Annotated in this window: 106 protein-coding genes (2 of these 106 running past the window's edge); 38 read left to right on the forward strand and 68 right to left on the reverse strand. The window is 66.3% G+C overall.

The features are described 5' to 3' along the window. From ACWMMN_RS35415 to ACWMMN_RS35430, 4 genes are all read right to left on the reverse strand, one after another. Positions 1–643, reverse strand: partial view of a hypothetical protein gene (locus ACWMMN_RS35415; RefSeq protein WP_486424166.1) — the beginning only. 767 nt of this gene lie to the left of the window's left edge; the window shows 643 of its 1410 coding nt (coding positions 1–643); its start codon is at positions 641–643; the stop codon falls past the left edge of the window. Positions 644–713: 70 nt separating this feature from the next. Continuing rightward, positions 714–1604 (reverse strand): cupin-like domain-containing protein, encoded by an 891-nt coding sequence (locus ACWMMN_RS35420; protein WP_059241812.1) that lies wholly within the window; start codon positions 1602–1604, stop codon positions 714–716. A 28-nt stretch (positions 1605–1632) separates the two neighbouring features. Further along, on the reverse strand, positions 1633–3060 hold the full coding sequence (locus tag ACWMMN_RS35425) for an MBL fold metallo-hydrolase (protein WP_059241814.1): 1428 nt from the start codon (positions 3058–3060) through the stop codon (positions 1633–1635). Between the two features lie 124 nt (positions 3061–3184). Further along, a complete protein-coding gene (locus tag ACWMMN_RS35430; RefSeq protein ID WP_059241816.1) occupies positions 3185–3394 on the reverse strand; it encodes an MbtH family protein in 210 nt (69 codons plus the stop codon). A gap of 332 nt (positions 3395–3726) precedes the next feature. Between ACWMMN_RS35430 and ACWMMN_RS35435 the strand changes: the two genes are divergently transcribed. Beyond that, on the forward strand, positions 3727–4530 hold the full coding sequence (locus tag ACWMMN_RS35435; protein ID WP_486424167.1) for a thioesterase II family protein: 804 nt from the start codon (positions 3727–3729) through the stop codon (positions 4528–4530). 383 nt (positions 4531–4913) lie between these two features. Here the strand turns inward: ACWMMN_RS35435 and ACWMMN_RS35440 are convergent, their stop codons facing one another. From ACWMMN_RS35440 to ACWMMN_RS35460, 5 genes are all read right to left on the reverse strand, one after another. Next, positions 4914–5738 carry an inositol monophosphatase family protein gene (locus ACWMMN_RS35440; protein WP_174994706.1) on the reverse strand — a complete coding sequence of 275 codons (825 nt, stop codon included), beginning with the start codon at positions 5736–5738 and terminating at the stop codon, positions 4914–4916. Beyond that, complete coding sequence (locus tag ACWMMN_RS35445; protein ID WP_486424168.1) at positions 5735–6805, reverse strand: ABC transporter ATP-binding protein; 1071 nt, start codon at positions 6803–6805, stop codon at positions 5735–5737. Before ACWMMN_RS35445 ends, ACWMMN_RS35440 begins: the two co-directional genes overlap by 4 nt. Then, positions 6802–8976 (reverse strand): ABC transporter permease, encoded by a 2175-nt coding sequence (locus tag ACWMMN_RS35450; protein ID WP_059241824.1) that lies wholly within the window; start codon positions 8974–8976, stop codon positions 6802–6804. Before ACWMMN_RS35450 ends, ACWMMN_RS35445 begins: the two co-directional genes overlap by 4 nt. 7 nt (positions 8977–8983) lie before the next feature. After that, complete coding sequence (locus ACWMMN_RS35455) at positions 8984–10012, reverse strand: ABC transporter substrate-binding protein (RefSeq protein WP_486424169.1); 1029 nt, start codon at positions 10010–10012, stop codon at positions 8984–8986. A gap of 163 nt (positions 10013–10175) precedes the next feature. Further along, positions 10176–11213 (reverse strand): LacI family DNA-binding transcriptional regulator, encoded by a 1038-nt coding sequence (locus tag ACWMMN_RS35460; protein ID WP_059241826.1) that lies wholly within the window; start codon positions 11211–11213, stop codon positions 10176–10178. A 175-nt stretch (positions 11214–11388) separates the two neighbouring features. Here ACWMMN_RS35460 and ACWMMN_RS35465 point away from each other — a divergent pair, with 175 nt between their 5' ends. The 5 genes from ACWMMN_RS35465 to ACWMMN_RS35485 all read left to right on the forward strand — a co-directional run bounded on the left by ACWMMN_RS35465 (position 11389) and on the right by ACWMMN_RS35485 (position 17589). After that, a complete protein-coding gene (locus ACWMMN_RS35465; RefSeq protein WP_486424170.1) occupies positions 11389–11592 on the forward strand; it encodes a hypothetical protein in 204 nt (67 codons plus the stop codon). Positions 11593–12072: 480 nt separating this feature from the next. Beyond that, the gene (locus ACWMMN_RS35470) at positions 12073–13251 is read left to right on the forward strand and encodes a hypothetical protein (RefSeq protein WP_486424171.1); all 1179 of its coding nucleotides are present in this window, start codon (positions 12073–12075) and stop codon (positions 13249–13251) included. Positions 13252–13314: 63 nt separating this feature from the next. Further along, the gene (locus ACWMMN_RS35475; protein ID WP_155627353.1) at positions 13315–13470 is read left to right on the forward strand and encodes a hypothetical protein; all 156 of its coding nucleotides are present in this window, start codon (positions 13315–13317) and stop codon (positions 13468–13470) included. Between the two features lie 177 nt (positions 13471–13647). Further along, a complete protein-coding gene (locus ACWMMN_RS35480; protein WP_486424172.1) occupies positions 13648–14862 on the forward strand; it encodes a porin in 1215 nt (404 codons plus the stop codon). A gap of 1029 nt (positions 14863–15891) precedes the next feature. Continuing rightward, positions 15892–17589, forward strand: a complete 1698-nt coding sequence (locus tag ACWMMN_RS35485; RefSeq protein WP_059241833.1) for a M4 family metallopeptidase — start codon at positions 15892–15894, stop codon at positions 17587–17589. Positions 17590–17838: 249 nt separating this feature from the next. Here the strand turns inward: ACWMMN_RS35485 and ACWMMN_RS35490 are convergent, their stop codons facing one another. Continuing rightward, a complete protein-coding gene (locus tag ACWMMN_RS35490; protein WP_486424173.1) occupies positions 17839–18528 on the reverse strand; it encodes a DJ-1/PfpI family protein in 690 nt (229 codons plus the stop codon). Positions 18529–18617: 89 nt separating this feature from the next. Here ACWMMN_RS35490 and ACWMMN_RS35495 point away from each other — a divergent pair, with 89 nt between their 5' ends. After that, positions 18618–19553, forward strand: coding sequence for a GlxA family transcriptional regulator (locus ACWMMN_RS35495; protein WP_174993971.1), 936 nt, complete (start codon positions 18618–18620; stop codon positions 19551–19553). Positions 19554–19698: 145 nt separating this feature from the next. Here the strand turns inward: ACWMMN_RS35495 and ACWMMN_RS35500 are convergent, their stop codons facing one another. The 4 genes from ACWMMN_RS35500 to ACWMMN_RS35515 all read right to left on the reverse strand — a co-directional run bounded on the left by ACWMMN_RS35500 (position 19699) and on the right by ACWMMN_RS35515 (position 23426). Further along, positions 19699–21060 carry an NAD(P)/FAD-dependent oxidoreductase gene (locus ACWMMN_RS35500; RefSeq protein ID WP_174993970.1) on the reverse strand — a complete coding sequence of 454 codons (1362 nt, stop codon included), beginning with the start codon at positions 21058–21060 and terminating at the stop codon, positions 19699–19701. Beyond that, positions 21050–21286 (reverse strand): hypothetical protein, encoded by a 237-nt coding sequence (locus tag ACWMMN_RS35505; RefSeq protein ID WP_486424174.1) that lies wholly within the window; start codon positions 21284–21286, stop codon positions 21050–21052. The genes ACWMMN_RS35500 and ACWMMN_RS35505 overlap by 11 nt, the downstream gene beginning before the upstream one ends. Next, positions 21283–21783, reverse strand: a complete 501-nt coding sequence (locus tag ACWMMN_RS35510; protein ID WP_196486669.1) for a hypothetical protein — start codon at positions 21781–21783, stop codon at positions 21283–21285. Before ACWMMN_RS35510 ends, ACWMMN_RS35505 begins: the two co-directional genes overlap by 4 nt. A gap of 194 nt (positions 21784–21977) precedes the next feature. Continuing rightward, positions 21978–23426: an aldehyde dehydrogenase family protein gene (locus ACWMMN_RS35515; protein ID WP_174993969.1), complete on the reverse strand. Its 1449-nt coding sequence runs from the start codon at positions 23424–23426 to the stop codon at positions 21978–21980. Between the two features lie 679 nt (positions 23427–24105). Here ACWMMN_RS35515 and ACWMMN_RS35520 point away from each other — a divergent pair. Next, entirely contained in the window at positions 24106–25473 is a 1368-nt protein-coding gene (locus tag ACWMMN_RS35520) for a flavin monoamine oxidase family protein (protein ID WP_059241845.1), read from the forward strand. A 116-nt stretch (positions 25474–25589) separates the two neighbouring features. On the opposite strand, the gene ACWMMN_RS35525 is transcribed toward ACWMMN_RS35520, so the two are convergent. Beyond that, positions 25590–26321, reverse strand: a complete 732-nt coding sequence (locus ACWMMN_RS35525) for a GntR family transcriptional regulator (RefSeq protein ID WP_059242477.1) — start codon at positions 26319–26321, stop codon at positions 25590–25592. A gap of 127 nt (positions 26322–26448) precedes the next feature. Here ACWMMN_RS35525 and pcaB point away from each other — a divergent pair, with 127 nt between their 5' ends. The 4 genes from pcaB (at position 26449) to ACWMMN_RS35545 (ending at position 31923) form a co-directional block, all read left to right on the forward strand. After that, entirely contained in the window at positions 26449–27822 is a 1374-nt protein-coding gene (gene pcaB, locus ACWMMN_RS35530; RefSeq protein WP_174993968.1) for a 3-carboxy-cis,cis-muconate cycloisomerase, read from the forward strand. A 27-nt stretch (positions 27823–27849) separates the two neighbouring features. Beyond that, a complete protein-coding gene (locus ACWMMN_RS35535; protein WP_422674386.1) occupies positions 27850–29271 on the forward strand; it encodes a cation:dicarboxylate symporter family transporter in 1422 nt (473 codons plus the stop codon). A gap of 26 nt (positions 29272–29297) precedes the next feature. Next, on the forward strand, positions 29298–30686 hold the full coding sequence (locus tag ACWMMN_RS35540; protein ID WP_486424175.1) for a class II fumarate hydratase: 1389 nt from the start codon (positions 29298–29300) through the stop codon (positions 30684–30686). 394 nt (positions 30687–31080) lie between these two features. After that, the gene (locus tag ACWMMN_RS35545; protein WP_059241854.1) at positions 31081–31923 is read left to right on the forward strand and encodes a hypothetical protein; all 843 of its coding nucleotides are present in this window, start codon (positions 31081–31083) and stop codon (positions 31921–31923) included. A gap of 199 nt (positions 31924–32122) precedes the next feature. Here ACWMMN_RS35545 and ACWMMN_RS35550 read toward each other — a convergent pair whose 3' ends face one another. After that, a complete protein-coding gene (locus ACWMMN_RS35550) occupies positions 32123–32848 on the reverse strand; it encodes a hypothetical protein (protein ID WP_486424176.1) in 726 nt (241 codons plus the stop codon). A 448-nt stretch (positions 32849–33296) separates the two neighbouring features. Between ACWMMN_RS35550 and ACWMMN_RS35555 the strand changes: the two genes are divergently transcribed. The 3 genes from ACWMMN_RS35555 (at position 33297) to ACWMMN_RS35565 (ending at position 35765) form a co-directional block, all read left to right on the forward strand. Next, positions 33297–33620: a hypothetical protein gene (locus ACWMMN_RS35555; RefSeq protein WP_226196804.1), complete on the forward strand. Its 324-nt coding sequence runs from the start codon at positions 33297–33299 to the stop codon at positions 33618–33620. Next, the gene (locus tag ACWMMN_RS35560) at positions 33617–35206 is read left to right on the forward strand and encodes a hypothetical protein (RefSeq protein ID WP_486424177.1); all 1590 of its coding nucleotides are present in this window, start codon (positions 33617–33619) and stop codon (positions 35204–35206) included. Before ACWMMN_RS35555 ends, ACWMMN_RS35560 begins: the two co-directional genes overlap by 4 nt. A gap of 238 nt (positions 35207–35444) precedes the next feature. Then, positions 35445–35765: a hypothetical protein gene (locus ACWMMN_RS35565; protein WP_340626078.1), complete on the forward strand. Its 321-nt coding sequence runs from the start codon at positions 35445–35447 to the stop codon at positions 35763–35765. Positions 35766–35817: 52 nt separating this feature from the next. On the opposite strand, the gene ACWMMN_RS35570 is transcribed toward ACWMMN_RS35565, so the two are convergent. Beyond that, positions 35818–36807 carry an ABC transporter substrate-binding protein gene (locus tag ACWMMN_RS35570; protein WP_486424178.1) on the reverse strand — a complete coding sequence of 330 codons (990 nt, stop codon included), beginning with the start codon at positions 36805–36807 and terminating at the stop codon, positions 35818–35820. Positions 36808–36854: 47 nt separating this feature from the next. Further along, positions 36855–37199 (reverse strand): DUF3088 domain-containing protein, encoded by a 345-nt coding sequence (locus tag ACWMMN_RS35575; protein ID WP_059241864.1) that lies wholly within the window; start codon positions 37197–37199, stop codon positions 36855–36857. A 487-nt stretch (positions 37200–37686) separates the two neighbouring features. Between ACWMMN_RS35575 and ACWMMN_RS35580 the strand changes: the two genes are divergently transcribed. After that, the gene (locus ACWMMN_RS35580) at positions 37687–38871 is read left to right on the forward strand and encodes a porin (RefSeq protein WP_059241867.1); all 1185 of its coding nucleotides are present in this window, start codon (positions 37687–37689) and stop codon (positions 38869–38871) included. 278 nt (positions 38872–39149) lie between these two features. Next, positions 39150–40337, forward strand: a complete 1188-nt coding sequence (locus tag ACWMMN_RS35585) for an LLM class flavin-dependent oxidoreductase (protein WP_059241868.1) — start codon at positions 39150–39152, stop codon at positions 40335–40337. Between the two features lie 61 nt (positions 40338–40398). Here ACWMMN_RS35585 and ACWMMN_RS35590 read toward each other — a convergent pair whose 3' ends face one another. From ACWMMN_RS35590 to ACWMMN_RS35620, 7 genes are all read right to left on the reverse strand, one after another. Then, entirely contained in the window at positions 40399–41616 is a 1218-nt protein-coding gene (locus tag ACWMMN_RS35590; protein ID WP_486424179.1) for an acyl-CoA dehydrogenase family protein, read from the reverse strand. Between the two features lie 148 nt (positions 41617–41764). Continuing rightward, positions 41765–42652 (reverse strand): ABC transporter permease, encoded by an 888-nt coding sequence (locus tag ACWMMN_RS35595; protein WP_342706417.1) that lies wholly within the window; start codon positions 42650–42652, stop codon positions 41765–41767. Further along, the gene (locus ACWMMN_RS35600; RefSeq protein ID WP_486424180.1) at positions 42649–43638 is read right to left on the reverse strand and encodes an ABC transporter ATP-binding protein; all 990 of its coding nucleotides are present in this window, start codon (positions 43636–43638) and stop codon (positions 42649–42651) included. The genes ACWMMN_RS35595 and ACWMMN_RS35600 overlap by 4 nt, the downstream gene beginning before the upstream one ends. 67 nt (positions 43639–43705) lie before the next feature. Then, complete coding sequence (locus tag ACWMMN_RS35605; protein WP_059241872.1) at positions 43706–44737, reverse strand: ABC transporter substrate-binding protein; 1032 nt, start codon at positions 44735–44737, stop codon at positions 43706–43708. A gap of 46 nt (positions 44738–44783) precedes the next feature. Continuing rightward, positions 44784–45713, reverse strand: a complete 930-nt coding sequence (locus ACWMMN_RS35610; RefSeq protein ID WP_486424181.1) for a TauD/TfdA dioxygenase family protein — start codon at positions 45711–45713, stop codon at positions 44784–44786. A 153-nt stretch (positions 45714–45866) separates the two neighbouring features. Continuing rightward, positions 45867–47108 carry a hypothetical protein gene (locus ACWMMN_RS35615; protein WP_059241876.1) on the reverse strand — a complete coding sequence of 414 codons (1242 nt, stop codon included), beginning with the start codon at positions 47106–47108 and terminating at the stop codon, positions 45867–45869. 328 nt (positions 47109–47436) lie between these two features. Further along, on the reverse strand, positions 47437–48402 hold the full coding sequence (locus ACWMMN_RS35620) for an SDR family NAD(P)-dependent oxidoreductase (protein ID WP_486424182.1): 966 nt from the start codon (positions 48400–48402) through the stop codon (positions 47437–47439). Positions 48403–48541: 139 nt separating this feature from the next. Here ACWMMN_RS35620 and ACWMMN_RS35625 point away from each other — a divergent pair, with 139 nt between their 5' ends. Next, a complete protein-coding gene (locus tag ACWMMN_RS35625) occupies positions 48542–49462 on the forward strand; it encodes an AraC family transcriptional regulator (protein ID WP_342706421.1) in 921 nt (306 codons plus the stop codon). A 160-nt stretch (positions 49463–49622) separates the two neighbouring features. Here ACWMMN_RS35625 and ACWMMN_RS35630 read toward each other — a convergent pair whose 3' ends face one another. Next, on the reverse strand, positions 49623–49835 hold the full coding sequence (locus ACWMMN_RS35630; protein ID WP_006489184.1) for a twin transmembrane helix small protein: 213 nt from the start codon (positions 49833–49835) through the stop codon (positions 49623–49625). Continuing rightward, positions 49832–50182 (reverse strand): hypothetical protein, encoded by a 351-nt coding sequence (locus ACWMMN_RS35635; protein ID WP_059242480.1) that lies wholly within the window; start codon positions 50180–50182, stop codon positions 49832–49834. The genes ACWMMN_RS35630 and ACWMMN_RS35635 overlap by 4 nt, the downstream gene beginning before the upstream one ends. Positions 50183–50423: 241 nt before the next feature. Between ACWMMN_RS35635 and ACWMMN_RS35640 the strand changes: the two genes are divergently transcribed. After that, a complete protein-coding gene (locus tag ACWMMN_RS35640) occupies positions 50424–51182 on the forward strand; it encodes a YoaK family protein (RefSeq protein WP_059241880.1) in 759 nt (252 codons plus the stop codon). Positions 51183–51269: 87 nt separating this feature from the next. Further along, positions 51270–51455, forward strand: a complete 186-nt coding sequence (locus tag ACWMMN_RS35645; RefSeq protein ID WP_021158209.1) for a ribbon-helix-helix protein, CopG family — start codon at positions 51270–51272, stop codon at positions 51453–51455. A gap of 40 nt (positions 51456–51495) precedes the next feature. Here ACWMMN_RS35645 and ACWMMN_RS35650 read toward each other — a convergent pair whose 3' ends face one another. Beyond that, complete coding sequence (locus tag ACWMMN_RS35650; protein WP_174993956.1) at positions 51496–52332, reverse strand: class I SAM-dependent methyltransferase; 837 nt, start codon at positions 52330–52332, stop codon at positions 51496–51498. Between the two features lie 41 nt (positions 52333–52373). Next, the gene (locus tag ACWMMN_RS35655; RefSeq protein WP_006498247.1) at positions 52374–52727 is read right to left on the reverse strand and encodes a zinc ribbon domain-containing protein YjdM; all 354 of its coding nucleotides are present in this window, start codon (positions 52725–52727) and stop codon (positions 52374–52376) included. A gap of 373 nt (positions 52728–53100) precedes the next feature. On the opposite strand from ACWMMN_RS35655, the gene ACWMMN_RS35660 reads away from it, so the two are divergent. Continuing rightward, a complete protein-coding gene (locus ACWMMN_RS35660) occupies positions 53101–53352 on the forward strand; it encodes an HPr family phosphocarrier protein (RefSeq protein WP_059241884.1) in 252 nt (83 codons plus the stop codon). A 65-nt stretch (positions 53353–53417) separates the two neighbouring features. Next, the gene (locus tag ACWMMN_RS35665; protein ID WP_059242482.1) at positions 53418–53639 is read left to right on the forward strand and encodes a hypothetical protein; all 222 of its coding nucleotides are present in this window, start codon (positions 53418–53420) and stop codon (positions 53637–53639) included. A 21-nt stretch (positions 53640–53660) separates the two neighbouring features. On the opposite strand, the gene ACWMMN_RS35670 is transcribed toward ACWMMN_RS35665, so the two are convergent. The 3 genes from ACWMMN_RS35670 to ACWMMN_RS35680 all read right to left on the reverse strand — a co-directional run bounded on the left by ACWMMN_RS35670 (position 53661) and on the right by ACWMMN_RS35680 (position 58096). Further along, on the reverse strand, positions 53661–54788 hold the full coding sequence (locus ACWMMN_RS35670; protein ID WP_059241886.1) for a porin: 1128 nt from the start codon (positions 54786–54788) through the stop codon (positions 53661–53663). Between the two features lie 174 nt (positions 54789–54962). Further along, positions 54963–55844 (reverse strand): endo alpha-1,4 polygalactosaminidase, encoded by an 882-nt coding sequence (locus ACWMMN_RS35675; protein WP_059241888.1) that lies wholly within the window; start codon positions 55842–55844, stop codon positions 54963–54965. A gap of 116 nt (positions 55845–55960) precedes the next feature. Then, positions 55961–58096 (reverse strand): glycoside hydrolase family 36 protein, encoded by a 2136-nt coding sequence (locus ACWMMN_RS35680; protein ID WP_174993951.1) that lies wholly within the window; start codon positions 58094–58096, stop codon positions 55961–55963. A gap of 363 nt (positions 58097–58459) precedes the next feature. Here ACWMMN_RS35680 and ACWMMN_RS35685 point away from each other — a divergent pair, with 363 nt between their 5' ends. Genes ACWMMN_RS35685 through ACWMMN_RS35710 form a run of 6 tightly spaced genes read left to right on the forward strand, consistent with a single transcriptional unit; the run spans position 58460 to position 64249 of the window. Then, positions 58460–59362, forward strand: coding sequence for a DMT family transporter (locus ACWMMN_RS35685; protein WP_059241892.1), 903 nt, complete (start codon positions 58460–58462; stop codon positions 59360–59362). Continuing rightward, positions 59359–60654 carry a D-tagatose-bisphosphate aldolase, class II, non-catalytic subunit gene (locus ACWMMN_RS35690; RefSeq protein WP_486424183.1) on the forward strand — a complete coding sequence of 432 codons (1296 nt, stop codon included), beginning with the start codon at positions 59359–59361 and terminating at the stop codon, positions 60652–60654. Before ACWMMN_RS35685 ends, ACWMMN_RS35690 begins: the two co-directional genes overlap by 4 nt. 22 nt (positions 60655–60676) lie before the next feature. Further along, positions 60677–61858, forward strand: a complete 1182-nt coding sequence (locus ACWMMN_RS35695; RefSeq protein WP_059241896.1) for an SIS domain-containing protein — start codon at positions 60677–60679, stop codon at positions 61856–61858. Beyond that, on the forward strand, positions 61855–62829 hold the full coding sequence (locus tag ACWMMN_RS35700) for an N-acetylglucosamine kinase (protein ID WP_059241898.1): 975 nt from the start codon (positions 61855–61857) through the stop codon (positions 62827–62829). The genes ACWMMN_RS35695 and ACWMMN_RS35700 overlap by 4 nt, the downstream gene beginning before the upstream one ends. Positions 62830–62863: 34 nt before the next feature. Then, positions 62864–63676: a DeoR/GlpR family DNA-binding transcription regulator gene (locus tag ACWMMN_RS35705; protein WP_063805315.1), complete on the forward strand. Its 813-nt coding sequence runs from the start codon at positions 62864–62866 to the stop codon at positions 63674–63676. Between the two features lie 33 nt (positions 63677–63709). Beyond that, entirely contained in the window at positions 63710–64249 is a 540-nt protein-coding gene (locus tag ACWMMN_RS35710; protein WP_059241902.1) for a GNAT family N-acetyltransferase, read from the forward strand. Positions 64250–64278: 29 nt separating this feature from the next. On the opposite strand, the gene ACWMMN_RS35715 is transcribed toward ACWMMN_RS35710, so the two are convergent. Both ACWMMN_RS35715 and ACWMMN_RS35720 read right to left on the reverse strand, forming a co-directional pair. Then, a complete protein-coding gene (locus ACWMMN_RS35715) occupies positions 64279–64500 on the reverse strand; it encodes a hypothetical protein (protein ID WP_174993948.1) in 222 nt (73 codons plus the stop codon). Next, the gene (locus ACWMMN_RS35720; RefSeq protein ID WP_226196810.1) at positions 64497–64904 is read right to left on the reverse strand and encodes a hypothetical protein; all 408 of its coding nucleotides are present in this window, start codon (positions 64902–64904) and stop codon (positions 64497–64499) included. The genes ACWMMN_RS35715 and ACWMMN_RS35720 overlap by 4 nt, the downstream gene beginning before the upstream one ends. Before the next feature lie 588 nt (positions 64905–65492). On the opposite strand from ACWMMN_RS35720, the gene ACWMMN_RS35725 reads away from it, so the two are divergent. Beyond that, a complete protein-coding gene (locus ACWMMN_RS35725; protein ID WP_174993947.1) occupies positions 65493–66203 on the forward strand; it encodes a response regulator in 711 nt (236 codons plus the stop codon). 51 nt (positions 66204–66254) lie between these two features. On the opposite strand, the gene ACWMMN_RS35730 is transcribed toward ACWMMN_RS35725, so the two are convergent. From ACWMMN_RS35730 to ACWMMN_RS35740, 3 genes are all read right to left on the reverse strand, one after another. Then, positions 66255–66737, reverse strand: coding sequence for a DUF1641 domain-containing protein (locus tag ACWMMN_RS35730; RefSeq protein WP_059241909.1), 483 nt, complete (start codon positions 66735–66737; stop codon positions 66255–66257). A gap of 426 nt (positions 66738–67163) precedes the next feature. After that, the gene (locus ACWMMN_RS35735) at positions 67164–69020 is read right to left on the reverse strand and encodes a tannase/feruloyl esterase family alpha/beta hydrolase (protein ID WP_256087456.1); all 1857 of its coding nucleotides are present in this window, start codon (positions 69018–69020) and stop codon (positions 67164–67166) included. A 91-nt stretch (positions 69021–69111) separates the two neighbouring features. Then, a complete protein-coding gene (locus tag ACWMMN_RS35740) occupies positions 69112–70248 on the reverse strand; it encodes a porin (RefSeq protein WP_059241913.1) in 1137 nt (378 codons plus the stop codon). 454 nt (positions 70249–70702) lie between these two features. Here ACWMMN_RS35740 and ACWMMN_RS35745 point away from each other — a divergent pair, with 454 nt between their 5' ends. Beyond that, positions 70703–71641 (forward strand): LysR family transcriptional regulator, encoded by a 939-nt coding sequence (locus tag ACWMMN_RS35745; protein ID WP_486424184.1) that lies wholly within the window; start codon positions 70703–70705, stop codon positions 71639–71641. Positions 71642–71671: 30 nt separating this feature from the next. Here ACWMMN_RS35745 and ACWMMN_RS35750 read toward each other — a convergent pair whose 3' ends face one another. The 8 genes from ACWMMN_RS35750 to ACWMMN_RS35785 form a co-directional block, all read right to left on the reverse strand. Then, a complete protein-coding gene (locus ACWMMN_RS35750) occupies positions 71672–72070 on the reverse strand; it encodes a RidA family protein (protein WP_059241917.1) in 399 nt (132 codons plus the stop codon). 85 nt (positions 72071–72155) lie between these two features. Then, positions 72156–72932: a benzoate diol dehydrogenase BenD gene (gene benD, locus ACWMMN_RS35755; RefSeq protein ID WP_486424185.1), complete on the reverse strand. Its 777-nt coding sequence runs from the start codon at positions 72930–72932 to the stop codon at positions 72156–72158. Beyond that, complete coding sequence (gene benC / locus ACWMMN_RS35760; protein ID WP_486424186.1) at positions 72929–73951, reverse strand: benzoate 1,2-dioxygenase electron transfer component BenC; 1023 nt, start codon at positions 73949–73951, stop codon at positions 72929–72931. The genes benD and benC overlap by 4 nt, the downstream gene beginning before the upstream one ends. A gap of 40 nt (positions 73952–73991) precedes the next feature. Then, complete coding sequence (gene benB / locus ACWMMN_RS35765; protein ID WP_174993943.1) at positions 73992–74480, reverse strand: benzoate 1,2-dioxygenase small subunit; 489 nt, start codon at positions 74478–74480, stop codon at positions 73992–73994. Beyond that, positions 74477–75835: a Rieske 2Fe-2S domain-containing protein gene (locus ACWMMN_RS35770; RefSeq protein WP_059241926.1), complete on the reverse strand. Its 1359-nt coding sequence runs from the start codon at positions 75833–75835 to the stop codon at positions 74477–74479. Before ACWMMN_RS35770 ends, benB begins: the two co-directional genes overlap by 4 nt. Positions 75836–75948: 113 nt before the next feature. Beyond that, complete coding sequence (gene catA / locus ACWMMN_RS35775) at positions 75949–76893, reverse strand: catechol 1,2-dioxygenase (RefSeq protein WP_059241928.1); 945 nt, start codon at positions 76891–76893, stop codon at positions 75949–75951. 51 nt (positions 76894–76944) lie between these two features. Then, on the reverse strand, positions 76945–78081 hold the full coding sequence (locus ACWMMN_RS35780) for a muconate/chloromuconate family cycloisomerase (protein ID WP_342706430.1): 1137 nt from the start codon (positions 78079–78081) through the stop codon (positions 76945–76947). A 659-nt stretch (positions 78082–78740) separates the two neighbouring features. Continuing rightward, the gene (locus tag ACWMMN_RS35785) at positions 78741–80606 is read right to left on the reverse strand and encodes an ATP-binding protein (RefSeq protein ID WP_486424187.1); all 1866 of its coding nucleotides are present in this window, start codon (positions 80604–80606) and stop codon (positions 78741–78743) included. 724 nt (positions 80607–81330) lie between these two features. On the opposite strand from ACWMMN_RS35785, the gene ACWMMN_RS35790 reads away from it, so the two are divergent. The 3 genes from ACWMMN_RS35790 to ACWMMN_RS35800 are packed head-to-tail and all read left to right on the forward strand — an operon-like array spanning position 81331 to position 85282. Beyond that, positions 81331–82803, forward strand: a complete 1473-nt coding sequence (locus ACWMMN_RS35790) for a benzaldehyde dehydrogenase (protein ID WP_486424188.1) — start codon at positions 81331–81333, stop codon at positions 82801–82803. Between the two features lie 14 nt (positions 82804–82817). Further along, complete coding sequence (locus ACWMMN_RS35795) at positions 82818–83945, forward strand: NAD(P)-dependent alcohol dehydrogenase (protein ID WP_256087465.1); 1128 nt, start codon at positions 82818–82820, stop codon at positions 83943–83945. Between the two features lie 56 nt (positions 83946–84001). Then, positions 84002–85282, forward strand: a complete 1281-nt coding sequence (locus tag ACWMMN_RS35800; protein ID WP_486424189.1) for a helix-turn-helix domain-containing protein — start codon at positions 84002–84004, stop codon at positions 85280–85282. Between the two features lie 128 nt (positions 85283–85410). Here ACWMMN_RS35800 and iaaH read toward each other — a convergent pair whose 3' ends face one another. From iaaH to ACWMMN_RS35825, 5 genes are all read right to left on the reverse strand, one after another. Next, positions 85411–86883, reverse strand: a complete 1473-nt coding sequence (gene iaaH / locus ACWMMN_RS35805; protein ID WP_486424190.1) for an indoleacetamide hydrolase — start codon at positions 86881–86883, stop codon at positions 85411–85413. Between the two features lie 102 nt (positions 86884–86985). Then, positions 86986–87699: a helix-turn-helix transcriptional regulator gene (locus tag ACWMMN_RS35810; protein ID WP_486424191.1), complete on the reverse strand. Its 714-nt coding sequence runs from the start codon at positions 87697–87699 to the stop codon at positions 86986–86988. Continuing rightward, positions 87696–88130: a hypothetical protein gene (locus tag ACWMMN_RS35815; protein ID WP_155627358.1), complete on the reverse strand. Its 435-nt coding sequence runs from the start codon at positions 88128–88130 to the stop codon at positions 87696–87698. The genes ACWMMN_RS35810 and ACWMMN_RS35815 overlap by 4 nt, the downstream gene beginning before the upstream one ends. A gap of 139 nt (positions 88131–88269) precedes the next feature. After that, entirely contained in the window at positions 88270–90432 is a 2163-nt protein-coding gene (locus ACWMMN_RS35820; protein WP_486424192.1) for an alpha-galactosidase D, read from the reverse strand. A 331-nt stretch (positions 90433–90763) separates the two neighbouring features. Beyond that, a complete protein-coding gene (locus ACWMMN_RS35825) occupies positions 90764–91666 on the reverse strand; it encodes a LysR family transcriptional regulator (protein WP_174993934.1) in 903 nt (300 codons plus the stop codon). Between the two features lie 230 nt (positions 91667–91896). Between ACWMMN_RS35825 and ACWMMN_RS35830 the strand changes: the two genes are divergently transcribed. Continuing rightward, complete coding sequence (locus ACWMMN_RS35830; protein ID WP_059241953.1) at positions 91897–92673, forward strand: SDR family NAD(P)-dependent oxidoreductase; 777 nt, start codon at positions 91897–91899, stop codon at positions 92671–92673. 51 nt (positions 92674–92724) lie between these two features. Here ACWMMN_RS35830 and ACWMMN_RS35835 read toward each other — a convergent pair whose 3' ends face one another. Then, the gene (locus ACWMMN_RS35835) at positions 92725–93921 is read right to left on the reverse strand and encodes a sugar transporter (RefSeq protein WP_486424193.1); all 1197 of its coding nucleotides are present in this window, start codon (positions 93919–93921) and stop codon (positions 92725–92727) included. A gap of 229 nt (positions 93922–94150) precedes the next feature. Between ACWMMN_RS35835 and ACWMMN_RS35840 the strand changes: the two genes are divergently transcribed. Next, the gene (locus ACWMMN_RS35840; protein ID WP_059241957.1) at positions 94151–94825 is read left to right on the forward strand and encodes an HAD family hydrolase; all 675 of its coding nucleotides are present in this window, start codon (positions 94151–94153) and stop codon (positions 94823–94825) included. Between the two features lie 111 nt (positions 94826–94936). Here ACWMMN_RS35840 and ACWMMN_RS35845 read toward each other — a convergent pair whose 3' ends face one another. The 12 genes from ACWMMN_RS35845 to ACWMMN_RS35900 form a co-directional block, all read right to left on the reverse strand. Then, on the reverse strand, positions 94937–95179 hold the full coding sequence (locus ACWMMN_RS35845; RefSeq protein ID WP_059241959.1) for a DUF6566 family protein: 243 nt from the start codon (positions 95177–95179) through the stop codon (positions 94937–94939). 58 nt (positions 95180–95237) lie between these two features. Continuing rightward, positions 95238–95465 (reverse strand): hypothetical protein, encoded by a 228-nt coding sequence (locus ACWMMN_RS35850; RefSeq protein ID WP_059242488.1) that lies wholly within the window; start codon positions 95463–95465, stop codon positions 95238–95240. 252 nt (positions 95466–95717) lie between these two features. Continuing rightward, positions 95718–96059 carry a DUF1488 family protein gene (locus ACWMMN_RS35855; protein ID WP_486424194.1) on the reverse strand — a complete coding sequence of 114 codons (342 nt, stop codon included), beginning with the start codon at positions 96057–96059 and terminating at the stop codon, positions 95718–95720. Positions 96060–96063: 4 nt separating this feature from the next. Continuing rightward, positions 96064–96612 carry a type 1 glutamine amidotransferase domain-containing protein gene (locus tag ACWMMN_RS35860; protein WP_059242490.1) on the reverse strand — a complete coding sequence of 183 codons (549 nt, stop codon included), beginning with the start codon at positions 96610–96612 and terminating at the stop codon, positions 96064–96066. 76 nt (positions 96613–96688) lie between these two features. Continuing rightward, entirely contained in the window at positions 96689–97063 is a 375-nt protein-coding gene (locus ACWMMN_RS35865) for a hypothetical protein (protein ID WP_342706438.1), read from the reverse strand. A gap of 62 nt (positions 97064–97125) precedes the next feature. Continuing rightward, positions 97126–97512 (reverse strand): DUF3022 domain-containing protein, encoded by a 387-nt coding sequence (locus ACWMMN_RS35870; protein WP_059241962.1) that lies wholly within the window; start codon positions 97510–97512, stop codon positions 97126–97128. Then, the gene (locus ACWMMN_RS35875; protein ID WP_081052124.1) at positions 97509–97670 is read right to left on the reverse strand and encodes a DUF1328 family protein; all 162 of its coding nucleotides are present in this window, start codon (positions 97668–97670) and stop codon (positions 97509–97511) included. Before ACWMMN_RS35875 ends, ACWMMN_RS35870 begins: the two co-directional genes overlap by 4 nt. 46 nt (positions 97671–97716) lie before the next feature. Beyond that, the gene (locus ACWMMN_RS35880; RefSeq protein ID WP_059241964.1) at positions 97717–97905 is read right to left on the reverse strand and encodes a DUF3008 family protein; all 189 of its coding nucleotides are present in this window, start codon (positions 97903–97905) and stop codon (positions 97717–97719) included. Positions 97906–97982: 77 nt separating this feature from the next. After that, positions 97983–99416: an RNA polymerase factor sigma-54 gene (gene rpoN, locus ACWMMN_RS35885; RefSeq protein ID WP_059241965.1), complete on the reverse strand. Its 1434-nt coding sequence runs from the start codon at positions 99414–99416 to the stop codon at positions 97983–97985. 204 nt (positions 99417–99620) lie between these two features. Beyond that, entirely contained in the window at positions 99621–100130 is a 510-nt protein-coding gene (locus ACWMMN_RS35890; protein WP_059242494.1) for a ferritin-like domain-containing protein, read from the reverse strand. A gap of 679 nt (positions 100131–100809) precedes the next feature. Next, on the reverse strand, positions 100810–103116 hold the full coding sequence (locus tag ACWMMN_RS35895) for an ATP-binding protein (protein WP_486424195.1): 2307 nt from the start codon (positions 103114–103116) through the stop codon (positions 100810–100812). Between the two features lie 36 nt (positions 103117–103152). Next, complete coding sequence (locus ACWMMN_RS35900; protein WP_059241969.1) at positions 103153–104520, reverse strand: sigma-54-dependent transcriptional regulator; 1368 nt, start codon at positions 104518–104520, stop codon at positions 103153–103155. A gap of 790 nt (positions 104521–105310) precedes the next feature. Here ACWMMN_RS35900 and ACWMMN_RS35905 point away from each other — a divergent pair. After that, complete coding sequence (locus tag ACWMMN_RS35905; RefSeq protein ID WP_486424196.1) at positions 105311–106792, forward strand: SulP family inorganic anion transporter; 1482 nt, start codon at positions 105311–105313, stop codon at positions 106790–106792. 27 nt (positions 106793–106819) lie between these two features. On the opposite strand, the gene ACWMMN_RS35910 is transcribed toward ACWMMN_RS35905, so the two are convergent. Both ACWMMN_RS35910 and ACWMMN_RS35915 read right to left on the reverse strand, forming a co-directional pair. Next, entirely contained in the window at positions 106820–107284 is a 465-nt protein-coding gene (locus ACWMMN_RS35910) for a DUF1269 domain-containing protein (protein ID WP_174993926.1), read from the reverse strand. 45 nt (positions 107285–107329) lie between these two features. Beyond that, a complete protein-coding gene (locus ACWMMN_RS35915) occupies positions 107330–107968 on the reverse strand; it encodes a MarC family protein (RefSeq protein ID WP_174993925.1) in 639 nt (212 codons plus the stop codon). 120 nt (positions 107969–108088) lie between these two features. Between ACWMMN_RS35915 and ACWMMN_RS35920 the strand changes: the two genes are divergently transcribed. Beyond that, the gene (locus ACWMMN_RS35920) at positions 108089–108307 is read left to right on the forward strand and encodes a DUF6566 family protein (protein WP_059241973.1); all 219 of its coding nucleotides are present in this window, start codon (positions 108089–108091) and stop codon (positions 108305–108307) included. Positions 108308–108356: 49 nt separating this feature from the next. Here ACWMMN_RS35920 and ACWMMN_RS35925 read toward each other — a convergent pair whose 3' ends face one another. Both ACWMMN_RS35925 and ACWMMN_RS35930 read right to left on the reverse strand, forming a co-directional pair. Next, positions 108357–108734, reverse strand: coding sequence for a DUF5594 family protein (locus tag ACWMMN_RS35925; RefSeq protein WP_174993924.1), 378 nt, complete (start codon positions 108732–108734; stop codon positions 108357–108359). A 42-nt stretch (positions 108735–108776) separates the two neighbouring features. After that, positions 108777–110309 (reverse strand): FAD-dependent oxidoreductase, encoded by a 1533-nt coding sequence (locus ACWMMN_RS35930; RefSeq protein WP_486424197.1) that lies wholly within the window; start codon positions 110307–110309, stop codon positions 108777–108779. Positions 110310–110543: 234 nt separating this feature from the next. Here ACWMMN_RS35930 and ACWMMN_RS35935 point away from each other — a divergent pair, with 234 nt between their 5' ends. Continuing rightward, positions 110544–111704, forward strand: a complete 1161-nt coding sequence (locus tag ACWMMN_RS35935) for an NAD-dependent formate dehydrogenase (protein ID WP_486424198.1) — start codon at positions 110544–110546, stop codon at positions 111702–111704. Between the two features lie 27 nt (positions 111705–111731). Here the strand turns inward: ACWMMN_RS35935 and ACWMMN_RS35940 are convergent, their stop codons facing one another. Next, positions 111732–112511, reverse strand: the 3' portion of a protein-coding gene (locus tag ACWMMN_RS35940; RefSeq protein ID WP_486424199.1) for an aminotransferase-like domain-containing protein. It continues 645 nt past the right edge of the window; 780 of the gene's 1425 nt are visible here — the last part of the coding sequence; the start codon falls outside the window, past its right edge; the stop codon is at positions 111732–111734.

Genomic DNA, 112511 nt, shown 5'->3' on the forward strand with positions numbered 1-112511 from the left:
TCGTCTGCGGCCCGGCGCACACCGAGTTGCGGCCGACGAGCAGGCCCGCCGCCTCGGCAACCAGGTAATACGCGTCGCTGGCGAGGCACGGCGCGGCCGGATCGCCGCCCGACGCCATCCGCTTGATCAGCGAGATATGCACGATCCGGTGCATGCCGAGCGAGATCCGGTAGATGATCGACGGCACGACGGGAATGCTGTCCGGGTCGGCCGGCTGCTCGCGCCGGCGGATCAGGTACGCGGGCAGCAGCTGGCACAGCTTGCTGATGAACCACAGGTCGAGCATCGACACCGCGCCGTCGTGGCCGCGCAGGCGGCAATACCCGTCGCGCAGCGTCGAGATGGTCGGCAGCACCAGGTGCCAGTGGTTCCCGAACTGCCGCAGCGACGAGATGTTCATCGGTAGCGCGTGATGAAACCGGCTGCCCTCGTACTCGCAGCGCGCGGCCTCGATCTCGATGCCCTCGCGCGATTCGGCCGGCGCGATCTCCTCGCCGAGCGGGCGAAAGAAGCTGTCGCGATAGGCGACCATCGAGCCCAGCATCGAGCGCCAGTAGAACTCCGGTTTGTCGAGCGCGCGCGGCCCGTGATAGCCGGTCGCGTACAGCGCATCGATGACGGTGTAATCAAACTCGTTCTGCATCATGGCTTCCTGAAGAGACACGGCCGCCGGCACGGCGGCCCGATAGAACGAACGGTGCGGGGACGGCGCGTCAGCGCGGCATCGACATCGGCTTGCCGGCCGTGTCGGCCGCGCGGCGCCACCGGCGCGCGAGCCCCTGCCACAGGCTCGCGAGCTCGACCCGGCAGAAGGTCCGCACGGCGCGCGGCGACCACCACCAGTAGTTCACGTTGATCGAATCGCTCAGCGACTCCACGTAGTGCCACCAGCCGGGCGGCAGGTACAGGACCTCGCCCGCCTCCAGCACGAAGTCGTGGCGCGGCGCCGACTGCACGCGCGGAAACAGCACCGGGTCCGGATCGCTCATGTCCACCGGGCTGAAGATCACCGGCAGATCGCGGCGCTGCCGGTAATACACGTTGGCGGACTGCCCGGGCGCGAACAGCACCCAGCGCTTGCGGCCGTACACCTGCACGTTCAGGTTCTCGTGCCGGTCGAAGTGCATCGGCGACGAAATCCCTTCGGGGCCGAGCCAGAAGCCCGGCCGCAACACCAGCTTGCGCCGCAGCCAGTTCGGCATCCAGCCGGGAAAGCCGTGCTGCTCGTGCAGCGGCGCGATGTCGTCCTTCAGCTCTGGCGCCGTCGAATAGATCGCCGCGTAGGTGATGTACGCGGTGCGGGCGCTGCCCTGCGCCTGCATCGCGCGGATCGTCGCGCCGAGGCGCGCGGTTTCGTAGCGGCGCGCACCCAGGTAGAGGTCCGGCCGGGTCGGCGTCGGCGACAGCTGCGACGTCTCCACCGTGATCTCGTGCTCGCCGTAACGCTCGACGAAGAAATCCGGCGTCCAGCGCGTGCGCGCGGGCCAGGCTTCGATGAATCCTTCCAGCACGGCCGGATGCTTCAGTCCGGCCAGAACGTCGCGCATGCTCCGGCTGCCGTCGTAGCGAATCCGCGGCATCGGCACAATCTTGCTGCCAGTCATCGTGGGGCTCCTGTCGACAGGAATAAAATCAGGACACCTGCCAATTTCCGTTGTGGCGAAGCACATCGCCGGGCAGCCAGCGGATCACGCGGGTGGCGGCGCCGAGCGTGCCGAGGCGTGCGTCGATCTGGTCGAGCGTGTCGGCTTCCGCGGGCTCGCCGTTGATCCAGCCGATGTCGCCGATCTCGGTCGCGATGCCGCAGAACCCGTTCGCATACGGCGCGAACGCGCGGGCGCCGGCGCGCGCGCAGAGCTCGCCGATACCGGACGGGCCGAGCGTGATGGACGGGCCGTCGCCCGCTTCCGCGATGCGCGGCAGGCGTTGCAGTTCGGTCATCGGCAACACCATCCAGAACGTGAACAGGCCCTGCCAGAACGGCGCCTTGCGCAACTCGCGGCAGCAGCTCAGAACCAGGTCGGGCCGGCCGCGCTGCGCGACGGACCGGTCGATCACGTCCATCACCGAGCCCTGCGCGTCCTCGCCGCTGTCGACGAGCAGGATCACCGAGAACTGCGGCGTCGTGACCCGGTAGCAATTGCCCCAGTTGCGCACGTCGTGCGGCGGCACGGCCGCACCGATGGTCGGCTGCTCGCCGTAGAACGGCAGGATGTCGATCTCGATGTCGCCGATCCGCACCGTCTCGCCCCAGCCGGGCGCGAGCACCGTCTGCCCGACGTCGCGCAGCGACTGCTGCATGTCGTCCTGCGCCAGCAGCGATGCAACCGGGATGTGCGGCACGATGACCGGCACCGATCCGTCGCCGCCATGCCGCAGGATGGTCGGAATGTGCCAGTGGTCGAGATGCCCGTGCGTGACGAGCATGCCGTCGATCCGCTGGCCCAGGTTGGACGGCGCGCGATCGAGATCGGGCAGGCCGACGTTGCCGCCGATCGCGAGGCTGATCGGGTCGGTCAGCAGGCGGGTGGTTTCGGATGCGATCAGCAGCGACGCATGTTCGAGCCGCTGGATGCCGGGGCCGTCGAATGCCGGCCACGCCAGCGCCGCGCCGCCCTTCGGCCGTTCGCAGCCGAGCAGGCGAGGGTCCGCATACAGCTCGGACAGCGGCTGCCAGTGGTTGCGCTGCAGCGCGTCGCGCAGCGCGTTCGCGAGCTGCGGCACGTCGCCGGCGGCAGTGTCGAGCACGATCGGCTCGCCGTCCTGCGGCGCGAGCGCGAGCGTCCAGCGGTCGCGGTGCTGATGCAGATCGTAGAGCAGCGCGCGGCTCGCGATGCAGCCGCCGGCCGCCACCGAATCCGGATCGAACAACTCGTCCAGAAACGGATAGCGCGCAATCGCGTCGCGCAACAGCGCGGCGCAGGCGGCCGGTTCGAATTTCGCTTCCATGAATTGCTGCATGAGCGCGTCCTGCCGCTCGATCAGCAAGCCCAGGTCATGCGCGCGCGAAGCCAGAATGCCTGTATTGAGGAAGACCCCCAGGCGATCATCGACAGACATGGTATGTTTTACCCTCGGATTCTCTCGGCGAAACGCAACGTGCTCCCGCGCGCGCCGTTACCGGGCCGCGAAATGCCGCATCGTTCCTTTATCTTTGATTGCGCGCTGCGTGGCGCGGCGACAGTCAGGCCGACAGCGCGGCCCGCACGCTCAATGGCCGCATGTCGGTCCAGTTGGCGCCGATCCATTCGAGACAGGCGTCCCGGGTTCCCGACGGGCCCGCTGCCCGCCAGCCTTCCGGTACCCGCTTGTCGTCCGGCCAGATCGCGTATTGTTCCTCGTGATTGACGACCACCTTGAAAACGGCGTCGTGATGCGGCGTTTCGGCTTCCATGTCTCTCTCGTTTCAATAATCGATCACGCGTGTCACACGCAGTACATAATTCGATATTTCTATAAAAACGGCACGCCCGGTCATGCCGGACAACGATGCAAGCACTTTGAAATCGAAGCGAGCAGACTTTACCATAAAGCATCTAAAAACAATTACATTTCTATTGCATGAAAACAGAATAAATCATAATCATTGAGAGCCAATAATCACGGCCATTGTTCATAAATATGTGAACCTATAGAAATCAGACTGTCTTTTCGATTAAATCGATAATCGTCTTAATTGTTTGAAAATCTTGTATGGCTCGTTTTTTAAAGCGGAGTCCCGAAAGCATGGCCTTGCTACCCAGTACCCTCACCATTCCGCTCCAGCGCCCGGCGGCGCGGCACCGGCTGCTGGTGTTCCATCACGCGTGCGGCGCGGCGGCCAATTACTACCGGTGGGGCGCGTCGTTCCCGGACGACATCGAGGTGTGGCTGATCGAACTGCCCGGCCGCGGCAGGAGCCTGGGCACGCGCGCGATCGATACGCTGCCCGAACTGATCGACTTCCTGCGGGCCCTCCGGCCGCTGCTGCCGCGCGACTATTCGGTGTTCGGCCACAGCATGGGGGCGCTGATCGCATACAGCTTCGCGTGCGACATGACGCAACTGGGGCATCCGCCCGTCTGGTTCGGCGCCTCCGGCACCGACGCGCCGTTCTACCCGCATCGCCGGACGCGGCTCGACGGCGCGCCGGTTCACCTGCGCAATGACGCGGAGATCATCGACTATGTCGTGTCGCTCGGCGGTACGCCGCGCGAAGTAGTCGAACACGACGCGCTCCGGGCGATGCTGCTGAAACTGGCCAGGGCGGATTTCCGCCTGGTCGAGGCGTTCTTTCCGCTGCCGTCCGCAACCGCGCTGCCCTGCCCCGTCACGGTCTTCTCGAGCCGCGACGACACGGTGCTGAGCCCCGCCGGGCAGCGCGACTGGTCGCGCGCGTCGCAGCACCCGGTCAGCTTCCGCGAGTTCGACGGCGGGCACTTCTATCTATTGGAACACCCGGCTGCCGTTCAGCACGCGATCGCCCAGGCGCTGGCCGATGCGGGGCGGTGCGGCACCGCCGTGGGCGAGATGCCGTCGCTGATGTCGTGACCGGTGGCGGGGTGGTGGCCGGCCTCCTGCCGAAGTATCGCGATTCAAGCCCCTGACCCGCTCGCGATACCCCGGCGTAATGCCGCTGCCACCGGCATCCTCGTCACGGAACACCGCCTGCCATTCAGCGAATCCGGCGAATCCGCAGCGTTGCGCGAAACGAACGACGGTCGGCGCCAGCAGGCCGCATGCGGTCGACATGCCGGCAATGCGCGGCACCATCGAACGGTTTGCCTCGATCCGCGGCGTGACGTGCGTCAACTCACGCGGCAGCGCATCGAAGGATTCGGCGTTCCGCCTCATCGATGCGCCGCCTCCGGGAAGGACCGGGCCCCATCGCTTCGTGCGGGGCGGCGGTCATGTGCGCGACTCAGGCGGCTTGCTCAACCCGCGATCAGCGTGGCGAGCGCCGGATAGAATCCGTCACCCGCCGCAATGATCGGATTGCCTCTCAGCAATCCGTTGCCCGCGAGAAAGTCGTTGACGACGCCGCCCGCTTCGCGCACCAGCACGATGCCGGCCACACAGTCCCACGAGTTGATGTGCGGTTCGTAATAGCCGATCAGCCGGCCTGCCGCGACGTAGGCGATCATCAGCGCGCCTGAGCCGTTGCGAATGAACATGCCGCCGTCGGCCAGCAGCCGCGCCAGAAACGGAATGAACGCCGACGGCGCGACCCGATGCGAGAAGCCGACGCCGACCACGCCGTCGCGCACCGAGCGTGTCGTGGCGGCCCGCATCGGCGTGTCGTTGACGAATGCGCCGCACCCGGCCGCGGCATGAAACAACTCACCGCTGTTCGGATCGAACACCGCGCCGATCGCCGGTTTGCCATCGATCAGCACGCCGATCGACACGCACCACGCATGCATCCCGTTCAGAAAGCAACTGGTCCCGTCGATCGGATCGACGATCCAGACAATCCGCTCCGACAGCAGCGACGCGCCGGCCTGCGCCGCGGTTTCCTCGCCGAGAAACGCGTCGTCCGGAAACGCTGCCGTGACGCGCTCGCGCACCAGATTCTCGACCTCGCGGTCGGCAAGGCTGACGACGTCCTGCAGACCTTTGTGCTCGACTTCGAGCGCCGCGCGGTTCGCGAACATCCGGTACGCGCGCGCCCCGGCTTCCCGAGCAATCGTGCACACGAGTGCATAGCGATTCGCAAGATCGGCCTCGAACCCGATCGTCTCCGTCCCGGGTGCGCTCATGCGTGCGCTCCGACGATGGCCGCACCGTGTGCGCTGAATTGGAGCGCGACCTGCGCGCCGCGCGGAAATAGCTGATCTAACCGATGACTCACGACAAACAATTCTCCAAGTGACGACTGAACCGTGTACTGCATTTCGCGACCGAGATAGGTCGCACGACTGATTTCACCGGCGATCGTGCCCTGCTGCGCAGGCCCGAGCCGGATTGCCTCCGGGCGTAACGCGATGCGCACCGCGCCGGTCCGCGTGCCGGTGTACGGCAGATCGAGCCGCGTGCCGCCGATCGTGCACTGCGCGAGCTGGTCGTCGATCGCACGAATCTCGCCATCGACGAGATTCGCATTGCCGATGAAGTCCGCGACGAACTCGTCGGCAGGTGCGTCGAATATCTCGCGCGGCGTGCCGAGCTGTGCAATCTTCTTGCGATTCATCACGACGATGCGATCCGAGATCGCCAGCGCCTCTTCCTGATCGTGCGTCACGTAGACCGCGGTCAGACCCAGCTTGACCTGCAGATCCCGGATCTCGTCGCGTACGCGGGTGCGCATCTTCGCGTCGAGATTCGACAGCGGCTCGTCGAGAAGCAGGATTTCGGGCTCGAGCACCAGCGCGCGCGCTACCGCAACCCGTTGTTGCTGGCCGCCCGACAGCTCGCTCGGCGAGCGTGCGGCATACTCGCCGAGCCCGACCAGCGCCAGCGCACCCATCGCCTTCTCGTGCGCCTCGCGCTTCGGCCGGCGCGCAACCGCCAATCCGTAAGCGACGTTCTCGACGACGCTCATGTGCGGAAACAGCGCGTACGACTGAAACACCATACTGACGTCGCGCTCGGCCGCCGACCGATCGGTCACGTCGCGCCCGCCGATCAGGATCCGCCCCGCATCGACGCGTTCGAGGCCCGCAATCATCCGCAACGTGGTGGTCTTGCCGCAGCCGCTCGGGCCGAGCAGCGTCACCATCGTGCCCGGCTCGATGCGAAAGCTGATGTCGTCCACCGCGACGCTCTTGCCGTAGTGCTTGCTGACCCGCTCGAATACGAGCGAACCGCGTACCTGGGTCGTGTTCATACCGTCGTCTCCTTCATTTTCAGAATCGTGCCGCGCCGGCCGGAAGCCTGTATCCGTGTGCGGGCACGCAGCCGGCGCACACCGACGAAACGCTGGACGACGAGAATCATCACGAGCATCACGATCACCAGCACGCTGGCGTAGGCAATCGCGGTGCCGTAGTTGCCGTTCGAAACCAGTCCGATGATGTACGACGTTGCCATGTCGTAATTTGCGCTGACGAGGAAGATCACCGCGCTGACCGACGTGATCGAGCGTACGAAGCCGTAGACGAGCGCCGACGCGAGCGCCGGGCGCAGGAGCGGCAGGATCACGCGACGGATCGTCGTGAGGCTGCTCGCACGCAACATGATCGACGCCTCGTCGAGACTCGCGTCGAGCTGGCGCATTGCCGCGATGCCGCTGCGCAGCCCCATCGGCATGTTGCGAAACACGAAACACAGCACGAGGATCGCGCCGCTTCCCGTCAGTTCGATCGCGCCGGCGTTGAACGTCAGCAGATAGGCAATCCCGATGACCGTGCCCGGCACCGCGAAGCTCAGCAGCGTGCCGAATTCGAGCAGGCGCTTGCCGGCAAAACGCTGCCGGATCAGCAGCCAGGCGGTGAGCATGCCCACCAGCGACGTCAGCGGTGTCGCGATCGCCGCGATCGTCAGCGTCGTGAAGAACGACGGCCATGCCTGACCTTGCCAGTGCAAGCCGCCGGCATCCGCGCCAATGCCGAATGCATCCGCGTAGTGCGCGAGCGTCAGGCTGTTGTCGACACCCCAGATCTTCACGAAACCGCCAAGCAGCATCATCGCGTAGACCACCAGCGTGAACGCCACCCACGGCACGGCAACGCACCAGAGGCCGGCACGCAGCCGCGGATCGAGCGCTGCGTGCGCACCGCTGTCGGCCTTGCCGGACACCGTCACGTATGAACGGCGGCCAAGCCAGCGGTTCTGCAGCAGGAACACGCCCAGCGCGAATACGAGCAGGACCAGCCCCAGGCCGGCCGCTCGCCCGGGGTCGTTCTGCGCACCGACCACGGAGAAGTAGATTTCCGTCGACAGCACGTGAAAATTGCCGCCCAGCACGATCGGGTTGCCGAAATCGGCCATGCTCTCGATGAAGCACAACAGGAACGCGTTCGCGAGCCCCGGACGCATCAGCGGCAGCGACACCGTGACGAACGTCTGCCAGCGTGACGCGCCGAGCGTTTGCGACGCCTCCTCGAGCGACGGGCCCACCCCGTCGACGACGCCGACGAGCGTCATGAACGCGATCGGCGTGAACGCCAGCAGTTGCGACAACCAGACACCGGGCAGACCGTAAAGCCAGCGGCCGGGCACCACGCCAAACACATCTGCGACGAACAGCGTGAGCGCGCCGTTGCGACCCAGCAGCAGGATCAGCGCGAGGCCGAGCACGAACGGCGGCGTGATGATCGGCAACACTGCGAGACTACGCAGCGCCCGTACCCCGCGCGACGCGCTGCGCGCAGCCAGCAATGCGAGCGTGCAGCCCAGCGCGACCGATCCGGCGGCGCTCGCAATCGCGAGCGCCAGCGTATTCCATGCAACGCCGCAACTACGCCCTCCCGACAGGCAGGCCAGGCCCCAGACGCTGCGGGACATGACGCGCGGCAGCACCGATGCCCAATCAAGCACGCCGTCGGCATTGCGGAATGCGTCGAGCAGGATGTTGCCGACCGGCCAGAACACGAACGTAGCAATCAGCGCGACGACGATCCCGATCGCGCCCGTCACGAACAGGTCGCCGCGGCACGCGCCGGCCAGCGCCGCGCCGCTCGTCGCGATCACGAGAAACGCAAGCGCGGCGAGACAGGCGCCGGCGCCGAGCCCGGTCGGCAATGCGACACCCCATGCGAGCCAGCCGATCGCGATCAGGCCGGCCACACCGGCGCCGACCCACGCCGCGCCGAGCACACGGCGCCGACGAATCGCCGCCAGCGCGATGCCGGCGGCGGCCAGACACGCAACCAGCACCCACACCGCGGCCATCCCGCCGTGCCATGCCTGCCAGAACGCGGGGGCGGCGGTTGACGAGCCGTGCAGCGCGTCACCGATCCAGCGGAACGCGAACACGCCCGATTCCTGCTGATACCAGGGCAGCGCGACGAGCGCAAACGCCCCCGTCGCCAGCCAACTCGACAAGATCTTGTTCATCTTCGCGTCAGTTGCCGTGGTTGTAGATTTCGGTCGTCCAGCGTTGCAGCAGGTGCTTGCGAACCTGAGGCGAACCGTACTTCGCAAAGTCGTAATTGACGAGCTTGATCGATGCGACGTTCGGAGCCTGCGGCGGGACCTTCGCATCGCGGTTCGCCGGAATCTGATACGCCTTCGCATCGATGGCGGCGGTCTCGGTATCCGCGCGCAGGGCGAAGTCGTAGAAGCGCTTCGCTTCGGCCAGATGCTTCGCCCCCGCGACGATGCTCATGCCGCCGATCTCGAAACCGGTGCCTTCGCAAGCCGGCGCAACGGCAATCGGAAAACCGGCGACTTTCTGCTTGATCAGGTCGTGAATGAATTCGATCGCGACGGTCGACTCGCCGCGCGACGCGGCCTCTCCCGGCGCAACGCCGGTGTCGGTGTACTGGCTGATGTTCGCGTTCAACGTGCGCAGGTACTTGAATGCGTCGTCCTCGCCAAACAGCTGAACCAGCGTCGCGAGCGCGACGTACGATGTGCCCGACGAGTTCGGATTCGCGATCTGGATCTCGCCCTTGAAAGCCGGATTCAGCAGATCTTTCCAGCACTTCGGCGCCGGCAGCTTGCGCGAATTGATTTCCGTCACGTTGTAGCCGATACCGAGCACACCCTGATAGATGCCGACCGACCGAGAGTCGGCCACCTTCGCGAACGTCTGCGCCCACGGCTGCAGTTGCGCCGCAAGCGGCGACTGATAGGGCTGCGTCAGTTTCTCGAACGCCGCCTGAAGGTGCGCGTCACCGGATCCCGCCCACCAGACGTCGACCTGCGGATTCTTCGCCTGTGCCTGGATCTGCGCAAAGCTCTCCCCCGCGCTCTTGCGGATCATCGATACGTCGATGCCGGTTTCCTTGGTGAACCGCGTCTTCATCAACTGACACCACTCGAGATCCGCGGAACACAGCACATTCAGGTTGCCGGCCGCCTGCGCTGTGGTCGTCAGGCACGCTGCCGCCAGTATCGCGGCGACGGTGCTTCGCAACGGGAATTTCATCGGTTGTCTCCATGTTTTGATTGCCCGCGCCGCCCCCGCTTCGTCAGTGGCCGGCACTTCGTCCGGGGTGTCTCCCCGAATTTTGCACACGAGTGCAATGTAGCACCAACGAAACCCCGATTCAACCTGGGAAACGCTGGAAACGGCGTTCCAGCGTCGGGACTTACCCGGGGATCAGACCGACGGAATCCCGCTCGACGAGAGACACGCCTACCACCCGAATGCGCGTCGGCAACGTGAAATCGGTCATCCGGTCGACCAGGACATCGACCGCTTCCCGTGCAAGCTCGTCGACGTTCTGCGCGATCGTCGTCAAGCGATAGCTACCCATGCGCGCGTGCGGGATGTCGTCGAACCCGATCACCAAAAGATCCTCCGGGACGCGCTTGCCAAATCGCTGTCGCGCGGCATCGATGAAACCGAGCGCAATCATGTCGGTGGCACAGAAGATGGCGTCCGGCACGCCGCGCGAACGGTCCAGCAACGCTTTCGCGGCTTGCTGGCCGCTCTCGTAGCTATCGGTCGACGTGTTGCACAACTCGACTTCGCCACGTCGCCCCGGCAGCGTGCGCAACGTCTGCACGAACGCTTCACAACGCGCCTTGCCGTTGAAGTTCGACAGGTGCGGGCCGATGAAGGCAAACCGTTTTCCGCCGGCCTGCACGAGCCGCTGGGCGGCCAGCCGGCCACCTGTCTCGTTGTCGCTGTTGACGACGTCAACGCCCTCTATCTCGGCCGCACGGTTGAGCATCGCAACCGGCACGCGGCGTGCGACGTACTCGCGGGCCAGCGCGAGCGGCGGCGTCCCCGACGTCATGATCACACCCGCAATCCGGTAACTCAGCAGAATCTGCAACGAGTGGGCGATCTGGTCAGCGTCGTCGGCATCCATCAGGATCGGCAGGAAGCCCTGCTCGCCGAGATAGTGGGCGATCGGCGACAGCAACTTCACACGAAACGGATTCTCCAGGCCGGACGTAATCACGCCCACAAAGCTGCTGCGGCCCTGAATCATGTTGCGCGCGTTGTAATCGACCTGATAGCCGAGTTGCTCGGCCGCACGCATGATCCGCTCACGCGTCTTGCCGGACACGCTCGCACCCGGCGTGAACGCCCGCGATACCGCCGAGCGCGAGACGCCCGCCAGTCGCGCGACATCGCTCGCCGTCGCCCAGCTCTTTTCTTTCTCTTTGTCCGTCATGGATATCTCGTGCGTGGCAAATCTGCGCCTGTTGTGGAGAATGCTAGCTTATCAAAACAGACGAAAACGCCATCGAATTCGCCGCCCGGGCCGTGGGTCGAGTGAACGAGCCGATCGGACATGATCTTGCACACGCAACATCCGACGGTACAGCCTTCATGCCGGGAAACGACGCATGGCCGGGACGCCCGCGGAGGTCTTCTTCGTGCGCGATGCGGTTCGCCTGCCCGCCGAACAGCCTGCCAATACCCGGCAGGCTGTTGAAAGGCACCTCGTCAATGCGTGGAAGGCCGCTCCAGAGGCCCGCCTCGTCGGCGTGGCGCGTGTCGATTCGAACCGGAACTGCTGCCGCCGAAGGACGTCCACATCGTCGATGTGAACCGCTATGCCGCGTTCGCGCCGTGCATGAGGTTGCTCGCCCCCCCAGCACGACAGGAACCATTGCTCAACCCGCTCACGGCCATGATGGTTCGGCCGCGCCGTTGGCCGGCGTCACCGGCGCGCGCCCAGCTTCGATGAGCTCGGCGGAAGCCATTTCTACAGCAAGCTAGGGTAAGTCCCGTCCCTTCGAACGTCATTTCGATGCCGAGCCACGTTGTGCAATCGAAACCGTGGTGATAGATTGCACACGAGTGCAAATTTGGGCCGGTCGTCCGGTGAGACAACGCGTATGGCGGTCGGAAAAGCGGCTTCGACCGTTGCAACGCCCGGCGGGCGTCGCAAGTTTGCCGGCCCGGTGACGCATCGTTCGAGGGGCATCCGTCATGGAATGCCCGGGATCGGTGCGTCGCCCGGCGCATATCGCGCCCTGTGTCTGATTTAACTACCGTATTGACTACCGTAGGAAAAGGAGCAGCCCATGTCGTCACCCCAACCCGTGAATCCGTTTCGCCGGCAGTTTCTTCAGGTCACCGCGAGCGCAAGCTTGTGCGGAACGCTGGGCATACCTGCACGGTCATCGGAGGCGGCAACCACCACACGCGGCAATACGGCCCACGAGCCACGTCCGAAGTCGATTCCGCTGGACGAGTGCCTGAGCCTTTCGCCGCAGCAAATGGCACAGAGATCCCCGATTGCGCAGCGGTCGTTCGCCTATATCAACGAATGCATGTCGCAAATCCAGGATGGCGCGCTGAAGAGCACCACGCGATCGATGGTCGATCATCCCGCACCGACGCTGATGGCCTACTACCTTGGACAACCGGACCGACAGGACGCGTTGCTCAGGAATCTCAAAGACAAGAACCTGCTTGCAGCAGACGTCACCCGCGAACAGTTGTTTCCGCCGTGCAAGTCGGCCGACGTTCCCGCGCAACCGATGTTGAGCGCGCCAGGCAGCGACTACAACAGCCACCACTCCTATCCGGGCGGCCTATGCGCGCACACTGCGACGAACCTGCGCCATGCGATCGACTACAAACACACTTACGAGCAACTCTTTCGCTACTCGCTGTCGCTCGATGTTCTGTTCGCTTCGCAGACATTGCATGACCTGCAGAAGACCTGGGTGTTCCAGTGGCGTGACGACGGTTCGTGCCTGAAAGAATTCACCATCGGCGACACCGGGGCGCACCATATATTCGGTCTTGCGCAATGCATGGTCCATGACCTTCCTGCGGATGTGATCCTCGCGCAGGCGTGTGCGCACACGAATCCCGGCGTGCTCGACGGCGAAAAAAAGATCGTCGGGTGGCTGACGGCGGCGGCAATGATCGCGCGTGTCGATCCCGTCGCCAACGGCTATGTGACGGACCAGCAGGCACTGCCGAAGCCGCACAAGCAGGAGTGGTTCGTGTCGCATATCTGCGACTACGATTTTGTGTTCGCGAATCCCGCTGCGAAAGACGCGATCTCCGTGCTCAAGGACATCGCGAAAGAGGACTACGGCATGACCGAACGGCAGCTCGACGGACGCGACTTCAACAGTTTCCGCAACTATCTCGGGTCGCAGATCTCCTGGCTTCGCACCAACTTCGAAAACTCGAATGACGTGCATGCGCTCAGGCAGTTGATCCATGCGACCGTCGTGAAAACCTGACCGCCCTCGGAGGCGCCGGCGAACGATGCCGGTTGGTCATCGGACGCCTTTCGCGTGGCGGGCATGTTCGCCCAAACCGGTGTGCAAGCTCACTGGAACACGCCGCTGGATGCGCATTTCGAAAAGACTGACGCCGCGATGAGGGGGACGCTCGAGCTTCCCGGCAAGCCACCCGGTCCGTACCCGGTGCGATTCATCGATGTCATTCCGACTTTTTGATTTGACGCGTCGAGTGGCAAGTACCCGATCAACCTGCCTTTCCCGGCCACTCGAGATTTGAAAGCACGATTGTTCTCGTTATTCAACCTCCAAACTCAGGAGTCCGACACACATCATCAAGCAACATGAAACTTGGATCACGTCAATATTGAATCATTCCACCAGGATTATGAATCGATGAAAAATAGCGTCGCAATCGCCATGACGGCAGTGGGCCTTGCAGCCGCTACCGCTGCCCACGCCCAGAGCAGCGTGACCCTGTACGGTATCGTCGACAACGGTATCGCTTACCAGAACAACTCGTCGGCCACGGGCGCGACGACGGGTGGTCACTCGAAGGTGCAAATGTCCACCGGCGTGTGGGCAGGCAGCCGCTTCGGCCTGAAGGGCAGCGAAGATCTCGGCGGCGGCACGAAGGCGATTTTCCAGTTGGAAGCCGGCGTCAACACGGCTAACGGCTCGTCGCAGTGGACCAACGGCATCTTCACGCGTCAGGCATGGGTTGGGATGACCAACGCCACGTACGGTACGCTGACGGCCGGCCGCCAGTACACCGCGTACTACACGCTGCTGTCGCCGTACAGCCCGACGACCTGGCTGACCGGCTATTACGGTGCGCACCCGGGCGATATTGATTCGCTGGATACCAGCTACCGCGCGAACAACTCGCTCGTGTACATGTCGCCGAAGTTCTACGGCTTCACGGTCGGCGGTTCGTACTCGTTCGGCGGCGTCGCAGGCGCGACGAACCGCGGCTCGACGTGGAGCGCGGCGATCCAGTACCTGAACGGCCCGGCAGGCATCGCCGTCGGCTACCAGAAGGTCAACAACGCGACGCTGGGTGGTGGCGTGTGGGGCGCGAACTCGACGGTGCAGAACGGCCTGACGGCAACGGGCGACGGCAACCAGCCGGCAGTCTCGTCGATCAACAACGGCTACGCGACCGCGCAATCGCAGCAGCGTATCGCCGTGACGGCGGGTTACCAGTTCACGCCGGCATGGGACATTTCGGCGTCGTACTCGAACGTGCAGTACACGCCGGGCGTTGGCTCGTCGTTCCGCAACACGGCCATCTTCAACACGGCAGGCGCCGTGCTGCACTGGAAGGCAGCGGCTCAGTGGGACTTCGCAGCGGGCTACTCGTACACGGCGGCAACGCAGTCGAACGGCATCACGAGCTCGGCCAAGTACCACCAGGTCACGCTGTCGCAGTACTACAGCCTGTCGAAGCGCACGGGCCTGTACGCAGTCGAGGCTTACCAGCATTCGAGCGGCAACACGCTGAACGCAGGCAAGATCATCGCGGCAACGACGTCGATCGGCGACGGCGTGGGCGCAGGTTCGAAGCAGAACCAGATCGGCCTCGGCGTCGGCCTGATCCACCGCTTCTGATGTCCCGTGGCGGGCACGCATCGCATCCGGAAGTGCACGGAAGCCCGCCTTCGGGCCTGAAAAGCCGCTGAAACCCGGAATGGTGTATTCAGCATTGCCATGCGCGCGTCAATGGCAGGAAGCTCGCCGGCTTTGCCAGTCGACAGCAAGCCGCGGACAGCACGTGCTGCAAGACCCGTCATTCACCACGTTGAAACCGGGTGACTTCGATCGCCTGGAACTCCACCCACACGCCACCTGCGCGGGAAAACCTTGACGCAGGCCGGAGTCGGCCGATCGCAACGAGGTAACCGTCTTCGCGTTCAAGCGTGACGAAGCGAGTCGCCCCAAGGCGCGTTGGCTCCGGCGATGGCATCGAGCAGGGCCAGGCGTTTGCGTATGCAGACAACCAGCGCGACCTTGGGTCGTTTGCCGGCGACGTTCGCGCATAGGTCGAACGCTTCGATGGCAGGGCGCGTTGCGCTCGACATTGCCACGTCAAGCACGCGATGAAGCGTGAAGCGCCCGCCCTGCCCGCGTCGTCGCCCCCGGCGCCCGCAAGTGCAAGCACCGGGCGCAACACCGACGAGCGCCGTAGCCCGACGCTCGCTGCGTATTGAGTGACATCGCGATCAAAAAGCGAAAATATCCGGAGTATTGTCCAGCCGCATTGAAACGCACGGCACCGCAACAATCAAAATCAATATTTAATAAAGAAAATTTCCCCTCTTTAACTCGGCCGTACGTCGCCCCCTCCAATCGCCCCGGGCATCGCACCCTGCCTCGCCCAGTCGCACAAAGCCCCTCAGCCGTACACCGTCGATGCGGCGTTGCCGATCCCGCCAACGCGACCGACAAGATCATTTCATATTTCTCACCAAATCATGACTTGATTAACAGCGGAGACATGAAAAATTAATATCACAGAAAATATCTTGTAATTATAAAAATGGCCTCCTAGCATGCCTCTGCTGTACGCGACATGTCTTATATCAAAGTCATTACTTGATGCATTCCTCGAACAAACCCATCCATAACCTGGGGAATTACATGAAGAAATTGTCTCGTCTGCTGCCCATCACCGCGATTACCGTTGCGAGTCTCAGCGCTTTTGCCCAGGCCGGCGACCAGCCCGCCGCGGTCGACAAAGCCCTGCAACTGATCCAGCAGAACCCGTCCGCCTTCAGCCTCGCCACTGGCGGCACGGCACGTGCGTTGAAGTTCGCAGGGCCGCAAGCCAGCGCGCCGACGGACGGCGATCAGTTCCAGGTACGCGACGTGATCGTCGACCCCGACGGCACCGAGCACGTGCGCTTCGACCGCTTCTACGCGGGCCTGCCCGTGATCGGCGGTGACGTCGTCGTCCATTCGAGCAAGGGGCAGTTGAAGCAGGCGAGCCTGACCCAGCTCGCGCCGATCAATCTCGCCGGCACGATCGGCAAGGTCGGAAACCGCTCGGTGGTACGCAACGCACCCGACGTCGGCGCGACCCGGGCCAGGAACGTCGCGGCCGCGCGTTTCAACTCGGACGTGCGCCGCGTCGAAGACGCGGAGCTCGTCGTGTTCGCCCGCGACGTCGCGCCGACGCTGGCCTATGCGGTGCGCGTATTCGGCAAGGCGACCGATACGCATGGCGACGCCGTGCTGTACTACGTCGACGCGCGCACCGGCAACGTGCTCGACGCACAGGACCTGATCAAGACCGCCGCCGCGACCGGCACCGGCCGCTCGCTGTACTACGGCAACCTGACGCTCACGACGGACCAGACCGGCACGAACGCGTACCGGATGCTCGATCCGAGCCGCGGCGGCGGCTCGGTCTACGATGGCCGCGGCCTGAGCTCGGACGACGTCGAACAGGCGACCGACCTGCCGATCTTCACGAGCAGCACGAACGTGTGGGGCAACAACGCGACGACCGACCGGCAGACCGTCGCCGCCGACATCGATTACGGGCTTGCGTTAACTTGGGACTACTACAAGACGACGCACAACCGCAACGGCATCTTCAACGATGGCCGCGGCGTGAAGAGCTACGCGCACGTGGTGTTCAACACCGGCAGCGGCACGACGGGCGCGAACGCGGCATGGCTGTCGTCGCGCGTGATGGCGTACGGCGACGGTGATCCGGGCACCCGCCTGCCGAAACCCGTCGTATCGGTCGATGTCGCCGGGCACGAAATGAGCCACGGCGTGACCGAGGCCACCGCCAATCTGAACTATTCGGGCGACGCGGGCGGCCTGAACGAAGCGACGTCCGATATTTTCGGCACGCTCGTGAAGTTCTACGCGAACAACCCGAACGATCCCGGCAACTACGTGATCGGTGCGCGCATCGTGAGCGGCGGCCTGCGCAAGATGTACAAGCAGGATCTCGACGGCCGGTCGTTCGCCTGCTACCCGTCCGGCGGCTTCTCGTGGTCGAACCCGCGCCACGATCCGCATTACACGTCGGGGATCGGCAACCGCTTCTTCTACCTGCTGTCGGAAGGCCCGGCGGTGCCGTCGACCGACACCGGCCTGTCGAGGACGCAACTGGTCTGCAATGGCGACACGACCTTCAGCGGCCTGGGCCGCGACAAGGCCGGCAAGATCTGGTACCGGACGCTGACCGTGTACCTGAACGCCAACTCGAGCTACCCGAACGCACGGCGCGCGTCGATCCAGGCGGCAAACGACCTGTATGGTGCGAACTCGGCAGAAAGCACAACGGTTGCGCGCGCCTGGAGTGCAGTCGGCGTGAACTGATCGCGCGTGTGCGGGTACGCCGAACGCCCGCAGATCGCGTGACGGCACGCCGTTTCGACGGAGAACGAGCCGATCGACGTCGCGCGGTACTCACGCGAATGACGGGCAGATGTCGATCAACCGCCTGCAATGTCCGGCGGTTGATCGGCAAACAGCGGCACACCAAATCGCGGCCGGAGCCGGGCGCGTCATCGCAGGCCGCACGTCCCGATGCGCGTCAGATTCCGCGCTTCCTGCGCCCGCCGTCGCTCATCGAAGCGCTTGCGCGGCCCGCTTCACCGCGTCGTAGCGATCCATCCTCATCTGCCCCAGCTGTGCGGTCACCGCCTCCAGGATCTCGGGCGCCGCGCGCTCCGGCCGTCCGCAGTCGAACGGCGGCGCCGGGGCATACTCGATGGATAGTTGCACCGACTGAGCATGGGCGGCCCCCGCAATTTCCGCCATCACCGTCAGTGCCATGTCGATGCCTGCCGTGATGCCGCCACCGGTGATCAGGTTCCCGTCGCGCACCACGCGCGCGTCATCGACGGTCGCACCGAACGCCGGCACCAGGTCGAGCCACGACCAGTGACATGTGGCCCGCTTGCCGCGCAACAACCCTGCTGCCCCCAGCAACAGCGAGCCGGTGCACACCGACGTGACATAGCGCGCCCCGTCTGCCAGCCGGCGCAGCCCGCGCACGTATTCCGCATCGCCCAGCGCCTCGATCACGCCGAGGCCACCCGGCACGCATACGAGGTCCGCATGCGGGATATCGGCCAGGCGCCTGACGTTCGCGATCGTCAGGCCGCCATCGGCCTCGATCGTCCCGCCGGTGGACGAAGCCAGCACGCATTGCGCGCCGGGCAGGCGCAGGAACACCTCGTAGGGCCCGGCGAAATCGAGTTGCGTCACGTTCTCGAACAACGCGAAGACGACGACATACGGCGCAGCGGTCATGACACGAATCTCCTTTCAGTGGATTGACACCTCGCATGGTCGCGCCCTATCGTGATGGCTGCAATGTCGCTATCCCCACTTTTCCTGCCATGCCCCATCGCGTCGCCGTGCTCGTGTATCCGGACTTCCAGCTGCTCGACGCGGCCGGCCCCATCGCTGCCTTCGAAATTGCCGGCCGCTATCGCAGCGGTCACTACACGCTGCGCACGATCGCCGCGGAAGCCGGCCTCGTGCGCAGCTCGTCCGGTGTCAGCTGGGCCGCCGAAGCGCTTCCTGCGGTCAGCACGATCGACACGCTGCTCGTCGCCGGCAGCGACGACATGGATTCCCCGATGTCCGATCCGCGCGTGCTGCGCTTCGTGCAGCGCTGCGCGCGACGCGGCGTGCGCGTGACGAGCGTGTGCTCGGGCAGCCTGTTGCTGGCCGCGGCAGGCTTGCTCGACGACCGGCGCGCGACCACGCACTGGTCCTGCAGCGAACGATTTGCGCGGCAGTTTCCACAGGTGCGCCTCGAGCCCGATCTCATCTACGTGGAAGACGGTCCGTTCTGGACCAGCGCCGGCATCAGCGCCGGTATCGATCTCGCGCTCGCGCTGGTCGGTAACGATCTGGGCGAGCACGTTGCGCGCCTCGTCGCGCGCCAGCTGGTGGTCTACTACCGGCGGCCCGGCGGACAATCGCAGTTTTCCGCGCTGATAGAGATGAACTGCGCACGCGGCCGCTTCAACCCGCTGCTCGATCACGTGCGCAGCAACCTTGCCGTGCGTCACCGCGTCAGCGATCTGGCCGAGCGCGCGTGCATGAGCCCGCGACACTTCGCGCGTGCGTTTCAGGCGGAAACGGGGCTCACCCCGGCGAAAGCGGTAGAGAAACTGCGCGTGGAAGCCGCGCGCGCCGCGCTCGAAAGCGGCGCAGCGTCGCTGCAGCGCGTGGCGCAGGAATGCGGCTTCGGCGACACCGAGAACCTGCGCCGCAGCTTCCAGCGTCTGCTGGGCGTGCCGCCATCGACCCTGCGGGTGCGCTGAAGCGAGGTTCGGGATCGCGTGGTTGACGAACGTCGCGCACCGCACCGACAGCGCATTCCCGTTTCTCCCGACGCGCCGGATGCATGACCGTGAGCACCGTTGCCGCCTGTGCGGCCTCCACGAGGCTGACTATTGGCCTGGACGGTCACTTCCTGAGCCCCTTCTCCTCCCACCAGTCCCAGGACTTCAGTGCCTGGCGCGCAACCCTGCCGCCGAGATACGCGAGCGTGTCGCTCGTCATCGACAGCGATTTCCTGTTCACGATCCAGAAATCCGTCAGCTCGGATTTATTCCCGGCAAGCAGATCCGCAATGGTGCGGCCATTGAGGTGGGTCAACGCGACACCATGACCGAAGCATCCGCCCGAATAGATGATGCGTTCATCGTCGATGAAGCTGATCTCGGGAGCCATGTCCATGGTGATCGAAACGGGGCCACCCCATCGATAGTCGATGCGCGTGTTCTTCAGCTGAGGGTAGATCCACTTGAGATGATCCTCACAATGCTGCCACGCCACCGGTGCCGAAACCTCATTCGTGGCCCCGGTCCGGTAAGTGATCGCGTCGCCGCCGCCCATGATGATCCGGCCGTCGGCCGTCGGCCTGAAATAGTGCAGCATCTGCCGGTTGTCCCCGAACGATTGCCGCTCGCTCCAGCCGATGCTTTCCCATTGCGCGTCGCTCAGCGGTTCGGTGACGACCTGATAGGTCCAGAGGGGATACTGGCGCGCGCGCAGCCGTTCCGGGCCCGGAATCTCACGGGAGTAAGCGTTTGTCGCGACGACCAGCTTGTCAGCCATGATCTTTCCATTCGGTGTACTGATTGAAATGGCGGACGACGTTCGTTCGATATTCGTCACCTGGGTGGTCTCGTAAATGACGACACCGGCCGATTCGGCCAGCGACTTGAGCGCCCGCACCTGCTTGCAGGGATCGAGGTACCCGGTATTCGATTCGTAGATGCCGCCCGCAAAGCGTTCCGAATGGAAATCCTGCTGAAACTGCTCTGCGCTCCGCCATACCATGTCGTCGTCAATGCCCAGCTTCTGGAACAGTGCGTAGGTCTTCTGCATCCGGCCCAGTTGCGGCTTCGTGTAGGTGGCGCGCACCAGCCCGCTGTGCCGGTAATCCGACTGGACGCCGTTCTCCTCGATCAGGCTCCTGGTATGCGCTACCGCGAGCGTCAGGTAGCGATGCGCGTCGATCATTTTCTGCTCGCCCCAGCGCAGCAGGACCATCTCCGGCTCGAGACCGAACATCTTCGTGCTGAAGCCTGCGTTGCGGCCACTGGAACCGAAACCGATGATGGCGGCTTCCAGCACGACGACGCGTGCATTGGGGTGATCCTTCTTGAACTGCCACGCCGTATTCAGCCCCGTGAAGCCGCCCCCGACTATCGCAACGTCGACCTTGAGATCTTCCGTCAAGGCGGGATTGGGCGAATACGCGCCATAGGCGTGCTGCCAGAACGATCTGCTTTGATGCAGGGAGGCTTGATCAAGTGACATGGTGGTGTTTTCGCGTAACGGGATCGGATGCCGAGGCAGCCGGGTTCTTCTGCTTCGGCAGTGGAGCGACATGGTTGCCGGGCGATCCGGCCGGCGCATGAGCAACGCCTTCGCGCTCGCGTGCCTTCGACGGGCCCGCGGGCGTCGGAGCCGTCACCGTGTCGTCACGGCAATGACCCATCGCATGCCCCGCAGCCAGGTCGCTTTGAAGCTTTTCACTTTTCATCCATATTTCTTGACCACGAATTTTCCGTCGTACTTTTCGAGGAACGAATCGATCTTCCGGGCCAGGACGGCATCCTGGCCGTCGAGCGAAAGCCGCATCATCTCGATCTGGAAATCCTCCTGATCGACCATGTAATCCAGGAAGATTCTTGAATCCGATGGGCCGATGTTTCTCAGCTTGCGCAGCTCGTCGCAATAGACGACGGTCTTGGCGTGCACGAACTTCAGGAATGGCCTCAAAAGACATTTCGGAACGGATCCGATCACCCACGCCTTGATCCGCGTTCCGGCTCCGGGAGTCGTGCCGATTCCCCATCGAGCCGCCGCCTGGCGATAAACGGGCGCATTGAACTCTTCCAACTTCAGATAAGCCGCCCAGAGCGGCTGACGCGGATCGCCGTCGAGACGATTCGCCAGGCGCCCGATGGCACGAAGCGCAAATGCCCGATTCTGGACTTCGCCCTTGAATCCTTTGGCAAATTGACTGGAAGGCATCAAGATAATTACCTCGCGTAGCGCATGTCCGGCCAGCCCTCACCGCGTCGGGTGAAATTGGACGGTTGCCCGATTCAGATCCGGCAATTGACAAACAGGGCAGGCAAGCACGCTATCGGCCATCGGCGCGATGGCAGAAGGCCGGCCCTCGATGAATGAGAACGTGTGCCGCGACTCGACGTCGCGACACGTTCGACTTACGTTGCTTCGGACAGCCTGGCCTCGAACGCGTTGATGGCGGCTGCAATGGCACCGTCGAGATAGCCTTGCATCTGCGCCGACACCAACGGGCGCCCCACCAGCGGATTGGCCACGCCGTCAGGACGGGTTGTCACGGCCACCGCGCGACGATGCGTGAACGTATCGAAGCCCGTCTTGCCGTGATAGGCGCCCGAACCGGAATTGCCGATTCCACCGAACGGCGCACCGGGAAGCAGTGCATGCAGCAACCCGTCGTTACGCGTGACCCCGCCGCTCGTCGTGCAATCGAGGAAGCGCCGGAAATCGGCGCCATCGTCGCCGTACCAGTAGGCGGCAAGCGGCGCAGGACGTGCCGAGATGTATTCGATGGGCTCCTGCAAATCGTCGTATCCGTACACGACAAGCACCGGCCCGAATACTTCCTCGTCGGCAATCTCTGCCGACGCAGGAACATCGACCAGGATCGTCGGCGCAATCCTGCGCGATGCACGATCGGGGAGCCGCCCAGCCTCGCCTTCCGGCGCCGCCACGGTTTTTTTCGCGCCCTTCGCGACCGCGTCGTCCACGAGGCCAACGATCCGGTCGAAATTGCGCTCGTTGACGATGGACACGACCGCGGGATTGTCCAGATAGGTATCGAATATGGAGTTGTACTGAGCAATCAGCTTGTCAACGAAAGCCGTCACGATGCCTCTGGGCACCCAGACATAATCCGGACACAGGCAAACTTGCCCGCCGTTCACCACACGCGTGGCGGCAATTCTGCTGACTGCCAGATCCAGATCGGCATCGGGCGCCACGATGACCGGGTTCTTTCCGCCCAGCTCGGTTGTCACGGGAACGAGATGCTTCGCGGCCGCCTGCGCGACGATCGCCCCGATCTTCGGAGAGCCGGTGAAGAACAGGTGGTCGAACCGCAACCCCGAGAAGAACTGTGACGTCGACAGATCGCCGTGGACGAAGGCCACCTCCGCCTCGTCGAACGTGTCGGAGATGATCTTCGCCAGCAAGCGCCCGGTTTCAACCTGGTACTCCGGGAAGTTCATCATGACGCGATTCCCGGCGGCCAGCGCGCTCAGGGCCGGCTCGAATGTGAGCGTCACCGGAAAATTCCATGCGCCCATGACACCCACGACACCCTTGGGTTTTGGCTGAATGAAACCGCCCGGGATGGCCTCAGGTTCCATCCACTTCTCGATGTTGTCGAGCGTGTGGAGTATGTCTTCGGACCAGGGCAGCGCTTCGAGCGCCTTGGTCAGCTCGGGCGGACGGTTGCCGTAGTCAGCGCTCAGGGCCGCCGCAATCGCATCGAAGTTGGAAAGAACGGCAATTGCGAGCCGCCCCACTCGCGACTTTCGTACCGCAGCGGAAGCCCCGCCCTCGGCAAGGAATGCCGCACGCTGAACGTCGAGAATGCGTTCCAGCTCTGCCTTTTCATACGTCATGGTAGTTCCCTTTCAAATTGAGGTGCCGGATGCGCACCCCATCGACATCGACTGCCCGCCCCCGGCCAGGGCCGCGCGCAAACCCGGTGGATGGCACGTCCCGCGTTCGGCCCGATCGGCGCTTCATTTCGTCGATCCGATATAATTGTGTCATACGACCTAGTTTGCGTTATACAACACAATCCTGGGCCGCGCAACGTCGCGTCCTGCTGCGATGCGACAAGCCCGTGGGAACTCAAGCCAGCGATGCCGGCGTGCAATCGCACCAGGCACGCGTCGACAGGCCGATTCAACGGGAAACGCGCACGAAATACCAATCATCCGACGCACTCAGGCCACCGACAACGCGCCGATCATCGAGCAGGGCCACTGCATCGGAAACAGGCGGCGAGCCACATCCGACTGCCGCCCCCACCGTCTCGGCACCATCCCGCGACTTGCCTTTTTTGGTCGACTGACCTATAACGATGCATTCCCGCACCTCGAGCCCTCGTCCGGAGGCATCGCGCCACACGGCGCCTTCGTGCGCCGGCGCGGGGAGGACGGCGCTCCGCGAGCACCGTCGGCTTGACCGTCGTATCGACAACGGGATGAAGGTTTTTTTTGAAGCCGGCTACGTCAGGCGACACGGGCGTGTCGTGACCAGGCGCGGCAGAAACGTGACCAGGAGAGGGATACCATGGCAACGATCGATCATTCGGCCGGCCACGACTCAGATGTACTCATCATTGGCGCCGGTCTCGCGGGGATGAAGGCCGCGCTCGAACTCAGGAAGGCCGGGAAGCGGGTCGTGATTCTCGAGGCGCGCGACAGAGTCGGCGGCCGGTCGATGCCGGGAGAAGTCGGCGGTCAAACGGTCGACTTCGGGGGCCAATGGGTCGGCGCATCACAAAGGCTGCTGCGCGAACAAGCGACGGAGCTCGGCGTGCCGATGTACAGCCAATATACGAAGGGCAACAGCCTCGTCAATATCGACGGGAAAGTTCATGCGTATTCCAGCACGCCGAAGCTCCCTTTCCTGTCGACCCTGGAACTGGGTCTGACCTTGCATCGATGGAAGCGCGACATGCAGACGCTCCCGGTCGGCGCGCCGTGGCTGGCCGAGAACGCGCTCCAGTGGGATGCGATGTCGATCGAGGTCTGGATCGACAAGCATGTGGACACTGCTGCCGCCCGCGACTTTGCCCGCCTGATCACCAGCGCGATCACCTGCACCGAGACCCTGCATGTGTCGTATCTGTTCTTCCTGGAGTGCCTGCGACAGGGGGGTGGCCTGGAAACGATGATGGGTGTCGAAGGCGGTGCACAACAGGACAAGTTCCTGGGCGGCGCGTGGCTGATCCCGAAAGGAATGGCCGAGCGGCTGAACGGGTGCATCGTGCTCGACGCACCGGTGAGCACGATCGAACAAGATGCGAACGGCGTTCGCGCGATATGTCCGCAAGGCACGTACGAGGCGAAGGCCGCAATCGTCACCGCGCCTCCCGCGCTCGCCTCCCGTATTCGCTTCACGCCTCCGCTGCCCGTCAAACGCGCAGGACTGCTGCAAAGAATGCAGATGGGTGCCGTCATCAAGATGCACGTGGCCTACCCTACCCCGTTCTGGCGCAGTCGCGGTCTCAATGGTTCGGTTGCCAGCGCCGGCCGTCATCTGGGTTTCGTGTTCGATCAGTCGCCGGCCGACGAAAGTGTCGGCGTGCTGGTGGGCTTGATCGAAGGAAACCACGCACTTGAACTAAGCGGGCTCGGCAAGGAAGCGCGCCGGGAGCACGTCATTGCCGATCTCGTGCATTACTTCGGCGACGAAGCGGCGGCGCCTCTCGACTATGCGGACTACGACTGGACGACGGACGAATGGGCGCTCGGCGGGTACGCATCCCATATGCCGCCCGGCGTCCTGACCTCGTACGGTGACAGTATTCGCGAACCGTTCGGCCGCATTCATTGGGCCGGTACGGAGACCGCCACGGCATGCATCGGCTATTTCGAGGGGGCGCTGGAGTCCGGGATCCGCGCAGCCGACGAGGTGATGAAAGCACTGCGCTGACCCGTTGCCGCGGGCCTTTGTGGCCGGAGGCCGATCAACACCGTGCAGCCGCCTGGCCCGGGTTCCCGCTCGGCCGGCGTCCGTCCGGGCCGGGTTCCACGCGTTCCGTTGCCCCGCTATCCGGCCGATCGTGTCAGCCGCATCGACAACGCAAAACTGTCCGCAGGGTGCACCGTCACGGAGAATTCGAATGCCTCCCCGGTAGCGTCCAGATAGCGGCGCGAAATCTTCAGCACTGCTGCGCCAGGCTCGAGCCCGAGTCCCTTCCCGATGCGCTCGTCCGACAGAGTCGATGCGCGCACATCCTGCTCGATCTCGGCAATCTGGCGGCCATAGCGCGATTCGATCAGCGCGCTGACCAGTTCCGTCGATTTGCGCACCCGCTCGCCGATGTCCGTGTACGCCGGATCGATGTAGATGTCCGTCCAGGCCATCGGGGCGTCGGTCCGGCCCTCCTCCAGACGAATGCTGGAGATTCGCAGTAAAGGTGTCCCCTCCGCGCAGCCGATCTCGCGCGCCAGCGCCCCTTTCACCTTGACCGTTCCCACCGATTGCACGTGGCGCGAATGCTCGACGCCGAACTGGACGAGATCGTCCACCGAGGCAAGCGTCGGCCGGAACCTGGCCTTGGGCCGCGACGCCTCGACCCGCGTGCCCACGTTTTTGCGGCGCGACACGAGCCCTTGGTCCTGCAATTCCTGCAGCACGGCTCGGATCGTGTAACGGCTCGCGTTGAACTGCTCGCACAACTCGAATTCGGTGGGCAGCAGCGAGCCGACCGGGAAGCGCCCGCTGGCGATCCCGTCTAGAAGTTGCCTGGCGATCTCCGCCGCGTTGGTTTTGCTCATCTGGTTCGCCAACATCACGTTTCATTCGAATTGGGTAAACCCGGATTTGCCAAACATGTTCGAACATATCTAATGCGATTTGTTCGAACATATTAGCCAACCCGACCTCCCACCACAAGGTAGCACCATGCTCCACAACGCCATTCCCGCCGCCAGCACCGTCGTCGATTCCGCGCTCTTCCGGGATGCCTTCGGCACGAAGAAGATGCGCCAGATCTTCTCCGACGGCGCGCTCGTGCAGCGCTATATCGACGTCGAGATCGCGCTGGCGAAGGCTGAGGCACGCGTCGGCGTGATCCCGAATGAAGCCGCCGAGGTCATCGCGAGCGAGTCGCGCATCGAGCGGATCGACTTCGACCACATGCGCGAGGAAACCGACATCGTCGGCTATCCGATCCTGCCGCTGGTCCATCAGCTCGTGACGATGTGCGGCGAAGCAGGCCGTTACGTGCACTGGGGGGCAACCACGCAGGACATCATGGACACCGCCGTCGCCCTCCAGGTACGCGACGCACTCGACAGCATCGACGCCGACATTCGCGAACTGCGCGGCATTCTCGCAGATTTGTCGACGAAGCACCGCGATACCGCGATGGCCGGGCGCACGCACCTGCAACAGGCGTTGCCGGTGACCTTCGGCTACAAGACCGCGATCTGGCTCGCGATGTTCGACCGGCACCAGCAGCGTATCGCCGAACTGCGCCCTCGCGTGGCCGTGGTGGAATTCGCCGGCGCGGCCGGCACGCTGGCATCGGTCGGCGAGAAGGGCTTTGCGATCCAGCAGGCGCTGGCCAAGGAGCTGGGCCTGGGCGTGCCGGCCACCACCTGGCACGTGGCGCGCGATGGCTTCGCCGAAGCGGTCAACCTGCTCGCGCTTGTCACCGGCTCGCTCGGCAAGATCGCACTCGACATCATGATCATGGCGTCGACCGAGTTCGCGGAAGTCTACGAGCCGTTCGTGAAGGGGCGCGGCGCCAGCAGCACGATGCCGCAGAAGCGCAATCCCATTTCCAGCGAACTGATGCTGGCTGCCGCCAAGGCCGTGCGCCAGCACGCCGGGCTGATGGTCGATGCCATGGTGCAGGACTTCGAGCGCGCCACCGGCCCATGGCACGCCGAGTGGATCGCCATTCCTGAGAGCTTCATCCTGACCTCGGGCGCGCTCCACCAGGCGAAATTCGCGCTGGGCGGGCTGATCGTCGACACCGCTCGCATGCGGCACAACCTCGATATCTCCAACGGCCTGATCGTGGCCGAGGCCGTGATGATGGGCATGGCGCCGCATATCGGCCGTCAGCAGGCGCACGACGTGGTGTATGACGCCTGCCGCACCGTCAACGAAGCCGGCGGCACGCTGGCCGACGCGCTCAGCGCGCTGCCGGCCGTCACGCAGCATCTCGACCGTGCGGCCATCGAGCGCCTGTGCGACCCGGCCAACTATCTCGGCCTCGCCCCGCAGATGGTGGATCGCGCCATCGAACTCTCGAACAAGGTGGCCTGAACACAGGCCCCGGTGGAGGTAGACATCATGCAAGACCCGACCATCCATACCCTCGCAGTTCCGCCAGCCGCGCCGCCGGCCGCCCCGCGGCTTCCGTGGTATCGCAAGCTCGGCATGCAGGTGCTCGTCTCACTGCTCCTCGGCATCGGCGTCGGCTTCGTGTTCCCGACCTTCGCCGCGAAGCTGAAGCTGCTGGGCGACATGTTCCTGTCGCTCATCAAGGTCGGCGTGGCGCCCCTCGTATTCCTGACCATCGTGCACGGCATCGCGTCGGCGGGCGACGCGAAGAGCGCCGGGCGCGTGGGCTGGCGCTCGATTCTCTACTTCGAGGTGATTTCGACCGTCGCGCTGATGGTCGGCATGCTCGCGGGCAATCTGCTGGAAATCGGGAAGGGGATGGCCCACGTCACAACCGGCACCATCACGCCGGCAACAAAGGTCGTGGCGCCGCAGGGCTTCCTCGAATTCATGATGCACATCGTGCCCGACAACTTCGTCGGCGCATTTGCCAAGGGCGAACTGCTGCAGGTCGTGGTGCTGGCGGTCATGGTCGGCATCGGGATCCTGGCCATTCCGGAGACGCGCCGCGCGACCATCAACCGTGGCCTCGACACCCTCTCCGACGTGCTGTTCTCCTTCATCAATCTCGTGATGAAGCTCGCGCCGATCGGCACCTTCGGCGCGGTGGCCTATTCGGTGGGCATCAATGGGTCAGCCGTCCTGGTCGCACTGGCGCAATTCGTGCTGAGCTTCTACGCGGTGGTGGTGCTGTTCATCGCCGTCGTGCTCGGCATCGTCGCAAAAGTGGCCGGCTTCAGCCTGTGGCGCTTCCTGAGGTACATCAAGGACGAGATCCTGATCGTGCTCGGCACGGCCTCGTCGGAAAGCGCACTGCCGCGCCTTCTGATCAAGCTCCAGCGGCTGGGCTGCGCCAAGCAGACCGTCGGTCTGGTGCTGCCTACCGGCTACGCTTTCAACCTCGACGGCACGTCGATCTTCATGGCGATGGGCGTGATGTTCATCTCCCATGCGTATGGTGTGCCGCTGACGCTCGACCACCAGTTCGGCATCCTGGTGCTGATGCTGCTGACGTCGAAAGGCGCGGCCACGGTATCCGGCGGCTCGTTCGTGGTGTTTGCCGCGACGGTGACGTCGACCGGGATACTGCCGGTGGAAGGGCTGGCCGTGATCTTTGGCGTCTACCGCTTCCTGTCCATGGCCGTCTCGACCTGCAACACCATCGGCAACAGTGTGGCGACGGTGGTCGTGGCGAAGTGGTCGGGCACGTTCGATGCCGAGACCGCGAAGCGCCACCTTTATCCCGAGCGCCATCCCGACCTGGCCGCAGCCGACGCCGCGCTCGACGACGGCACCCTGCCGGGCGACAACGCCAATGCGGTCGATCCTCATTCGCCGGGCGGCCCGCTGCAACGCACGACGGCTGCCTGACCCCGACAACGCTCCCTGAATTCATCATGACAACGTACCGCATCGAGAATGACTCGTCCGGCCCGGTGGACATTCCCGCCGACCGCTATTGGGGCGCCCAGACGCAGCGCGCGCTGACCGTGTTTGCGGTCGGGGAGGAACGCTTCCCCGACTGCCTCGTCCATGCTTTCGGCCTGCACAAGATGGCCGCCGCCCGCGCCAACATGCGCTGCGGCGTGCTTGACGCAGGGCTCGGTGCAGCCATCGTGGCCGCCGCGGAAGAGCTGCGCTGCGGCCGATTCGATGATCACTTCCCGCTTTCCATCTGGCAGACCGGCTCTGGCACCCAAACCAACATGAACGCCAACGAGGTGATCGCGAACCGGGCCAACGAACGGCTGGGGCAGCCGCTGGGCACCCGGTCTCCCGTGCATCCGAACGACCATGTGAACGCCTCGCAGTCGTCCAACGACAGTTTTCCGTCGGTCATGCACATGAGCGCTGCGATCGAACTGGAAGACCGGCTGGCCCCGGCGCTTCGCCGGTTGCGCGACAGCCTGCGCGAACGCGCCGGCGCGTTCACCGACGTGCTGAAAATCGGTCGCACCCACCTGATGGACGCGGTCCCCACCACGCTCGGCCGTAGCTTCGACGGCTTCACCGCGCAGGTCGACAATGCGCTGGCGCGCCTGCACGACACGATGCCCCGCCTGCTTGTCCTGCCGCAGGGCGGTACGGCGGCAGGGACCGGCCTGAACGCCCCGCCCGGCTTCGACCGTGCATTCTGCGAGGAAGCGAGCCGGCTGAGCGGCCTGGCATTCCGTCCGAATCCTTGCAAGGTCGAAGGCATGGCCGCGCACGACGCATTGCTCGAGCTCTCCGGCGCGCTCAACGTGATCGCCGCGTCGTTCACCAAGATCGCGAATGACCTGCGCTGGATGAGTTCCGGCCCGAACGCCGGCATCGGCGAATTGCTGCTGCCGGACGACGGGTTGACGTCCTCCATCATGCCCGGCAAGCGCAATCCGACCATCGCCGAGGTCATGGTGCAAACAGCGATGCAGGTGGCAGGCAATCATGTGACGGTAACGATGGCCGCCGCGTCCGGCAGCTTCGAACTGAACGTGGCAAAACCGGTGCTGATCTACAACGTCCTTCAGTCGATCCGGCTGCTCGCGGACGGCGCGAACATGGTGGCCACTCGGCTCATTCCAGGCATCCAGCCGGCAGGAGAACGACTGGCGCGCGACCTGCAAAGCCCGTTGCTCGCCGTCACCGCACTCAACCCGGTGCTGGGTTACGACAAGGCAGCTTCCATCACCCGCCATGCCCGTGGCCGCAGGATCGCCCCGCGCGAGGCGGCGATCGAACTCGGCCTGCTGGATGGAGAGACGTTCGACAGGCTGGTCGATCTCCGCCGCATGGCGGGGGGATGACATCCGGTCGATACCGAGCGGACCGTCGGGATGCAGCGATCCAACCGCTTGGGAGCGTCGTCGATCGAGGCCGGGCCCGGCCAGCCCTCGGCCGTTCGCGATCGCTGACAGACGGTCGTCGGGCGGCCGTGTCCCGCTCGAACGACGGACCTTCGAGGTCCGACCGTGTCGGACGGGCATCGGCCGTCATCGTCGCCCGCCGCGATCGACGAACGCACCCGTCACGGGCCGGGCCCTGCATCCCGCCATCTGCCGGATTCGTGTCGTGCGGGCGCTGAGCCGACAACGCGCTATATTCTTGTCCGAGGCAGGACAACGCACTCGCATCCGCAGAAGCCCGCCCGTCATCGCCGCATTCCCCGACGCGCATCTCCACCCAGCGAGAACGACAAACATGGACCACGCGCAGTACTTCAGCCAGAGCTCGATCCAGGCCGCGAATCTTCGCCTGCACTATCTGTCGCAGTTGCTGCGCGAACAAACGGGCTCGATCGTCCAGTACGGCATCCTTCGCGGGTTTCCGGTCGGCGTCAGTCACTGGGCGGAGGTCGCGGTCGGCGGCTACCTGCTCGGCACCTACGAGATCGCCGTATGCGCGATCCTGGAAGCGCTCGGCTCCCCCGACAAGGTGCTGGTCGACCTCGGCGCCGCCGACGGGATCTTCGGCATCGGCCTGGTCAGGAACAACGTCTTTGCCCGCAGCCTGTGCTTCGAGATGGACGAGCAACGCCGCCAGGCGATCCAGCACCGCGCCGCGGAGATGGGGCTGGCGGACCGCGTCGCCGTCCACGGCAAGGCCGATCGCAACCTGCCCGCGATCCTCGCGGAGCATGGCGGAGATCCGGCCGGCCGGGTCATCCTGTGCGATATCGAGGGCGCGGAATTCGACCTGTTCGACGCCACCCTGCTGGAACAGCTTGCCGGCAGCCACGTGATCATCGAGATCCACGATTTCCTGCTTTCCGACCCGGCGCAAGCCGCGCGCGCGTTCGACGAACTGAGCCAGCGCGCCAGCCAGCATTTCCACGTGTACGAGATTCGCGACGGGCTGCGGGACATCCGCAACATTCCGCTGCTGCGCCACTGGTCGGACTGGGACGCATGGTTGATGTGCGTCGAGGCGCGTTACCGGATGATGCGATGGCTCTGGCTCGAGCCGAAAAGCCAGCCGCGGCGTGACGGCCCGGACATCGATCGCCTGATCCTCGACTACCAGCGCCGGATCTTCGCCGCCTGACATCCTCGCGCCATTACGGGCGATGCCGATCGCCGGGAAGCAATTGCATGCGCCCTCTTCATGCGATCGCGACAGGAATCGATCGCGGCATCGGCAACACCACGTCCATTTCAGAAAGACCCCAGTGGATCTGCCTGCGGTGGCGCACCTGTGCGGCACCCACCGCAGTCGTACCGGGTGGCCCCGGTACGACTGCGCGTTACTGCGGTGCAGCCGGAACCGGCTGCGCCGTGTTCGTCTGGCTCGCAAACTGCGGCAGGGCCAGGGACGCTGCGCCGAATTCGTTCACGCACGCGTCGGCATAGCTGCGCAGTTTCTCCTTCACCCACGCGCCGCCATTGCCCGTGAGCGTGTCGTAATCCGGCAGATCGGCCGAATACTCCGGTACCCGGCTGCACACGCCTTCCGCAAGCACGGTTTTGGAACGCGCGTCGATGAGACGGATCTTCGCGGAATAAACCAGCCGATAGGTGCCCCAGTGGTTGGGGAAATACGTGTACATCCAGTTAATCGTTCGGCTGTCCATGATCAGGTCGTTGCCCGGATATTGCGCGACGAGCACATCGAGCGCATCCGTGGCCAGCGGTTTGGCGTCGCCTGCCGGCTTGACGACAACCCCGTATTTTTCAGCGAGCGCTTTTGCAAGGCCGTTGCCGATCGCGACCGCCGGGTCGGCAATCCGGTTGTCCCGAACGAAGCTGTTGCCGGTGCTGATCATGACGGCCCCGCCGATCAGGCCGAACATGGCCTTGCCCGGTGTCATCGCGCTGAAGCTGGGTGTTTCATAGGTGCTGACGACAATCGTCTTGCCACCCAACGCTGCCGTGCCGTCTTGCGAAATGGCCTTGGGCTGTACCGAAACGCACCCTGTCAGAAACGTTGAAACGGCAATGGAAGCCAGGCACGACACACAACGCACATTCATCTCGTTTTTCCAGATTATTAATATTCGTTTTCATCAAAACGAGGCACTCGATAATGCTCGTTTGTTATTTTTTAACAAATAGCCGACCCGCCGTATCGGCCACATTTACACGAATCCCCGCATGTAACTATTTGTAACGCAGCTGAAAAACACAGTCAAGCATGAAGCAATGCATTCGCGAATGCACGGCCTGCCTGAACCATTCCGCACTCATGCCGCGAGTGCCACGCGCATCCCGAAGCCTGCTCCGCCTCGCGCTGACAGCGCGTGCGCCAGCTCACTTATACGTGTCGATCGTTTACCAGAAAAGAGATTTGACGTTTAGTTTTCCGCACCGGGAAAACCCGGATCTTCGTTAAGGTTTTCTATACGTGGCGCGAAGAAAAACTCGTTAGCGACGCGCTTTTTTTCTTCTTACCCTTCGTCCGTGTGTCGAACTCATTGACGCATGTCATTCATTTTCTTGACCGGTCAAAGCCAGACTTTACTCAACATCAATTGGCAATCAACGAGGCGGGAGGTCATTTTGAAACGAGCATTGATAATGTTTGCGCTGGTCGCTTTGAGCACGACTGCCTTTGCTCAGTACCAGGGCGCGTACTACCAATGGCGGGACGGAAGCGACGTGAAGTGTTCGGCCAATGCGCCGAATGCCGCATGGAAATTGATCAGTGGTCCGTACTTTGATGGCGAATGCAGTCAACCGCTGCCGAAGCGCTCCGATCTGCCCGCCCCGCCGGCGGCACCCGCGAGTGGAGGGACGGCAAAGTGAAGCGCACCCGACTCGCAACGCTGCTTTGGACGACCGTGCTGGGGCTCGCCGGTTGCGGCGGCGACACCCAATCCGACACGGCTGCGTCGCCCCCCGTGGCCGGCCAGACCGCCTCCCCGTCCGCGCCGACGACCGGCCCCGCCGATCCTGCGCCTTCCCTGATCCCGCCGAACGGCGCCACCAACCCGCCCCCGGCAGCCCAGTACGCAGGCTGCATGAACGCAGGCGTCACGCCATCGGTTGAAGAGCAGCGGCTCGTCAACGTGCTGCCGGGGGTCACCACGCCGTTCGCCGACCAGTTGCTCGCCGCTGCCGGCTTCGACCAGTTCGGGCCGAACTTCGTCAGGCAGCTCTGCACCGACGGTGCGATCCACTCGTTTGCCGACGCGGTCCGCACGGTCAAGATTTCCGGGCAGGCACTGTGGCAGGCAACGGTCGACCGCGTACAGGGCCGGCAGGTGGCCGGCACGCTGCCGCAAAGCGACGACCGGATGCTTTACTGGGCGCGCCTGAAGATGACGCTGGCGCTGCGCCAATGGGTGCCGCAGACATCGCTGACGACCGAGCAACGGGCGCAGCTGCAATGGGTACTCGAACGTGCGTCGCGCGGACAATATGCGATGAGCTTCCCGTCGGGCGCCGGCATCAAGCGGATCGTCGTCAGCGGGTTCGATCCGTTCACGCTGGGCACGCCGGGCGCGAACCATCCGTCCACCAACATCAGGACGGGCAATCCGTCAGGCGCTGTCGCGCTCGCACTCAACAATCGGCAGATCCGGCTGGCCGACGGGTCGACCGCCGTGATCCAGACCTACCTGCTGCCGGTCGACTACGATCCGTTCCGCAAGGGCATGCAGGAACATACGCTCGCCCCTTTCTTCACGGGCGCCGAACGGGTGAATGCGTCGATCACGATGAGCCAGGGCGGAGAGGGAGAATTCTGGATCGAGAACTGGCACGGCCGTTATCACGCGGCCGCGTACCCCGACAATCTCGGCACGACGATCGGCAACCCGCGGGCGGCCCCGCTGTTGCCCGGCATGCAGGACGCGGACATCTATCCGCCGGATGACGTTCTGGGCTTCGATCCGCAACCGTGGCAAGCCTATCTGCCCAAGCAGTTCACGACGACCACGCTACCGTTCGATGCGATGATTGCGGCGAATTCCGGCGCGGCAATCACCCTGCCGGGTGCGTCGCAACCTGGCGGATACGCGGTGATCTGGCATACGGACCATTCCGAATTTACCGACTGCGGCAATGCCGCGAGCGTCGTGAGCTTCACCGGTTCGGATACGTATCCGCCGACCACGGCGCCGACCGCGCCCGCGGTACTTTCATGCGCGCAGAACGGCGGCGGCGGAAACTACCTGTCGAACGAAAGCGGCTACCGGAACACCTTGCTGCGCGACACGCTCGCACCCGACGGAAAGATCTTCGCAGGCCATCTTCATACGCCCGTGATGACGCACTTCTCGAATGGCGATGACGCGAAGCTGACCGATCCGATGTTCGAATCGTATCGAAACACCATCGTCCAGCAGTCGAGCAACCTCGTCATGGCCATGGCGAAGGCCATCCCGTAGACGCGCCGACGCCACGACGCCCGCTTGCCGGCGCGTACAGACCCCGGCCGTCACGCCACCGGCCGGGGTGTTTGTCAAATTACTTGAAGGAGCGACAACCGGCCGACGCTTTGCCTTACCATCCGCCCGTCAACCCAATGTTGAACACGGCTGGCCACGACCGTCCCACGCGGTCGCGGCGCTTATTTTCAGGGGCCCGAACCGGGCACCGGTTTGCTTCGAACGGTACGACCCGATCATGTTCCAGACACCCGGAGATTCCTTCGTCAACGGCTCGTTGCTGGGCCTGTGCGTCGAGGTGCCGCTTGCCGCACTGATTTCGCTGGCCATGCACGGCGTCGACTGGAACGGCCAGCGCATCGCGCTGCTCGTCGCCACGCCGGTGCTGATCGCATGCATTGCGCTGCTGACCCGCCCGGTGGCGTTCAGCACGGTGTGGAAACACAAGCGCTCGCCGTTCGTGCTCGACGACAATGTTCGCGCCTCGATTTACGGCCGGCTCTGCGGGATCGCGCTCGGGGTCGTATTCGGCATCATGGTCGCGACGACGTTCGCCTGATCCCGGCAGGTCCGGCTTCGAATCCGGCACGCGGCGTCCGGCGCCGATCGCGTCACCCCGTCGCCACCACCGCATTGAACGACGTATCCCACAACGGCGCGACCCGGGCCGGGCCGTCCAGCACGCCGATGCGGGCAAACACGTCCGCGACCTGCTGGTGCTGCGCCACCACGTCGGGCGTCACCGGCAGCAGCGCGTAGTCTTCGCTGCGCTGATCGAACATCGCGACGAGATCGGCAGCCGGCACGCGCGTCTCGCGGTTCTGCGCGAGCGCATAGTCGCGGAAATGCCCGTTCGCCCACGCATACGCATGCCGGAACCGCAGCAACAGATCGCCCGTGGCCGCGCGGCGGCGCGCATCGTCGAGCGTGCGGGGATTCGCGTACACCGGAAAATTCCCCGACAGATAGCCCTTCCCCGTCTTCAGCACGCGAGCGCCGTAGCGGTGGCGCGCGAGCTGGCCGTTGTAACCGTAGATCGCCCACGCATCGATGTCGCCGCGGTCGTACGCGGACAAGCCGTCGGTCGGCGACAGGTTGACCGGCTGGATGTCGTCGAAGCTCAGCCCCGACTCCGCAAGCTGGCGATACAGGAAATAGTGCGACGTCGTCGCGCGCACGTAGCCGACGCGCTTGCCCTTCAGGTCCGCGATGCTGCGAATCGGCGTGTCCTTGCGGGCAAGCGTAACCTGGTTGTTGAGGTCTTCGCGCACCCGCGAAATGAACCGCACGCTGGCTTTCTGGCGCGCGGCGAACACGGCCGGAATTTCGCTGCCCGAACCGATATCGAGCGCGTCCGCATTCAGTGCCTCGATATGCAGCACGCCGTTGTTCAGCTCGCGCCAGTCGATCCGGTATGGCGTGTCGCCGAGCCCGGCCGCCTGCAGCAGCGCGCGCCAGCCGCCCTTGTAGGTCGCGACGCGCAATGTCGTACCGGCGAGATCGGCGGACGCGGCCTGCGCGGCGAACGCGGCAACCGGGCTCGCCGCGACCGCGGCGCCGGCAAGCAGCAAGCGGCGGCGTGCCGCCGAAATGGACGACATCGGATACTCCTGTCGATCGGATAACGGATAGGACGTGAAACGGCGCGTCAATGCAGCGCCGGAAACCCGTGGCGCTCGGCCAGCAGTTCGAGGATACGGCGCGCGTCGGTAACGAAGCGCACGTCGCCGAGCGTCTGCGCGTCGTCCGGCGCGGGCTGGTCGCGGCCGAGCACGAGAACCGGCAGGCCCTGGTGCGCGTCGTCGAGCACCTCGATCACGGCCGGCCGCGGCCGCTCGAAGCCCACGCGCTTCACGTCGAGGCGGCCGGCGCGCTCGGGTTCACTCGCCAGCAGCCCTTCGATCGACAGCCCGTGCGGGCAGACGAAGCGCTGGCCCGGATGCTTCGGATCGGCAAAGCCCGGCTCCAGCAGAAACAGTACATCGCGACTCATGTCGAACGGCTCCCGTGTTGATTGTTCAGCCGGGACGCACACGCGCTTGCGCACGTTCGCGTTCCCGGTGCATGCCGGCCGGCGACCGGATGCTCGACTCTACCGTTACGCCTGGCACGGCCCTACCAACGTTTTGCGGAATCGATATGCTTGCGCGCGTAGCGCATCGGCCGGTCGCCGCCTAGCGGATCGTTGCGTAAACGCATCGCAACGCGAACGACCGCTATTGCGGACATCGAACGATTTCATCGATCGATATGACGGCGCACGCGCATTTCCGGCGGGCGACGTTCGCGGTCCGCGCGATGCGTTCGCCGCAGCATGCGTGCCGGACGCGATCGCGGCACACCTGGCGGGCGGGCGGCAACGCACATTACAAATCGGCGGCGCAGCGATTTACAAACCACGGATCGGCCGTTCGTCGGCGCGCCCGTCGTCAATAGCATCGTGATCCTCACAGAGGTACCCATAAAAACAGAGGATAGTCATGATCAAAAAATCGGTAGTCCTGGGTTTGGTTTCGATCGGTTCGGTCAGTGCGCACGCGCAGAGTTCGGTCACGTTGTACGGCGTCGTCGACGCCGGTATCGCCTATACGAACAACCAGGGCGGCGCGAGCAACATCCAGCAGACGAGCGGCAAGCTGAGCGGCAGCCGCTGGGGCCTGAAAGGCACGGAAGATCTCGGCGGGGGCCTGCAGGCGGTCTTCACGCTGGAAAGCGGGTTCCGGCCGAGCGACGGCGGGCTCGGCCAGGGCGGCCGCCTGTTCGGCCGGTCCGCGTACGTGGGCCTCGGCAAGAAAGGGCTCGGCACGCTGACCTTCGGCCGCCAGTACGAGCCGATCACCGATCTCGTCGCGCAGTACTCGGGAGCGGGCTTCTGGTCGCCGGCCACGCACGTGGGCGACAACGACAACCTGAACCAGAGCTTCCGGCTGAACAACGCGGTGAAGTTCCGCAGCGACACGATCGCCGGCTTCACGGCCGACTTGCTCTACGCGTTCAGCAACCAGGCCAGCGGCGGTGCGGGCACCGGGTTCTCGAACAACAACGCGTGGGGCGCATCCGCGAATTACGTGAACGGCCCCCTGTCGATCGGCGGCGGCTACGTGCGCTTCAATCATCCGAACTCGACGTCGAACACGAGCGGTGCGGTGGGCGGCGCAACCTCGACCACCGGCAACGACTACAGCGGCGCGTTCTTCTACGGGCTGAACGGCGGCGTGCTCAAGCAGCAGATCGGCGCGCTGGGCGCGAACTACGCGCTCGGCCGCACGACGCTCGGCTTCGCGTGGAGCCACACGCAGCTCGACTATCTCGACGGCTCGTCGCGCAAGTTCAACAACTACGACGTCAACGCGCGCTACCAGATCACGCCGTCGGCCACGCTGATCGGTGTCTACACGTTCACCGACGGGCGCGCGAGCGGCCTGCCGGGCACCAGCGGCCAGACGCTGAAACCGCGCTGGCACCAGTTCACGCTCGGGTTCGACTATGCGTTGTCGAAGCGCACCGATATCTACGTGTCGGGCATCTACCAGCTTGCGGCCGGCGATGCGAGCACGGCAACGCCGGGCGGCTATCGCAAGATCGCGGCGATCTCGAACATCGGCAGCGCGTCGTCGACGAACCGCCAGCTCGCGTTCGTCAGCGGGCTGCGCGTGAAGTTCTGACGGCACGCGCATCGGGCGCGGCGCGATAAGCAAAGCGGGAATCGTTGTTTGCCGCGCCACGCCGGGTTGCCGAGAATGGGTGTTTCCCTGCGCGCGGCCCCGAGTGCGATACGCGTTCGATACGCGTTCGATACGCGTTCGATCATGACCGGCGTCCGTTCCCGTCCGCCACAGAGGCGCGGGGGTGGACGGGGAGCCTTCGCCGATGCCGAACAACCGCGCGGGCGTCCCGATCGTCGTCATCGCCCGGCGCGCGCATACCTCGCAAGGACCCCGTCATGAGCGATACCTCCGTCGCCGCCTCGATCGCGCCGTCGCCTTTCGTCGATGTCCGCTCGCCGGCGGATTTCCCCGACAGCCCCGTCTCGCGTGTCCTCGCGCAACCGCTGATGCTCGGGTTGTTCCTGCCGATCCAGGCCGGCGGATGGAGCGCGTCGACGCTGCCGCGCTCGACCGACTGGACGTTCGACTACAACGCCGACCTGGTCGCGCGCGCCGAAGCGCTCGGCTTCGATCTCGTGTTCGCGCTGTCGCAGTGGCTCCCGAAAGGCGGCTACGGTGGCGTGTTCGACGGACAGGCACTCGACTCGTTCATGACGCTGGCCGCGCTGACCGCGCGCACCGAGCGGATCATCCTCGTCGCGACGAGCCACGTGCTCTACGGTCCGTGGCATCCGCTGCATTTCGCGAAATTCACCGCGACGCTCGACCACATCTCGCGCGGACGCTGGGGCATCAACGTCGTGACTGGCCACCGCGCGATCGAGCACGAGATGTTCGGCTGGAACCGGATCGAGCACGACCGGCGCTACGAGATGGCCGCCGAATTCCTCGATGCAGTCCAGCAGTTGTGGGCACAACCGGACAATTTCAGCTACACGCCCGAACTGTCGAGCTGGCAGCTGGGTGGTGCATTCGTGACGCCGAAGCCGCACTACGGCCGCCCGCTGCTGATCAACGCGACCGGCTCTGAGGCGGGCATCGCATTCGCGGCACGTTATTCGGACATCGTGTTCGTCACGAGCCCGGCCGGCCCCGATGCGCAACGCGCGATCGACGCGCTACCCGCGCATACCGCACGCGTGAAGGCGGCCGCCGCCGCGCGAGGCCGCACGATCCGCACGCTGCTCAATCCGCTCGTCATCTGCCGCGAAACGGCGGCCGAAGCGCGCGCATACCGCGACGCGATCGTCGCGCATGCCGACGAAGGCAGCTTCCACCGCTTCGACAGCGACGCGCATGCGTGGCGTGGCGGTTTCGAGCAGCGCGCGCAGGCCGCCGCGCGCGCGATCGGCGGCAATATCTCGATCACCGGCTCGCCCGACGAAGTCGCCGATACGATCGTGCGGCTGCACCGCGCGGGCATCGACGGCATCCAGCTGAGCTTCTACGACTTCAAGCCGGATCTCGACTTCTTCGGCGCGCGCGTGTTGCCGCTGCTGCGCGAAGCCGGCCTGAGACGCTGAGGCCGGCGCAGAAGCCCGGCGCATCGCACGGCACGGGCCGCCGCCGCAGCGGCGACCGCCGTCAGAACACGCGCCCTTCGGTCAGGTGCGTCGTCACGCCGTTCAGTTCGTAATCGCCGACCACGCGTGCCTTGTGCAGCAGCGGGTTGTGGCTGAAGATCGTGCGCAAGTTGCGCCAGTGGCGGTCGAGGTTGTGCTCGCGCGCCGTTGCCGACGCGCCGCCCACTTCGAACAGCCGTTCGGCCGCATGCAGCGCAAGCTTGCTGACGATCAGTTGCGTGCGCGCGGTCGCAAGCGCGCTGTCGAGCACGAGCGCATGCGCGCCGGCGTCGCCCGCTTCGATCGCATCGGCGGAGCGGTCGAGCGTGCGCGCGTTTTCGCGCACCAATGCGTCGATCGCGTGACTGTGCGCGGACAGCTCGCCGACGATCTGCTGGATGAAATGATCGTCGCGCGCGGTCGGCGCCGGGCTGTGCAGCGCCGGGCGGCCGTGCGCGAGCACGTAGCGGCGCGCATCGGCCAGCACGTTGCGCACGATGCCCGCGCCCGTCGCGACGAGATGAAGCTGCCGCAGTGCGCCGCAATGACGTCCGACGAGCGTCGACCCGTCGCGCGCGGCGACTTCGTCCGCGAAGACCTGCACGTCTTCCAGCAGCAGGCTGCCGCTCGCCGTCATGCGCTGGCCCATCCCGTCCCAGTCGTCGAGTACCTGCAGGCCATCGCGCGCAACGGGAACGATCACGGCCAGCGCGTCGCCCTGCTCGTTCTCCACGTTGATGCGTGCGAAATCGGCAAACGCGGTGCCCGTCGAATAGTATTTCCGGCCCGTCACGCGGTGGTGATCGCCGTCCCGGCGCAGCACGGTCGTGTTCTCGCCCGGTCGCGACGTTCCGCGCTCGGTCGACGCGCCGCCGAAGATCGCGCCGGCCAGCACGCGCTCGAGCTGCACGTCGTTAAACGGCGTGCGCGGCGACAGCCGCAGCGTCTCGGTCTGGTCGTAGTGGATGCGCAGCGCGTGTGCGAGATTCGAATCGGCGGCAGCCAGCGTCGCAATCGTGTCGAACAGGTCGACCAGCGTCCCGCCCAGGCCGCCGCGCGCCACCGGAATCCGCAGCGCACCCAGCGCCGAGCGGCGGAAAATCGCGAAGCCGTCGAACGGCAGTTCGCGACGCGCCTCGCGTTGTGCGGCATCCTGCCCGATCGCGTTCGCGAGATCGGGCAGTGCGGCCAGCGCGTCGCGCAATGCGTCGCGCGGATCGACGGCATCACGAGCAGTCATTCGGCAGGTCCTCGTTCGGGAAGATCGGGCACGTCGCGGCATCGCGCGATCGCGGTTTCCGCAAAGTATAGGGACGCACCCGGCGCGCGCGAAAAGCCGATTTCAGCTTTGGTTATGCATGCGCCGGGATTGTTCGCGCAAGGTGGCGTCAGTGCTGGATGCCCCAGCGCCGCACGGTCGCGCGCTCGAGCGTGTCGAACACGAGGTTCTCGACGAGCAGCCCGATCACGATGACGGCCGCCAGGCCCGCGAACACGCGGTCCGTGTACAGCTCGTTGCGGTTCTGGAAGATGTACCAGCCGAGCCCGCCCTGCCCCGCGCTCGCGCCGAACACGAGTTCGGCGGCGATCAGCGTGCGCCACGCGAATGCCCAGCCGACGCGCAGGCCCGCCAGGATCGACGGCAGCGCAGCCGGCACGAGGATCAGCACGATCTGGCGCAGGCCCGTGAGGCCGTAGTTGCGCCCGGCCATTTTCAGCGTGGCCGGCACGCCCGCGAAGCCCGTGTACATGCTGAGCGCAAGCGGCCACAGCACCGCATGCACGAGCACGAACAGCAGGCTGCCCGTACCGAGTCCGAACCACAGCAGCGCGATCGGCAGCAACGCGATCGACGGCAGCGGATTGAACATCGACGTGAGCATCGTCAGCAAATCCCGGCCGATGCGCGTCGATACCGCGAGCGACGTCAACGCGAACGCCAGAAGCACCCCCAGCGCGTAGCCGCGCAGCAGCACCGACATCGAGATGCCGGTCTTCACGAGCAGTTCGCCCGACTCGATGCCCTGTACGAAAGCGGCCAGCGTCGCGCCGAAGGTCGGGACGAGCAGATCGTTCGCGACGATGCGCGCGACGATCTCCCATGCGGCGATCAGCACGAGCGCGATCACGCTGCGACGGAACCAGCCCGCGCCGACGACACGGCGCAGCAGCGACGCCGGCGCCGCGCGTTCGGCGTCGGGCAGCGTGTCGAGCGTACGCTCGTATTCCGCGCGAACGGGCGGCAGCGGCGGCAGCGCCGGATCGATCGGATTCATGATGCGGCGTCCTCCGTCGTCGGCTCGTTCGTTGCATCGGTATCGAACAGCAGACGATGGATCCGCGCGACGTTGTCGCGGAAGTCGCCGGTGTCGACGTTGTCGAGCGAATGCTCGTGACTGTTGAGTTCCGCGCGCACGCGGCCCGGATGCGGCGACAGCAGCAGGATGCGGTTGCCGACGACGAGCGCTTCCTCGATCGAATGCGTGACGAACAGCAGCGTGAAGCGGAACTCGTCCCACAGCCGCAGCAGTTCTTCCTGCATCTTGCGGCGCGTGAGCGCATCGAGCGCGGCGAACGGTTCGTCCATCAGCAGCACGCGCGGCTGCATCGCAAGCGCGCGCGCAATCGCGACGCGCTGCTTCATGCCGCCCGACAGCGTATGCGGATAGGCATCGGCGAACGCGCCGAGGCCAACCTTGTCGAGATAGTGCTGCGCACGCTCACGTGCTTCGGCACGCGACAGCTTCGCGGCGGCGCGCAACGGAAACGCGACGTTCTCGACGACCGTTTTCCACGGCGGCAACTGGTCGAATTCCTGGAACACCACGACGCGGTCGTGCCCCGGCCCGCGCACGGGCCGGCCGTCGAGCGCGATCGAACCCGCGACGGGCTCGATGAAACCGGCGATCGCCTTCAGCAGCGTCGACTTCCCGCACCCTGACGGGCCGAGCAGCACGAAGCGGTCGCTGCCATACACGTCGAAGCTCACCTGATGCGTCGCGCGTACGATCCGTGCGCCGCTGCGGTATTCGAGGCTGACGCGGTCGATGGCCAGCAGCCGCTCGCTGTGCGCGCCGGCCTGCGCGGCATTCGCGGCAGGCCGACCGGCAACACGTGTGTCGGGCGCGGACTGACCGGCAGGCGACGCGCCGCCGCGTGCCGCATACGGCGACAGCCAGGTTCGGAGGGAAGTGGCGTTCACGATCGAATCTCTTGCGGGGAAAGCATCAACATACGGCCGGGCGTCGTGCGGACCAACCATCGATTGCGCATATCGAAACCGTGCCGACGCATAAGCGTCGATCGCGGCGTCGAAGCATCGGGCCCACTCAACTGCCGCCGGCCGTCGCCGGGTCGTCGAAGAAGTAGTCGCGCCACGACTTCGGTTCGTTGCGGATCGCCCCCGTGCGATGCATGAACTGCGCGAGCGGCAGCGTGTTTTGCGGCGCGGTCTTGAACTGCACCTGCGGATTGCGCAGGATCTTCAGCAGCAGCGCGCGATCGATCTTCGACGCGTTCACGCGGATATACGTATCGGCTGCGCGCTCGGGGTCGGCCGCGATCTGCCGCGCGGCGTCGGCCAGCGCCGCGACGAATGCGCGGTAGGTCTTCGGGTTGTCGTTGCGGAATTTCTCGGTCGCGTACAGCACCGTTGCGGAGCTCGGGCCGCCGAGCACGTCGTAGGAATTCAGCACGATGTGCGCGTTCGGATTTCCGGCGAGTTCCTGCTCCTGGAACGGCGGATTGCCGAAGTGGCCGGTGATCACGCTGCTGTTCGCGAGCATCGCGGCTGTCGCGTCCGGATGCGGAATCGCCTGCGTGAGCGCGTCGAGCTTGTCGAACTGCTTGTCGCCCCACTGCTTCGCGGCCGCGTACTGCAGCACGCGCGACTGCACCGACACGCCGACCGCCGGCACCGCGATGCGGTCCTTCGCGCCCAGGTCGGCGATCGTCTTCACGTTCGGGTTGCTGCTGACGAGGTAGTACGGGAAGTTGCCGAGCGACGCGACGCCCTTCACGTTCTGCCGGCCGCGCGTGCGGTCCCACACGGTCAGCAGCGGCCCGACGCCCGCGCCGGCGATATCGACCGCGCCGGACAGCAGCGCGTCATTCACGGCCGCCCCGCCCGACAGCCGCACCCAGTCGACCTTGATGTCGAGGCCGGCCTTGCGCCCTTCCTTTTCGATCAGTTGCTGGTCGCGCGCGACGTTCAGCATCAGGTAGACAACGCCGAACTGCTCGGCGATGCGGATGCGGCCCTCCGCGTGCGCGGCTTGCGGGATGACCGCGCCGGCGAACGCGAGCGCGGCGGTGAGCGTGGCCGCCAGCGCGCGACGCGCCGGCAAGAACGAAAACGACATCGGAACTCCAGTGCGGAAGGGGCGGATGAATGACGCAGCGCGCGGCTCAGAAAGGCGCGTCGCCTTCGATCGTCGTGCGGTACAGCTTGCGGCGCAGGTGGTCGGGCGTGCCGGCGGCGAGATGCATCAGCGACCGGTTGTCCCAGAACACGAGATCGTGCGCGCGCCACTGGTGCCGGTACTGGTGCTCGGCGCGTACGCTGTGCGCGAACAGTTCGGCGAGCAGCGCGCGGCTTTCGTCGTCGGGCAGCCCGACGATGCGCGTCGTGAAATGCTCGCTGACGAACAAGGCCTTGCGGCCGGTTTCCGGATGCGTGCGCACGACCGGATGGACGACCGCGGCCACCTGCGCGATCTGCTCCGGCGACAGGTTCGGCCGCCACGGGCTGCGCGCCTGCAGTTCCGCATAACGTGCGAGATACGTATGTTCGGTGCGCCGCCCTTCGATCGCGCTGCGCAGGTGGGCCGGCAGCGTGTCCCATGCGAGATGCATGTTCGCGAACAGCGTGTCGCCGCCTTCCGCCGGCAATTCCTGCGCGTGCAGCAGCGAGCCGAGGCTCGGCTTTTCCTTGTACGACAGGTCGGAGTGCCAGAAATGACCGGCGTCGCCGAGCCCGACCGGCTTGCCGTTCTCGACGATGTTCGACACGATCAGCACCTCCGGGTGACCGGCCAGTGCGAACTGGTGCAGCACATGGATCTGCAGCGGGCCGAAGCGGCGGCTGAACGCGATGTGTTCGTCGGGCGTGATGCGCTGGTCGCGAAACACCAGTACGTGATGGTCGAGATGCGCGCGATGGATGCGCGCGAAACCATCGGCATCGAGCGGCTGCGCCAGGTCGAGGCCGATCACTTCGGCGCCGAGCGGCCCGTCGAACGGCACGATGTCGAAGCGTTGCGCCGCATGGCCCGGCCGCAATGCGGGCGGCAGCCCGGTAGAACGCGGTGCGGCATCGCGGATGGCGGTAGTGGTCACGGCACGGCCCTTGATTCGGTCAAAACGCGAATCTACGAGCGCGTGCCGGATCGCGTCAACGAAGCGATTCCGATACGGTTATCTGCTGCAGCGATAAAGATCGCTGCTCGCGCATACGGCCCGGCGGCGTGCGACACCCACCGCCCGAAGCCGTCAGGATTCCGTCGGCGAATCCGGCACCCGTGCGATGCCGTCCGGATAGCGCAGCGCGATCACCCCGTGCCGGTCGCGGATACCCATCGGCGGCGCGGCCTCCACGCTCGCGCGGTCGACGCCTTCGCATACGGCCAGGTTCGTGCTGGTGCGGTAGTAGACACGCCGGTCGTCGACTGCGAACGACCAATTCAGAAAGCGCAGGCTGGCTGCATCGATCCCCGGCAACGGCTTGCGGTAATTCTTCCCCCACAGCACATGACCGTCCGCATCGATCAGCATGTCGTGAAAGACGCCGCGCGCCGTTTCCACGTCGACGCGCCCCGGCCTGGTCACGATCTTGCCGTCGTAAAGAATCTGCGTGCCGAGCCGCGCATACCGGTAGCCGAGGCCGACCACACCGGCCGGATCGTCGATGCCGCGCTTGCGCACGCCGGCGCAGAACAGGTGCTTGGCATCCCGCGCATACGCGCCGCCGATATGCGTGAGGCTGGCCGCGTCGGCCTTGACCACGACCAGATGGCACTGCCCGTGATCGGGATCGTGGATGCCGCGATCGACGTAGTAAGCCTGCCGTGCGTCGCGATACCAGTCGCCGCCGAGCGATTCCAGCGTGGCCGCATCCCCGTCGGCGATGAGCCCTTCGCCCGCGTCGTCGTAGCGGGACGCGGCACCGGACGCGTAATGGCGCAATCCCGATGCATCGACCGCAAAGTTGTCGACCAGATGCCGGAAGCTGCCGAGATCGAAATGGTTGAGCGCGTGATAGCGATGCCCGCTGCCGACGCGCGCCCAGACGCGTTCGCCATCGGTATGGAACGGCCCGCCGAGCGGCGCGAGCGGCTCGGTTCGCGTGTCGCGCCGCTGCCGTGCTTCGGCCTCCTGCCGGCGCTGCGCCTCCTCGGCGTCGTAGATGGCCTGCTGCGCCGGCGTGATCGCCGCCGCGTCCAGATGTTGCTGCATGTGCTGCGTATGCAGCGACTGCACGGTCGCGAGGCAGAACACCGAGTTCGGGACCCCGCGCAGATACAGCGCCCAGTCGTCGGCATCGTTCCGGAAAAACCAGTGCACCGACTCGCCGTCCCATCCGGCCGGGCCCGTACGGGCCAGCAACGCGGCCTTGACGTCCCGGACCTTGCCGGGCACGACGAACGAAAGGCTGTAGTCGCTCTTGCCGAAGTCGTCGAGGCTCTCATCCTCGAACAGGCTTCGCATCAGGTTTTCGAGTTCTTGTAATGTCATCGGTGCGTGTCGATCAGGTGACGTGCAGCAGAAAGGACCAGGTTGCCGCGATCATTCTAACCATGTCGACGCGAGCGGCCGCCGCCGCACGACGCGTAATGTGGGCGCGAAACGCACTTGCCGGGCGACGTCGTTCGCGCCGGCCCGGCGTTCGACCGGCGTCCCCGGGCGGGCGATACCGGCGTGTTCCGAACCGGATCGATGAACGGACGCACGCACCGCCGTCGCACGGATGTGCGCTGACGGATGCGGCGCGTGCATGACCGGTCTCGCGACGGGTATCGCACCGTCGCCGATATCCGTGCGTCTCGCGATGCGCACTCGGGCGTCAGCGCTGCGCCGCGAAGGCGTCGATACCCGTCAATGCCGCGGACCACGCCCACAGGCGCGCCGCGTCCTCCGGATCGATTGCATGCGGCCGCACCCCCGATTCCTCGTCGCCGCGCGTCACCGCCGCAATATCGCAATCCTCGCAATAGACGCCACCGAGATCGGCAAGGCGCGGCGACGTGGCCGCCCAGACCTGGGTGGCCGCCCCCTGCGCCGGCGTCTTGAAAGTCGGATCGACGGGCACCCCGTGCTCGTCCACCCAGCCCTGCGCCATCATTTCCGCGCGCGTCAGATAACGCTGCAGCGGCGTCGCGATCTTGCCCGGATGCAGCGAATACGCGCGGACGCCGAAGCGGGCCCCGAGCGCATCCAGTTGCACCGCGAACAGCGCGTTGGCGGTCTTCGACTGCGCGTACGCCAGCCATTTGTCGTAACCGCGCGCGAACTGAACGTCGTCCCAGCGAATCGGCGACAGCCGGTGCCCGAGCGACGACACCGCGACCACGCGTGCGCCGTCGCCGTGCGCGAGCACCGGCCACAGCCGGTTGACGAGCACATAGTGGCCGAGATGATTGACGGCCATCTGCGCTTCCCAGCCGTCGCCGACGCGCGTCTCGGGGCATGCCATGATGCCCGCGCTGTTGATCACGATATGCACGTTGCGCCGCGCATCGACGAATCGTGCGGCGAATGCCGCCACGCTCGCGGCGTCGGCGAGTTCGAGCGCCGCGATCTCCACGCCGTCGATGCCGCGCGTCGCGTCGCGTGCAGCTTCGACGCTCCGCGCGCCGACGACGACGTGCGCGCCGGCCTGCGCCAGCGCACGCGTCGTTTCGAGGCCGAGGCCCGATTGGCCGCCCGTGACGATGGCGGTCTTGCCGCGGAGGTCGAGGCCGGCCAGTACGTCGCTCGCCGTCGATGCGGCGTCGAATCCGGAATGAAGGGGGTGTTGCCTGCTCGTCATTGAAGGCTCCAGGAACGATGCATGCCGCACGCGGCCGCCCATCGGTCACGTCACGGCACGTGTTCATTCTCCGGCGGCGCACCCGGACTGTGAATGCAATAGAATCCGGTTTTTCGTCGAGATCGTCCGGAGATTGCCCGTGGACCCGCTATCGGAAGTGTTGTCGCTGCTGGAAACGCGCGACTCGTTTTTCACCGGCCTGCGGGCCGGCGGCGAGTGGGCGATCGACTTGCCGCCGCCCGACGGCATCAAGTTCAACGCGGTGGTCGAAGGCAGTTGCTGGCTGACCGTCGACGGTGCGGGGCCGCCCGTCCGGCTGCGCACGGGAGACTGCTTCCTGCTGGCCGCGCCGCGGGCATTTTCGCTGGCGAGCGATCCGTCGGTCGCACCCGTGCCGGCCGCCGATGTGTACCGGCACGTCGAACGCGGTATCGCGCGCTATGGCGAACCGGCCAATTGCTTCCTGATCGGCGGCCGCTTCGCGTACGAAGAAGGCATGCCGCTGCTGCTCGGCAGCCTGCCGCCGGTGGTCGTCGTGAGCGGCGACTCCGAACAGGCGGCGGTGCTGCGCTGGTCGCTGCAGCAGCTCGCGCAGGAATTCGGCGCATCGTCGCCGGGCGGGTCGCTGATGGTCCGGCATCTCGGACACATGATGCTGGTGCAGATCCTGCGGCGCTATGTGGACGAAGGCGCGAACGGCGATGTCGGCTGGCTGGCCGGGTTCGCCGATTCACGGGTCAGCGCGGCGCTGGCCGCCATTCACGCGGCGCCCGCGCAACGCTGGACCGTCGACGCGCTGGCGGCCTGCTGCCATGTATCGCGTTCGACGTTCGCGCTGCATTTCAAGCGGCGGCTGGGATTCGGGCCGCTCGAATACGTGCTGCGATGGCGGATCCAGCTCGCGATGCGAGCGCTGCGACGCTCGAACGCATCGATATCGGCGGTCGCGCAGATGCTCGGCTACGACTCGGATAGCGCGTTCGGGCATGCGTTCAAGCGCATCGCGGGCTGCTCGCCGCGCGCGTATCGCCATGACGTGGCGAACGAGCCCGGCAACTAGCGTCGTTCCGCCCTTCTTCCAGCATCCAATGCCGCCCATCCATCGACGCCATTCGTTCGCATCAACAGTATCGGGATAAGTATTCTTATCACAATACTTCTATTGGATATCGAAACTCGCATTTCCGAAAATGCCCCGCATGCCACGGGGCCGGCCTCGCTCAGCGCCCGATCGGCAACCCGGTCGGCTCGATCCAGCCAAGCTTGTAGGCGATCAGCAGCGACAAGAACAGCGTCACCGACAGCCCGACGCGTGCCGCGAGCGACCACGCCATCCGCTTGGACTTGCCGCGATCGTGATTCATGAAATACAGCGCGAAGATCAAGCTCGCGATGATCATCGCGAATGCCACAGAAACCAGCAGGGTTTTCATTGCTGTTGCCTTTGAAGATCCGAATCGGCCTGAATCAGTTCGGCCAGTTTTTGCCGCTCGTCGGCGACATCGCCGACGCCCGACGCCGGCCAGTCCAGCGCGACGCCATTGCCCAGCGAGTCGCGCACGAGTGCCTGGTAGCGCCGGTCGTTGATGCGGCCGTGTTCCATCGTTTCCGAGATTTCCCGCCGGAACGGCAGCGGGAAACTCGCGTACGCGCGCGACAGCGCCGCATATTGTCTCGCATCGATCTCTTTCGACGATGGTATGACAGTCCAGATCACCACAGCCACGATGGCCGTGAACGGGATCGCAGTGTAGCGAAGGATGAACTTGATCGGAGTCATGAAGCGGTGGGCAGAAGTGAGCAAGCAGACGCCGCGCGGCAACGAAACGGCAAGCGCGGCTGCATCGCGCATCATTGTACTGAAAGCCCCATCCAGCCAACAGAGTATGATAATGACATTATCATGTTCGTCACATGATTCGACAGACCCGGTATCCGGCGCAAGCGGCGCGCCCAGCCCGCCGTCCGGCGCCGGCTCTCCCGTCCGTGCCCGCGATCCGCGGCGATTGAGCGAAGCCCCTATGCCAGCGCAGTACTTTCGAAACCTGACGGGAAAACACCGCAGCGCGACCGCGAACCGCCAGCTCGGGTTTTCGCTCGCGTTCGTCGCCGGCGCGGCCAATGCCGGCGGCTTTCTCGCGGTCAAGCAATACACGTCGCACATGAGCGGCATCGTGTCGGCCATCGCCGACCAGACGGCACTCGGCGACGTGCGCCTCGCGCTCGCCGGCATCAGCTCGCTGGGATCGTTCCTGATCGGCGCCGGCTGCTCGGCGATCCTGGTCAACTGGGGCCGCCGCCGCGGCCTGCACAGCCAGTTCATGCTGCCGCTGCTGGTCGAAGCCGCGCTGCTGCTCCTGTTCGGGCTGCTCGGCAGCCACCTCGCACTGTGGGAAACGTTCTTCGTGCCCGTGACCGTGACGCTGCTGTGCTTCATCATGGGGCTGCAGAACGCGACAATCACGAAGCTGTCGGGCGCGGAAATCCGCACGACGCACATGACGGGCATCGTGACCGACCTCGGCATCGAGCTCGGGAAGCTGTTCTACTGGAACCGGTCGGCCATCGACGTCGACGCGCACGCGGTGATTGCCAATCGTTCGAAACTGAGGATTCACGCGACGATGCTCACGTCGTTCTTCGTCGGCGGCCTGGCCGGCGCGGTCGGCTTCAAGCATGTCGGCTACGTGTCGACCGTGCCGCTCGCCGCGGTGCTCGTCACGCTCGCCATCGTGCCGGTGCTCGACGACCTGCTCGCGCTACTGCGCAACAAACGCTGATCGCGCGCCAGGACGGCATTTCCAGCGATAGTGCCGAAAGCGGATCGATTATAATTTGATTAACATACCGACCACCCTCGCCCCGTAATGGAAACGAAAACCGCCCGCCTGACCGTCCTGATCGATCCCGCGAAGAAGGAAGCCTTCGAGATGCTCTGCGCGGAGCAGGATCTTACGCCGTCGCAAGTCGTGCGGCAGTTGATCCGCGAATATCTCGACCGGCACGGCGTCACCTACAAGACCAAGAGCGCGCTCGGCAAGCGCGTGAAGTAAGCGCGGCCGCAGCGTCGGCTACCGGCCTGTTACGCACCGATTACGCACCGATCTCCCATCGTCCGTGCGACTGCGCGCGCCAGACCAGCCGCCGCGGATCGATACCCTCCCCGTCCTTCATGCGCCTCGCGGTGGCCGCCAGCTTCAGCTCGCCGGCCTGCGCGCATGCAAGCGCACGCTCCAGCAGGATGCGCAGCGACGGCAGCCGGCTGCCGTCCCTCCATGCGAATGCAACGAAGTTGTTGTCGTCGCCGCACGGCACCAGCGCATACGACGAACCGAATACCGATCGCAACTGCTCGAGGTGCTGCGGCAACGCCGGATCGTCGTCCATGAAGTTGATCGCGAGCACGCCGGTGTCGCCCAGGCGCGCGCGGCACGCGTCGATGAATGCGACGCCCGCACAGCGGCCCCGCATGCCGTCGGCGACAAATGCATCGTGCAGGATCACGTCCGTCCGGACATCCACCCGCTCCAGATGATCCGCGCCGTCGGCGCATACCACCCTGAATCGCGCATCATCGGCAGGAATCCTGAAGACATCGCGCAACGCAATCACGTCGGGGTTGATCTCGACCGCGTCGATCGCCGTACCCGGCAGGTGCCGGTAGCAGTATTTCGCGAGCGAACCGCCGCCGAGCCCGAGCATGCAGATGTGGGCGGGTTCGGCCTGCAGCAGCAGAAAACCCATCATCACGCGCGTATACCCGAGCTCGAGCCGCACCGGATCGCGAAGCGACATGAAGCTCTGGGTGCCGAAATGATCGAAATGCAGCGATACCGCGTGCTGCGTCTCCAGCACGAACGGCCGACCGTCGTTCAGCGGCGTCGCCAGGAACCTGACGAACGCGTCGTAGGAAGTTCGATCCTCGGCCATGGGCGGGCAATCGGTTGGAAGCCGTCGGGCGCGGCGTGCGCTCAGACTTTCTTCAGGTAGCAAGCCTTCAGCATGAAGCCGCCCATGTCGGTCTTGCAGTCGACTTCGTGGTCGCCGCCGACGAGCCGGATGCTCTTGACCTTGGTGCCCATCTTCAGCGTGATCGACGAGCCCTTCACGCGCAGATCCTTGATCAGCACGACCGAATCGCCGTCCGACAGCACGTTGCCGTTCGCGTCCTTGACGACGTCGCCCGCCGGTTCGTCGCCGGCTTCGGCGCCTGCGTCGGCCGACCACTCATGGCCGCAGTCGGCGCAGACGGTCAGCGCGCCGTCCGGGTAAGTGTTTTCCATCGCGCATTGCGGGCAGGCGGGGGCATTCATTGCAGCTTCCATTCGGGAGGAGTTCGGGTCGGTCGATCACGATGCCGGGCGAGCAGGTTGCGTGCCCGGATGCGTCGTCGCGCGCCCGCCGGCAGCGCGGCGGGCCGGTATCGGCGCACACGACATTATAATGCAATTCACATAGACTGACCGATGTATTATAATCGCGGTTTCGCGACAATCCGCGAACTTGAAGGCGCCTTCGCTGCGGATGCCGGCACGTTCGTGCCGAATGGCGTCGCGCACCCTGCGGGGAATCGCGAAGCGCCGGTCGCCCGATGCGCGCAACCCCGCGTTTCGTGCCGCTCCGGTGCGCCGCCGGCCCGGCGCCGCGCCCCGATCCCGACCACCTGTCCGGAGGTTTTCCAGCATCGTGGCAACCGTTATGTACGTTCAAATCGGCCCCGCATGGAACCGCAATCGCGGCCGCATCGCGCGCGACGCGACCGTCGACGCGGCACGCCGTTTCGACAGCGACATCCAGCTGATCGCCAACGGGCACAGCAGCAACGCAAAAGACAGCGGCGCGATCGCGTCGCTGCAGGTACACGGCGGCACGTCGGCCCAGGTGCTCGCCACCGGCCCCGACGAGGAAGCGGCGCTTCAGGCGCTGCTGCCGTTGCTGCAAGCCAGTTGACGCTTGCGCCGCCGATCCCGCGGCCGCGTGCCGCCCACCCCGAAACGCCATTTCACGAGGAAGCGATGAACGACACGCTCACGCCCAACACCCCTAACCTGTCGGCCTCCGCGATCTGGGCACTCGAACGCCTCGCCGACGTACGCTACGGCCGCGATGCGCCGGCGCTCGGCTGGTCGATCGCGCGGGAACTCGTCAGCGCGGGGTTCGTCAGCCATCCCGCGCACGGCCGCTCCGGCGCGTCGATCACTGCCGAAGGGCGTACGTTCCTGAAAAGCCGGAAGTAACGCGCGGCCGGACCGCCGGGCTCAGAACCGGTGCCGGATGCCGACGATCGCCAGCAGTTGCGAATTCGTGCCGGCATCGACGTTGTACGACCCGATCACGGCCTGGGCCGGCCCCGCCCCGTTGAAACCGCTCGCATGCTGGTAGCCGACGGTCGTATAGAGGTCGGTGCGCTTGCTCAGCAGATAGTCGACGCCTGCGTTGACCTGGTGATAGCGCGCGGACGAATCGCCGCCCGACCACGTGAAGTTGTAGCCGACGATGGCCAGCAGCGACGGCAGCGCTTGCCATTGCGCGAACGCGGAACCGTTCCGGTAGCGCTCCGCCTGCACAAACGTCGACGCCGCGTCGGGGCGATATTCGCTGAAGCTGAACGCCGCGCCGACCGTCACGTTGCCGATCGCATATTGCGCGCCGGCGCGCGCGATCCCGATCGAACGGGCCGACGCATACGCACGACTGACAGCGCTTTTGAAGAACGCATCGGCCGACGTCACGCCGCGCGTCGAACGGATCGCATTGCCGTTGTCGACGTGCAGATAGCCGGCCGCGGCGCTCAGCGGGCCGTCCGCATAGCCGACCGCACCGGCATATGCGAGTCCCGACCCCGACGCGCCGGCCACGCCGCCCGGCGAGACCATCGCCGCGACCGTCACGCCGCGCCATGTCGCACTCGTCCATTTGACCGCGTTGCTGAACGTCACGCTGCTGTCGTAGTTGTCGACGTCGCCGGGCGGCGCGAACAGTCCGCTGAACGCATCGGCCGTGATCGGCTGCACGAGATCCGTCACGGGATCGTTCTGCCGGCCGAGGGTCAGCTTGCCCCACCTGTCCGATGCGATGCCGACGAACGCTTTCGCACCGAACAGCCGCCCTTCATCGAGCTGGCCGGTCGCGACGTCGAAATTGTTCTCGAGCGTGAAGATCGCGCTCATCCCGCCGCCGAGATCCTCGTTGCCGGTCAACCCCCACTCGTTCGACGACAGCGCGCCCGACGAAATCGACACGCGCGACTTCCCGCCTTCCGCGTGGTTCAGGTAGGCAATCCCCGTATCGATCGTGCCGTACAGCGTGACCGAGCTTTCTGCGCGCGCGGCGACGGAAAGCGCAGCCGCTACGGCAGCGCCTGCAACCAGCATGGAATTTTTCATCGTGATTATGGATAAGTACTGCGAATCGATTTGAACGGACGCCGGCGCGGCATCGGTCGTGCGCTGCGCCGGATCACGGCATCGCGACGCTCGCGGCGCGCACGCCTGGGCACGTGGCGTGCGCGCGCGAGCATCGGTCACACAGGTTCGCCCGTTACCACGGGCACGGCTCGATCAGGATGCGTCGCAACTGAACCGGTAGCTGTCGTCGAGCTTCTTCGCCAGCACGAGCGTGCGCATGTTGAGCGCGCGAGCCGCATCGCACAGCGTGCGTTGCCCGCTCGGTGTGCGGTACTTGCCCGCATACTCGGCATTCAGCACCGGCTTGTTCTTCGATGTGAACACCTTGTAGCCGGGGCACTCCTTCTGCTCGTTGCATTCCTCGTTCACCGCGAAATCGAACGACGGCTCGAGCGCTGCGAGCTGATCGACGTCGTTCTTCAGCCCGACCGCCAGGTTGCGCTTGTGCGCCTCGTTCGCGATGAACACGTTGAACGCGTACTGGTCGGTGTCCTGCAGCGGGAAACCGGTGTCGTTTGCGTAACCGTCGACGTTGTCGGGCTCGACGCCGTCGCACCCCTTCGCCACCGCGCGATCGAGGCGGGCCACCATGATGTCGCGCACGTTGCTCGAACGGATGTCGAGCCAGCGCTCGCCTTCCCATTCATCGAGCTTGTTGCCCTGGTCGGATTCCTTGAACTTCGAGAAATCGGGCCGCCAGTTCTCCGAACTTCCCGCCGAGAAGTAGCAGACGACCTTGCGCCCGGCCTGCTTGAGCGCCGCGATCGTCGCCGGGTCGGTATCGAACAGGTCGATGTCGTAGATCGCGACGTTGTACGACGTATTGAGCTTGCCCCTGAGCTGCCATTGCCACGTGTCGGACGCCGCGGGTGTCCAGTGCGCTGCGGCGCGCGCGGGCGCCGCAGCGGCCGGCGGCGGGGCGGCAAAGGCCTTGGCCGACAACGGGTCGGACGACCCGTCGCCGCAGGCCTGCAGGATCGATGCGCACAGCGCGAGCGCCGCGACACAGGAAAGGTTGCGTACGGTCTTTTTCATCGAAGCATCTCCAGTGGAGGGATCGGAATGACGAATGGAACTACACGTTGCGGAACTGCCGGTTGCCCGGCGATGGACGCTGCCGAGCGGTGGTACGCGGTGATGCCGGGTGACACTCATGCGTCGAGCGGCTCGGCGCGCAGCAGCGCCGCATGCTCGAAGCGCAATGCGATTGCGTCATGCCCGGGCACGATGCGGCCGACCTCGCGATGGCCGTTCGCGTAATCGACGATCCGGTACGACCGGCCGGGCTGCAGGCCGCGCAGCGCGACCGGGCCGCTCCAGCGGTCGGCGTAGAACGCGTAATGCAGCACGCCGTCCTTTTCCACGACGTGCGCCTCGGGCTTGTCGAACGCGATGTCGTACAGCTCGCCGCGATAGCGGCCCTCGGCAAGCCGGTGCGCGTTGTAAACCTCGACCCAGTGCCGCCACGCCTGCTCGCGCTCGGGCGTCAGCAGGAACGAATCCTTCGGCTTCGGATCGACCGGCCACGTGAACTTCGTCGAGATGACGGCGCCGACGCCCACCGCCGACGCGAAGTCGCGGCCGCCGTCGCTCAGTTCGACGTGGTCGCCCGCATACGCGGACGACGCCCCCATCAGCGCCTTCAGCGTCTTGCCCTTGTGGCGCACCTGCCAGCTCGACAGCGGATCGGACGCGGGCGCCTGGTCGATGTAGCGCATGTTGTGGAATGCGTACGCGGTGCCGCACGGGCACACTTCGACGACCGCGTCCGGCTTGACCGCATGCGCGGCGTCGTGGAACGTGCGATAGAAATCCGCGAGATGCTCGACCGAATCCTCCGGCCGCGCATGACGGTGCGCGGGGTTGTAGCACGGCGCGACGCCGTTCAGGTGCTGGCCGTCGATCTTCATTCCGTCGAAGCCCCACTCGCCGATCACCTTCTTCACGAGCGCGGCGACATGCGCCTGCGTCTTTTCGTAGGCCGGGCACAGGTAGAAGCTGTTCCACCACGTGATCGCCTGCGGTGCGCCGTCCGCGTCGAGCAGCAGCATGTCGGTGTGGTCGTGCAGCTCGTCGCTGCCCGGCGCGACCGCGAGCGGCGCGATCCAGAGCCGCGCCTTCTGCCCGCTTGCATGGATGTCGTCGACGAGCGCCTTCATGTCCGCGTCGCCGGCCGGGAATTTCGCGCGGTCGGGCACCCAGTCGCCGGTCCGCCGTTGCCAGCCGTCGTCGAGCACCGCCCATTTGAAGCCGAGTTCCCGCACCTTCGGCAACGTGGCACGCACGTAGTCGAGGCTGAACTGGCGCTCGTAGCCCCACGCGCACCAGATCGGCTCGTAGGCGCTCGCCGGCGGCTGCGGCGAATGAAAGCCCTGCGCGCCCATCATCTGCCGGTACGTGTCGAGCGCAACGAAATAGTCGCCGTCGTGCAGCATCACGAACGCGGTCGGCGCATCGAGAGTCGCGCCCGGTGCGAGCGTGACCGTCTTCTCGCCGCGCAGGCCGAGCGTCACTTCGTTGCGCACCGCCTTCACCGGCAGCGACACCAGGCGCGGCACGGTATCGAGATGGCCGAGCGCGATGCCCTGATCGCGCCGCCACACGTCGACGACCGGCGTGCCGCCGCCGTAATCCGATGCGTTCATGCCCATGAAATTGCGCTGGTCGAAGCCGGCCTTCACCGGCTGCACCCAGTCGCGCCGGTCCGCATGGCTCGCGCCCGAATAGGTCCAGTAGCCGCCCGCGCCGGCGGCGGCCGGCAGCAGCCGGTGCGCACCGACGTTCCATGCGCGGATGTCGGTCGCCTGTGTGCCGACGTTGCGGAACTGCGTGTCGATCAGCGCAACACCCGGCCGCGCTTCGAGCAGCGTGATGCGCACCGTCTTCTCGAAACCGTTCGCCGAGCGCCCGACCAGCCGCAATTGCCGCCCCGCGCCGAACACGGTCGAGACGTCGGCATGCGCGGCATCGACGATCGCGAAGCGGTCGATCGTCCGCACCGGCCGCGTGTCGGGCGCGGGGCCGTCCGAGGTCGGCGCCGGCGCCGGACCGATCAGCTGTTCGAGCGTCTCGCTCGCATCGAACCGGGTCAGTGCGCGCGTGCCGCCACCGCGGCGCACGGCCAGCCGGCTGCGCATCGCCGGGTCGAACTCGATCACGAGCCGGTCGTCACGCAGCGCAACGCGCTGCGGTTCGCCGCCGTGTGCATCGCGCACGCCGACGCCGACCAGGATCGGGCTCGCCGCGCCGGCGGCCAGCCACTGCACGAACGCGCGCCGGGTGGTCATTGGCGCACCTCGCGGCGAAGCGGCATGCGCCGCGCCGGCCTGCCGGCCAGCCGGACGGGCGAGAGAAATCGAAAGGAAAAACAAGCGTTCATACGGAGTTCCTCGTGAAGAAGGGCCGTGCGCCGACGCATCCGCCTCGCGCAGATCGGCAATCTAGTTCATCTTTCGATTTCTTTCGTTTGTGGTTTACACTAATAACGAAAGAAATCGAAAGCTCATAGATTGGCGGCTCCCGGCACGTAATTCTGCTATTTTTTGCTGATCCGTCGTCGGGACGGCCCGCCGAAAGCCTCCGATTTCGCTTCATATGGCAACAAACAAAAGCATTCGACGGATTTGAACCTACTTCGAAAGACGCGACCGATGCAAAACAACTGGCTCGTTCACGCGCTCGTCACAACCCTGCTGTGGGGCGTGTGGGGCGCATTCACCGGCTTGCCCGCCGAGCAGGGCTTCCCCGATACGCTGATCTACGTGGTCTGGGCGTTCACGATGATTCCGCCCGCGCTGGTCGCGCTCGGACGCGCCGGCTGGCGCGTGCGGCACGACGGCCGGTCGCTGGCGCTCGGGCTCGCCATCGGGCTGCTCGGCGCCGGCGGACAGATGCTGCTGTTCCGTGCGGTCGAATCGGGGCCGCCGTATCTCGTGTTCCCGATCGTGTCGCTGTCGCCGGCGCTGACGATCGCGCTGTCGTTCCTGCTGCTGCGCGAACGCACGGGCAAGCTCGGCGTGGCCGGCATCCTGCTCGCGCTGTGCTCGCTGCCGCTGTTCGATTTCCAGTCGGGCCAGGGGCCTGCCCGGTTCGGGCTGTGGTTCGCGCTCGCGCTGCTGGTGCTCGTCGCGTGGGGGCTGCAGGCGTATTTCATCAAGATCGCGAACGCGACGATGGACGCGGAATCGATCTTCTTCTACATGGCGCTGACGGGCCTGCTCTGCGTGCCGTTCGCGCTGTGGATGACCGACTTCGGCCGCACGATCAACTACGGGCTCAACGGCCCGGGGCTCGCGGCCGTGATCCAGGTGCTGAATGCGATCGGCGCGCTGACGCTCGTGTACGCGTTCCGCTTCGGCAAGGCGATCGTCGTGTCGCCGCTCGTCAACGCGGGCGCGCCGCTGCTGACGTCGGTGATCTCGATGGCCGTCACCGGCACGACGCCGACCGGCAGCAAGCTGACGGGCATCGCGCTGGCGCTGCTGGCCGCGCTGCTGCTCGCGCTGCAGCCGGAAAGCGCGGCGGCGACCGGCGCGGCGGGGGAATCGGCATGAACTATCTGCTCGATCTCGTCCGCCGCCACAAACAGGCATCGCGTCACGCGCCGCACGGCGTACCCGCGATCGGCATCCCGTCCGTATGCTCCGCGCATCCGGTCGCGATCGCCGCGGCGCTGCGCGAATGCGCGGCGCGCGAGCGCCCTGCACTGATCGAAGCCACCTGCAACCAGGTCAACCAGGACGGCGGCTATACGGGCATGACGCCGCACGACTTCCGCCGCCACGTGCTCGACATCGCCGCACGCGAACGCGTGAGCCCCGATGCGATCCTGCTCGGCGGCGACCATCTCGGCCCGAACCCATGGCGCCGGCTGCCGGCCGCGCAAGCAATGGACAAGGCCGAGACGATGGTCGCGCAATACGTGGCGGCCGGCTTCCGCAAGCTGCATCTCGACTGCTCGATGTCGTGCGCGGACGATCCGTCGCCGCTGCCCGAGCCCGAGATCGCCGCGCGCGCCGTGCGCCTGTGCCGCGCCGCCGAGGCTGCGTGGGCGGCCGGCTCGCCGCGCGGCGAGGCGCCCGTCTACGTGATCGGCACCGAGGTGCCGGTGCCCGGCGGCGCGCACGAGACGCTCGATACGCTGGCGGTCACCGCGCCCGGCGCGGCCGCCTCGACGCTGGCGCTGCATCGCGACGCATTCGCGCGCGCCGGCCTCGACGATACGTGGTCGCGCGTGATCGCGATGGTCGTGCAGCCCGGTGTCGAGTTCGACCATCACAAGGTCATCGACTACGACGCCGGTAACGCGCGTGCGCTGAGCGCGTTCATCGAACGCGAACCCGCGCTGGTCTTCGAAGCGCATTCGACCGACTACCAGACGCCCGACAATCTCGCGCAACTGGCACGCGATCACTTCGCGATCCTGAAGGTGGGCCCCGGCGTGACCTTCGCGATGCGCGAAACGCTGTGGGCGCTCGCCGCGATCGAGCGCGAATGGCTCGGCGGCGACGACGGCTTCATCGCGACCGTGCTCGGCGTGATGCGCAACGAACCCGCGCATTGGCGCGACTACTACGCAGCCGGCGCACAGCTCGAACTCGACCTCGCGTACAGCCTGAGCGACCGCATCCGCTACTACTGGACCCACCCGGCCGTGCAGCGCGCGTGCGCCGACCTGCTCGCGCGCCTCGATGCAGCGCCGCCGCCGCTCACGCTGATCAGCCAGCATCTGCCGCGCCAGTACGAGGCCGTCCGCGAAGGGCGGCTCGACCTGCGTGCGAGCGCATTGTTGCAAGACGGCACGGCCGCGGCCGTCCGTCCGTACCTTCACGCGTGTGCCGCGTGACCGACTCTCCTCAGATCTGCTCATGGAATTTCTCGACCTCGATCCCGCCGACCTCACCCGCCGCCACGCCGCTCACACGGCCCGCGAAATCGCCCAGCAACCCGACGTCTGGCCCGACGTGCATGCCGTCGTCGACGCGCAACGCGCGGCGCTCGACGCGTTTCTTGCGCCACTGCTCGCCGACGTGCGCCTGCGCATCGTCCTGACGGGCGCCGGCAGTTCGGCGTTCATCGGACAGTGCCTCGTGCCCGCGCTGCGGCACCGCTTCGGCGGCCGCGTCGAAGCGGTGGCCACCACCGACATCGTCGCGAATCCCGGCGACACGCTGCAGCCTGGCGTGCCGACGCTGCTGGTCTCGTTCGCGCGCTCGGGCAACAGCCCCGAAAGCGTCGCGGCCGTCGACCTCGCGGACCGCTTCGTCGACGGTTGCCGCCATCTCGTCTTTACATGCGCGGCCGACGGCTTGCTGAACCGCCGCCTCGGTACGCATCCGCGCGCGCACGTCGTGCTGCTGCCGGAGGCGACGCACGATCAGGCGTTCGCGATGACGTCCAGTTTCAGCGGCATGCTGCTCGGTGCGGCCTGGGCGTTCGGCGTGGCCGGCATGCCGGTCGGGCCGCTGGCCGACGCCGCGCGCACGCTGCTGCGCGAACAGGCGTCGCGCATCGCCGCGCACGTGCGGCAGTTGCCCGAGCGCGTCGTGTATCTCGGCAGCGGCGCGCTGCTCGGGCTCGCGCGCGAAGCCGCGCTGAAGCTGCTGGAACTGACCGACGGGCTGATCGTCGCGATGGCCGAATCGCCGCTCGGCTTCCGGCACGGCCCGAAGACGTTCCTCGACGAACGCACGCTCGTCGTCGTGCTGCTGTCCGGCGATCCGCATACGCGCCGCTACGATCTCGACCTGCTGCGCGAATTGCGGCGCGAAAACCGCGCGGCCGGCATACTGTCGATCGGCGTCGCGGCAGCCGACGGCGCGGGCACCACCGGGACGCTGCCGCCGTCCGACGACGACCTGACGGTGCCGCTGCCGCCCGGCCTGCCCGACCTCGCGCTCGCGCCCGTCGCGCTGATCCTCGCGCAGTGTTTCGCGTTGCTTGCGTCGCTGCGGCTCGGGCTCACGCCCGACAACCCGAGCGCGTCCGGCACGGTCAACCGCGTCGTCGCCGGCGTCACCATTCATCCGTATGCGGGGCAGCCCACATGACTCCACTCTTTCTCGGCATCGACGGCGGCGGCACCAAGACCGCGTTCCTGGTGATCGACCCGCACGGCCGTGTGCTCGCGCGCCACGAAACGACCACCAGCTATTACCTCGAGATCGGCATGGACGCGCTGCGCACGCTGCTCGCCGACGGCGTGCACGCCGTGCTGGCCGCGGCGGACGTCGCACGCGACGAGATCGCGTATGCATTCGCCGGCTTGCCCGCGTACGGCGAGGACAGCCGCCTGCTGCCCGAGCTCGACGGCCTGCTCGCGCCGCTGTTCGCGCGCGAGCGCTACCGGATCGGCAACGACATGGTGTGCAGCTGGGCCGGCACGCTGGCCGGCGGCGACGGTATCAGCATCGTCGCCGGCACCGGGTCGATCGCGTACGGGCAACTCGAAGGCCGCGCCGCGCGCTGCGGCGGCTGGGGCGAGATCTTCGGCGACGAGGGCTCGGCCTACTGGCTCGCGCGCGAAGGGCTCGCCGCGTTCTCGCGGATGGCCGACGGCCGCGCCGCGCGCGGGCCGCTGTTCGACATCGTGCGCACGCACTTTTCGCTCGACCACGATCTCGACCTGTGCGCGGCCGTGAATTCGGGCGCCGTGCGCAGCCGCTTCGCACAACTGTCGCGGCTCGTGATCGACGCGGCACGCGCGGGCGACGCCGAAGCGCACACGCTGCTCGAACGCGGGACGGACGAGCTCGCGCAACTCGCGGCCGGCGTCGCCCGCGCGCTCGACTGGCCGCCCGGCCAGCCGCTGCCCGTGTCGTATTCGGGCGGCGTGTTCAATGCGGGCGCGCTCGTGCTCGATCCGCTGCGCGACGCGCTCGCCCGCTGCGTGCCGCAAGCGGTGCTTACCGCACCGCGGCTCGGCCCGCATGTCGGCGCGGCCGTCCACGCGGCCCGGCTCGCGGGCCGGCCGCTCGATCCGTCGGCATTGCGTGCGCTCCAGCCCGGGCAGGGGTTTTGATATCATTTCGGCTCCCTGTCTTGCCGAAATGGACATGCCCGCTCACAGAGTGCCTCCCCCGCCTGCCGTCGATCACGCGCCGTTGCTCGTCGAGGAACGCCGCCGCCTGATCTGCGAGCTGGTGCGCGAACGGGAGAAAGTCACCGTCGAGGAGCTGGCCGAGCGGTTCGGCATTTCGCTCGTCACGGTGCGCAGCGACCTGAACGCGCTCGCGGCGGCCGGCGCGGTGCTGCGCACGCACGGCGGCGCGCTCGTGCTGCGCGAAAGCGACGAGGTGCCGATCGCGGTCAAGCAGAAGCTCCGTCACGCGGAGAAGGTGCGCATCGCGACGGCCGCCGCCGCGCTGATCGGCGACGGCGAGACGATCCTGCTCGACTCGGGCAGCACGACCGAGGAAATCGCAAAGCAGATCGTCACGATGAAGCTGCAGTCGCTGAACGTGATCACGAATGCGCTGAACGTGGCCGTGCTGCTCGCGGCCGCGCCGCACATCAACCTGATCATGCCCGGCGGGCAGCTTCGGCCGAACTCCTATTCGCTGTCGGGGCCGCAGGCCGTCGTCGCGCTGCAGGGGCTGTATGCGGACCGGCTGTTCCTCGGCGTCGACAGCCTCGATCCCGAGATCGGCCTGATGACGCCGCACCTGCTCGAGGCGCAGCTGAACGCGCAGATGCTGAAGATCTCGCGCCAGGTGATCGCGGTCGCCGATTCGTCGAAACTGATGAAGCGCAACCTGTCGGTGATCGCGAGCGTCGAGCAGCTCGACATGCTGATCACCGATACCGGTGCCGATGCGGCCGTGGTCGACGACCTGCGTCAGCGCGGCATCGACGTGCTGACGGTCTAGCCGCGCCCGACGCTCCCCTTTCCGGAAACCCCGATGCCGCCCGTTTCTTCCCCGCCCGTTCTCGATACGCCGCGCCTCGTCCTCGAAGGCCATCCGCTCGGCGACTTCGACGCGCTCGCCGCGATGTGGGCCGAGCCCGACGTCGTCGCGCACATCTTCAACGGCCAGCCGTCCGCGCCGCGCGATTCGTGGATGCGGCTGCTCGCGTATCGCGGGCTGTGGCCGCTGCTCGGCTACGGCTACTGGGCGATCCGCGAAAAGGCGTCGGGCCGTTACGTCGGCGATCTCGGCTTCGCGGATTTCCACCGGAACATCGAGCCGCCGATTCGCGGCGTGCCGGAAGCCGGCTGGGCACTCGCGACCTGGGCACACGGCAAGGGCTATGCGACCGAGGCGCTTGCGGCCGCACTGGCGTGGCTCGATGCGCAGCAGCGGTTCGAGCGCAGCGTGTGCCTGATTGCGCCGACCAACGTCGCGTCGATCCGCGTGGCGGAAAAGGCAGGTTACGGCGAGCCGCGGCGCATCCGCTTCAACGACGCCGATTCGTTGATGTTTTCGCGCACGAGCCGGTAGCGTGGGCGTCGCGATCGCCGTCGCTCGCGTCACTCGGCAGCCGGTTCGTAGAAACGCTCGAACAGATCGTGGTCCATCGGCCAGCAGTGCCCGCATGCGTCGAGCAGGATCCAGTCGCCCGGCTTCACCGGACGCCAGCCTTCCGGCGTCGCGACCGCCCACATGCCCCGATGATGCTCCACGCGGTCATGGTCGCCCTCGACGAACCACCGGGTTGCATCGACATAGCTGGTGCGTTTTCTGAATTTCATCCCACCACCGGAGAAAGCGGATATCGGCGTCGCGTTGCCGGACGGAACGTGAACCGGAGGCCCGCGCGGGCCGCACAGCGCGCGGCCGCTGCGCCCGCCTCGTAGAGCCGCGGCTCCGCCTTCGACGCGTTGGTCGCCGCCCGCGTGTCGTGCAACGCCGCCCAGCCCTCCGCGACGAGCGCCTGCAACGTTTCGCGTGCGGCGGTGGAGATCCGGACATCGATCTCCTGCATTCTCCTGAGCGCCGACATGACCTCGTCCGGTTGATCGGCCCCAAGGGCGACCACGAATCTCGAACGTCTCCCGGCGGCCCGCACGGCCTCGCTCCAGTCAGCCCGCGCAACGGCAACTTCGATCGCGTGTGTCAGCGCGTCGAGACTCTGGACGACTTGCAACGGCGTCATTTCGCATCCCCGTCTGTTATTGGTTTCGCCTGTCTGCCTGCCCGTCGGGCGCCGGCGCGGCGTCAATCCGGCACGCACGCATGCGATTCTGCACACGAGCGACAGGGCTCGACGCGTCGTCGAAACCCGCAGCCGATACGTCCGGGAAACGGACGAAATCGCGCTGCGTCGTGCGCGCGTGTCAGGTGCGAGGATTGTAGGGAGCGGCGCCCGGCCACGTCGGTAATATTTTGTAATGATATGTCGAGTAACCTTGCCCGGCCTGGGCTCGGCCCGGATGCACGACCTTCGCGGCAGCGGATTGCCGCAAACGTTTTCGTCTGAACGATGCCCGATCGCACCCGCTCGTCCGTGCCGCGCCGGATATCGCGTTGAACCGTTTCGACCACGGGCGCGGCCTCGTGCCGCCGGCGATGCGCTTTGCGCCCGGCGGCGACGCTTTCCCCATAGATAAGCTCACCGAACGAATCAGATTTCGTCACATTCCGGCGGAATGTTGCGCAGTATCATCCACGTCGCTTCAGCCATGACGCGTCCGGACTGGGCCTGACCGCTCGCCACTTTCCCGTTTTGCCCCCTCGTTCAGCGATGCCCATCCGAATCCTGCTCGTCGAAGACGACGTTCCTCTGTCCGCGCTGATCGCCGACTATCTGCGCAAGCATCACTACCAGGTGGACACGCTGTTCGACGGCGGCGGCGCCGTCGCCACCATCGTCGCGAACCGTCCCGACCTGGTGCTGCTCGACATCAACCTGCCGGGCAAGGACGGCTTCGAGATCTGCCGCGAGGCGCGCGTGCAATACGACGGCACCATCATCATGGTGACGGCCCGCGACGAACCGTTCGACGAACTGCTCGGCCTGGAGCTGGGTGCGGACGACTTTCTCCGCAAACCGGTCGAGCCGCGCCTCCTGCTTGCGCGGATCAAGGCGCAACTGCGGCGAACGCGCCTGCCTGCGGACGAACGCCTGCCGGATTCGCCGCAGCGATTCGTGTTCGGCAAGTTCTCGATCGACCGGGCCGATCGCCGCGTTCGTCTTCCCGACGGCAGCATGCCGCGCCTGACATCGACCGAATTCGACCTGCTGTGGGCGCTGGTCTGCCGCGCCGGCGAAGTGGTCAGCCGGGAAGACCTGACGCTGTTGCTGCGCGGCATCGCGTTCGACGGCCTCGATCGCTCGATCGACGGCCGCATCTCGAAGCTGCGCCGCAAGCTGCGCGACGACGCCACCGAACCGAAACGGATCAAGACCATCCGCTCCCGGGGCTATCAGTTCAGCAAGCACGCCTGGGAATGACGCCGCGCGCCGGCGATGGCACGCGGCTTCACCAGCGCCCGGTGCAACGCATCACGTGCCGGCAGTCTTCTCGCCGGGCGGGGTAACGGGCGACTGCGGATCGCGCGCGAGCCCTTGCGCGAACACCTTCAGGCCCTCGAGCAACGGCGTCAGCGCATCCCACAGCGCCTCGTCGTGCAGCAGCCGGTACGCGCCGCGCACGCCGGGCGCAACGTGCTCATGCTGCGCCGGCTGCCATGCGCCGACATGATGCAGCGCGTCCGCCGCCGCGAACACGGCCTTGCCGAACTGCTCGGGCGGAATGCGCGACAGCGCCATCAGCAGCACCGCAAGATTCTGCATCCCGCTTTGCATGCCGGGCTTGTCGAGCGCGTCGACGAACGTGTCGGCCAGCCGCGCATTCGCGCTAACGACCTCGTTCGCGAAATGCAGGAAACCATGCCGGTGCAGGCTGCCGAGCAGGTGTTCAAGCGCGTCGTGCGCACTGGGCTCCGCGTGCGGCGGTGTCGTATCGGGGGATGGGCGTTCGGTCATCGGTTTTCTCCGGATGAGACGCTGTGCGGCTGTCGGGACGGCAGCCCCACGCGCCGATTGCGTGTCGTACGGCTGTCGCCGCGAAGCCGGCAACGCCAGCCCGGGCGACCTGGCGGCGCAGCAATCCGCATGCCGCGCCGCCAACGGCCGCGCAAGCGGACCGCAAGACGGGCACCGGGGCCTGGCGCGGCCCGCCGCAACACCCGCCATCCAGCCACGCGGCACATACCGCGCCGGCGAATACCGGTCACGCCCCCGGCTTCGTCGATATGCGATCCGGTCAGCGTACTCGCATTGCGCGCGACTGCATCGACGAGCCAGCGAATCACCGCGGTCACGGTGCGTCCGGCACCTGCGGCCTGCCTGCCTGCCTGCCTGACGCAACGCATCGCCGCCGCCCGCGCATGGGCGACGTGGTGTCCGCCCTTACTTGCACGAATAGTTCGCCGCGTCCCTGATCGACCCCGAGCCGTTGTACGTCGCCTTCGACGGATACATGCAGACGGGCTGGCTCGCGCTGCCGTCCGCCGACGTCAGCGTGATGCGGGCCGGCGCGCTCCCGTTCTCGACCCAGTTGACCAGCTGCGCATACAGGTCCTGGCGATCGGCATGCGGCAACGGCACCGTATCGGCCGTTTGCGCAGGGCCGGCGGTGCCGTTGACGCCGCCATAGCCGCTGCAATGCCCCATGCCCGGCACCAGGAACAGCCGGTCGAACTGCTGGACGGCCGGAATGCCGCCCATCCGGCCCGCCACGCGTTCGTAGTAGTTGATGCTGCCCGACGGCGTGATCAGCGGATCGGCCAGGCCGTGATAGTGCAGCACCTTCGCGCCGGCCTTCACGAGCCCCGACAGGTCAGGATTGTCGGTATTGATGTTGCCGAACGACGGCTGCAATGCAATCCCCTGATCGTAGGCGTTCGCCAGACCCGCATAGCCCAGCCCCTTCCACCTGTTCGCGCCGTTTCCGGTCGCGTTCGTGAAGTTGCTCCCGGCCATCGTCGGATCCTGCAGCTCCAGCGCGACCAGGTCGGTCGAGATGCTGAACGGCGACGCGCCGGCCAGCGCACCGGTCACCGTCCCGCGCATCAGCCCGAACCACAGCTGGTTGCTCGCGAGCGACGTGCCCGTGCCAATGTCGGCGGCCGGGCCCGGCACCGCCCCGTCGCGTGTCATTCCGTACCAGGTCTTGTTCATCGCCGTCGCCTGCGCGGCCGTCACGCACGCGGCCGTCGTGTTCGTCCCGGTGACCGCGCCGATCTTCACGCCCGAGCACAGCACGTTCGCGTCCTGCGCCGGATCGTAGCGGCACTGCGCCGGGTCCATCAGGTAACCGAGATGCTGGCCGCCGACCGAGTCGCATGCGCTGACGGCCGCGCCCGACAGCAGCGCCTGTTGCGCGTCGGTCAGCGTGACGCCGCCGAGATCGCTTTGCGCAACGACTTGCGGATAGAGTTCGCCCGTAATGAACTTCGACCAGTTGAATGCCGGCGCGCCATTCAGGTAGCCGTCGTAGTCGGACGGGTTGTTCTGCACCTCGTTGTAGCCTTGCCGGCCGCCCGTCGAACAGCCGTCCCAGTACGCATACTTCTGCGGCGTCGCGTAGTACGCGGCGACCAGCGCCTTCGTCTTCAGCGCGAGTTCGTGCAGGCTGCGCTGCGCGAAGTCGCCCCACAGCGTCGTGTTGATCGTGCCATCGGGATTCATCGCGAACGAACCGTTCGGGACGGCATGCCCGGTATCCGTCGTGCCGACCGCGGCCCCCTCGGTGGCCGCGATCGCCGCGGCGCCCGGCACGCCGCCGGCACTCGCGATCTGCGTCGGGTCGTCATACGCGCCGCCCTGCCAGCCACCGCCGCCGAGGTTGTGTATCCGGTGATTCCAGTTCGCCGGCGCCGGCAGCCAGATCTCCATGCCGATGCCGGCCGACGTCGACGGTGCGCCCGCCGGCCCCGCGTTGCCCGGGCCCACGTTCAACTTGACGAGACACAGGTCGCTGCCGGCGACGGGCGTCGCGGACGTGGCGGCCGATGCCGTCAGCACGAGCGGATCGCCGGCCTTGAACGCCTTCACCGCAATCACGGTGGTGTTCGCATCCGGTACGAACCGTGTCTTCATCGTGTCGTTGCATGCGAGTGCGGCGGTTGCCGTGCCGCTTCCCGGCGCCTCCACGTCGTGATCGTTACAGCCTGACAAGGCCAGGATTGCCGTTGCGGACGCGACCGCCCACACGCCCGCACGCCATGCACGGCGACCGCCGTTGCCGCTTGTCGTCGAATTCATACCGCCCCTCCGTCTTCTCTCGAGTTATTTGCGTTCTTGAAAGCGAACCGGCACGCGCCGATTCGCGTGGTGCCCGTTCGACGCGATCCGCTCAGAACATGTGCCGGATGCCGGCCATCACACCGACCTGGTTCTGCCCCGGTGCGGGCGTCGTGCCGCCCCCGCCGGCGCTGATCGTGAACGCGCCATGCGCGCTGTTGGCGAGGTAGGCGCCCTGCAGATAAACAGCCGTCTGCTTCGACAGGAAGTAGGTGCCGCGCAGTGCGCCGAGCGTCGCGCGCGCATCCTGGCCCGACACGTTGACGTGATAGACGCCGCCGTCGACCAGGAACGCGGGCGTCACGTAGTAGTTCGCGGTGAGATAGAACAGGTTCGAGTGCACGTTCGGGCCGCCCGACGAATCGGTGTCGACCCAGCGGCCGATCCAGCCGCCGCCGATCTTCACACCGAACGCGTTGACGTAGCCGTTGACCTGCGCGCGGTCGTCCTTGTCGCCGTTGGACGTCAGCGGCAACGGCTTGACGCCGTCGAAGAAGTTCGCAGCGGCCGTCGCGCCGCCGCCGCGCTGCTCTTCATACGACGCGGCCGCGCCGAACGACGTCGAATCGTATTTGAGCATCGCTGACCACAGCCGGCACACGGTCGTTTCGCCCGGTGTCGGGCCTGCGCACGTGCCTTGCCCCGGCGAGTTGCCGGTCCCGGCCGAATCGCGGCCGAACGAAACCATCGCGCCGGCCGTCAGCCCGCCGAACTTGCCGCGCCATGCCACCGCGTTGTCGGCGCGGCCGTTCGGGATGTATGCGTCGAGCGACGGCAGCCCGTAGATGTTCGGGCCGAGCAGGTCGGCATCGAGCACCGCGTAATAGGTCATCGTGTACTGACGGCCGAACGACAGCGTGCCGTACGGGCTTTCGATGCCCACCCAGCTTTGCCGGCCGAACAGCCGCCCGCCTTGCCCCATCGTGCCGCTGCCGACATTGAAGCCGCTCTCGAGCGCGAACACGGCCTTGTAACCGCCGCCGAGATCCTCCGATCCGCGCAGCCCCCAGCGCGACGGCAACTCGCCGGTGATCGAGGGCATGCGCACGATACCCTTGCCGTCGGCATTGGCGTGCGACACGTATTCGACGCCGGTATCGATGACGCCGTACAAAGTCACGCTGCTTTGCGCACAAGCGGCCGTCGCGAATCCGAGCAAAGCTCCGCCTGCGAGATGCTGAAATCTCATTCCGTCTCCAAACATTGATATGGGGTATTTCTCATTGATTCGGGGTACTGAACGGCAATCCGGCATGTGCGGATTGAACGACCGGGCCGGATCGACGCGTCATGCGAGCCGAACGCCATCAGGCTGCCGCTCGACTCGCCGCCGGCAGCCGGTCAAAAGGGAATGTGATCGGGGGCGTCTCCTTGTTGCATGATTCCGTTCGGGCTTGCAACCTGTTTGCGGCGATAGTAGCGACCGCAAAATGGCCAGTCCAACACCGAATGGGTATCGGTTCATATCTGCGAGGTATGCATCGGCCGGCCGCCCTCCTTTGGTGCATCGATGACCGTCACGCCTCGCGAATCGATCTGCAAACCGAACTAATTTTTGCGAAAAACCGGCCACGCTCGCGTCGTAGCTGCCATAGAATGGCGAGACCCGCTCACCCCCTGCTCCCCACTCGACGCCAACGAACATGGAATTCCGCCATCTGCGCTATTTCGTTGCGGTTGCCGAGGAGCGCAGCTTCACGCGCGCCGCACAAAGGCTGCATATCGCACAGCCCCCGTTGAGCCGGCAGATCCAGCAACTCGAACAGCAACTCGGCGCGTTGCTGTTCGAGCGCGATTCGCGTCCGCTGAAGCTCACCGAAACCGGCCGCTTCTTTCACCAGCATGCCGTGCAGTTGCTCGCGCAAACGGCCGAGCTCGAATCGATGACGCGCCGCGTCGGCAAGATCGAACGCAGCCTGTCGGTCGGATTCGTCGGCTCGACGCTGTACGGAATGCTGCCGAAGGTGATTCGCCGCTATCGCCAGCGGCATGCGGAGGTCGAACTGAGCCTGCACGAGATGTCGACGATGGACCAGATCAAGGCGCTCAAGGAAGGCCGCATCGACATCGGCTTCGGGCGCATCCGGCTCAACGACCCGAGCGTGCGCCGCGTCGTGCTGCGCGAGGAACCGCTGATCGCGGCGCTGCCGCTCGGCCACCGGCTGTGCGCAACGAACGCGGCGCTGTCGCTGCACGACCTGCTCGACGAAACGCTGATCGTGTTTCCGAACGCGCCGCGCCCGAGCTATGCGGACCAGGTACTCGCCGCATTTCACGATCGTGCGCTCAAGCCGGCGCGTGTGCTGGAGACACGCGAGCTGCAGGTCGCGCTCGGGCTCGTCGCGGCGGGCGAAGGCGTGTCGATCGTGCCGAAGAGCGTGTACGGGCTCAAGCGCGACGACGTGTCCTACCAGGAGCTGGACGACGCGCGGCTCGTGTCGCCGATCATCATGAGCATGCGCATGCTCGATGCGTCCGACGACATCGAACGCATGCTGCGGCTCATCTACGACCTGTACGACGAGCACGGCATGACGTACCTGCCGCCAGCGGAACGCGACGCGCCGGCCGCACGCGCCTGAGCGGGCGCCAGGCCCGATGCGCCGCCGCGCTCAACCCGGCAGCACTGCCACCGCCTTGATTTCGACGAGATAGCCGGGCGAGCCGCCCAGCATGTGTGCACCGACCGCCGTCCATGCCGGTTTTGGGTGGGCCTGAAGATAGCGGTCGCGTACCTGCATGAACAGCGGCAGATCGCGCATGTCGGTATGGAACGTCGTCAGGTCGACCACGTCGTTGAACGATGCACCGGCCGCTTCCAGCACCTGCTTCAGGTTCTCGAACGCCTGCACGATCTGCGCTTCGCGGCCGTCGACAAGCTGCATCGCCGCGTCGCGGCCGATCTGGCCGGAGACGTAAAGCGTATCGCCGACCTTCAGGCCCGGCGCATAGCCGATCTTCTCGTACACCGCTTCCATTCCCGCCGGAACGATGGCTTTGCGTTCATGCATGGCTGTCTCCGTGGCCGGCGTCGATGCGCCGGCCGTCTGGTTGTCGATGAAGGCTGTCGATGAACACGGGCGGGCGGCGCGCCGCTCAACCCGTATCGCCGCCCGCGACCGGCAGCACCGTGCCGGTGATGTAGCTCGCCTCGTCGGACGCAAGGAACAGGATCGGCGCGATCTGCTCGTCGAGGCTGCCGTAGCGCTTGAAGTACGTCGATTCCGTGACCTGGCGCACGGCTTCGCCCATCCACGCCTGTTCCTGCGCGCTGTCGCCGGCCGCATTGCGCGGCACGCGGCGCGGCGGCGCGCTGGTGCCGCCCGGCGCGGTGGCGACGACACGGATGTTGTGCTCCGCGTACTCCATCGCGAGCGCCGACGTCAGCGCATTGACGCCGCCTTTCGCCGCCGAATACGGCACGCGACGAATGCCGCGCGTCGCGTTCGACGAGACGTTGACGATCGTGCCGCCGCCGCGTGCGATCAGGTGCGGCAGCACGGCGTGACAGGTATAAAGCGTCGGCATCAGCGAGCGGCGGATTTCCGCATCGATCTGTGCCGGCTCGAATTCGGCGAACGGGCGCATGCGAATCGCGCCGCCGACGCCGTTGATCAGGATGTCGATGCCGCCGAACGTCTGCACCGCATGCGCGATCGCCGCGTGCGCGCCTTCGTAGGTTTCGAGATCGGCGACGAAGCCTGCCGTCTCGCTACCGGTCGCCTCGGCCGCCACCTCGGCGACGAAATCCGCGCGATCGACGAACAGCACCCTGCCGCCCTCGGCGGCCGCGCGCAGCGCGACGCCTCGGCCGATGCCCTGCGCCGCGCCGGTAACGACGACAACCTTGCCGGAGAATCGTTGCATGGTCATGCCGCCTTTGCCGTGACGTTCGGGGTGAACTTCTCGTAGTGGAAGCTGTTCGGCTTCACGCCTTCGTCGTCGAAATACTTGCGCACCGCGTCGACCATCGGCGGCGGCCCGCACAGATACACGTCGACGTCGCCGTCGTTCAGTGCATCGGCCGGAATGTGCTGTGTGACCCAGCCCTTGCGCGGATGGCTCGATTCCCCATCCGCGACGACCGTCGCGAAGCTGAAGTTCGGCAGCTTCGCCGCGTAGGCTTCGATGGCGTCGACCAGCACGAGATCGAGGTCGCGCGTCACGCCGTAGATCAGGTGCACCTTCTGCTGCGAGCCGCTGCGCGCCAGCACTTCGAGCATCGACAGGAACGGCGCGAGGCCGGTGCCGCCCGCGAGGAACAGCAGCGGCCGCTGCACGTCGCGCAGGTAGAAGCTGCCGAGCGGCCCGTGCAGTTCGAGCGTGTCGCCAGGCCGCGCCGATTCAAGCCACGTGCTCATCACGCCGCCGGGAATCTTCTTGATCAGGAAGCTGACCTTCGCGTCGGCCGGCGCCGACGAGAACGAATAGGAGCGGTGCTGGCCGCTCGCGGGCACGTCGATGTTCACGTACTGGCCCGGCAGGAACACAGGCGCAGCCGCGCCGACGTCGAGCTCGAGCACGACAGCCGCGTCGTGATGCTGCTCGACCTTCGTGACCGTCGCGGCGAAGCCGCTCTGTCCGGTCTTGCACGCGACCGACGAGGTCGGCACCGCGATCACGCAATCGCTTTGCGGCACCATCTGGCACGTCAGCACAAGACCGCCGTCCTTTTCGTCGTCGGTGAGCGCATCGTCGATGTAATCGTCGCCGAGGTCGTAATTGCCGCTTTCGGCGCGGCACTTGCAGGTGCCGCACACGCCGTCGGAGCAATCCATCGGCAGGTTGATCTTCGCGCGGAAGGCCGCGTCGAGAACCTTCTCGCCGGCCTTGCAATCGATGAAGCGGGTTACCCCGTCCTCGAAATTCAGTGCAATCTTGTAGCTGGACATGGCGTCACCTCCACTTCCTTTCATGACAAGTCAACAGGCGTCAGACGTGATACACGTCGAGCACCTGCCGGATGTAGTCGTTCTTCAGCACGATCTTCTTGTGCGAAATCAGCAGCGCATCGCCCGCCCGGCGCAACGTGACGAACATCGTGCCGAAGAAGTGATCGGTCACGCGGTAGCGGTGGTTCAACGTGTGAAAGTTGTAGCGCACGTCCACTTCGTCGTCGCGTTCGGCCAGCACCTCGACGTTCGTCACGTTGTGGCTGGTACGCGGCTCGGGCGTCGATGCGCCGCTGCGCTCGGTCTTGATGCGGAACACGCGATCCTCGAGGCCGCCGCGGTCCGGGTAATACATCAGCGAGATCTGGCTCTGGTGATCGTCGGTCGGCCGGTCGTCGTCGTCCCACGCGGGCATCCAGTACGTGACGTCCTCCGTGTAGCAGGTCAGCCACTCGTCCCACTGGCGATCGTCGAGCAGGCGCGCTTCGCGATACAGCGCCGCGCAAATGGTCCGGAAATCGAAGCTCATGCTGCCACCTCCCCGCGTTCCTTCTTCAGCGCATCGCGCATCACGTGCACCCAGTGTTCGTGCTGGCACACGAACAGCCCTTCATCCTCGCTGCGCTCGCCCGAAATGCGCGGGTTCAGCCCCATCTTCTTCGCGTTGTCGTCGGGCCCGTCGACCCACAGCGGCGCGCCGCGCGACAGGTCGTTCCACATCGCCGTGATGCCCGCATAGCCGGCCTGGCACGCGCGGAACTCCTCGAGATCGTCGGCGGTGCCCATGCCCGTCACGTTGAAGAAATCCTCGTACTGGCGGATGCGGGTCGTGCGATCGGCCTCGCTCTCGCCCTTCGGCGCGAAACAGAAGATCGTGACTTCGGTCTTGTCGACGCCGAGCGGCCGCACCACGCGGATCTGCGTGCTGAACTGGTCCATCAGGAACACGTTCGGGTACACGCACAGGTTGCGCGTCTGGTTCACGATGAAGTCGGCCTGCACGTCGCCGACGCGCGCGCGGATCTCGTCGCGATGCTGGTACACGGGCCGTACTTCCGGGTTCATCGTCTGCGTCCACAGCAGGATGTGGCCGTTGTCGAACCCGTACACGCCCGCGACCGATTTGCTCCAGCTGTTCGCGTCGACGGCCTTGGTGCCGTCTTCCTTGCGGCGGCCCATCGTCGCCGCGTAGTTCCAGTGGACGGTGCTGACGTGGTAGCCGTCGCAGCCGTTCTCCATCTGCATCTTCCAGTTGCCTTCGTAGATGTAGGACGAGTTGCCGCGCAGCACTTCGAGCCCGTCCGGTGCCTGGTCGACGATCTGGTCGATGATCACGCGCGCTTCGCCGAGGTACTCCTCGAGCGGCAGCACGTCGGCGCTGAGGCTGCCGAACAGGAAACCGCGATAGTTCTCGAAGCGCGCAACCTTCTTCAGGTCGTGCGAGCCGTGCGTGTTGAACTGCACCGGATATTCGGTCGTCTTCTCGTCCTTCACCTTCAGCAGCTTGCCGGTGTTCGAGAAGGTCCAGCCGTGGAACGGGCACGTGAAGCTGCCCTTGTTGCCGTGCTTGCGGCGGCACAGCATCGCGCCCTTGTGCGCGCAGGCATTGATCACCGCGTGCAGCTCGCCGGTCTTGTCGCGCGTGATCACGATCGGCTGGCGGCCGATCCACGTCGTGTAGTAGTCGTTGTTGGCCGGAATCTGGCTTTCGTGCGCCAGATACACCCAGTTGCTCTCGAAGATGTGCTTCATCTCGAGCGCGTACAGTTCTTCGTTCGTGAAGATGTCGCGGCGGCAGCGGAATACGCCGGCCTCCTTGTCATCCTGCACGGCGGTGGCGAGCAGGTGATCCAGTTCGTTGGCTTGATCGATCGTGGCGGACATGTTGGCTCCTCCCATGCGCGTGCCGCGTCCTGCAAGCACGCTCGCATCGGTTTCGGTTGAATCTCGCGGAAACCCGGCCGGCGGCGGCGCATGCGCGCCGCGCCGCAGGGTGGTTACGCCGTCGCGGCTGCGCGCAGGCGGTGGACGATCTGGTTGTCCTTGCCCTGCACCAGCGGCGTCAGCACGAAGTTGAACTCGATGTCCTGGTACGCATCGGCCTTCATGCCGAGCGCCGCGCCGCCGGTCTTGCCGACCACCGGCGGGATCAGTTCCTCGCGCGTCGCATACGCGAAGTCATCCCAGATCAGCGGGTCGCCGTCGATGTTGAACTGCGTCGTCAGCTTGCGGTGGTCGTTGCTGTCGACGAAGAAGTGCACGTGCGCGGGGCGGTTGCCGTGGCGGCCGAGGCCGTTCAGCAGTTGCTGCGTCGCGCCCTGCGGCGGGCAGCCATAGCCGACCGGCATCAGCGTGCGGAATTCGTACTTGCCGTCCGCGCCCGTCTTCACCGCGCCGCGCAGGTTGAAATCGCTCTGCTTGCCGGTCGGGTCGAAGTGCGAATAGAAGCCGTGCGAGTTCGCGTGCCAGCATTCGACCAGCGCGCCCGCGACCGGCTTGCCGTCGAGGCCCGTGACCGTGCCGTGGATCACGAGCGGGCCCGCGCCGTCGTCCGCGTCGAGGTCGATCTTCGACACGCCGTCGCGCACCGGCGCGCCGGCCACATACAACGGCCCTTCGATCGTGCGCGGCGTGCCGCCGTCGAGGCCGACGGCCTTGTCTTCGGCGTCCATCCGGATGTCCAGGTACTTCTCGAGACCGAGGCCGGCCGCGAGCAGCGCTGCTTCGCCATCCTGACCGAGCTTGTTCAGGTAGTTGACGCCGGCCCACACCTCGTCGGGCGTGATGTCGAGATCGTCGATCGCCTTGAACAGGTCGCCGAGCAGGCGCAGCACGACCTGCTGCGTGCGCGCGTTGCCGCCTTTCGCGTTGTCCGCGCCCGCGTTCGATGCGGCCTTCAGCAGATCCTGCACTTCCCGGGTTTCGAAAACTTTGACGCTCATGATGGTGTCTCCACGTGTATTGGGGGGAATGACGGCTGTGCCTGACTCGGGCTACCGCGCGACTTTGATCAGTCCGTCGCGGGTGAAACGCCTGACTTTGTCTTCGTCGAGTTCAATGCCGAGACCGGGGCCGTCCGGCACGGTCAGTTCGAAGTCGCTGTAATCCAGCGGCTGCGTCAGGATCTCTTCGGTGATCAACAGCGGCCCGAACAGTTCGGTGCCCCACTGCAGGTTCGCGAAGCTCGCGAACAGGTGCGCGGACGCGACCGTGCTGAATGCGCCTTCGAGCATCGTGCCGCCATACAGCTCGATGCCGGCGGCATCCGCGATCGCGGCCACGCGCTGCGCGGCAAAGAGGCCGCCGCTCTGTTCGATCTTGATCGCGAACACGTCCGCGCCGTGATGCTTCGCGATGTCGAATGCGCTGTCGGGGCCCTGCAGGATTTCATCGGCCATCAGCGCGACCGGGAAGCGGCGCATCAGGCGCGCCAGCGCCGCGGCCGACGCGACCGGCTGCTCGACCAGCTCGCAGCCCGCATCGGCCAGCGCGGGAATCGCGCGCGCGGCCTGCGTTTCGCTCCACGCCATGTTCACGTCGACGCGCACCGACGCGCGATCGCCGACCGCCTTCTTGATCTCGGCCACGTGCCGGATATCGGTCTCCGGCGACTTCGCGCCGATCTTCAGCTTGAATACGTTGTGGCGGCGCAGGTCGAGCATCCGTTCGGCTTCGGCGATGTCGGTGGCCGTATCGCCCGACGCGAGCGTCCACGCGACCGGCAGGCGATCGCGCCGGCGGCCGCCGAGCAGTTCGCTGACCGGCACCCCGAGCCGCTTGCCGTGCGCGTCGAGCAGCGCGGTTTCAAGCGCGCTCTTCGCGAAGTGGTTGACCTTCGCAAGCTTGCCGAGGAACGCCATCAGCGTCTGGATGCGCATCGCGTCACGGCCAATGATCGCCGGTGCAAGGTACGCATCGATCGCGAGCTTCATCGCTTCGGGGCTTTCCGGGCCGTAGGCCATCCCCGCGATCGTCGTGCCTTCACCGATACCCGTCACGCCGTCGCTGCAAAACACCTGCACGAGCATCAGCGTCTGGCCGTGCATCGTCGCCACCGACAGCTTGTGCGGGCGGATCGTCGGCAGGTCGACGAGGCGGGTTTCGATGCGTTCGATGGTGACGGAGGACATGGGGCACGCTGCTTGGGGGGTGTTCATGGAACGGATTTATACGCGGCGGGGAAATGGAGCGTCCAATACTTTTGGGCGGGACTTTTGATACCTCGTGGGTATTGAAATCTCGCTCATCACGTGAAATATTGCGGCGCGCCATACCTTTTTTGGCTAGGTATGCGGGCTGAGAGGCTTGATGGAGCGCGGTCGGGCGGGTTCAGGGTATTGTTTGGGCGGGGGCGCACCGCGGCGGCTTGGGACAGCGGGAAAACCGGCTGAAACCGGCCGCCTGCCGAGTCGATCAGGGTTTTCCTGATGGGAAAGATGGGGGGCTGGCCGTCCGGCCTTTAGCTTCGGCGTCGGTTTCTGCGAACAACCGGAAGAAATTGGGTAGGCGGATATCGACGGTCGTTGTCGATGCCCGTCGTTCATCAGAAGTTGCCCGAGTTACCAGCGGCCCGCACGGAACCGCTGAAGTTCGCCGTTCGGCCAGTTACCGGAGATCATGACCGGCGGCTGCCGGCCAATAGGAGACGCTCGGTGGCACGACTGCGTGCGTCGTTCGAACGGCAGTTATGGCTAGAGAACTGCCGCTCATCTGATCGTCGGCCCTGGCAGAGAATCGGTGATCGAACCTACCGTGAACCCGTGTGTATTCCACAAACTTCTTGGTGAGCCTACCTACGCGAATTCGTGGCTTTTTTAAGCGCGACGTTTATGACGAGCTTCCGATCGTCATACATGATCGGCTGATTTTCTCCGCGATTTAGCACAGCTTCTGCAGATTTCTCCGTTTCAAATTCTATAAAAGCGAACCCTTTCGAAACGGTTTTGGCTCGTGGAACGCGAAGATCAACTATCTCGCCGAATTCCGAAAAAATCTCGAAAAGCCTTTGTTTGCTCCCATCGCGCGGCACGTTGCCAACGTGAAGCCGTCGCGATATATTATTTTCGCCCTGATCAATTTCACCAGCAGATGAATTTGAATCGATTTGAGTCGACGTTGAAAATGCTGCCCCCCCCTGCGGCGTCGGCAGACCTATTCTGTATCGAGGGTATTCGCGATAGGGTATTTTTTTTCGACGTGCCTGAGACTTCGCAGTGGTACGCTCTACTTCATTTTGCAAAATACCAAGCCTCATAAGGGAGTCGACCAGCTTTCGATAGTCTTCTGTATCTACAATCCCAACGGCATCCCACACATTGGCAGCCGAAAAAACTCGACCTCCTTGCCCAAGCAGCACGATTGCTTTTTGATTTCGATCAAGCTCAAATTCATCAAATTGACTCAGCCATAGCAAATCTTTGGGTGAGTACATCGCTTTGTTGGTTAAGGTTATACTGAATCCTTCAGAGGCGCTCACGAGCTTCGGTGGCGCCAATTCATTGCTGTGCATGAGATCATAAATACGTCGCATACCTTCCCCGAGTTCGCGCATATACCCCAACTCGCGCAATACGCGAGCGACGTAAGTGTTGCGAGACTGGTGAACTCCCTTCTTGCCGACAATGTCTTCTATTTTAATGGTAGTGAGGAGGGGGCCTGGATTGCGGATTTCCAGATGATTATCAAAAATATATATTTCGGTTCCGCGTCCTTCATCCGCATAGTCTCTGTGAGCGATCGAATTGAGAACCGCCTCTCGACACGCAAGCTCTGGATAAATTGCTCGTTGCTCGAAACGAGCATGCTTGTCAATTTTTGTTTGCACCAAATGGGGGCGCAGCGCTTCCCATGCGGCATCTACCAGGGTAAGAATGTTTCCCTGTGTCGTTTGGTCCGAGACAATATTATATGCTTCTCCAGTTTTTACTTCATCTCCATCAACTTTTAGGATTCTGACCTGAAGGCGAGGATGCCATTTGGTAGGGATTTTAGAAAAAAGAAGTAACGCTGCCCGCCGATATCGAAGCTGGGACATTCCATACTCTGCCAACTCTAGGTACTGTAGGCATTTTTCCGGAGACATTCCCTTGAGTACCTGATTGGCGACGGCGCGGACCAAATCTAAATCGAGGTCATCCGCTGTAACTCCGTCGACGAATTTGCGGTCGTATTCGCGAGATGCCTTTTCCTTCCTGTCGAATTGAATCATTTCAGCAGCGACCGGCACCGATTCAAGGTCGCTCCGCTGCAAACACCGGCCATCCGATGTCAAATGGACGAACTCGGTGCTTTTCGCAACGGAAAAATATAGAATATCTTTTTCAGCGACCTTGATTTTCTGTCGCTTTACGGACGGAAGAGGTGTATTTTTGAATACTCGTTCAGTAGGCGCATTTTCTAGAATGTTCAATTCGTTGGCGGAGAGGCCTAGCAGTCCAGTGACTTCGCCGTTATCTTCCACCCCCACGAGCAATTCGCCACCGTCGGCGTTAGCGAAAGCCACTAGCGTTTGTGCTATGTCTGTCGCGATCTCCTTCACTGGCCGCTTTCGCTTTTCGCCTGGGCGCCCCTCAAGAGCACTCTTAAATTCCCGGAAGTGACTCTCGCCAAGTTCAATGGCAGTTCTCGCTCTTTCGGCAGTTGCAATCACACTCATCTCTTTTCCGTTTAAGGGTCTCGACGCTGATACGCAGGAGTTCTCGGTTCGCTGCAAGTGCTCAACAATACTCCTTTTTTGCGGGTCACGAAATGCGGCGCTTTGATAACAGCGGCGATCGGGCCACCACGACGAAGGCGCTAGAGCTGGTTAAGGCGTGTCGATGGAGTGCACTTACATGCTGGTTCACATCGGCGTGGCAGCATAAGTGCCGGTGGCAAACACGGAACTAAGTGATTGAGTTAATTTGTGTGTCGTGCCGAATTTGAATCAGTGGGCAGAGATTGGATGCCTGCGAACGAAAAAGCGTGAGCGCCGACCGATTTGATCTGGTAACTCGCCGGTTGCCCGCTAATATTCGTTAGTGGCCACCCAAGACAGGTGATTCTAACCGGCTGCTCAGGGTCGATAACCGCCCCTCCGACGAACCGTGAGCGCAAGTCTTGCCGCAAGTTTGCGCGCTGAGCCTTCAGACGCAGCGCACGTCGCACGACACCAGCAACAACCTGCCATGTCACCAGACGGCGTGCAGCAACAACCCGCACAACGACTGTTCAGTTTCCGCACACAAAACCACAGACGCCCCCCACCCCAAGCGCCCTCCGCGGGTGGGAAGAAACCCGGATAGCCCCGCTTCGCCGCGCCCGCCTAACCTCGCGCGCATGCCGGTCGACGCCCAGGCAAGCACCCCGATCCGGCCGATCCAAATTCCTCAGGAGCGCAAATGGAAAGCAGCAGCAACACCGCAATGTTCGACACCGACATCTGGCGCGGCAAGACCTTCAACGGACGCTGGCACGCAAGCGCGCACGCGGCCGACGTGATCGAACCCGCGACCGGCACCGCGCTCGGCCGCATCGGCGTCGCCGACAGCGCGGCCATCGCCGAAGCCGCCGCCGCCGCACATCGCGCACAGCCCGCATGGTTCGCGCTGCCTTACGACGAGCGCGCGGCGGTGCTGCGTCGCGCGGCAGCCGCCGCCGAAGTGCATTTCGACGCGATCGTCGACTGGCTCGTGCGCGAAAGCGGCTCGACACGCGCGAAAGCGTCGTTCGAAACCTCGATCACGATCAAGGCGCTGCACGAAGCAGCCGGGCTGCCGTCACGCGCGGCCGGCGAAGTGCTGCCGTCGGCGGCCGGCCGGCTGTCGCTCGCGCGCCGCCGCCCGCGCGGCGTGGTCGGCGTGATCTCGCCGTTCAACTTTCCGCTGTATCTCGCGATACGCGCAGTCGCGCCGGCGCTCGCGCTCGGCAACGCAGTCGTGCTGAAGCCCGATCCGCGCACCGCCGTGTGCGGCGGCATCGCGATCGCACGCGTGTTCGAGCTTGCCGGCTTGCCCGAAGGCGTGCTGCACGTGCTGCCCGGCGACGGCGCGGCCGGCGCGGCGCTGGTCGCCGATCCACACATCTCGATGATCCAGTTCACCGGCTCCACCGCGGCCGGGCGCAAGGTCGGCGAAGCGGCGGGCCGCCATCTCAAAAAGGTGTCGCTCGAACTCGGCGGCAAGAATTCGCTGATCGTGCTCGACGATGCCGACCTCGACCGCGCCGTTGCCAACACCGCATGGGGCGCGTATCTGCATCAAGGCCAGATCTGCATGGCGACCGGCCGCGTGCTCGTGCAACGCGCCATTCACGACCGCTTCGTCGCGAAGCTCGTCGAGAAGGCGCGAAGCCTGCGCGTCGGCGACCCGGCCACCGGCGACGTCGGCCTCGGCCCGCTGATCGACGCCGCGCAACGCGACCATGCGGCGAGCGTGGTCGACGCGGCCCGACGCGCGGGCGCCCGCGTCGAGACGGGCGGCGACCATCGCGGCCTGTTTTTCGAGCCGACCGTGCTGAGCGGCGTCGCGCCGGGCAATCCGGCGTTCGACGAGGAAATCTTCGGGCCGGTCGCGATCGTCGTGCCGTTCGATACCGACGAAGACGCGATCGCGCTCGCGAACCGGACCGAATACGGGCTGTCGACGGCGATCCTGTCCGCTGACGTCGGCCGCGCGCTGAGGATCGGCGAGCGCTTGAACACGGGGCTGCTGCACATCAACGACCAGACGGTCAACGACGAGGTGATCAACCCGTTCGGCGGCGTCGGCGCCTCGGGCAATGGCTCGAGCATCGGCGGTGCGGCAAACTGGGAGGAATTCACACAGTGGCAGTGGCTGACGATCAAGGGCGAAGCGCCGCTGTATCCGATTTGACGAGGAGACCGACCATGTACACCGAAAACGATACACGCGCCGTCACCGCGGCCGTCGCGCGCGCCGCCGGCGCACCCTTCTCGATCGAAACGGCACGGATCCGCGCGCCGCGCGGCGACGAGGTGCTGGTGCGCGTCGTCGCGACCGGCTTGTGCCATACCGACCTGATCGTGCGCGACCAGTACTACCCGGTACCGCTACCGGCCGTGCTCGGTCACGAAGGCGCCGGCGTGGTGGAGGCGGTCGGCCCGAATGTGAAGACGCTCGCCGCCGGCGACCACGTCGTGCTGACCTACGGTGCGTGCGGCCACTGCGCATCGTGCGCCGGCGGTCACGGCGCATATTGCCGGCAGTTCTTCGCGCTGAACTTCGGCGGCGCCGATGGCGACGGGCAGACGGCCATCCGCGACGCGGCCGGACAACCGCTGCACGATCATTTCTTCGCGCAGTCGTCGTTCGCGAGCTACGCGCTCGCACGCGAGAACAACGCAATCAAGGTGCCGAAGGAAGCGCCGCTCGAACTGCTCGGCCCGCTCGGCTGCGGGATCCAGACCGGCGCGGGGGCCGTCATCCATTCGCTCGCGGTGCGCACCGGCAGCAGCTTCGCGAGCTTCGGCGCGGGCGCGGTCGGCATGAGCGCCGTGATGGCCGCGCGCATCGCCGGCGCCACCACCATCATCGCCGTCGACATCGTGCCGTCGCGGCTCGCGCTGGCACTGGAGCTGGGCGCAACGCACGCGATCAACAGCCGGGAAGTCGACGTCATCGACGCGATCCGCGAGATCACCGGCGGCGGCGTCGACTACGCGCTCGAGTCGACCGGGCTGCCGGCCGTGCTGTCGCAAGGGATCGACGCACTCGGCTCGCGCGGCACGATGGGCGTGGTCGGCGCGCCGAAGCTCGGCACGAAGGCCGAATTCGACGTGAACAGCCTGCTGCTCGGCGGCCATACGATCCGCGGGATCGTCGAAGGCGACAGCGTGCCGCAGACGTTCATTCCGCAACTCGTGCAGTTGCACCTGCAAGGCCGGTTTCCGTTCGACCGGCTGGTGAAGTTCTATCCGCTCGAGCAGATCAACCAGGCCGCCGAGGACAGCAGCCAAGGCATCACGCTCAAGCCGATCCTGCGGTTGCCGCACTAGACGCGGGCGCCGCCGGCCGCCCGCCGATGCCAGGCGGCGCCACACGACGGGCACCCTTGCCGGGCACGAAAATACCCGGCTTCAGGCACCGGGCTATATTACGCATTCGCGCGACACGCCGGGCCGGCACGCCCGGCCCGACCATTCGACCTCACATGGAGCGCAGCGTGAACACGGCCCCTGAATCCCCTGCACGGCCGGTCGATCTCGACCGGCTCCGCGCCCGCTTCGCCGCGGGCGAGCCGCTGCCGGACACGGCGTTGCCGGCCAGCGTCGCGCGCTCGTGGCTGCGCTCGCGCGACGCCGGGCTGCGACCATGGCAAACCGCTCGCTATGAAATGCAGCGCGAGCGCGACGAATCGCGCGCGGACCGGCGGCTCACCCGCTGCGTCGCGCAGGAGATCGAACCGCTGTGGGCCGCATTCGGCGGCACCGAATGGACGATCATGTGCGTCAATCCGCACGGCACGATCGTCCATGCGCGGCGCAGCCCGCAATGCGACGACGCGCTGCTGACGCCGATCGTCGCCGGACGCCGGATCGTCGAGCCGAACATCGGCACGACCGCGCCGAGCTGCGTGATTCACGATGGCGCCGAGGCCATCGTCGCGGGCGCGCAGCATTACCTCCACGAGTTGTCCCGGGTGTTCTGTCTCGCGGTGCCGCTGGTGGGTTTCGACGGCGAAGTGATCGGCGCGCTCGACATCACCGGGGTCGGCAAGCGCAACGTCGTGCAGTTGTGCGAACAGTTTCGTCACGCGGCGCTGTCCGCCGAGCAGCGTCTGTATGCGCTGCTGCGCGACTGCCATCTGCTGCAGGTCCAGCATGACGCGCGCTGGCTCGGCACGCCGCTCGCCGGCGTCATTGCGCTCGACGAAGCGGGCCGCGTACGCGCGGTGAGCCGGCTGGCGCGCCGGACGCTCGACCTCGCGGCCGCCGGGCCGGTGGCCCCGTACGATCTCCGGCAACTGTTTCCCGGTGCGACGCCCGTGCAGCAGCGCCGTTTGCTGATACCGGCACGCACGCCGCAGCGGATCGCGCGCGACGATGGTAGCCATGTATGGGTGCGCACCCTGCGTGCGCCGCTCGACCGGGCGACGATGGCGCGCCATGCCGATGTGCTGGAAGACGCCGCCGACGTATGCCACGCGGCACCGGCCGCCGATGCTCAGGCGAGCCTGCACGAACAGTCGCTCGACGCGATCCGGCGCGCGCTCGGCGAGCACGACGGCAATGTGTCGGCGGCCGCGCGGCGGCTCGGCATTTCACGCACGACGCTGTATGCGAAACTTCGTCAGCTCGATGCGGCAGGGATCCGGCACGACGAGCCGCATTGACGATTCCGGACGCGGCGGGCCGTGTGGCGATGGCGCTTGCGCCTGTTCACGCGAATAAGGGGCTTGCGCTGATCCTGAGCCACTGCCCGCCGCTCATGAAGCCGCAACGCGATTGAGACCCTTAACCGTTACGACGCGCCGCCGCCGCCCGCCCAACCGGCCAGCCGGCCCCCCACCCCGTACCCGTCGTCCGGCGCCGGCAGCCGGCCGAGCACCCGTTCGACCTGCAGCGCGACCGCGATGAGTTCGCGGTCGGTGCCGGCCGCGCCATCGAGCGCCAGGCCGACCGGCAGACCGGCCGCCGTCAGGCCGGCCGGCACGGTCATGCCCGGCACGCCGGCGTTGCTGCCGGGCTCGGTATTCCTGATGTAGGTCTGGAACACCGACACGGTCTCGCCGTTGACGATCATCGCGTCGCCCGCCGGGATCGGGCAAGCGGTCGCGATCGTGGTCGGAAAGGCCAGCGCGTCGGCGCCGCTGTCGGCGAGGCACTGCCGGTACGCGGCGCGCGACCGCGTACGCCGGTCGAGCGCGGTGCGGTAGGCCGTTTCGGCGATCCCGTCGGGGCCGGTGATATGGCGGGCGATCCGCGCGACGTCCGGGCTCCCCACGTTCGCGACGATATCGTCGACCGACAGGTCGTAGCCGTTCTCGACCAGATACGCGTGCATCGACGCACGGAATTCATACATCGCGATGACGGCCGGCTCGTCGTCGAAGAACCCCGGGTAGTCGTTCAGGTCGATATCGACGCACTCGAATCCCGCCTGCTCCAGCTTCGCGATCGCGGCCTGCGCGAGCGCGTCGACATCCGCTGCGAGGCCACGCCAGAACGTCGTGCGCGGAAGCGCAAGACGCACGGGACGCGTCACGCTGCGCGTCGGGGTCGACAGCGACGCCACGTCGCCGGCCAGGATCGCGTCGAGCAGCGCGATGTCCTCGACCGACCGGGCCATCGGGCCGACGGTGTCGCGCGTGCGGGAAATCGGCGCGACGCCGCCCTGCGGATAACGCCCCACCGTCGGCCGAAGGCCGACCGCGCCGCACAGCGCGGCGGGAATCCGGACCGAGCCGCCGGTGTCCGTGCCGAGCGCGGCCGGGACCACGCCCGCGCCGACCAGCGCGCCCGACCCGCTGCTGCTGCCGCCCGGAATCCGGTCGAAATCGTACGGGTTGCGCACCACGCCGGTCACGCGATTGTTGCCGGACACGCCGAACGCGAGCTCGTGCAGGTTCGCCTTGCCCGCGATCAGCGCGCCGTGCGCCAGCAACCGTGCGACGACCGGCGCATGCTGCGGCGGCACGCGGTTGTGCAGCGCCAGCGTGCCGTTACCGGTCGGCAGGCAGGCGGTGTCGATGTTGTCCTTGATCGCGATCGGCAAACCGAGCAGTGCGCGCGGCGCAGCCGAGGCCGCGAGGTCGCGGTCGCTGCGGGCGGCTTCGGCGAGCAACCGCGCGTCGTCGACGCACGTGAAGCCGTTCAGGTAACGCCAGCGCGCGTGCCGCTCGATCAACGCATACGCGTATTCGACACAGGAAAACTCCCGGCGCAGGATCGCGTGCCGGGCTTCGGTGAGCGTCAGGGAACCCAGGGTGGTCATTTCGGCAGGCCTCGTAACAGGGGATCGTCACAAGGTAGGCTGCGCCGATTTTGACGCCCATCATCACAATGGATGACCCCGCGCCGCCCGCGGCGCGACCCGTCACGCCATCGCGGCCGCCAGACTCGCCCGGTTGGCGACGCCCTTCTTCGCCATCACGCGCCGCAGATGCGTGCGGACCGTCGACAACCCGATCCCGAGCGTACGCGCGACATCCTTGTCGGTGTAGCCGGCGGCGACGAGCCGCGCGACGTCGCTCTCGCGTTCGGTCAGCCCGGTGCACGCATGGCGCCGCCTCAGCAGCGCGCGCCGGAAAAACGGCTCGATGCCGTTCAGCAGCAGCTTGTCGCGTTCGGTGAAGTCGGGCCGCCCTTGCGCGCGCCAGATGCGCAGGTCGCCAACGTGCGTCGCGCCATCGAACGCATAGACGTTGATCCCGTGATGCATGCCGTCGCGGCTCAGGAAATCGCGGTAGAACGCGGTGCGCTCCAGGTCGCGGCGGCTCATCACTTCGTCGACGCAGGTTGCCACGCGGCGCGCGCGCAGCTGCGGCGTGACCGGGTCGATATGCTGGAACCACGCTTCGTACCGTGCGATCTGCGACGGATCGAGGTTGTACGAGAAGCCGTTGCACCAGAGCCCGGTCTGCGCGTCGCAATCGAACGATGCGGCGAAATCCGCGCGGATCAGTTGCGTGATCTCGGGCAGCACGACGGTCCTCACGTCGACGATCGGCCCCAGTGCTTCCAGGCGGGCCACGATGTCGCCGAACAGCCGGAGTTCGTCCGGCGTGATGTCGGACGCGGCAAGGTTCATGACGCCGCCGCGACCGACGCCTGCCATTGCGCGGCCACGCCCGCGTAATCCTTGATCCTGAACGCGGAGCCGTCCTGGACATGGACCCAGCCGAGCGTGCGCTCGGCCAGCGGCCTGCCGTCGCCGTCCGTCGCGACCTTGACGATCGCATGCGCACGGATATGCACGAGCCCGTCCGGATAGTCGGACGACGGGCTCGCCAGCGTCACCGTCACGAACGGCCCGAGATCCTGCAGGAGCCGGGCGGCCGACGGGGCGTCGGCCACCAGCAACGAGCCGCCCTTCACGCGGTCGTCCACACGGATGGCCGTGCTGTCCGGCCGCCGCTGCGCGGCGGTCGGCTGCGACATCCACAGCACGTGCGCCGGGTTGAGATAGACCACATCGGGGTCGCCCATCGCGTCGCGGGTTTCAATCCGGGGTATCGGCATGCAGGGTCTCCAGTCGGACATCGGGCACCGCTCGCGGGTGCGGCGGCACCATGATGATGCCGCAATATGCCGGCATTCGGCCCGTCATTCCGGCGAATGACGCGACCACCCGTGGCCGGGTAGCCGCGCCACGCGCCCGTTACTGCTTGACGGGTGCAGCGATGCCGTCGATATCGGGCGCCCAGCCCGTCGGGTTGGAGAACTTCAGCGTGTTGGCGCTTCCCTGCTTGAACGCACCAGTCACCGTCAGCGTCGACACGTTCCCCCAACCGCCAGTCGACGGGAACGACACGGCAACCGGCGCGCCCCCGTCGAAACTGAGCTGCGCGCTGCGCGGCGCCGAATCGCCGTTCACGTACGCGATCAGGACGCTGTACGTGCCGTCGGCCGCGACCGAGATGCCGTTGATCGTCAGCGTGCCGTTGCTGGTCCCGTCGCCGTTGCCGATATAGCCGACGTCTTGCCCGCCCGAGCATGCGCCGCATGACGACACGCGCGCCGCGCCGCCGAGCGTGTTGGCGGCCGCCTCGGCTTCATACGCCATCGGCGGCGGCGGCGGGACTTTCACCGGCCCGGCCACCACGGCGATCGACGCGATCTCGGGCGTCGGCGTCGTGCTGTCGACGCTCGACAGCGACAGCGCGTTCTGCCCGGCCGTCAGGTTGACGAACACCGTCACCGTGCCGACCGCGTTGCCCGTGGGCGGAAACGCGAGCGTCGTGCCGTGGCCGCCGTTCGCGACGAGTTGGGCCCTGACGGTTTCCGTTCCGGCGTTCAGGTAGGCGATCTGGAGGTAGCCGCCGGCCGTTTGCGACGTCACGTTGTTGAACGTCACCGTGCCCAACCCCGTCACCTTCTTCCCGCTCGCACACGCAGCGCAATCCGCGACAGTCGCGCCGCCCGACAGCGTGCCCGGCAGGAACGTCGTCGACGGGAGATCCGTGCCGCTCAACACGAGCATCGCGGTACCGCCTGCCGGCACGGCCGCGACCGTGTAGGAACCGGTGGCCGCACCGAGATCCTTGTGCGCCCAGACATCGCGGACAGTCGCTGACGTACCGGCGGCGAAACCCAGCTGCTGCCACGTGACCGTCATGTCGCTCGCCGCGGTGCCGTTGTTGAACAGCAGGACCGCGCGCTTGCCCGCGCCGGCCAGCAATTTCGCCCACACCTGCTGCCCGTTGGCGTCCGCGACCTTCAATCCCTGCAGCCCCAGCGTGTCCTGGTCGATCGCGATCAGTTCGGGATTGGTAAGCAGGCTCACCGTATCGCTCGACAGCGCCTTCGACAGATCGTTGCCGAGTATCATCGGCGCGCCGGCAATGGCCCACAGATTCACGTGCGCAAGGTCGTTCGCGGCCGTCATGCCCATGCCGGCCACCATCATGTCCGGATCGTTGTAGTAACCGGTGTGCTGGCCTTCAGGGTGCGTGTTGCCGTTGAAATTGCCAAGCACGGAGCTGAACTTCGGCACCCCGCTCCCCGGCCCGTAGATGTCGCCCGTCGTGCGCCACGAGGTCGCGATGCCCGCGCCCCAGTCCCACGGCCCCAGGTTGTAGTCGAGGTATCCGCTCTTGCCGAGCGTGCCCCAGTCGCACATGTTCAGCACCAGCATTTTGCCGGTGGCCACGTAGGCCTTCTGAATCGCCTGCGAGATCGCCGTATACGCTTGCTGCGGATCGTATCCGGCCGCGCTGCCGCCGCACCAGTCGACCTTGACGAAGTCGTAGCCCCATTGCGCGAACTGCAGGAAATCGTGGTCGTAGTGCGCGTAATCGCTGCCGACGAAATGCGTGCCGTTCGTGTTTCCGCAGCCCTGCGGCCCGGAATCGATATAGATGCCGGCCTTCAGCCCCTTGCCGTGAATGTAGTCGGCCATCGCCTTCATCCCGCCCGGCCACTGGTTGGTGGGATTGCCGTTCATGTCGACGTTGAGGATGAAGTTGCCGTTCGCGTCGCGCTTTCTGGACGTCCACCAGCCTTCGTCGATATTCACATACTGGTACTTGTTGCCCGTCGCGAGGTTCGCATTCAGGGCGGCCAGCCCGTCGGCCTGCGCCTTGATCGTGTCGAAGCTGACGTTCTCCTCGAGGCTGTTCCACGACGACCAGCCCATCGGCGGCGGATTCACCGCGATCTGCTGCAATGCCGTCGGCGACGTGGCCGGGGTGCCGTTGCCGCCGGGCGCCGTGGTCGTGCCGGTAGTTGACGTCGCGCCTGTCGTCGACGTGCCCGGCGACGAGCCGACGTCATCGCCGCCGCATGCCGATAGCGCCATCGCCGCCGCAACAAAGCACATCATCAATAATCCTAAATGATTTCTGCCCTTCATCTCCGTCTCCCGATTGTTGTGAACGACGCACGCCGGTCCGCTTCGTACGCGTACGCAGATTAATGACGTTCGTTTCCCTGTTTCAATCTTTGCAGCATGCGGTCACATATTGGGAGACCCCACCTTTCCGGGCAGAAACCCGCTGCTTTCTTAATGATTTAAATAATTGACGGGGAAAACCCAATCTTTGGCAACCAGGCCGACGATATGGAAACAATCCGGACGCTTGTGGCAGGTTTATCGCGAAACCGGTGGTCGACGCCGCGTCGCGACGATGCAACGGGCGGCCGGACCGCACCGGCTACCCCCGCCACGTTGCGTCCGCAAGCTTCGCCACCAGTTCGTCGTACACCACCCGGATACGCCGGGGCATCGGGCCGCGCCGCGGCCGATAGACATGCAGCTTCCACGGCTCGGGCTCGAGGCTCGGCAACACGCGCACGAGGCGCCCCTTCTGGACGTATGGCCGGACCAGATATTCCGAGCACTGGCCGAACCCTACCCCTGCACACACGGCCTCGATCTCCACCTCGGTGTCGTCGGTCAGATAAGCCGGCGACGACGGCACGAACTGGTGCTCGCCACGGAACATCCACGGCCACGGCCGCCCATTCGCGCGGTCGATCAGGCACGTCACCGGCATCGCTTCGAGTTCCTTCCGGTTTTTCGGCTCGCCCAGCCGCCTGAGCAGCGACGGTGCGGCTACGACCCACATCGGCAACGGCCCGATCATGCGCGCGACATAGCGGTTGTCGCCGATCGCGCCGACGCGCACGCCGATGTCGATCTGCTCGTCGACCACCGGCGACGGCACGTCCGACAGCCGCAGATCGGGCACGAGCCCCGGGTACCGCTGCATCAGGCCGGTCAGAACCGGTTGCACGTATCGACGCCCCATGCCGGACGGCGCGGTGATCCTGACGACGCCGACCGGCTCGTCGCGCTGGCCGGTCGCCGGCCCGAACAGCCCGTCGACGACCGCCAGCGCGCCCTGCACCTCGCGCGCAAACGACTGTCCGAACACGGTGATCCGGATGCTGCGGGTCGTCCTGTGAAACAGCGTTTCGCCCAGCATCTCCTCCAGCTCGCGCACCGCACGCGTCACGACCTGCGGCGACACGCCGAGACGCGCCGCCGCCTCGCGGAAGGTGGGCGCCGCGGCAGCCGCGGCGAAGATCTTGAGGAGGTCGAGTCGATTGAGCATGGCGGGCCCTTCCGGTGTTCCGGTGTTCCGGTGTTCCGGTGTTCCGGTGTTCCGGTGTTCCGGTGTTCCGGTGTTCCGGTGTTCCGGTGTTCCGGAGGCAGCGTGATCCATTCCAGAATCAGGAATTCTGAATGCGTGATTGTTCCATTCTATTGCGATGACCAGGCGGCCACAATGAGCACCAGACGTCGCTTTGACGTGGACGGTCAACCACTCTGGAGAAATGCATCATGAACGCAAGCACTCAACCTGCCCAACTCGAAGGCCGTATCGCCGTGGTGACGGGCGCCAGTTCCGGCATCGGCCGCGCGTCGGCGATCGAACTTGCGCGGCGCGGCGCGAAGGTCGTCGTCAGCGCCCGGCGCAAGACCGAACTCGACCGGCTGGTCGACGAGATCGTGACCGCCGGCGGCGAAGCCCGCGCTTTCGTCGCGGACGTCGCGAACGAAGACGATCTGCGCAAGCTCTTCGATTTCACGGTATCGGCCTACGGCCGCCTCGACATCGCGTTCAACAATGCGGGCACGGAAGGCACGTTCGCCCCGCTGCTCGAACAGAATGCCGACAGCTTCGACAAGGTGTTCGAACCGAATGTGCGCGGCGTATTCAATTCGATGAAATATGCAGCCGAGATCATGCTGCGCCAGGGGGCGGGCAGCATCATCAACAATGCGTCGATGGGCGGCCTGATCGGCTTCGAGAATGCGTCGGTTTATATCGCGAGCAAGCACGCCGTGATCGGGATGACGAAGACGGCGTCGATCGAGTGGTTCAAGCGCGGGGTCCGCGTCAATGCGCTTTGCCCCGGGCTGATCGAAACGCCGTTCCATCATCGCGGCATCTGGCCGTCGGACGACGCGCAACAGGCGTTTGCCGCGTCGACGCCGGCAGGACGGTGGGGCTCGGCCGAGGAGATGGCGACGATCGTTGCGTTCCTCGCATCGGACGATTCCAGCTATGTGTCCGGGCATGCGCTCGTGGCCGACGGCGGCTACTCGGTTGCATGACCGGTTGCATGCCTGGTTGCATGCCGAACCGCACGCGAACCGCGGCGTGACTCAAGGGGCCGCGGCCACCACGTCCCGTTTCGCGTGAAGCCGCAACGCGAGCCACGCGATCCCGACCGCGAACGCGCCGACCACGCCGCCGAACGTGCCGATCCACGGCAGCCCGTAGTCGCCGGCGATATGGTTGCCGAGCAGCGCGCCGGCGCCGATGCCGACGTTGTACAGCCCGGAGTAGATCGACACGGCCAGGTCGGTCGCCTCCGGCGCCAGCTTCAGCACCCAGGCCTGCATCGCCAGCCCGAAGCAGACGATCGCGCCGCCCCACACCAGCGTATGCACGGACAGCGTGACGATGTTCAGCGCGCTCGGGAACAGGATCAGCAGGCAGGCCGACAGCGCGACGATCGACGCCAGCAGGAAATCGTCCGGCCGGTGCGGATAGACGCGATTGAAGCAGATCGCGGCCGGCAGGCCGGCCACGCCGAACAGGATCAGCACGTACGTGATCCGGCTGCTGCTCGCGTGGTTCACGCTCTGGACGAACGGTTCGATGTACGTGTACGACGTGAAGTGCGCGGATACGACGAGCACGGTGATCGCGTACAGCGCGACCAGCGCCGGCTTGCGCAGGAACCTGCCGATACTGCTCAGCGACCCGGCGCCCTGGCTCGGCAGGACCGGCAACGTGGCGCGCAGCAACAGCGCCGCACCGGCCGCGGCGCCCCCGATGATCAGGAACGTGACGCGCCAGCCGAACGCCTCGCCGATCACGCGCCCGAGCGGAATGCCGGCGACCATCGCGATCGCCGAGCCCATCGCGATCAGGCTGAGCGCCCGGCTCTTGCGGTCGCTTGGCGCGAGCCGCACGGCGAGCGGCACGGAAATCGACCAGAACACCGCATGCGCGCACGCGATGCCGAGCCGGCCGATCATCAGCACCGTGAAATTCCATGCAACGCCGGTCACGAGGTGGCTGCCGATGAACACCAGCAGCGCGCCGACCAACAGCTTGCGGCGCTCGACGTGACGCGTGACGAACGTCAGCGGCAGCGACACGACGGCAACCGCCCACGCGTAGATCGTCAGCATCAGGCCGACGGCGGTCGGCTCCATGTGGAGGCTCTCGCCGATCGCGCTGAGCAGCGCGACGGGGACGAATTCGGTGGTATTGAAGATGAAGGCAGTGAGGGCCAGGGCCAGTACGCCCCACCACGAGTGCCTGGAACTGACGGCGTCCGGTGTTGCCATGCGTGGAATCGACGAGACGAGGGTTGGGGGCGCGTGCGGCGCGGACGCGGCGCAAAAAACCGGCCCGGCGCATCGGCGCGATTGTACCAGTGGCAAATGACACGTCGCCGCACGGCGCGGCGGCGGGACATGACGATGACACGGCGATGCGCCGATAATGTGCCGTTCAGGATTTTCGCGGACTGTTCGCGGACGATCAGCCCGGGCGTCGTCGGGCCAGGAGATTCACATGCGCATTGAAACGTCATTTCTGTTCGATCTCGACGGCACGCTCGTCGACAGCGTCTATCAGCACGTGCTCGCGTGGAAGGAAGCGCTCGATGCCGAAGGCATCGAACTGTCGGTATGGCGCATCCACCGCAAGATCGGGATGAGCGGCGGCCTGTTCCTCAACCAGCTGCTGCGCGAGACGGCGGGCGACATCGACGCCGAGCGCGTCGAACGGCTCGCCCGGCTGCACGCGGCCGCGTACCAGCGGCTGCGCGCGCAGGTCCGGCCGCTGCCGGGCGCGCGCGAACTGCTGGCCGCGCTGTCGAGCGCCGGCATCCGCTGGGCGATCGCCACCAGCGGGCGAATGGAAACGGCCGCCATCAATCTCGAGGCGCTCGGCGTCGATCCGGCCAAAAACGTCGTCGTCACGCGCGACCAGGTGAAGTACGCGAAGCCGGACCCCGACCTGTTCCTGACCGCCGCCGCGCAACTGAACGTGCCGATCGAACACACGGTGGTGGTCGGCGACAGCATCTGGGACATGCTCGCCGCGGCCCGCTGCCGCGCGCTCGGTGTCGGGCTGCTGGCGGGCGGGTACGGCAGCGACGAGCTGGAACGCGCCGGTGCCCTGCGCGTGTACGACGATCCGGCCGATCTGCTGTGGCATCTCGACGAGATTGCGGCGCGGCCCTGAGTCGCCCGGATTGCCGCAATCGCCGTTGCCGGATTCGCGTCGACGTCGTCGCGCCGCAGATCGCGCAGGGTGATCGCGCAACGCGGCGCCGGCACGCCGGCGCAACGCGGATCAGTCGTCGTCGATGCGCTTGTCGATCAGATAACGGCCACGCTCGACGCCCGCGCGCAGCGCTTCGTTCTCGGTCAGCCACTCGGGGCCGGCTGCCGCCGGCGTGACGATCTCGATCGGTGCGCCGCGGACATACACCTGCACCTCGTCGCACCACGCACCGCTTTCGTTGCGCCACGCCCAGACGTGGATCTCGTGGCCGCGATACGGGTCGCGGATCTGAGCGTCCTGTTGATGTTGCATGATGGCCCCCAATGCCCGTCTGCGACGACAAGGCAAAAATGCGCGCTGCTTCGATGTGTCATGCGTCGGTGATGTCGGGCTCGATCGCATCGTGCCGCTGCACGCGCCGCACGATCGCCAGCCCGTCGGCCGTCAGCGCGGGCCGTTGCTCGCCGGATGCGGCGTTGCATTGCATCACGATCAGGTGCTGCTCGACCAGCGCGACAACGTCTTCGCGGTCGATCTGGATCTGTTCCGGCGCGCGATACACCAGGAACAGCACGGCAAGTTCATGGGCAGTGAGCATGCTCGTTTCCCCGTGGACGGCTTCGCGCGAGGCGGCAACATTGCCGCATCGGCGCCCGGCGCAATGCGTACGCCGACAATTCTTCAAGCACGCATCGATCATGCCGATTCACGCCATGCAGCGACCGTCCGCGCCGCGAGCGCGCGGCGCGATGCGGCACCGAACGGCATCCGGCTGCCCGTGCAAAGTTTTCAACGGCGTGTAACGCCGGATCCGGGCGCGGGTAACACGCCATCGCAAGCGGCGCTTCGGTCAGGACCGGCGCGAGCGGGACAGGCCAGCCTTCACGCTGGCCGCGGCCGCGCGACCGCGCGCGCGGAAGTAGCCGCTGTGCAGCACCACGCCGCCCTGGCCGTCGGCCAGCACGTCCGCGCAGGCGGCCTCGATGCCCGCACGGCCGCGTTCGAACGCGGCGCACAGGTCGGCTTCCAGTGCGGACGGCGCACCGAAATGATCCTCGAGCGCCTCCGCCGTGATCGCGCACGCTTCCGGCACGCCATCGACGTCGACGATGAAGCGCAGCTGCAGCGCAGCGCCGTCGAACTCGGGCAGCGCACGCGTCAGCGTCACGTGGCGGGCGGAACCGGCATGCATACGCTCAACCGCCCTGCGCCGCGAGGCGCTCGACCAGCGCGCCGCTGAACGCGGGCAAGTCGTCCGGTTTGCGGCTCGTGATCAGGTTGCCGTCGCGCACCACCTGCTCGTCGATCCACTTGCCGCCCGCATGACGGATGTCGTCCTGCAGGCTCGGCCAGCTCGTCATCGTGCGGCCCTCGACGAGGCCGGCCGAGACGAGCAGCCAGCCGCCGTGGCAGATCGCGGCGATCGGCTTGCCTGCGCCGACGGCCGCCGTCACGAATTCGCGTGCAGCCGGAAGCATCCGGATCGCGTCGCCGTTGATCACGCCGCCGGGCAGCACGACCGCGTCGTAGTCGCCCTCGCGCGCCTCGTCGAACGTGCGGTCGACCTTCACGCGTGCGCCCTTGTCGACGTGCGTGAACCCCTGGATCTCGCCGCGCTGCTGCGAAATCACGTCGACCTGCGCGCCCTCGGCCACCAGCGCGCGCCGCGGCTCGACCAGCTCGGCCTCCTCGAAACCGTCGAGCGCGAGAATGGCTACCCTGCAATGATCCAGCTTGCCGCTCATGCGCACCCCCATCCAGGTTGTGGCCGCCGCCGCGGCGCAATCCGCATGCCCGCGGCGCGGCGGCCCGCCGCCGCGACTACTGCAGGTGACGCGCGGCGTCGAGCATCGCGTCGGTCAGCTCGATCGTCAGCGTCGGGCTCCCGTCCGCGCCGGACAGCCGCTCCAGCCTGTCCTGCACGGTGTCGTGCAGGATCGCGTGCACACGCATCCGCGCGTTTTCATCGAGCGCCGCGTAGCGCTCCATCGTGTCGCAGTCGAGCACGAGTTCGACGCGATGGAGCGCGATCTCCGGCGGGACCTCCGTCGTCGGTGCCCACGCGGCCTGAAACATGATCCTGCCCGTTGCGACGTCGAGATGGACCATCGTATCGAGATGGACGGCGTCGATCGGGTCGCCGTCGATCTCGTCGGCCTCGTCGCGGTTGAGCCTGATTCTGGAATTCGATTGCATGATGTCCTCCTGCCTGGCGGCGGCCCGTGCGGGAAACCGCGCCGCGCGCATCGCCTGCCGCATCATGGCGCAGACAGCGCCGCATCGAGTTCGGCGCGCGTCACATCGAGCGCCACGCTGCATTCGATCACGGCATCCTCGACGCGCGGCTTGTGCTCGTCCACCGCGCGCCGCGCCCGGTCGCACAGTTGGGTGCGCACACGCAGCCGGTCTTCCGCTCCGAGCGATGCGTAGCGCGTGATCACGTCCGGATCGAAGCGCAGGTCGACCGTGCAGCGCCATTCGCGCGCGTCCTCGTCGGACGGCACGCGCACCCACGACACCTGGATCGTCAGCCGGCCGGACACCGCGTCCGCGTGCACGACAACGGTCGAACGCGACGGAAACCCGTTCGCGAGCGCGTGCTCGAGTTCCGCGACGCGCTGCGACCGGTCGGGCGCGCGGCTCATCGTCGCAAGACGCCCATCAGCAGCGTGACGAGGAAGATCACAACGAAGAGGTAGAACAGGATCTTCGCGATCTCGGCCGCGCCGGCCGCGATGCCGCCGAAGCCGAAGACGGCCGCGACGATCGCGATGATGAAAAAGATGATGGCGTATCGCAGCATGGAGCCCTCCTGGATGACGGCCGTCGTCACCAAACGTCGTCGCCGGTCACGCATCGTGCTTGTGCTTCGGTTTGCCGCACACGGGCGTGGAAGCCATTTTCTCGAGCGATTTCTCGCTCATCGATCGGGCCATCGACTTCGCCGATGGCCCGAGGTCCTTCATTTTCGTGTCGCCACGTCTGGCCGGCCGCGCAGCGCCTGCGGCACGTTGCCGGGCCCGGGATGTCGCGGGCATGGTTGCACTCCTGTCGTGGGTGCGCGGGCCGATACGACAAGCCGGCCCCGCGCACGTCCGGTTGGGCAGGCAAGCCGTCACACGACGCCGCGGCGCCGCAGGTCGGCCGGCGGGATCTTCATCGCCTGGCGATACTTCGTCACCGTGCGACGCGCAAGCAAAATGCCACGGCCGGCGAGGTTGTGCGTGAGCGCGACGTCGGACAGCGGATCGGTACGCCGCTCGGCCGCGATCATGTCGCGGATCAGCACCTTCGCGGCCGATGCCGAGCACACGCCCCGGCCGGCCGCCTCGAGCTTGCGCGGGAAGAAGTGCTTGAACTCGAACGTGCCGTGCGGCGTGGCCATGTACTTGTTGCCCGTCGCGCGCGACACGGTCGATTCATGCAGGTCGAGTTCTTCCGCGATGTCGCGCAGCACGAGCGGCTTCATCGCGATCTCGCCGTAGCGGAAGAAGTCGCGCTGCCGCGCGACGATGCATTCGCCGACCCGCTGGATCGTGTCGAAACGCTTCTGCACGTTGCGGATCAGCCAGCGCGCTTCCTGCAACTGCTGGCCAAGCGGCGAATCGCGCTCGCCGCTCGACTGCGCGAACAGCGTCGCGTAGCGCTCGTGCAGGCGCGCACGCGGCAGCACGGCCGGATTGATCGTCACGATCCACTCGTCGCGCACCTGACGCACGATCAAGTCGGGCACCACGTAATCACCGCGCGTGCTGCCGTAATGATTGCCGGGGCGCGGGTCGAGCCCGCGCACCAGCGCACATGCCGCGTGCAGCATCTGCGGGTTGCAGCCGACGCGCCGCTGGATCTCGGCCGTCTCGCGGCGCGCGAGCCGCTCGAGATGTTCGCGTGCGATCGCTTTCGCTTCCGCGAGTGCCGGCGTGTCGGCCGGCATCGCATCGAGCTGCAGCGTCAGGCATTCGGACAACGAACGCGCGGCCATGCCGGGGAGGTCGAGCATCTGCACGAGCCGCAGCGCGACCGCGAGATCCTGCTCCGACAGCAGCAGCGCCGGATCGGCGGCGACCAGCAACTCGGCCAGTTCCTGGCGCAGGTAGCCGTCGTCGTCGAGCGCGTCGATCACGATGCGCGCGGCTTCACGGTCGCGTTTATTCAATGGGTAGAGCCGGAGCGCATCGTGCAGCTGCTGATGCAGCGACGGCTCGGCGGCGATCCATTCGCCGGGCGACAGGCCGCCAGCGTCGTCGCCCTGGCGGCTCGTGCCGCGCGGCGCAGGCGCGGCCGTAAAGGACACCTCGCCGTCCGGCGGGCGGACTTCGTCGGGTTCGGCAGCCGCTTCCGGTGCAGCCGTTTCGGCCGGTTGCTCCGGCGTGCCGGCAGCGGGTTCCTCGTCGCCCTGGCCGTCCTCAAGAAACGGATTCATGTCGAGCGCTTGCCGCAATTCCTGTTGAAATTCGAGCGAGGACAACTGCAGCAGCCGCAGCGACTGCTGAAGCCTCGGCGTGAGTGCCAGATGCTGTCGCATCTGCAGCGCAAGCGAGACGGACATCGAAAGCCTCCTGACGGTTCGGTTCGCAGAATATCGCCTGCAGGATTCATGCAGCTTTCGTGCCAGTCCGGCGAAGCGCATCGGGCCGCGGCTCTCGCGGGTTCATACCCCGTGTCGCCACGGTCGGGAATCGCTTTTTTACAAGCCGGCGGCAAGTTTGGGGCACGTATTTCGCTCGCCGCGCCACGCGCCGTCGTCCGGCCGTTACCGGTTCGCATCGATGCAATCGGCGGCCGAGCGGCCGAGAAACGCCGTCGTCAGGTCCGGCAGATGACGCAGCAGCCACGCAGCCATGTCGCGCTCCTGCTGCAGGAGCCGCTCGCAGCAGGCCACGATCTCGGCCTCGCCGGCCGACTGCGCGGCCGCGACGAGCGCCGTATACGCGGCGATCTCGACCTGCACGAACGCATAGCCGGCCAGCGCGCCCTTCATCACCTCGTCGACCGCCATCATGTTGCTCGCCACCTGCCCGTAGCCGGCGATCCGCGCCGCGGCATCCTTGAGCGCCGACGGCGCCGTGCCGAGCCGCTTCAGGCACGCCTTGACGAGCGTCTGCTGGCCGAGCGTATCGTCGAGATGCAGGCGCAGCCGGTCCTGCAGGTGCGGATAGTGATCGATCCGTTTCAGTTGCGCATGGAGCAGCGTCTCGGCCTGCCGCTCCATCGCGTACGCATCGCGCAGCCAGTCTTCCAGATGTTCGCGCGGGCTTGCCATTGCGTTCCTCCGCCACATTACGGTGCGGCATGCCGTGCGCCGCGATGTGCCGCGCGGCCGACGCCTCGCAACGTGTGTGCCGTGCGCCCGGTCCGGCGCGTTCGGCACTGCAGCGGCGGCGGCGTGCCCGGCAGCGGCGGTGGATCGCCCCGCGCCGTTCGGGCCCGGCGGCGGCACGTCGGCCGGCTCGCCGCCGGCTGCGCCCTGCGGCATCGTGGTGGCCGACCGCGCGCCGCGACCGCCGGGTGGCGCGGGCGGCGGCGGCGCCGCGCCATAGGTGCCGGTCATCGATTGCGTGCATGCGCGCGGCACGCACGCGGCGGCGAACGCACATACGCCCGCGCGTATCGTCCGGATCGGCGGCATCGGAATCCTCCGTTGCAGCGACGGCTCGGCGCCGGTTGAAATGGAATGCGCCCGTTGCGGTTCGGGGCGATATCGGGTGCTACGGTCGCATGCCGATGATCCGCAAACCGCATGCCGTCCGTGCGCGCCATGCGCACGTGTGCATTGATGTCTCCGCGCGGTCCCGCGCCGCATGCCGTGCCTTTGCTACACCGATCGCTGCAAATCTTGCAAGCGCGCCGCTATGCGTCGTACGCGGCCGTCACGAGCCAAAGATCGCGGCCGTCGTCCTGCACGCATGCCGTAACCCACGCGCGGCGGGACAGCTGCTGCATCAGCCGTCGCGCTTCGTCACGCGCACGATCTTGTCGGCCAGTTCGCGCACGTCGACCGGCTTGCACAGATAGCCGTCGAATCCGGCTTCGAGCGCAAGGCGTTCGTCGGCCAGGCCCGCATGCGCGGTGACGGCCAGCACGCGCATGCCGGACGGCCCGCCATGACCGTTCGCCCCCGCGTGCCGCAATGCATCGAGCAGCCAGAAGCCGTCGCCGTCGGGCATCGCGAGATCGGACAGCACGACCGTCGGCCGCATGTCGGCCGCCACCGCAAGCGCTTCGCGGCCGGTCGATGCGTTCGCGACGGCCGCACCGAACGTCGTCAGCGCGGCGGAGAGGCTCGCGCGTGTCGTCGCATCGTCGTCGACGATCAGGATGCGTTGCGTATCGAGCGTCGGCGGCTCGCGATGACCGTCCGCATGCGCGATCCCCCACGCCATCGCACCGGTCGGCTGCCAGCCCGCCGGCAGTGTCACCGTGAACGTCGCGCCGCGATTGCGGCCCGCGCTCCTGACGGTCACGCTGCCGCCGTGGAGCTCGGCGATATGCCGCACGATCGACAGGCCGAGGCCCAGCCCGCGACGCGGCGACGCGGGCGAATCGTCCGCGCGGCGGAACATGTCGAACACGTACGGCAGGAACGCGGGCACGATGCCCTGCCCCGTATCGGACACGGTCAACTCCGCCTGCGCGCCGTCACGGGTGAGCGCAACCGTCACGCTGCCGCCGCCGGGCGTGAACTTGAGCGCGTTCGACACGAGGTTCGACAGCATCTGCCGCAACCGCTCGGCATCGCCCGGCACGACGCAGGCGGCCACCTCGCAATCGAACGCGAGCACGATGCCGGCCGACGATGCGGCCGTCTGGAATGCGCCGACCGAATCGGCGAACAGCCGCACGAGATCCACCGGCATCGCGTCGAGCTGCAGCTTGCCGGTCGCGAGCGACGAAGCGTCGAGGATGTCGCCGACCATCCGCGTGAGCGAGCGCGCACTGCGATCGATCGCATCGATCGCCTGCTGCTGCAGCGCATGCTCGCCCGAGTTGCGCAGCACCTCGACCCAGCCGTAGATCACGTTGAGCGGCGTGCGCAGTTCATGCGACACGGTCGCCAGCAGTTCGTCCTTCATGCGGTTCGACGTATCGGCCTGGTCGCGCGCATCGCGCGCGCCCTGCAGCGAACGCTGCACGCGCAGGTCGCGACGGCGCTGCGCGCCGGCTTCGCGCAGGGTCAGCGACAGCACGACGTACGTGCGCGCATCGCCGCGCACCGGCCCCGCCGACACCGTCGCGCGAAAGCGCCGGCCGTCGCGCTTCACGCACAGCAGGTCGATCGGACCGACTGCTTCGCGCATGTCGTCGAACGCCTCGGCAAAGGGTTTGCGCTTCAGCCAGCGCATCGCGACCAGCGATTCGAATGCGCGCCCGCGCGCGTCGCCTTCGTCGTAGCCGAACATGCGCTGCGCCGCCGGGTTCCAGCTGACGATACGGCCGTCGATGTCGATGCCGACGATCGCATCCGGCGACGCGTCGACGACGGCGCGCTGCAACCGCGACGCGTCGGCCCGCGCACGTTCGGCGCCGGCGTTGCGCAGCAGCAGCACGGCGCCGTCGACGTTGCCGTCCGCGTCGCCGAGCGGCGCCGCAACCTCGACGATCGGCACCGGCTCGCCGCCGTCCACCTGCAGCCAGTGGCGATCCGACACGACACCCGCGCCGCCGAGCGCGAGATCGAGCGGCGTTGCGGCCACGCGCCGGCCCTCGCGATCGACGATCCGCAGCACGTCGCGCGCGGCACGGCCCGCCGCGGCTTCAAGCCGGCAGCCGACGAGGGCAGCCGCGGCCGCGTTGATGTAGCTGAGCCGTCCGTTCGTGTCGGTGGCGATCACGCCGTGCGGCAACGCCTGCAGCACGGCTTCGAGCCGCCGACGGGCGAGCGCCTCGCGCCGGTAAGCGGCGTCGTTCGTGAATCGCGCGCGACGCAGCATCGACGCGATCGCGCACGCCAGCGCGCAGACCAGCACGAAGGTGCCGAGCCGCACGAGCCGCTCGGGCAGCGGCTGCGTGTAGGCGGCGGGATCGGACAGGAACAGCGTCCACACGAGCATGCCGCTGACCACGGTCGCGACGATCCCGAACAGGAACGACGTGGCCCACGCGACGCCCGCGAGCAACGGGTAGTACAGGACGAGCGGCAGGTTCACGCCGCCGAAGCGGATCGCGAGCGCCTGCAGCACGGTCGCGATCGCCACCAGCATCACGGCGGTGACGTAGTTGCCGGCGCGTGTCCGCGAAAGATCAATCATCGGTCGCGCTCCTGCCGGCCGGTTCGGTCGGCGGCATCAGGTCTCCGGCTTGTCTGCTTCGTCTTCGAGCTGCGCGAGCCGGTTGTAGATCGTCTTCAGGCTGACGTCGAGCACCTCGGCCGCCTGCGCCTTCACGCCGCCGCATTGCGCGATCGTGCCGAGGATCAGCCGCCGGTCGACCTCCTCGAGCGGCGTGCCGAACGGCACGGTCACGCGATCCTCGTGCGAATCGGCCATGCTCGACAGTTCGTCCATGATCGGCGGCGGCAGCGACTCGATCACGTCGCCGTCGCTGAAGATGCCCGCACGCTGCACGAAGTTGCGCAATTCGCGCACGTTGCCAGGCCACGCATGGGTTTTCAGCGCATCGCGCGCGGCCGGCGCGAACCGCAGGTTCCGGCCGCTTTCTTCGTTGAATTGCTGCAGGAACGCATCGGCGAGCATCGGGATGTCGTCGCCGCGCTCGCGCAACGACGGCAGCGGAATCGGAAACACGTTGATCCGGTGGAACAGGTCGGGCCGCAGCTTGCCGTCCGCCATCGCGGCCTCCGGATCGCGGTTCGTCGCGGCGACGATGCGCACGTCGACGTCGAGCTCGCGCGTGGAGCCGAGCCGCGTGAGACGCCCCGTCTCCAGCACGCGCAGCAGCTTGACTTGCGATTCGGGCGGCATCTCGGTGATCTCGTCGAGAAACAGCGTGCCGCCGTCCGCGCGCTCGAAGAAGCCCTTGTGCTGGCGCTCCGCGCCGGTAAAGCTGCCGCGGTCGTGGCCGAACATCTCGCTCTCGACGAGGTTCGCGGCAATGGCGCCGCAGTTCACCGCGAGGAACGGACCGCGGCGGCGCAGGCTCAGGTCGTGCACGGTTTGCGCGGCCAGCTCCTTGCCGGTGCCCGATTCGCCGGTGAGCAATACCGACGCCTCGGTACGCGCGACGCGGCCGATCGCGTCGTAGACGGCCTGCATGGCGGGCGCACTGCCGAGCATGCGGCCGAAGCGGCCGAGGCGCTGCAGTTCCGAGCGCAGCTCGGCGATTTCCTCATGCAGCGCGGTCGTACGCGGCACGCGTGCGAAGATGCTGTTCAACCGCTGCATGTTCAGCGGCTTCACGAGGTAGTCGGTCGCGCCGCGCCGCAATGCGTCGATCGCGGTTTCGAGGCTCGCATGGCCGGTGGTCAGCACCATTTCGCAGTGCGAACGCTTCGGCAACGCATCGAACAGGTCCATCCCGTTGCCGTCCGGCAGCACGAGATCGCATAGCACGAGATCGGGGGTATTCGTCGTGACGAGCGTGCGCGCTTCTTCGAGCGTCGCGGCCGTATCGCACGCGAGCTGCTGCGTGCGCGCCAGCGCCGCGAGCATCGTCCGCGTATCGGCATCGTCTTCGACGATCAGGACATAGGGCATCGTCGCTCCTTGTGAGGCGGCCCGGCGCGTCTGTCGGCCGAGACCGCAGCGGATGACAGCGCGGTCCGGCCGCCGCTTGCGCGACGGCACTTCACGATTGATGCGCTCGTGCGGACTGGCTTTCCTCCCGTGAAAAGCGGTCCTTGTCAGTATAGAAGAGGCATGTCGCGCATTCGCCGATCATCGAATAAATCTATCCATGCGTGCGGTCTGCATTGCCAGATTCAATGCGTCGCGATCGGTAAGAACGTCTTCACCGTCGAGCGGATCATGCGGTGTTTAGCCGGGTGCGATGTCGCGTTTACACGTTTCGTCGCGCTATCAGGTCAAACTTCCCGACTCGACTTTTCGCATCTCGAAATCCGGCCAAGACCGCTTTCGCGCGATTCCGACCGTGCACCCCGTGCATCACATGCTTGCCTGCTGCCCTCGCATGGCTGGACGTTCGTCCGATCATTCTGTAAGCTTCGGCGCCTCGGCAGCCGCTGCGCGGCGCGACGTTTCCCCGTATTTCCTCCGAATTCCCCGAGATTCCTATGTAGCGCTTCGCGAACTACCCATCGTCATCCAGCCTGACCGACAGGGGGTTCGCGTACCCGCTGTGCGGGCCTGCGCATTCGCGCGCCGGCCGCACAGCGCCTTTCGCTCTCGAGGCCGCCGCTCGTGCAGCCGTCTTCGCCGCGCCCGCCATCGGGCCGCGCGCGGCCGTGCCGTGCGTCACCTTCGCATCGAACCGCGCCCCGGCGGCCGGCAGTTCCGTCATCTGCTTCCTATCGCTATCGCCATCGCCATGCATACCCGCTCCTTACGCGACGAATGGTTTTCCAATCTCCGCGCCGATCTTCTCGCCGGCACGGTCGTTGCGCTCGCACTCATCCCCGAAGCGCTCGCGTTCTCGATCATCGCGGGCGTCGACCCGAAGGTCGGCCTCTATGCGGCGTTCAGCATCGCCGTCGTGTCCGCGATCGCGGGCGGCCGGCCCGGCATGATCTCGGCCGCGACCGGCGCCGTCGCGCTCGTCATCGCCTCGCTCGTGAAGCACCACGGCGTCGAGTACGTGCTCGCCACCGGCATCCTCGCGGGGCTCCTGCAGATCGCCGCCGGCCTGCTGAGGCTCGGCACGCTGATGCGCTTCGTGTCGCGCTCGGTGATCACCGGCTTCGTCAACGCGCTCGCGATCCTGATCTTCCTCGCTCAGCTGCCGCAACTGCACGACGTGCCTTCCTATGTGTACGCGATGGTCGCCGGCGGTCTCGCGATCATTTACCTGCTGCCGCGCGTGACGCGCGCGGTGCCGTCGCCGCTCGTGTGCATCGTCGTGCTGACAGCCATCTCGATGGCCCTGCACCTGAAGCTGCCGACCGTCGGCGACATGGGCGCGTTCCCCGACCGGCTGCCGTCGTTCGCGCTGCCGCACGTGCCGTTCACGCTCGACACGCTGCGCATCATCTTCCCGTATGCCGCGGGCGTCGCCGTGGTCGGCCTGCTCGAATCGCTGATGACGGCCGCGATCGTCGACGACTTCACCGACACGTCGAGCGACAAGAACCGCGAATGCCGCGGCCAGGGCGTCGCGAACATCGCAGCCGGCCTGCTCGGCGGGATGCCCGGCTGCGCGATGATCGGGCAGACCGTCATCAACATCAAGTCGGGCGGGCGCGGCCGGTTGTCGACGTTCGTCGCCGGCGCGTTCCTGCTCGTGCTCGTGGTATTCCTCGGCCCGTGGGTGCGGCAGATTCCGATGGCCGCGCTCGTCGCGGTGATGATCATGGTGTCGATCAGCACGTTCAGCTGGCGCTCGCTCGCGAACCTGCGCACGCATCCGGCAAGCTCGTCGTTCGTGATGGTGGCGACCGTTGCCGTCGTGGTCGCGACCGGCAACCTCGCGATCGGGGTCGGGATCGGCGTGCTGCTGAGCGCGCTGTTCTTCGCGTCGAAGGTGCAGCGCGTGCTGCGCGTCGAATCGGCGCTCGACGATGCGCGCGGCGCGCGCCGCTATGTCGTGCGCGGGCAGGTGTTCTTCGCGTCGTCGGAAGCGTTCGTGTCGGCGTTCGACTTCAAGGAACCGGTGAAGCACGTGCGGCTCGACCTGTCGCACGCGCACTTCTGGGACATCACCGCGATCGACGCGCTCGACCGGATCGTCCTCAAGTTCCGGCGCAACGGAATCGACGTCGAGGTCGGCGGCCTGAATCGTGCGAGCGCGACGATGATCGACAAGTACGCGACACACGACAAGGCCGGCGCGCAACCGGAGGCGGCCGCGCACTGAACCTGCGACCGCGGCCGGCGCGGCGCGTCAGTCGCTCGCCGGGCGGTTGCCGCCGCCGCGCGCGTTCGAGATCGCTTCGACCAGCTTCAGTTCGTCGTCGATCGACAGCGTCGTGTCGAGCACGTCGCCGCCGAACGGCGCGAGCGCCGCGCTCAGCGCGTAAATGTCGAGCTGCGTCGCGTCGAGTCCGAGCGATACGGTGCCGGGGCGCGCCTTGCGCGCGACGCGATCGGTCAGCGCGTCGTCCACCGGCCGCGCGCGCCATGCGTCGAGCGACGATCCGAGGTGCGCGACCACGCTGTCGAGCAGCGATCCGGACGACACGCGACCGGAATCGACCGAATGCGTGCGCAACTGTCCGTCGCTCGCACACTCGACGATCACGACCGCCGCCAGCGCGACGACGTGCCGGTCGCGCAACGTGCCCAGTTCGGCCAGCGCACGATGGGCGGCCGGCAGATCGGGGTAAGACAACGCAATCAGCGTATTCATCGACCACTCCATGCAATCGAATGACCGGATGCCGGCACGCCGCACTCAATGCGACAGCCCGAACGCGGCCTTCAGGCTCGCGACGATCATCTGCATCGCGATCGCCGCGAGAATCATCCCCATCAGGCGCTGCGTGACCGCCGTCACGCGCGGCGACAGGTAATGGCCGATCAGCGGCGCCGACAGCAGCGAGACGGCCAGCAGCACGAGAAACGCGGCCAGCCCGAGCGCAAACGCGAATGCCTGCCCGGTCGAGAACGCGTTGTGCCCGAGCACGATCATCGTCGCGATCGTGCCGGGGCCGACCAGCAACGGGATCGTCAGCGGATAGATCGCGACGCTCTCGGCCGCGGCCGGATCCGCGCCTTCGTCCGCACCCGGCGCATGCTGGCGGCTCGGCGAGCCATGCAGCATCGACAGCGCGATCAGCAGCACCAGCAGCCCGCCCGCGAGACGAAAATCGTCGATCTTCAGGCCGAACACGTGCAGGATCGCACCGCCCGCGACGGCCGACACGATGCAGCCGATCGTCACGCCGATCGCGGCCGTCACCGCGACCTTGCGGCGCACGCCGTCCGCCGCGCCCTCGGTCAGCGACAGGAACACCGGGATGTTCGCGATCGGATTCATGATCGCGAACAGCGCCGCAAACACCTTGATGGAAAAAGTCAGGTCGAAGCCCACAGGGTCGCTCCCGTATCGTGTGGCAAGCCGAGGATGGATCCGGGCGGGTTTCCGGTGCGCGGCGCGCGCCGGGCTGATACGATCGACGCACCGCGTTCACGCACGACGGAGGCCTCCCCAATGCAAGCCACCGATACCTTCATGGATCACGAGATTCGCGTCGAAGCGACGCGCAACGCAAACGGCGCGTGGGTCGCGCAGGTGCGGATCTTCCGCGACGGCGCGCCGGTCGACCTGCCCGCGCCCGAACTCGTCACGCCCGAATGGCTCACGTGCGACGAAGCGCTGCGCGGCGGCATCGACCAGGGGCGCGTGATCGTCAGGACGCGCGACCGTTAGCGGCACCCGGTTCATCGGCGAAGCGGCGGCCGGCATCGCACGACGCGCGTCACGCGTCGAAATCGAGGTCGCCGATCAGGATCTCGCGGTCGCGCTGGGTCCGTGAGCTGAAATCGACCGGCAACTCCATCTGCCAGCGCTCGATCGTCACCGGCAGCGCCGCGAGATAGCGGTCGAAGCGGCTGCGGTCGGGATCGGCCAGCAGCTCGGCGATCGCGTCGTCGCGCCACGCGAGCCGCGCATTCAGCCGGTTCGGCAGACCGGCCGTCGACGTGAGGCCGGCGACCTCGACGCAGGTCGGGCTGCCTTGCCCATCGTGCGGCACGACGTCGACCTTCACGTCGCCGGGCCGATACAGGCCGAGCAGGCGCGTGGCGATGCGCGGCGCGAACTCGGTTTCGAAACGTGCACGGACGTCGGGATTCATCTTGCCTCCACTCCAGGTTCGGATCGTGTCGTCATGCCGCTGTCACGCGGCTGCAATCTGCCGCTCGAATGCGGCTTCCACTTTCAGGCTGTCGAGATCGCGGCCGATCGTCACGACCGCAAGCCGCGCGTTGCCGCGCCAGTACGCGATCGAGCAGTCGTGCGCGCCGAGATCGCCATCGATCTCGACGCGATCCCATTGCTCGGCGTGCCCGACATAGTTGATCGTCAGGTCGTAATGCTGGCTCCAGAAAAACGGCACCGCCTCGAACGGGCGCTGCTGGCCGAGCATGTTGCGCGCCGCGACGATGCCCTGCCGCTCGGCGACGACCCAGTGCTCGACGCGAATCCGCTCACCCGTGAGCGGATCGGGCCAGCGCGCGATGTCGCCGGCCGCATAGATGCCGGGCGCACTCGTCTGAAGGAAGCGGTCGACCGTCACGCCGCGCTCGACGGCCAGCCCCGCATCCTGCGCGAGCTCGACGTTCGGATGCACGCCGATGCCGACCACCACGACATCGGCCGGCAGCACGTCGCCGGTCGACAGCGTCACGCTGTCCGGCCCGATCTGCACGGGCGTCGCGCCGAGATGGAACACGACGCCGTGCGCCTCGTGCAGCGCCTTGATCGTGTCGCCGAGCGCATCGCCGAGCACGCGTGCCATCGGACGCGCATCGGGCGCGACGACCTGCACGTCGAGCCCGCGCGTGCGCAACGCGGCGGCCGCTTCGAGCCCGATGAAACTCGCGCCGACCACCACGCAGCGACGCGCCGTTTTCAGCCTGGCGATCAGCGCATCGCAATCGGCGCGCGAACGCAGCACGCACACGTGCGGCAGGTCGGCACCGGGCACGCTCAGACGGTTCGGCTCCGCGCCCGTGGCGAGCAGCAGCGCGCCGTAGCCGACGCGGCTGCCGTCGGCCAGCTCGACCGCCTGCTGCGCGGAATCGATCCGCACGACGCGTGCGCCGCACCGCACGTCGATCCGCTGATCGGTATAGAACGACGGCGCACGCAGCGGCAACCAGTCCGCGTCGGCCGTACCCGCGAGGTAATCCTTGGACAGATTCGGCCGGTCGTAAGGCGGATCGGCATCGGCGCTCAGCAGCGTGACGGGATGCGGATAGCCTTCCTGCCGTAGCGTCACGGCCGCGGCGATCGCGGCGGCGCCGCCGCCGACGATCACGACCGACGCCGGCAGCCCGGCCGCGTCCAGCACCGGCGGCACGGCCGCCGGCCGCGCATCGAGCACGACGGCGCGGCCGTCGCGGCGCTCGACGCGCCAGCACGGCAGCCCGTCGAGCGCAGGCGCGCGCTGCATCTCGCCCGTGCGCAGGCAGAATGCCGCGTGATGCCACGGGCAGCGGATCGTGTCGCCGACCAGCAGGCCGTTGGCCAGCGGCGCACCGTAGTGCGTGCAATTCGCACCCACGGCGAACAATTCGTCGGCGCGCCGCACGAGCAGCACCGCGGCATCGCCGACATGGCCCTCGATCATCGCGCCGTCGGCGATCTCGTCGAGCGCGATGCCTGCCGCGAGATCAGGGCGTGAAGACGAAGCGTCGCTTGCAGTCATGACGTGGCTCCCGGAAAGTCAGGTAACGATCCCATTATCGACATCCCGCCTGAAAAGAACAGGTACAGACGCCCCGCAGCGCACGCAAACACGGACTGTAGCTTGCATGCGATCCATGACGGGCGTAGAACGTCATCAACGCTGCGGCGCAACACGCCGGCCGCCTGCGGAGCACGTCGCGCCTCCTGCGCAATCCGCGTGCCGCCTTCCCCCTGTCGCGAGGAGTGCTACCCGATGGCCACCGTCCTGTGCGTGCTTTACCCCGATCCTGTCGACGGCTATCCGCCGCGCTACGTGCGCGATGCGATTCCGGTCATCACGCGCTACGCGGACGGCCAAACCGCGCCGACGCCGGACGGCCCGCCCGGTTTCCGGCCCGGCGAACTCGTCGGCTCGGTGTCCGGCGCGCTCGGGTTGCGCGGCTATATGGAAGCGCATGGTCACACGCTGATCGTCACGAGCGACAAGGACGGCCCCGGCTCCGAATTCGAGCGCCGGCTACCCGAAGCGGACGTGGTGATCTCGCAGCCGTTCTGGCCCGCGTATCTGACGGCCGAACGGATCGCCCGCGCGCCGAAGCTGAAGCTCGCGCTGACGGCCGGCATCGGCTCCGATCACGTCGATCTCGACGCCGCCGCGCGTGCGCACATCACCGTCGCCGAAGTCACCGGGTCGAACAGCATCAGCGTGGCCGAGCACGTGGTGATGACGACGCTCGCGCTGGTGCGCAACTACCTGCCGTCGCATGCGATCGCGCAGCAAGGCGGCTGGAACATCGCCGATTGCGTGGCGCGCAGCTATGACGTCGAAGGCATGCATTTCGGCACGGTCGGCGCGGGGCGCATCGGGCTCGCCGTGCTGCGCCGGCTGAAGCCGTTCGGCCTGCATCTGCACTACACGCAGCGCCACCGGCTCGATGCGTCGGTCGAACAGGAACTCGGGCTCACGTATCACGCCGATGCCGCGTCGCTCGCGAGCGCCGTCGACATCGTCAACCTGCAGATCCCGCTGTATCCGTCGACCGAGCGCCTGTTCGACGCGGCGATGATCGCGCGAATGAAGCGCGGCGCGTACCTGATCAACACCGCGCGCGCGAAGCTGGTCGATCGCGACGCGGTCGTGAATGCCGTCACGTCCGGCCATCTCGCGGGCTACGGCGGCGACGTCTGGTTTCCGCAGCCGGCGCCGGCCGATCATCCGTGGCGCACGATGCCGTTCAACGGCATGACGCCGCACATCTCCGGCACGTCGCTGTCCGCGCAGGCGCGCTACGCGGCCGGCACGCTGGAGATCCTGCAATGCTGGTTCGACGGCAAGCCGATCCGCAACGAATACCTGATCGTCGACGGCGGCACGCTCGCGGGCACCGGCGCGCAGTCGTACCGGCTGACGTAACGCCGCGCGCGACGCGCGGCGGTACGTTCAGTCGGCGCAGTATGCGGCGAGCTTGCCGACGGTCACGACCGCCTGTTCGATCTCCGGCGACCACGGGCTGCTGTAGTTCAGGCGGATGAAATTCCGGTAGCTGTCCGCGATCGAGAACATGTAGCCGGGACCGATCGTGATGCCCTGCTCCAGCGCGAGCTGGTACAGCCGCATCGCATCGACCTGCACGGGCAACTCGATCCACAGCACGTACCCGCCCGCCGGACTCGAGATGCGCGTGCCTTCCGGGAAGAACCGCGACACCATCGTCCGCATCAGGTTCGACTGCTGCGCGTACGCCTTGCGAATCCGCCGCAGGTGATGTTCGTAGCCATCGCGCTCGAGAAACTCCGCGATCGCGAGTTGCGGCAGCGACGGCGTCGCCAGCGTGTTCAGGAATTTCAGCTTCTCGACCTGTTCGCGATAGCGGCCCGGCAACGCCCAGCCGATCCGGTACGCGGCCGTCAGGCTCTTCGAGAACGAAGCGCAATGCAGCACGATGTCATGGCGGTCGAACGACTTCAGCGTGCTCGGATGGGTGTTGCCGAAGTACAGTTCGTTGTACACGCCATTCTCGATGACCGGCAGTTCGGCTTTCGCGGCGAACGCCACCAGCTCGCGCTTGCGCTCGTCGGGCATCTGGAAGCCGAGCGGGTTCTGGAAGTTCGGCATCACCATGCACGCGGCGATCGGCTGCGACTTCGCGATCGCGGCCAGCGCCGCGATGTCGATCCCGTACTCCGGATGCGTCGCGACCTCGATCGCCTTCATCCCCAT

It is taken from the genome of Burkholderia cepacia complex sp. TUM26381, from assembly GCF_057439935.1.

Coding starts and splice junctions, on each gene's coding strand:
- ACWMMN_RS35825 (WP_174993934.1), bottom strand. CDS start 91,666: ATGCTCAATCGACTCGACCTCCTCAAGATCTTCGCCGCGGCTGCCGCG.
- ACWMMN_RS35790 (WP_486424188.1), top strand. CDS start 81,331: ATGGAAAGCAGCAGCAACACCGCAATGTTCGACACCGACATCTGGCGC.
- benB (WP_174993943.1), bottom strand. CDS start 74,480: ATGAGCTTCGATTTCCGGACCATTTGCGCGGCGCTGTATCGCGAAGCG.
- ACWMMN_RS35835 (WP_486424193.1), bottom strand. CDS start 93,921: ATGGCAACACCGGACGCCGTCAGTTCCAGGCACTCGTGGTGGGGCGTA.
- ACWMMN_RS35710 (WP_059241902.1), top strand. CDS start 63,710: ATGCCGCCCGTTTCTTCCCCGCCCGTTCTCGATACGCCGCGCCTCGTC.
- ACWMMN_RS35850 (WP_059242488.1), bottom strand. CDS start 95,465: ATGCTCACTGCCCATGAACTTGCCGTGCTGTTCCTGGTGTATCGCGCG.
- ACWMMN_RS35785 (WP_486424187.1), bottom strand. CDS start 80,606: ATGAGTGTGATTGCAACTGCCGAAAGAGCGAGAACTGCCATTGAACTT.
- ACWMMN_RS35725 (WP_174993947.1), top strand. CDS start 65,493: ATGCCCATCCGAATCCTGCTCGTCGAAGACGACGTTCCTCTGTCCGCG.
- ACWMMN_RS35930 (WP_486424197.1), bottom strand. CDS start 110,309: ATGACTGCAAGCGACGCTTCGTCTTCACGCCCTGATCTCGCGGCAGGC.
- ACWMMN_RS35645 (WP_021158209.1), top strand. CDS start 51,270: ATGGAAACGAAAACCGCCCGCCTGACCGTCCTGATCGATCCCGCGAAG.
- ACWMMN_RS35460 (WP_059241826.1), bottom strand. CDS start 11,213: ATGACGGACAAAGAGAAAGAAAAGAGCTGGGCGACGGCGAGCGATGTC.
- ACWMMN_RS35590 (WP_486424179.1), bottom strand. CDS start 41,616: ATGACTGCTCGTGATGCCGTCGATCCGCGCGACGCATTGCGCGACGCG.
- ACWMMN_RS35525 (WP_059242477.1), bottom strand. CDS start 26,321: ATGAGCAAAACCAACGCGGCGGAGATCGCCAGGCAACTTCTAGACGGG.
- ACWMMN_RS35485 (WP_059241833.1), top strand. CDS start 15,892: ATGAAGAAATTGTCTCGTCTGCTGCCCATCACCGCGATTACCGTTGCG.
- ACWMMN_RS35890 (WP_059242494.1), bottom strand. CDS start 100,130: ATGGCAAGCCCGCGCGAACATCTGGAAGACTGGCTGCGCGATGCGTAC.
- ACWMMN_RS35520 (WP_059241845.1), top strand. CDS start 24,106: ATGGCAACGATCGATCATTCGGCCGGCCACGACTCAGATGTACTCATC.
- ACWMMN_RS35875 (WP_081052124.1), bottom strand. CDS start 97,670: ATGCTGCGATACGCCATCATCTTTTTCATCATCGCGATCGTCGCGGCC.
- iaaH (WP_486424190.1), bottom strand. CDS start 86,883: ATGACCACCCTGGGTTCCCTGACGCTCACCGAAGCCCGGCACGCGATC.
- ACWMMN_RS35865 (WP_342706438.1), bottom strand. CDS start 97,063: ATGCAATCGAATTCCAGAATCAGGCTCAACCGCGACGAGGCCGACGAG.
- ACWMMN_RS35700 (WP_059241898.1), top strand. CDS start 61,855: ATGACTCCACTCTTTCTCGGCATCGACGGCGGCGGCACCAAGACCGCG.
- ACWMMN_RS35770 (WP_059241926.1), bottom strand. CDS start 75,835: ATGTCCGCCACGATCGATCAAGCCAACGAACTGGATCACCTGCTCGCC.
- ACWMMN_RS35740 (WP_059241913.1), bottom strand. CDS start 70,248: ATGAGATTTCAGCATCTCGCAGGCGGAGCTTTGCTCGGATTCGCGACG.
- ACWMMN_RS35750 (WP_059241917.1), bottom strand. CDS start 72,070: ATGCATGAACGCAAAGCCATCGTTCCGGCGGGAATGGAAGCGGTGTAC.
- ACWMMN_RS35425 (WP_059241814.1), bottom strand. CDS start 3,060: ATGTCTGTCGATGATCGCCTGGGGGTCTTCCTCAATACAGGCATTCTG.
- ACWMMN_RS35440 (WP_174994706.1), bottom strand. CDS start 5,738: ATGAGCGCACCCGGGACGGAGACGATCGGGTTCGAGGCCGATCTTGCG.
- ACWMMN_RS35450 (WP_059241824.1), bottom strand. CDS start 8,976: ATGAACAAGATCTTGTCGAGTTGGCTGGCGACGGGGGCGTTTGCGCTC.
- ACWMMN_RS35935 (WP_486424198.1), top strand. CDS start 110,544: ATGGCCACCGTCCTGTGCGTGCTTTACCCCGATCCTGTCGACGGCTAT.
- benD (WP_486424185.1), bottom strand. CDS start 72,932: ATGACCATGCAACGATTCTCCGGCAAGGTTGTCGTCGTTACCGGCGCG.
- ACWMMN_RS35615 (WP_059241876.1), bottom strand. CDS start 47,108: ATGACATTACAAGAACTCGAAAACCTGATGCGAAGCCTGTTCGAGGAT.
- ACWMMN_RS35575 (WP_059241864.1), bottom strand. CDS start 37,199: ATGAGTCGCGATGTACTGTTTCTGCTGGAGCCGGGCTTTGCCGATCCG.
- ACWMMN_RS35600 (WP_486424180.1), bottom strand. CDS start 43,638: ATGGTTGGTCCGCACGACGCCCGGCCGTATGTTGATGCTTTCCCCGCA.
- ACWMMN_RS35580 (WP_059241867.1), top strand. CDS start 37,687: ATGATCAAAAAATCGGTAGTCCTGGGTTTGGTTTCGATCGGTTCGGTC.
- ACWMMN_RS35540 (WP_486424175.1), top strand. CDS start 29,298: ATGACAACGTACCGCATCGAGAATGACTCGTCCGGCCCGGTGGACATT.
- ACWMMN_RS35430 (WP_059241816.1), bottom strand. CDS start 3,394: ATGGAAGCCGAAACGCCGCATCACGACGCCGTTTTCAAGGTGGTCGTC.
- ACWMMN_RS35465 (WP_486424170.1), top strand. CDS start 11,389: ATGGCCGGGACGCCCGCGGAGGTCTTCTTCGTGCGCGATGCGGTTCGC.
- ACWMMN_RS35635 (WP_059242480.1), bottom strand. CDS start 50,182: ATGACTCCGATCAAGTTCATCCTTCGCTACACTGCGATCCCGTTCACG.
- benC (WP_486424186.1), bottom strand. CDS start 73,951: ATGTCCAGCTACAAGATTGCACTGAATTTCGAGGACGGGGTAACCCGC.
- ACWMMN_RS35845 (WP_059241959.1), bottom strand. CDS start 95,179: ATGCAACATCAACAGGACGCTCAGATCCGCGACCCGTATCGCGGCCAC.
- ACWMMN_RS35660 (WP_059241884.1), top strand. CDS start 53,101: ATGTACGTTCAAATCGGCCCCGCATGGAACCGCAATCGCGGCCGCATC.
- pcaB (WP_174993968.1), top strand. CDS start 26,449: ATGCTCCACAACGCCATTCCCGCCGCCAGCACCGTCGTCGATTCCGCG.
- ACWMMN_RS35495 (WP_174993971.1), top strand. CDS start 18,618: ATGCCCCATCGCGTCGCCGTGCTCGTGTATCCGGACTTCCAGCTGCTC.
- ACWMMN_RS35545 (WP_059241854.1), top strand. CDS start 31,081: ATGGACCACGCGCAGTACTTCAGCCAGAGCTCGATCCAGGCCGCGAAT.
- ACWMMN_RS35675 (WP_059241888.1), bottom strand. CDS start 55,844: ATGAAAAAGACCGTACGCAACCTTTCCTGTGTCGCGGCGCTCGCGCTG.
- catA (WP_059241928.1), bottom strand. CDS start 76,893: ATGAGCGTCAAAGTTTTCGAAACCCGGGAAGTGCAGGATCTGCTGAAG.
- ACWMMN_RS35730 (WP_059241909.1), bottom strand. CDS start 66,737: ATGACCGAACGCCCATCCCCCGATACGACACCGCCGCACGCGGAGCCC.
- ACWMMN_RS35795 (WP_256087465.1), top strand. CDS start 82,818: ATGTACACCGAAAACGATACACGCGCCGTCACCGCGGCCGTCGCGCGC.
- ACWMMN_RS35665 (WP_059242482.1), top strand. CDS start 53,418: ATGAACGACACGCTCACGCCCAACACCCCTAACCTGTCGGCCTCCGCG.
- ACWMMN_RS35695 (WP_059241896.1), top strand. CDS start 60,677: ATGGAATTTCTCGACCTCGATCCCGCCGACCTCACCCGCCGCCACGCC.
- ACWMMN_RS35475 (WP_155627353.1), top strand. CDS start 13,315: ATGTTCGCCCAAACCGGTGTGCAAGCTCACTGGAACACGCCGCTGGAT.
- ACWMMN_RS35570 (WP_486424178.1), bottom strand. CDS start 36,807: ATGTCGTCCATTTCGGCGGCACGCCGCCGCTTGCTGCTTGCCGGCGCC.
- ACWMMN_RS35860 (WP_059242490.1), bottom strand. CDS start 96,612: ATGAGCGGCAAGCTGGATCATTGCAGGGTAGCCATTCTCGCGCTCGAC.
- ACWMMN_RS35810 (WP_486424191.1), bottom strand. CDS start 87,699: ATGAACCTTGCCGCGTCCGACATCACGCCGGACGAACTCCGGCTGTTC.
- ACWMMN_RS35550 (WP_486424176.1), bottom strand. CDS start 32,848: ATGAATGTGCGTTGTGTGTCGTGCCTGGCTTCCATTGCCGTTTCAACG.
- ACWMMN_RS35420 (WP_059241812.1), bottom strand. CDS start 1,604: ATGACTGGCAGCAAGATTGTGCCGATGCCGCGGATTCGCTACGACGGC.
- ACWMMN_RS35655 (WP_006498247.1), bottom strand. CDS start 52,727: ATGGAAGCTGCAATGAATGCCCCCGCCTGCCCGCAATGCGCGATGGAA.
- ACWMMN_RS35745 (WP_486424184.1), top strand. CDS start 70,703: ATGGAATTCCGCCATCTGCGCTATTTCGTTGCGGTTGCCGAGGAGCGC.
- ACWMMN_RS35435 (WP_486424167.1), top strand. CDS start 3,727: ATGGCCTTGCTACCCAGTACCCTCACCATTCCGCTCCAGCGCCCGGCG.
- ACWMMN_RS35565 (WP_340626078.1), top strand. CDS start 35,445: ATGTTCCAGACACCCGGAGATTCCTTCGTCAACGGCTCGTTGCTGGGC.
- ACWMMN_RS35830 (WP_059241953.1), top strand. CDS start 91,897: ATGAACGCAAGCACTCAACCTGCCCAACTCGAAGGCCGTATCGCCGTG.
- ACWMMN_RS35455 (WP_486424169.1), bottom strand. CDS start 10,012: ATGAAATTCCCGTTGCGAAGCACCGTCGCCGCGATACTGGCGGCAGCG.
- ACWMMN_RS35680 (WP_174993951.1), bottom strand. CDS start 58,096: ATGACCACCCGGCGCGCGTTCGTGCAGTGGCTGGCCGCCGGCGCGGCG.
- ACWMMN_RS35780 (WP_342706430.1), bottom strand. CDS start 78,081: ATGTCCTCCGTCACCATCGAACGCATCGAAACCCGCCTCGTCGACCTG.
- ACWMMN_RS35515 (WP_174993969.1), bottom strand. CDS start 23,426: ATGACGTATGAAAAGGCAGAGCTGGAACGCATTCTCGACGTTCAGCGT.
- ACWMMN_RS35480 (WP_486424172.1), top strand. CDS start 13,648: ATGAAAAATAGCGTCGCAATCGCCATGACGGCAGTGGGCCTTGCAGCC.
- ACWMMN_RS35535 (WP_422674386.1), top strand. CDS start 27,850: ATGCAAGACCCGACCATCCATACCCTCGCAGTTCCGCCAGCCGCGCCG.
- ACWMMN_RS35605 (WP_059241872.1), bottom strand. CDS start 44,737: ATGTCGTTTTCGTTCTTGCCGGCGCGTCGCGCGCTGGCGGCCACGCTC.
- ACWMMN_RS35555 (WP_226196804.1), top strand. CDS start 33,297: ATGTCATTCATTTTCTTGACCGGTCAAAGCCAGACTTTACTCAACATC.
- ACWMMN_RS35670 (WP_059241886.1), bottom strand. CDS start 54,788: ATGAAAAATTCCATGCTGGTTGCAGGCGCTGCCGTAGCGGCTGCGCTT.
- ACWMMN_RS35925 (WP_174993924.1), bottom strand. CDS start 108,734: ATGAATCCCGACGTCCGTGCACGTTTCGAAACCGAGTTCGCGCCGCGC.
- ACWMMN_RS35505 (WP_486424174.1), bottom strand. CDS start 21,286: ATGAAAAGTGAAAAGCTTCAAAGCGACCTGGCTGCGGGGCATGCGATG.
- ACWMMN_RS35585 (WP_059241868.1), top strand. CDS start 39,150: ATGAGCGATACCTCCGTCGCCGCCTCGATCGCGCCGTCGCCTTTCGTC.
- ACWMMN_RS35685 (WP_059241892.1), top strand. CDS start 58,460: ATGCAAAACAACTGGCTCGTTCACGCGCTCGTCACAACCCTGCTGTGG.
- ACWMMN_RS35870 (WP_059241962.1), bottom strand. CDS start 97,512: ATGAGCCGCGCGCCCGACCGGTCGCAGCGCGTCGCGGAACTCGAGCAC.
- ACWMMN_RS35920 (WP_059241973.1), top strand. CDS start 108,089: ATGCAAGCCACCGATACCTTCATGGATCACGAGATTCGCGTCGAAGCG.
- ACWMMN_RS35620 (WP_486424182.1), bottom strand. CDS start 48,402: ATGACGAGCAGGCAACACCCCCTTCATTCCGGATTCGACGCCGCATCG.
- ACWMMN_RS35895 (WP_486424195.1), bottom strand. CDS start 103,116: ATGATTGATCTTTCGCGGACACGCGCCGGCAACTACGTCACCGCCGTG.
- ACWMMN_RS35880 (WP_059241964.1), bottom strand. CDS start 97,905: ATGCCCGCGACATCCCGGGCCCGGCAACGTGCCGCAGGCGCTGCGCGG.
- ACWMMN_RS35640 (WP_059241880.1), top strand. CDS start 50,424: ATGCCAGCGCAGTACTTTCGAAACCTGACGGGAAAACACCGCAGCGCG.
- rpoN (WP_059241965.1), bottom strand. CDS start 99,416: ATGTCCGTCTCGCTTGCGCTGCAGATGCGACAGCATCTGGCACTCACG.
- ACWMMN_RS35855 (WP_486424194.1), bottom strand. CDS start 96,059: ATGCATGCCGGTTCCGCCCGCCACGTGACGCTGACGCGTGCGCTGCCC.
- ACWMMN_RS35900 (WP_059241969.1), bottom strand. CDS start 104,520: ATGCCCTATGTCCTGATCGTCGAAGACGATGCCGATACGCGGACGATG.
- ACWMMN_RS35820 (WP_486424192.1), bottom strand. CDS start 90,432: ATGATGTGCTTTGTTGCGGCGGCGATGGCGCTATCGGCATGCGGCGGC.
- ACWMMN_RS35840 (WP_059241957.1), top strand. CDS start 94,151: ATGCGCATTGAAACGTCATTTCTGTTCGATCTCGACGGCACGCTCGTC.
- ACWMMN_RS35650 (WP_174993956.1), bottom strand. CDS start 52,332: ATGGCCGAGGATCGAACTTCCTACGACGCGTTCGTCAGGTTCCTGGCG.
- ACWMMN_RS35910 (WP_174993926.1), bottom strand. CDS start 107,284: ATGAATACGCTGATTGCGTTGTCTTACCCCGATCTGCCGGCCGCCCAT.
- ACWMMN_RS35735 (WP_256087456.1), bottom strand. CDS start 69,020: ATGAATTCGACGACAAGCGGCAACGGCGGTCGCCGTGCATGGCGTGCG.
- ACWMMN_RS35595 (WP_342706417.1), bottom strand. CDS start 42,652: ATGAATCCGATCGATCCGGCGCTGCCGCCGCTGCCGCCCGTTCGCGCG.
- ACWMMN_RS35815 (WP_155627358.1), bottom strand. CDS start 88,130: ATGCCGATACCCCGGATTGAAACCCGCGACGCGATGGGCGACCCCGAT.
- ACWMMN_RS35720 (WP_226196810.1), bottom strand. CDS start 64,904: ATGACGCCGTTGCAAGTCGTCCAGAGTCTCGACGCGCTGACACACGCG.
- ACWMMN_RS35630 (WP_006489184.1), bottom strand. CDS start 49,835: ATGAAAACCCTGCTGGTTTCTGTGGCATTCGCGATGATCATCGCGAGC.
- ACWMMN_RS35500 (WP_174993970.1), bottom strand. CDS start 21,060: ATGTCACTTGATCAAGCCTCCCTGCATCAAAGCAGATCGTTCTGGCAG.
- ACWMMN_RS35445 (WP_486424168.1), bottom strand. CDS start 6,805: ATGAACACGACCCAGGTACGCGGTTCGCTCGTATTCGAGCGGGTCAGC.
- ACWMMN_RS35905 (WP_486424196.1), top strand. CDS start 105,311: ATGCATACCCGCTCCTTACGCGACGAATGGTTTTCCAATCTCCGCGCC.
- ACWMMN_RS35705 (WP_063805315.1), top strand. CDS start 62,864: ATGCCCGCTCACAGAGTGCCTCCCCCGCCTGCCGTCGATCACGCGCCG.
- ACWMMN_RS35690 (WP_486424183.1), top strand. CDS start 59,359: ATGAACTATCTGCTCGATCTCGTCCGCCGCCACAAACAGGCATCGCGT.
- ACWMMN_RS35470 (WP_486424171.1), top strand. CDS start 12,073: ATGTCGTCACCCCAACCCGTGAATCCGTTTCGCCGGCAGTTTCTTCAG.
- ACWMMN_RS35715 (WP_174993948.1), bottom strand. CDS start 64,500: ATGAAATTCAGAAAACGCACCAGCTATGTCGATGCAACCCGGTGGTTC.
- ACWMMN_RS35490 (WP_486424173.1), bottom strand. CDS start 18,528: ATGACCGCTGCGCCGTATGTCGTCGTCTTCGCGTTGTTCGAGAACGTG.